Raw genomic sequence first — 84,710 nt, 5'->3', positions numbered from 1 at the left:
GTCTAACTCATTGATTACCAAGGAGTTTTCCGTTTCGACTGCGCCGGAAGAGGTGCGCATTATAGAGAGATGAAACGAGGCGTCAAGCCGTATTATTGAAAACAACCGATAAAAGAAAGATGCGCACTATATTGCTCATTGGCAAAGGGTTCGCGCATCATACGACGACTCCCTCAGCCTATATATAGAAAGGACATCGTCCGCAGCATGAATGCACAACCGCGCAGCCTGGCGACAACCCTCTTCCCCATTGCACTGCTAATGATTGCCATGGCCTCGATCCAGTCTGGCGCTTCACTGGCCAAGAGCCTGTTCCCCCTTATCGGGGCACAAGGCACGACCACACTGCGCCTGATATTCGCCAGCGTGATCATGCTGCTGTTGCTGCGCCCCTGGCGCGCCAAGCTAAACGCCAGCACACTCAAGACAGTGTTGATCTATGGCGCGGCACTGGGTGGTATGAACCTCCTCTTCTATATGTCGTTGCGCACCGTGCCGCTTGGCATCGCCGTAGCCCTGGAGTTCACCGGCCCTCTGGCGGTAGCGCTCTACGCATCACGGCGCGCGGTAGACTTTCTCTGGATTGGTCTTGCCGTGCTTGGTTTGGCGCTGCTTATCCCGGTGGGCCAGACAGGTACGGGCATCGATCTGGTCGGTGCCTGCTATGCATTGGGGGCGGGCGTCTGCTGGGCACTCTATATTCTGTATGGCCAGAAAGCCGGCGCCGATAATGGCATTCAGACTGCCGCGCTGGGGGTGGTGATCGCCGCTTTCGTCGTAGCGCCCTTCGGCATTGCGCATGCAGGCACCGACTTGCTATCCCCTGCACTCATCCCCGTAGCAATTGGCGTCGCGATCCTCTCCACCGCCCTGCCCTACAGCCTGGAGATGGTGGCACTGACCAGAATGCCTGCCAAGACCTTTGGCACACTAATGAGCATCGAGCCAGCCTTTGGCGCGCTTTCCGGCCTGCTGTTCCTCAATGAGGTGCTCAGCCTGACCCAGTGGCTGGCCATCGCGGCGATCATCACCGCGTCTGCTGGCGCCACACTGTCCTTGCGTAGAGAGCCGCAACCCTTGGTTGCAGCCGACTGACATGAGAAATACTTTCATCTAAATCGATGCAGGTCATTGTGTCGAATACCTGCCATCTTTAAGCTGTAACCTGACGCCAAGCTTGAAGTTTTTCATTTATCAGACAAGGATGCTGTAGGCGCCAGGAAGGATGCATCGGCTATGTAGACGGCTCGAAGGCTCGGGCACGCAGTAAGGACAGGAATGAAACGAATTTTGCTCATCCTAGCCATTTTGGCCATCGCAGGCTGTGCCGCGACCGCCAAGACAGAGGTCAAGCGCGGGAAAAAAGGGCTGCACATCAATTGTTCCGGCCTGTCGTCATCGTGGAGCAAGTGCTACAGCAAAGCCGAAAGCTCATGCGGCAGCAAAGGCTATAAAGTCCTCGCAAAATCTGGCGATGATGAAGGAGAGCCTGGGGATTTTGTCTTTGGAATAAACCCGGCGGGATACACCAGTCGCAGCATGATCGTGATCTGCCGCTGACCCGGACACGGTAGAAGGCTACCCTCAGGCGACTTTCTACCGTTGCTGCACGGTCAATCAATCAGATTGCCGCCGTGCGCACCTGCAACCATTGCAGCGCATCGCCTCCGAGCAAAGGCGACAATCGCTGACACACCTCGTCGTGATACGCGTTGAGCCACTGCCGCTCCTCGGCGCTCAGCAACTCAGGCAGCAAGCAACGCGTATCAATCGGGCACAACGTCAGGGTTTCAAATTCGAGGAAGTCACCAAACGTGCTCTTCCCCGACTCCCGGTTGAACACCAGGTTCTCGATACGGACGCCCCACTGCCCTGGCCTGTAGGTTCCTGGTTCAATCGAGGTAATCATGCCCGCTTGCATTGCCGTCTGCGGTGCAGGCGCAGCCTGATAGGCAATGACCTGTGGGCCCTCGTGCACATTCATGAAGTAGCCAACGCCATGCCCGGTGCCATGCCCATAGTCGACATGCTCAGCCCAAAGTGGCGCCCGTGCAATGGCGTCGAGCAGGGGTGAAAGCACTCCACGCGGAAACCGCGCACGTGAAAGCGCGATCATACCCTTGAGTACGCGGGTGCAGTCCTGCTTCTGTTCGACGCTTGGCGAGCCGATGGGCACCATCCGCGTAATGTCGGTGGTACCGCCCAGGTACTGTCCACCTGAGTCGATCAACAGCAGCCCATCCCCCTCGATTGTTGCATGGGATTCCTCGGTTGCCCGGTAATGCGGCATGGCACCATTACTGTTGAAGGCGGCAATCGTCGCAAAGCTGGGCGAGACGAAACCGGGGCGACGGGCTCGAGCCGCGCCCAGCTTTTCGTCAACGGTCACTTCCGTGATGCGCTCACGCCCCAACGCCGACTCGAACCAGGCAAAAAACTCGCACAACGCCGCGCCATCCTGCTCCATGGCCTGGCGGACGTGAGCCAGATCAGCTTCACTTTTGCGCGATTTGGCCAGGGTCGTCGGATTGATCTCCTCCACAAGCCGCACATCGTTGTTCAGGTTCGCCACAAGACCGAGAGTGACCTTGGCTGGATCAATCAACAACGAGCAGCCTGGGGCAATTTCGGCCAAAGCCGCACCTGCGGTGGTGTAGTCCCGCAAATGAACACCATCGGCTTCGAGCACCTGACGCAGGTTTTCGTCGACCTTGCTCAGGGCCACGAACAGGATTGCCTTCTCCTGGCTGACCAAGGCAAACGACACAAACACCGGGTTGTAAGAGACATCACTGCCGCGCAGGTTGAACAGCCAGGCAATGTCATCCAGCGTGGCGAGGAAATGCCAGTCGGCGCCACGCGCCTGAAGCGTCTGACGCAGGTTTTCCAACTTTTGCACCCGACTGACCGTCGCATACGGTGGCAGATGTGGGTAAACCGGGTTGGCTGGCAATGGCGGGCGCTCATCCCACACATCAAGCAACAAGTCTTTATCTGCCAACAACCGCACATTGCGCAGTTTGAGTCGCGCCTCCAGTTGCCGGGCTGATGCCAATGCCATGACCGTACCATCGACAGCAACTGCACCGCCCTCAGGCGCCTGCTCAGCGAGCCAGTCCAGCGGGCCGGGCTGACCGGGCAGCAACTTCATCAGCGCTATACCACTGCCACTCAACGCTTTTTCGGCCTGCTCCCAGTAGCGGCTATCCACCCAAAGACCAGCGAAATCCGCTGTGATGATCAGCGTCCCCACCGAGCCATGAAAACCGGAGAGCCACTGCCGTCCCTGCCAATACCCTGGCAGGTACTCGGAAAGATGCGGGTCGGCCGACGGCACCAACAGCGCATCGACACCTTCCCGGCTCATCACGTCGCGCATACGCGCCAAACGCGTCGTTACTGCCACCTGCGTTGAAGACTGACTGTTCATGCTGACTCCTGCTACCACGACATCCATTGGTCTTGGTCGCAGATAATGGAACAGCCCTCAGCCCTGGGCAACTGCCCAGAAGGGCGCTGCCTGCGATGAGGCCTTGATGGCCGCTGCAGCCTGGTCGATGTCGGCCTCACTGGTGTAGCGCCCCAGGCTCAGGCGAAGGGTTCGGCGCGCGGCTTGCTCGTCATGCCCAAGGGCGAGCAGCACATGGGACGCTGCACTGCTGGCTGAATTGCAAGCCGACGTGGAGGAGAACGCCAATCGCGCGGCCAGAGCGTGCAGGTCGACACTATTGTCGGCAAAGGTCAGGCTCAACGTATGAGCAATGCGCTGCTGAGGGCTTCCGTTCAAGCCGAGCCCCGGCACGCCAGCCAACTGCTCCAGCAAGCGAGTGCGCAAGCGCCTGATTCGCACAAGCTCCTCGTCGAACAGTTCGCCGGCCAACGCGAAGGCCGCGCCCATCGCAACGATTTGATGGGTCGCCAACGTTCCTGAGCGCAACCCACCTTCATGCCCGCCGCCATGCACTTGAGCCTGAAGCGCGGGGCGAGCACGCTCACCGACATACAATGCCCCGATACCTTTCGGACCGTAGACCTTATGCGCAGAGAAGGACACCAGGTCCACCGGCCAACGCGCCAGATCGATCTCGACCTTGCCGGCCGCCTGGGCCGCATCGACATGCAGGAATGCACCATGACCACGCACGTGTTCGCCAATGGCCTGCACATCGTTGAGCGTTCCCAGTTCGTTATTGACCAGCATCAGCGAAACCAGAAAGGTATCGTCTCGCAGCGCACCCGCAACGGCCTGCGGCGTAATGAGCCCTTGAGCATCCGGCGCCAGCCAAGTGACCTCGAACCCGGCCAGTTCAAGTTGCCTGACACTATCAAGCACAGCTTTGTGTTCGATCAGGCTGGTGATGATATGCCCGCCACTGCGCCCCTGAGCCAGGCCCTTGAGTGCCAGGTTGTTCGACTCGGTAGCACCGGACGTCCAGACGACCTGCTCGGGTTTAGCGCGCACCAGACTGGCAACCTGAGCACGCGCTCGCTCCACCGCCTGACGGGCCTGCTGCCCATAACAATGCGAACTGGACGCGGGGTTGCCAAAGTTTCCAGATACGCCCAAACACTCGACCATCACCTGAATGACCCGCTCGTCGACAGGTGTCGTGGCGGCGTAGTCGAAATACAACGGGAGATTGCTCATAGGTCAAGCCCTTGCTTGGCGCCGCGCCGCTGTAGAGCGAGCACTGCGCCAATCCTTCCTGGTAAGTTCACCCGGATAGTGCCTCAAGACCACTTAGAACAATAAATTATTAATTATTATATTTATATTCCAATAATCCCGTTACTGACACCTGACAGCAACCCTCAGAGAGGTCACATCGCCAAGCGCTGCGCCAAGGCTTTCGCCTGCAGCGCCACATCAGTGACAGCAGTACTTTCCCACCACATACCGCGCAACGGCGGCCCAATGGCGAACAAGCGCTCACTGGCATGCCCTTGAGCATCCAGCACAGCGCCGTCCGGGTTGGCAGCAATGCCCAACGCCAGTGGCCCAGGCTGAACAAGGCCACGCGCAAGCAGGTTTTGCGGCAGGGGCCGATCAACACGGCGCCAATCGTATTCGATACCCATTGAATTGATCAGTGCCGCCCCCGTCACACGCGTCGTCACCTGCTGACCGCGGAAACGCAAACGAATACCCACCGCCTCGCCCTCAACAGCGTCGACGCCTTGCCAGGAGGCAGCATGAATGCGCAAGCGCCCCTCGTCACGCAGACGTTGGAGCAATGCCGCGCCAGGCGGCGCTGAACGGTGGTGATGACTCTCCCACCAGGGCCGTACATGACGCACAAACTGGCGCCGTTCACGATCGCTGGCCTGGCTCCAGAGCCTGGCGATATGTTGCCGGACGGTATCCAGCGGCGCCTGCCAGTCGACACCCTGAGCAATCGCCAAGCGGCATTGTTCACGTACAGCTCGAAGCAGTTGGCGGGGGCTACGCAAGCCAGGGTCAGTTGCCAGGAAGTCGACCCAGGTCGGGGGCTGCCGACGGACATGGGGTAGCAGGCCATGGCGGGAAAACACCTCGATAGGTCCCCGATGCCCAGCCTGCTGCAACGACACCAACGCATCGATCATGGTCAGGCCGGAGCCGATGATCAACACTCGCCCTTGAGGATCAAGCCCACGCATGGCCGAGACATCCCAAGGGTCAAGGGTGGTCTGCTCCAACGCCTCTGCACCAAGGCGCGGGGTACGTGCGGCAGTAAACATGCCCGTAGCCAGCACAGCGCGCTCAGCCCGCAGCCGGCGCCCGTCGGCACACTGTATAAGCACGCCCTCGTTGTCGACGTGCAGGTCGTCTACCTCGCTACGCAAGTGCTCGACTCTGGAGCCTGAACGCGCACCCATGACCTCAGCGTCAGCCAGACGTTGGCGCGCATAACAGCCGAACAGGCCACGGGGCGGAAACAACTCGGCAATCGGTACCTGTTGCTCGGCAGACTCAGGCCAACCGCCCTCCCGAATACACTGCGTAAGCCACTGGGTCAGATCATCGGGGTTATCTGGGTCGACACTCATCCGCGCGGCATTGCCATTGAGGGTATGCCCTGGTTCAGTCGCACTGTAGGCCTCGCCACGACCAAGCTCGGGCCGAGGTTCAACGACGACGATACGTCGTTGACCAGGCTGGCGTAGCAGTTGCGCAGCAAGCATCGCGCCACTGAGGCCACCCCCAACAATGAGTACATCAATGACTGTATCCGGGTACGTCGCAGCGTATGGTGCGTGCATTCGCGTCTCCTTGCGCAATTATCTGGATGATAAGCGGCAAACGGCGGCAAACGCAGCCACACCGGTACTAAAGTAGGTTCATGCCGACGGCGCGCCAAAGCGCTTGCGATAGTCGCTCGGCGCCAACCCCATGACCTTGTGGAACACTTTGCGGAAAGCCCCAGGGTCTTGATACCCGACACCCCAGGCAATCTGCTCGACATTGCGATTGGTGAACTCCAGCATGCGACACGCGCGCCCGACGCGAACCTGCTGGCAGTACTCGGTCGGTTTCAGTCCGGTAGCACGACGAAAACGGCGCAGAAAGGTACGCTCCTCAAGGCCGGCATAACCGGCCATCCCTTCGAGGCTGACATCCTTGGCGCCGGTGCCTTGCAACCAGTGCTGAACCTTGAGAATCGCTTCGTCTCCATGGTCCAGGCAGGGGCTGAAGACACTGCCTGGACGCTGCCCGGTCACCACCCGCTCCACGGCCAGAAACCGGGCGGTTTCCGTCGCCAAGGTAGCCCCCAGAAAGCGCTCGACCAGGTTGAAACCCAGCTCGGTCCAGGCCATCAACCCTGCGGAAGTAATAATGTCGCCGTCATCCAGCAACGGCAAATGGGTCTCGACCTTCACCTGTGGAAAGCGCTGGGCCAGGGACGGCGCAAAGTTCCAATGCGTGGTTGCCGGGCGGCCGTCGAGCAAGCCGCTTGCCGCAATAAAGAACACCCCGACGCATACCGACACCAGCACGGCGCCCTCACGGTGCCACTGCCTGAGGTCGCCACAGAACCGCTCAAGCAACTCAGGATCCGGCGCCTGGGTGAGGCTTGGCGGAATGATAATGGCGCGCGGCTGGTGAGCGCGCTGCGGATGCGTATCAAAGCTGACCACCAGCCCTCCGCCATCGACCTCACACCAGTGAGTGACACGCAACAACGGCCGCTCCAGCGCGCCGAGCTCGACGGACATGCGATTCGCGACCGCCAGCAAGTCGGTAACACCCTGCACGGCCGCCATCTGCGCGCCCGGGTACACCAGAATGCCGATCTCCAGCGTGTCGCGTACGGTAGTCATTGTCAGTTTTTCCAGCCAATTTGTCGGTTGCGCCAATCTGCAAGCCTGTCGATCAAGCCTATAACTATCGCCACGTCACAACCACTCCCAGTACAAGGAAAGCGACATGACCCGACACGCGTTGATCGTCATTGATATTCAGAACGACTATTTTCCCGGCGGCAAATGGCCCCTCGACGGTGCCGAGGCTGCTGCCGATAACGCAGCACAGGTATTGGCAGCAGCGCGGGCCCGGAACGACCTGGTGGTTCACGTACGCCATGAGTTCGAGTCTGCGGACGCACCGTTCTTCACGCCCGGCTCAGAGGGTGCTCAGATACACCCCAAGGCAAAAAACCAGGCAAATGAACCGGTGGTTCTCAAGCATAAGGTAAATGCCTTCCTGGATACCGAGCTCAAGACACTGCTGGATGATCACCACGTCAGCGCCATTACCCTGGTCGGCAGCATGAGTCATATGTGCATTGACGCGGCAGCACGCGCGGCGGCCGACTTTGGCTACGCGACCACAGTCATTCACGATGCCTGCGCTACCCGCGCACTGGTGTTCAACGATATGACAGTACCCGCTGAGCAGGTGCATGCCGCCTATATGGCGTCGCTGGCATTCGGTTATGCGCAGGTCGTGTCGACAGCCGAATACCTCGACGCCCAACGCGACTGACCTACCGGGCAGCGCTCAGATCACGACATTGCGTACAAAGCGTACCGCCACCTCACCATCGTTGCGATAGACGTGCATCCGGTTGCTGGCGAAGGTAAAAAATTCGCCAGCGGCCAGGCTGTGTACCTGATCCTCGATCAACAAGGTCAGGCAACCTTCAAATACGTAGAGCTGCTCGCTCCACCCGTCAGCATCGGCCTCGGAGGGGTACACTTCGCCGGGCTCCAGGCGCCACTCCCACAACTCGACCTCGCGGCTGGCCGCGGAGCTGGCCAACAGAATCGCCTTGCTGCCCGGATGAACGCCCGTCCAGGCCAGTTCGTTGATTCGACTGGGATCGCGATTGTCCGGTGCCTGGATCAAATCGCTGAATGCGACATCAAGTGCTTCGGCTATTCGATCCAGTGTCGTCAGGCTGACGTTCTTTTCGCCAGCCTCGATGGCAACCAGCATGCGACGACTCACACCCGATTTTTCCGCCAGTGCAGTCTGGCTGAGACCGGCAGCATGACGCAGGCGACGGATGTTCTGACTGACGTGCTGCAACACAGACGCCCTGTGATTCGAATCTTTGTGCACTATATTGCTCGCTGGTAGAGTGTGCGCAGTATACTGCCCACTTTGGCGCATTGTGCGTCGCCCATCATTCGTGTGCAAGACCATGACCTCAAGCGCCCCGCAACACGCGACCGTGTCCTTCCGGCCAAGCAAAGCCGAGTGGGTACTGATCTTCATCACTGTCCTCTGGGGCGGCACTTTTCTGCTCGTGCACAAGGTGATGACCGTCAGTGGCCCGATGTTCTTCGTGGGCCTGCGTTTTGCGGCTGCCGCACTGTTCGTTGCCATGGTATCGGCCCGCTCGCTGTCCGGCCTGACCACCACCGAACTCAAGGCCGGCTTCTTGATTGGCGTCTCCATCATGCTTGGCTATGGCCTGCAGACAGTTGGCCTGCAAACCATCAGCAGCAGCCAATCGGCGTTTATCACAGCCTTGTATGTGCCATTCGTGCCCTTGCTTCAATGGGTGATTCTGGGCCGTCGCCCCGGGCTCATGCCAAGCATCGGCATCAGCCTGGCATTCATCGGGCTCATGCTGCTGGCAGGCCCGAACGGCCGTTCGTTGCAGTTCAGTCCCGGCGAGATCGCCACGGTGGTCAGCGCGGTCGCCATTGCAGCCGAGATCATTCTGATCAGCCGCTTTGCTGGCAAGGTCGATGTGCGCCGCGTCACTGTCGTACAACTGGCAACGGCCTCGGCCCTGTCATTCCTGATGATTGTTCCGACCCAGGAAGCATTGCCAGACTTTTCCTGGCTACTGGTGCTCAGCGCCGTCGGCCTGGGTGCGATGAGCGCAGCCATCCAGGTGGCAATGAACTGGGCACAGAAATCGGTTTCGCCTACCCGCGCCACCCTCATCTACGCGGGCGAACCCGTGTGGGGCGGCGTCTTCGGACGGCTGGCGGGAGAGCGCCTGCCGGGCGCCGCGCTGGTCGGTGCATTGCTCATCGTCATTGCGGTAGTGGTCAGCGAATTGAAGGTCAAACGTCGAGAGGAGAAGTCCGTCGAGGAAGAGGTACGCGAACAAGAGCGCGAACCGGGTTGAGGCAGCAGGCTTCACGCCATCCCTGAAAAAAACTGTTATAAAAAAATAGTTTAATGCACCGTTCTTGTAGGATTCTGCGACAGCTTGTGGGTTGGTGATCGACGGTCCGGCACGTATGATCCCTTACAAACTCCTGCAGATTAGAAACCCATGTCCTTGATAGTTCTGCTGCTTCTGCCATTCATCGGCAGCTGTCTGGCGGCTGTCCTGCCGCATAACGCGCGTAACAGTGAGTCACTACTGGCAGGTCTTGTTGCACTTGTCGGCACCGTACAGGTGGCGCTGCTATACCCTCAGATTGCCGATGGCGGCATCATTCGCGAAGAAGTGCGCTGGCTGCCCAGCCTTGGGCTGAACCTGGTCTTGCGCCTGGATGGCTTCGCCTGGTTGTTCTCCCTGCTGGTGCTTGGCATCGGCACGCTGGTCTCGCTCTACGCCCGTTACTACATGTCCCCTCAGGACCCGGTACCGCGCTTTTTCGCGTTTTTCCTGGCGTTCATGGGGGCCATGCTCGGCCTGGTGATTTCCGGCAACCTAATCCAGATCGTATTCTTCTGGGAACTGACCAGTCTGTTCTCTTTCCTGCTGATCGGTTACTGGCATCATCGCAGCGATGCACGACGCGGGGCCTATATGGCCTTGATGGTTACCGGGGCTGGCGGCCTGTGCCTGCTGGCAGGGGTGCTACTGCTCGGCCATGTGGTCGGCAGCTACGACCTGGACACGGTGCTGGCTGCCGGTGACCAGATACGTAGCCATGCCCTCTACCCGGTACTGCTGCCCCTCATCCTGCTGGGCGCCCTGAGCAAAAGCGCACAATTCCCCTTCCACTTCTGGCTTCCCCATGCCATGGCCGCGCCGACGCCCGTATCGGCCTACCTGCACTCCGCAACAATGGTCAAAGCCGGGGTGTTCCTGCTCGCAAGGCTTTGGCCGGCGCTGGCCGGCAGCGAGCAATGGTTCTGGATCGTCAGCGGCGCGGGCGCCTGCACCTTGCTGCTGGGCGCTTACACAGCGATGTTCCAGAATGACCTCAAGGGCCTGCTGGCCTATTCGACCATCAGCCACTTGGGCTTGATCACCCTGCTGCTCGGGCTTAACAGCCCATTGGCGGCCGTCGCGGCAGTGTTCCACATTCTCAATCACGCAACCTTCAAGGCCTCACTGTTCATGGCGGCCGGGATCATCGATCACGAGAGCGGCACCCGTGACATTCGCAAACTCAGCGGTTTGTTTCGCCTGATCCCCTTTACCGCGACGCTGGCCATGGTTGCCAGTGCTTCGATGGCTGGCGTGCCATTGCTCAACGGCTTTCTGTCCAAGGAAATGTTCTTCGCCGAAACCGTGTTCATTTCCTCCACTGCCTGGGTCGAAACGACCCTGCCGGTTATCGCGACACTGGCCGGTACCTTCAGCGTGGCCTACGCCCTGCGCTTCACGGTGGATGTATTTTTCGGGCCGCAGGCCACCGACCTGCCCCACACGCCGCATGAGCCACCGCGCTGGATGCGTGCACCGGTCGAGCTCCTGGTACTGACCTGCCTGGTGGTGGGTATTTTTCCAGCCCAGTCCGTAGGCCCCCTGCTCGCTGCGGCCGCCTTGCCTGTAGTCGGCGGCACCCTGCCCGAATACAGCCTGGCGATCTGGCACGGCTGGAATGCACCACTGATCATGAGCCTGATTGCCATGGCGGGCGGCATCGTGCTGTACCTGTTGCTGCGCAACCAGTTCAAGCTCGGCCGCATTGCCCATCCACCCTTCATCGAGCGTTTCAACGGCAAGCGACTGTTTGAGCGCTGCCAGGTACTGCTGATGCGCATGGCCCGCCGCGCCGAGCGCCTGCTCACGACCCGACGCTTGCAAAAGCAACTGTTCATGCTGGTACTGGCCGCGTTCCTCGCAGGCCTGCTGCCTATGCTGCACAGCGGCCTGAGTTGGGGTGATCGGCCGAAGATTCCGGGCTCAGGTGTATTCGTGGCCCTCTGGCTGATCGCAATTACCTGCGCCCTCGGTGCAGCCTGGCAAGCCAAGTATCACCGACTGGCAGCCCTGACCATGGTCAGCGTATGTGGCCTGATGACCTGTATCACCTTCGTCTGGTTCTCGGCCCCCGACCTGGCGCTGACCCAACTGGTCGTGGAAGTGGTCACCACGATCCTGATCCTGCTGGGCCTGCGCTGGCTGCCACGCCGGATCGAGGGCGTCTCGCCACTGGGCAGCCAGGAGCGTGCCCGCCTGCGACGCCTGCGCGACCTGGTGCTGGCAGTGCTGGTCGGTACCGGCATGGCCTTGCTGTCCTACGCCATGCTGACCCGGCCTACCCCCAACGACATCTCCTCGTTCTACCTGAGCCGAGCACTGCCCGAGGGCGGTGGCAGCAACGTCGTCAACGTGATGCTGGTGGACTTCCGCGGCTTCGATACCTTGGGCGAAATCACCGTGCTGGTTGCCGTGGCACTCGCGGTGTTTGCCCTGCTGCGACGTTTCCGACCGCCACGCGAAAGTATCGAGTTACCCGCACAACAGCGTCTGCTGGCGCCGGACGTGGTCACCGACCTGGTCAACCCACGGCACGCCGCCGATACGGCACTGGGCTTCATGATGGTGCCCGCCGCCCTGGTTCGCCTGCTGCTGCCGATTGCCCTGGTGGTGTCGATGTACCTGTTCATGCGCGGGCACAACCAGCCGGGCGGCGGCTTCGTTGCCGGCCTGGTGATGTCGGTGGCCTTCATCCTCCAGTACATGGTCGCCGGCACCCAGTGGGTCGAAGCGCAAATGAGCCTGCGCCCGCTGCGCTGGATGGGCACCGGCCTGCTCTGCGCCACCCTCACCGGGGTGGGTGCAATGCTACTGGGCTACCCCTTCCTGACCACCCACACCGCCCACCTTCACCTGCCGGTTATCGGTGACTTGCATGTGGCCAGCGCACTGTTCTTCGATATCGGCGTGTTCACGGTCGTAGTCGGTTCAACCCTGCTGATCCTTACCGCGCTGGCGCACCAGTCGGTACGTAGCCATCGCCCCGGTGGCCACGTGAAAAACCCTCAACCAGGAGCCGCCTGATGGAAGAAGTCATTGCAATTGCCATCGGCGTACTCGCCGCCTCAGGCGTATGGCTGATACTGCGGCCAAGGACCTTCCAGGTAGTGATGGGCCTGTGCCTGTTGTCCTATGGCGTCAACCTGTTCATCTTCAGTATGGGCAGCCTGTTCATTGGCAAGGAACCGATCATCAAGGACGGCATACCGCAGGACCTGTTCAACTACACCGACCCGCTGCCCCAAGCCCTGGTACTGACGGCAATCGTCATCAGCTTCGCCATGACCGCCTTGTTTCTGGTCGTACTGCTGGCGTCACGTGGCTTGACCGGCACTGACCACGTCGATGGCCGGGAGCCGAGTGAATGAATGCGATGAACCAACTGATCGTCGCCCCCATCCTGCTGCCTCTGATGACTGCAGCACTGATGCTGCTGCTCGGCGAAAAGCGACGGCCACTCAAGGCCCGTATCAACCTGGTTTCAACCCTGCTTGGCCTGGGCATTTCCGTGGTGCTACTGGTGTGGGTACACACACAGGGGCATGCCAGTTCGATGGGTGTTTACCTGCCCGGGAACTGGCCCGCACCATTCGGCATTGTGCTGGTAGTCGACCGCCTCGCGGCAATGATGCTGGTGCTTACCGGCATTGTCGGGGTTAGCGCGCTGCTCTACGCCATGGCCCGCTGGGACAGCGCCGGAGCCAGTTTCCATGCCCTTTTCCAGATCCAGCTGATGGGGCTGTACGGGGCCTTCCTGACGGCAGACCTGTTCAACCTGTTCGTCTTTTTCGAGGTGCTACTGGCGGCATCCTATGGCTTGATCCTGCACGGTTCGGGACGGGCACGGGTCAAGGCCGGCCTGCATTACATTGCCGTCAACCTCGTCGCGTCATCGCTGTTCCTGATTGGCGCAGCGATGCTCTATGGTGTTACCGGCACCCTGAACATGGCCGACCTGGCGATCAAGATCCCACTGGTGCCTGAGGCCGACCGAGGCTTGCTGCATGCTGGCGCCGCGATTCTGGCCATCGCCTTTCTGGCAAAGGCCGGCATCTGGCCATTGAATTTCTGGCTGGTACCGGCGTACTCGGCAGCCAGCGCCCCGGTGGCCGCACTTTTCGCAATCATGACCAAGGTCGGCGTCTACACCGTGTTGCGTCTCTGGACCTTGCTGTTTTCCGGGCAAGCCGGTGAGTCTTCATTCTTCGGTGGTGAATGGCTGGTTTACGGCGGCCTTGCAACCCTGGGTTGTGCCGCACTGTCGATACTCGCCGCCCAGCGTCTTGAACGTATGGCCAGCCTGAGCATCCTGGTTTCGGCAGGCACGCTGCTGGCCGCGATAGGCTTCGGGCAACCCGCCCTGACCGCAGCGGCGCTGTTCTATCTGGTCAGCTCGACGCTGGCGCTGTGCGCACTGTTCCTGCTTGCGGAACTGATCGAACGCTCTCGTTCGGTCAACGAGATTCCGCTGGATGACGACGGCGACACCCTGCCCGCGCCACCCGAGCCACCCCAACTGCCCAAAGGCATCAACCTGGACGATGATCAGAAGGCCGTTGTCGGCCAAGTCATCCCCTGGGCCATGGCGTTTCTCGGCCTGAGCTTCATCGCCTGCGCCCTGCTGGTGATCGGCATGCCACCGCTATCGGGTTTCATCGGCAAACTGAACCTGATCAGCGCCCTGCTCAACCCGCAAGGCCTCGGCATCACGACCGAACAGCCGTTGCCGATGACCGGCTGGACACTGCTGGCACTGCTGGTGCTCTCGGGCCTGGCCTCACTGATTGCCCTGGCGCGCGTCGGCATCAAGCGCTTCTGGACACCACAGGAACGCCCTTCGCCAGTACTAAGGCGCCTGGAATGCCTGCCGATTGTTGCCCTGCTCGGCTTGTGCGTACTCCTCAGCATCCAGGCCGAGCCACTGTTACGCTACACGCAGGACACTGCGAACGGCCTGCAGAACCCGCAGCAGTACATTTCTGCGGTGTTCGCTACACGGCCAGTGGCAGGCCCGCTGGCTGTACCTGAGGAGGTGCAGCCATGAAGCGCCTGCTCCCTGCCCCTCTGATATCGCTGGCGCTGTGGTTGCTGTGGCTGGTATTGAACCTTTCGATAAGCCCCGGCAACCTGTTGCTGGGCGCGCTGCTTGGCGTGCTCGCACCGCTACTGATGGCCCCCCTGCGACCACAGTCAGTGAGCATTCGCAAACCTGCGACCATCGTACGCCTGATCCTGCGGGTTGGTCTGGATGTGCTGAGCTCCAACCTGCAAGTGGCTCGCAGTGTCCTGACTGCCGGCCAGCGCCCACCACGGTCGGCCTTCGTGCGCATTCCACTGGACTTGCGCGATGCTCACGGGCTAGCAGCCTTGTCGATGATCACAACGGTTGTCCCTGGCACCATCTGGTCGGAGCTGGCGCTGGACCGCAGTGTCTTGTTGCTGCATGTCTTTGATCTGGACGACGAAACGCAATTCATCGAGCACTTCAAGCACACCTACGAACGCCCGCTGATGGAGATCTTCGAATGACAGGCCTGCTCGCCAACGCCATTCTCGCCAGCCTGTTCATTTTCGCCATGGCCATGGCCTTGACCTTGGTCAGGCTGTTCCGAGGCCCATCGGCGCAAGACCGGGTACTGGCGCTGGACTACCTGTACATCCTGGCCATGCTGATGATGCTGGTGCTGGGCATTCGCTACGCCAGTGATACCTACTTTGAAGGCGCGCTACTGATCGCGCTGTTCGGCTTTGTCGGCTCGTTCGCCCTGGCCAAATTCCTGCTACGCGGTGAGGTGATCGAATGAGCGAGTTCAATGCATTGCCATTCTGGCTTGAGCTGGCTACCGCGGCACTGCTGCTAACCGGCAGTGTGTTTGCATTCATAGGCGCATTCGGCCTGCTGCGCATGAAGACGTTCTTTCAGCGCATGCACCCACCAGCCCTTGCCTCGACGCTGGGGACCTGGTGTGTGGCCCTGGCCTCGATCCTGTACTTCTCCGGTCTCAAGCACATGCCGGTTCTACATGCCTGGCTGATCCCGATCCTGCTTTCGATTACCGTACCGGTCACCACACTGCTGCTGGCGCGAGCGGCACTTTTCCGCAAACGCATGGCGAATGAGCCTGTGCCGGAAGAGATCAGTAGCGGGCGCGACAGGGGTAACTGATAGATCACGTGCTAAGGCGTTGCAGCTCACGTCTAACCATCGAAGCAAACTCCGGCGGGCTTAGTTGGTAGAGTTGCGCGGCAACCCAATCAAGCCAGGCGGCCTTAAGTTGTGCACGCTGCGCAAGCCATTGTTCAGCCAATTCGCGCGCCTGCGCCTGGTGCTGCGCATGAAACTCGGCCCGACCACGCCGTTCAGTGCCGACATCCGTCATTCGCTGGCCTTGAAGGTCATCTCGCCCTTGCGCCACTTGGCCGCTTTGGCGGTGGCCGCCTTGAGAATCTTGCTCAAGCCTTCCTGCAGTTGTGCATGGGCCGCAAATATCAGCACCACACTCTGCCCTTCACGTAACACGATTCCGTTGCCGTCCGGGGTCGATACGAAGGCATAGTCGCCCAGACCATAAACCGTATGTTTGATGTCACGGAATCGAACTTCCAACTTACCGCCCTCACGACTGGGCAGTACCGCCGCGCGAAAGTGGTCGCCGACCTTTAACTCCAGACGCTGCTTGTCATCAACGACCAACGCCTCTTCAGTGTCGATTTCGGCCATGTAAAGGCCTTCGGCACTTTGTTCAGTGACATAGACAAAACGCGATTGAAACTGTTTGACCAGCTTGGCCCGAAGATCGCCCAGCACAAACAGGGCCTGCATATCCAGATTGCTGACTGCCAATGAAAAATTCCTCAACGACTGATCACGCCCCTGCCAACGCTGGCAGCAATGCCGCGCAATGGCCAAGGCACGTTGTTTTGAATGGCTAAGATAGTAGTGGTTTAGCGAATGATTATCCCGTGCAGATAAACACCCAAGCCTGAAGGAAAGTTAACTATTTCCTGCCGGCATAAGCCTTTTGGCGAATTCTCAGCAGATTTCCTCAATCAAGGAAGCTTTTTCTGACAGCAATATCGCATCAGACATGCGATAGCTGAAAGAACAGCCCCATCAGCGGGGGTGTCCTGACAATCACTCATGCACTACAGGAAGCTGAATATGCACGAAAACACTGAATTCCGTCGAGAGGCCAACGCGTATTGTGGCGTAGAAAGTCGAAACCCTGCCAAGCCTCCCCGCTTCGTCGTGGTACCTGCAGGTATCGGATTCTTTCACATAACCGAGTACACCACCGGGCGGGTCAAAGGCTTTCGCCGTCAGCACACGGAAGCCTGCGCACTGGCGCGTGACCTTGAGCGCTGAAGGCGTGCGCTCAGCTGGCGTGGCGAGCCGCACCCACCCTGGCAGCCTTGTTCAACTGAGCCAGCCACGCGGCGCGGCATTCCTGAGCCTCGCTGCGGCTGGCAAAAGCGGTGCCTCGACGCTCGCCATTGACCAGCACCACCCAACATACTCGCTTGCCAAGTGCCTGCATCGATGCAGGCACACCAGAACCGATCATCACGGCTACATCGACCTTGCTATGCATGATTCCCTCCGGAACGTCATTAGCAAACTAACGATAGGGCCATGATAAAACCCGTTCCTCTCGGGAAAAAGCTATCGCCTGCATAGCAGTTTTACATCAGCCGCAACAAAACACTCAGCCCACAGCCGCTACCTGCGGCTTGTAACCCAGGCGAAAGCCACCCCAATGACGCCCATGAACCTCAATGGGCACAGACAGATCATGCATCAGCTCACCGGTATCGCGGGTGTAGGTCTGCAGCAAAACAGCCTGTTGGTGGCTGCCACATCGAATACCCGTCGGGTCATCGAACTTGCGCTTGCTGCGATTGTGCGCAGTATCAACCGCTTCATCGCCGGTCAATGGTTGATTGAATGCTGCGTTGTGCGTTGGCACATAACCCTGTTGCGTGCAGGCAATGGCAAACACCAAGCCTTCGTGCTCTTTCAACAAAGGCTCCTGGATGGCCGGCAGAACCTGGTCAGTGTACTGGTCAAAGCGCGTGCGATAACGCACGGGCCGAGTACCGGGGATCGCCTGATAGTGCCGATCAAACAGGTCATCCAGGCTGATACGGCCTTGTGCGACATCGGCCTCAAACTGCCTGGCCATTTTCTGCGCCCCCTCGCGCGCCAGATCGTAGATGCGCTGGTGATACTCGTCCAGGCCGACCTCCGCCAAGCGTTCACTGATGCTCTCGGCCTGCCCTTCCATTTGCACCGCAGCCTTGGCCAGTTGCCGGGTCTGTTGGTCGCTGACCTGCAGATCACTACGCATTTGCTCGACAGCGCGGAACAGGCTGTCGAGTTGGGCCATGTTGGTTTCTGTCCCTTGGGCAATCTCGCTGATCTGCTGCTCTACGCCCGCGGCCAGCCCGGCAATGCTGTCGAGTTGCTCACCGGTGTGCTCCACCTGATCGACCCCCGTGTGCAGGTCATCAGACAACTCACGAATCTGCTCCACGACCTGGGCCGTGCGTTGCTGGATATCGGCAACCATCAGCCCGACCTCTTCAGTCGCCGTTGCCGTTCGCCCGGCCAAGCCGCGCACCTCATCGGCAACGACCGCAAACCCGCGCCCATGCTCACCGGCGCGGGCAGCCTCGATAGCCGCATTCAGGGCCAGCAAGTTGGTCTGACTGGCAATGGTGTGAATCACCAGGGTGACCCGCGCAATGTCTTCACTGCGTTGATGCAAGGCCTCGATCAACTCGCGACTCTCGCTGGCACGGGCACTCAACTGATGCATCCGCTGGATCGACTCCGCAAGCACCGAACGCCCGGCAGCACTGCTCTGGTGTGCTTCACGGGCGGCAGCCAAGGCCTGCTGGCTGAGGTGCGAGGTCGCTTGCTCAGTATCGATCATGACGTGTGCGCTACTGACAATCTGAGCGGCTGAAGCAAGTTGCGATTGCAGCTTGCCGGCCAGTTGCTTCACAGAAAATGCCACACCCGCTGCCGACAAGGCGTTATGACTGGTAGTTCGCGAAAGATCACGGGTCAGCTCAGTGAGCGGATCGACTGCACGATGCACTTCATCCGGTTCGCGCCGGCGAAAACGCGGCAGCACAAGGGTCAACAAAGCCAGTGGCGCGCAGACATAGAACGACAGCCCGGCAAATGCCATCGCGGCCAACAGCACCAGCAGTACCAGACTTTGCAGCGCGACCCCCGCCCACCCCTGCCTGGCAATGGGTGAATGGCGCGGTGTTAGCATGGCCTCTGGCAGAGATCCTTCTCGCATCATGGTTCAAGCTCCATAGACACTGTCGTTTTTGTGACGCCATTAAACGCCACTATAAAGCCATTATCTATGCTTCCTTGGACCTAATACGACTGTGCTTGATACAGGACAAGAAACGCAAAGGCCCCGGGGTTTGATCCCTGGGGCCTTGAGCTACACCCGTGCTGACGTCAGATCTGACGCTGGTGCTTGTCGATCTGCTCGTGGCGTTCTTGCGCTTCGATGCAGTACTTGGTGGTCGGGCTGATAAGCAGACGCTTCAGGCCGATTGGCTCACCACTGTCATCGCACCAGCCGAAGCTTTCGTCGGCAATTCGGCCCAGCGCCATCTCCAGCTGTGGCAGCAGGCGCTGATCACGTTCGATGGCGTTGACCAGCCAATGGCGCTCTTCTTCGACCGAGGCAGCGTCGGCAGGATCGGCAGGCGAGTCCAGGCTTTCAATGGCTACACGGCTCTGTTCGATACGCTCCTGGGTTTCGATCTTCATCGACTGCAACAAGTCGGTGAAGAAGGCCAGTTGCTCGGCATTCATGTAGTCATCGGCCGGCATGGCCAGCAACTTTTCCTTTGTCATTGATTTCTCTATAAAAAATACGTGCATTAAGGCGAATCGGGTGCTGCTCGCGACGAGCGCGCTCAGCGGAATTCTTCAAGCACCATCCGGCACTCAATTTACAGGGGGCGGCAGTCTAAGGCCGAGATTCGTACTCAGCAACATAAAAGACAGTGGATGCACCCGAAAAAACCAAGGGTCATACTCACCTGATGGCCCGAGAGCGCAGGCTTTATAGCAAATAAAAGGGCTAGCCGGCGTACTGCAAGAGACAAACGGCAGCACCCGCCCCCGGCTCCCGGGAACCAACCGTTCAGATACTGTAACAATTTCTTGTGCATTCACGTGAATGCACACTACCCCAACAACTGACTCAACACCGCACGCAACTTGCCCGGTTTCACCGGTTTGCTCAACAACGGAGCCCCAAGGCGCTGCATCGCCAGACGGCTCTGATCGCTACGATCAGCAGTGATCATCACCGCGGCAATCGGCCGCCCAAAGTGCGCCCGCAGGTCCATGACCACATCACAGCCTGTTATTCCGTGGTCGAGGTGGTAGTCCGCCAGGATCAGCTCCGGCTCACGCCCCTGAAGCACCTCCAGCGCGCTCTCACGGTCTGTAGCAGTCAGCACCTCACACCCCCACTGGCCAAGCAACGAGGCCATGCTTTGGAGAATGCTCAGCTCGTTGTCCAGCACCAGCAAACGGCGCCCCGGCAATGGATTGCCGATACTGGGTTGCGGCAACACGGCTGCCGCCGGTGGGCGTGGCAAATCGTGGGTCAGCGGTACATCAATGCTGAACACCGAGCCGCGCCCCGGCCAGGAACGCACACGCACCTGGCAGTCGAGTATGCGGGCAATACGCTCGACAATCGCCAACCCCAGGCCAACCCCCTTGCGATCAGCCGCACGACCAACGTCGAGCTGATTGAACTCCAGAAAAATCGACTCCAGGCGATCGGCTGCAATCCCCCTACCGCTATCCCACACCTCAAGTCGCAGGTAATGACCACATCGCCTGGCCCCCAACAACACACGTCCGTGCTCGGTGTATCGGCAGGCATTGCTGAGGAAGTTGCGCAGGATCCGCGTCAACAAGCGCAAATCGGTATGAATCACCCGCTGACCGCTACGCACCCGCAAGCTCAGCCCTGCCGCCTCCGCTACCGGCTGGAACTCCGACGCCAATGGGGCCAACACCTCATCGAGGCTATACAGGTCAAGGTCCGGCTTGATCGCGGCCTGGTCCAGCCGGGAGATATCGAGCAAATCGGTAAGCAGGTCTTCGGCGCCTTCCAGCGCCTGATGAGCGCGTTCGACCAACACCTGCTCGGTGGCCGGTAGAGGTCGCTCACGCAAGGTAGAAATCAGCAGCCGCGCCGCATTCAATGGTTGCAACAGGTCATGGCTGGCCGCAGCCAGATACTTGTCCTTGCTACGGTTGGCGGCCTGGGCCGCATCGCGAGCCTCAATCAATTCATTGGTACGCTCGGTGACGCGCTGCTCCAGTTCATCGTTGAGCTGTTGCATGCGCTCTTGAGCCTGCTTGCGCTCGGTAATATCGGCAACAAAGCCCTCCACCAGGCCCTCTTCATCCGGTCGACGCAGCAGGTTCATCAGCACGTCGATACTGCTGCCATCACGGCGACGCAACTGTGTCTCATAGCCCAGCAAGGCGCCGTCTCGCTGCAACACCTGGGTAATTTGCAACAGCTCCGTCGGCCCACCGACAAACAAATGCCCTCCCAGGTCTCTGCGAGCAAACAACACAGCCTGAGGGTCCGAGTAACCCAGCATACGTGCCAATGCCGGGTTCGCGGCACGCAGGCCATCGTCCAGGCTGGCCTGAAAAATCCCGTGTACCGCGTGCTCGAACAGCCACTTGTAACGATTGCGCTCGGCCTCCAGCTCCTCCAGCCGCACGGCCAACTCCGGGTAGTGGCTCTTGCGAACGGTGTGGTTGCTCAGCCCTAACAGCCCGGCAAGGGCATCGGCCCGAGGTTCAGAGGGCCTCGCCATACACCACCTCGACATCACGCAAGCTCGAGGCACGCGGGTTGGTCAGAATGCATGGATCATCCATGGCATGCTGCGACAGGAACGGGATATCCGACAGGCCAACACCGTGCAGGCCAAGGGTTTCATGGAAGCCCACCGCATGCTTGAGGGCAATCAGGTGCTCAACCAGCCGCTGGCGAATCTGGTTATGGTTCAAACCGCGGCAATCAATACCGAGGGTCTCGGCGATTACCTTGAAACGCTCGGGGGCGGCGCTGTAGTTGAAGGCCACGACGTGCTCAACCAACACCGCATTGCACAAGCCATGCGGCAGGTCGAGAAAACCGCCCAGGCTATGGGACATGGCATGTACCGCCCCCAGGATGGCGTTGGAAAACGCCAACCCGGCCTGCATGCTGCCCAACATGATCTTCTCGCGCAGGGCGATATCGCCGGGGTTGGCGATCATCTGCACCAGGTGGCCGTTGATCAGGCGCATCGCTTCCAGGGCATGGGGATCGGTCAGCGGCCCGTGGCCGGTAGAGACAAAAGCCTCGATGGCATGCACCAACGCATCGATACCGGTGCAGGCGGAAAGGAATGGGTCCATGCTCAGGGTGGTTTCCGGGTCGATCAACGACACATCCGGCACCACTGCCTTGCTGACGATGGAGAATTTCATCCGTTCTTGCTGGTTGGAAATGATCACGAACTGCGAGACATCCGCCGAGGTGCCGGCCGTGGTCGGGATCAGGATCAGCGGCGGGCTCGGCACGCGAATGGTATCGACCCCTTCAAACTCCAGAATATGCCGCCCATGCGCGACCACGATGCCAATGCCCTTGGCGCAATCCATCGGGCTACCGCCACCGACGGCGACAATCACATCACACTGCTCACTGCGGTAACGCTCAGCGCCGGCCATGACCTCCTCGACCCGAGGATTGGGCGACACGTCACTGTACAGGCAGTACTCAATGCCTTGCTCACGCAGGCTGGCTTCGATATCAGCCACCCACCCCGCCACGATCACCCCAGGGTCGCTGACCAGCAACACCTTGCGTGCGCCAAAGGTCTTGGCGTAGTTGGCCACATGGTGCCGACAGCCGGCGCCGAAGATGATTTCCGGGGAGACGAATTTACGCAACTGGCTCAGGTTCGGGCTCATGCAACGCCTTCTTGTTTCTTTTAAGATAGCGCCAGCCTAAAGCATCGGACCGGGATTGCAATCAGACCATCAAGGTCGTCGAAGATAAGCCGCGCCGGTCACTGCAACCAGTGACCGGCGGGAGAAGGATCAACGGTTGGCGAAGTACATCGTCACTTCAAAACCAATACGCAGATCAGTGAACGCAGGCTTTTTCCACATAGCTCGATCCTCTTCTAGCACCACAGGATTGCGGTGATTTCATTAAACACTTGCCCTGCAAACCACGCCTCCTACTTTGGGAGCAAATGGCGCAGCGCTTTGGTGCCATACCCTCAACAAGCCCTTCAGATACGCCGCGCACATGCGAGCGCCCTGCCAAGGGCAGATCCCGTCAAGCGAGCACTGAGTGGAGCACAAAAAAGCAGCCGCTGAACACTGACAGAAATGCCAGGTATCCAGCGGCTGAAAGGGACGTGAATTAGAAGAAGCCCAGAGGATTGATGTCGTAGCTCACCAGCAGGTTCTTGGTCTGCTGGTAATGGTCGAGCATCATTTTGTGGGTTTCACGGCCAACGCCAGACTTCTTGTAACCACCAAATGCGGCGTGGGCCGGGTACAGGTGGTAGCAGTTGGTCCATACGCGACCGGCCTTGATCGCGCGGCCCATGCGGTAGGCACGGTTGATGTCACGGGTCCAGACGCCAGCACCAAGGCCAAACTCGGTGTCGTTGGCAATCGCCAGGGCTTCGGCCTCGTCCTTGAAGGTGGTCACACCAACGACAGGGCCGAAGATTTCTTCCTGGAACACCCGCATGCCATTGTGCCCCTTGAGCAGGGTCGGCTGGATGTAATAGCCCTGGGACAAATCACCGGCCAGACGCTCGCGGTCACCACCGGTGAGCACCTCGGCGCCTTCTTCGCGGGCGACCTGCATGTAGGATAGGATCTTTTCGTACTGCTGTTCTGAAGCCTGGGCGCCGACCATGGTTTCGGTGTCCAGCGGATTGCCGCGTTTGATCTGGCCGATCTTCTTCATCACCGCGGCCATGAAGGGCTCGTAGATCGACTCCTGAACCAACGCCCGTGATGGGCAGGTACAGACTTCACCCTGGTTGAAGAACGCCAGCACCAGGCCTTCGGCAGCCTTTTCGATGAATGCAGGTTCGGCCTGCATGATGTCTTCAAAGAAAATGTTCGGCGATTTCCCGCCCAACTCCACTGTAGACGGAATGATGTTTTCGGCAGCACATTTGAGGATGTGCGAGCCCACAGGAGTGGAACCAGTGAAGGCGATCTTGGCGATGCGCTTGCTGGTGGCCAGGGCCTCACCCGCTTCACGGCCAAACCCCTGAACGATGTTCAACACGCCCGGTGGCAACAGGTCGCCAACCAGCTCGGCCAGCACTGTAATCGACAGCGGCGTCTGCTCAGCAGGCTTGAGCACGATGCAGTTACCGGCGGCCAGCGCCGGCGCGAGCTTCCAGGCCGCCATCAGCAGCGGAAAGTTCCACGGGATGATCTGCCCGACCACACCCAGCGGCTCGTGGAAATGGTAAGCCGTCGTGGTGTCATTGATCTCGGCGGCGCCTCCCTCCTGAGCACGGATACAGCCGGCAAAGTAACGGAAATGGTCAGCGGCCAAGGGTACGTCGGCATTCAGGGTTTCACGGATGGCCTTGCCATTGTCCCAGGTTTCGCTGATGGCCAGCACTTCCAGGTGCTGCTCGATACGGTCGGCAATCTGCAGCAGAATCCGCGAGCGGTCCTGCACCGAGGTTCGCCCCCAGGCATCGGCAGCGGCATGGGCCGCGTCCAGGGCACGGTCGATGTCGGCCGCATTGGAGCGCGGAAACTCCGCAATCAGTTGGCCATTGACCGGCGAGCTGTTGCTGAAGTACTGGCCGCTCAACGGCGCAACGAACTCACCGCCGATGTAGTTGCCATAACGGGGCTTGAAACTGACAAGGGCATCTGGGGTGCCGGGTGCTGCGTAAATCATGCGCAAACCTCTGCTGATCGAGGCCTGCCGAAGGGCAGGCAGTGGTTCGATCTTAGCCAGCAGGTCGATAGCCGCGAATGAGCCGTTGGCAGCGGGCGGCTCATTATTTGGTAGTAGGTCTGGCAGGCGTCGTAGCACCTTGGCAAGGCCTGGCTCCCACCGCCCAATGTGTGCGGGAGCAGGCCTTGCCGGCGAGCAGGTGCCTTAACGGTCCTTGAACTGTGCTTCGCGCTTGGCGATAAAGGCCGCCATGCCTTCTTTCTGGTCTTCAGTGGCGAAGGCAGCATGGAACACGCGACGCTCGAAGCGCACACCTTCGGTGAGGTTGACTTCAAAGGCGCGGTTGACGCTTTCCTTGACCATCATGGTCATCGGGATCGATTTGCTGGCGATCACGGCAGCGACCTTCAGCGCTTCGTCGAGCAACTCCGCCTGAGGTACGACACGGGCAACCAGCCCCGCACGCTCGGCCTCTTCAGCGCCCATCAGGCGACCGGTCAGGCACAGTTCCATAGCCTTGGCCTTGCCTACGGCGCGCGTCAAGCGCTGAGTACCGCCCATGCCCGGCAGCACACCCAGGTTGATTTCCGGCTGGCCGAACTTGGCGTTGTCAGCGGCAAGGATGAAGTCGCACATCATCGCCAATTCACAACCGCCACCCAAGGCGAAACCGGAGACGGCAGCAATGATCGGCTTGCGGCGATTGGCGATACGGTCAGCGTCGCTGAACAGGTCATCGACGTAGATCTGCGGGTAACGCAGGTCGGCCATTTCCTTGATATCGGCACCGGCAGCAAAGGCCTTCTGGGAGCCGGTAAGCACCACGCAGCCGATGTTCGGGTCGCGTTCGAGCTGGTCCAGCGCCTGGTTGATCTCACTCACGATTTGCGCGTTCAGGGCATTGAGCGCCTGCGGCCGATTGAGGGTGATCAGACCGACCTTGTCACGGATGTCCAACAGGATGGTTTCGTACGTCATGCAAACGGCTCCCTTCAAAGATTGCGCGCAATGACCATGCGCTGAATGTCGCTGGTGCCTTCGTAGATCTGGCAAACCCGCACATCGCGGTAGATCCGCTCCAGCGGGAAGTCGCTCAGATAGCCATAACCGCCCAGGGTCTGCAAGGCATCGGAGCAGACCTTCTCGGCCATTTCCGAAGCAAACAGCTTGGCCATCGAGGCTTCCACCAGCGCCGGACGCCCTGCATCACGCAAGGCTGCGGCATGATGCACCATCTGCCGCGCCACGGCGATGCGCGTTGCCATATCGGCCAGACGGAACGCGACAGCCTGATGCTCGATCAACGGTTTGCCGAAGCTTTGCCGCTCGCGGGCATAATCGCGGGCCACTTCAAACGCTGCGCGGGCCATACCCACCGATTGCGCGGCAATGCCGATGCGCCCGCCCTCCAGGTTCGCCAGCGCAATCTTGTAGCCTTCGCCCTCCTCGCCGAGGCGGTTGGCCACCGGCACGCGGACGTCATCGAAAACGATCTGGCAGGTGTCGGAGGCATGCTGACCCAGCTTGTCTTCGACCCTGGCGACCTGGTAGCCCGGTGAATCCGTCGGCACGATGAAAGCGCTGATGCCACGCTTGCCGGCTGCCGGGTCCGTCACGGCAAACACGATCACCACACCGGCATTTTGCCCGGAGGTGATGAACTGCTTGCAGCCATTCAGCACGTAATGATCGCCATCACGGCGGGCGCGGGTTTTCAGGCTGCTGGCATCGGAACCGGCCTGCGGCTCGGTCAGGGCGAACGCACCAAGCATGGCGCCACTGGCCAGCGGGGTAAGGAACTGGGTTTTCTGCTGGTCATTGCCAAACTTGAGGATCGGCACACAGCCCACCGAGTTGTGCACGCTCATGATGGTCGAGCAGGCGCCATCACCGGCGGCGATTTCCTCAAGGGCCATGGCGTAAGCCAGGTAACCGGTATCACAACCGCCCCACTGCTCCGGCACCAGCATGCCGAAGAAGCCCAGCTCAGCCATTTCGACCATGGCTTCTTTCGGGAAGCGGTGCTCACGGTCCCACTGTTCGGCAAAAGGCCGCAGACGCTCTTGGGCAAACTGCCGGGCGGCGTCGCTGATCTGCTGTTGTTCGTCATTCACTAACATGGTGGACCTCAATACAGGCATTCAACGGCCATGGCCGTGGCTTCACCGCCGCCGATGCAGATCGCCGCCACACCACGGCGCAGGCCTTTCTGGCGCAGGGCCGAGAGCAGTGTGACGAGAATCCGCGCACCCGACGCACCGATCGGATGGCCAAGGGCGCAAGCGCCACCGTGGACATTGACCTTGTCATGGGGCAACTCGAGCGCTTGCATGGCGGCCAGGGTAACCACGGCAAAGGCTTCGTTGATTTCAAACAGATCGACTTCACCGAGGTTCCAGCCGGTGCGCTTCATCAGCTTTTCGATGGCGCCAATCGGCGCAACCGGGAACAACGATGGCGTGTCAGCGAACGCTGCATGACCATGGATCACTGCCAGCGGCTTGAGGCCACGTTGCTCAGCCTGGGAACGGCGCATCAGCACCAGCGCGGCAGCACCGTCAGAGATCGAACTGGAGTTGGCCGCCGTTACGGTACCACCGTCACGAAAGGCCGGTTTGAGTTGCGGGATCTTGTCCAGGCGCGCCTTGGGCGGCTGTTCGTCATCACTGATCAGACGCTGTTCCTTGCCCACGGTGACTTCGACCGGAACGATCTCGGCGGCGAAGCTGCCGTCCTTGATCGCCTGCTGGGCGCGGGTCAGCGAGGCAATGGCAAAATCGTCCTGGGCTTTGCGACTGAAGCCATTCTTCTCGGCGCAATCCTCAGCGAAGGTGCCCATCAAGCGGCCCTTGTCGTAGGCATCTTCCAGGCCATCGAAGAACATGTGATCGATGATCTTGCCGTGCCCCATGCGATAACCGCTGCGGGCCTTGTCCAGCAGGTACGGCGCGTTGGACATGCTTTCCATGCCGCCGGCCACCACCACATCGGCGCTGCCGGCCAGCAGCAGGTCATGGGCCATGATCGCGGCCTGCATGCCCGAACCACACATTTTGTTCAGGGTTGTACAGGTAGTGCCCTTGTCCAGGCCAGCACCGAGGGCTGCCTGACGGGCCGGCGCCTGACCAAGACCGGCAGGCAATACACAGCCAAACAGCACCTGCTCGACGCTATCGCTGGCAATACCGGCGCGCTCTACGGCCGCACGGATGGCTGCAGCGCCGAGTTGCGGGGCCGTCAGGCTTTTCAGGTCACCCTGCAGCCCACCCATGGGGGTACGCACGGCGCTGACAATGACAATTGGATCGTTGGCGAGGGTCATGATGGTTACTCTCTGATTACTTGGCAGCCATGCGCAGCGCACCGTCGAGACGGATCACTTCGCCGTTGAGCATGCTGTTCTCGATGATGTGACGGGCCAGCGCCGCGTATTCCTGCGGACGACCCAGGCGTGGCGGATACGGCACACCTGCAGCCAGCGAATCACGCACTTCCTGAGGCATACCCGCCATCATTGGGGTCTCGAAGATGCCTGGGGCGATGGTCATCACGCGGATACCAAACCGCGCCAGTTCACGGGCCGCCGGCAACGTCAGGCTGGCGATGGCGCCCTTGGAGGCAGCATAGGCTGCCTGGCCGATCTGGCCGTCATAGGCTGCGATGGATGCGGTGTTGATGATCACTCCGCGCTCACCCTCGGCACCGGCCTCAGTTTCAGCCATGGCCGCCGCGACCAAACGCAGCAAATTGAAGCTGCCAACCAGGTTAATGTTGATCACCCGACTGAAGCTGTCCAGGCCGTGCGGGCCCTGCTTGCCGAGGATCTTCTCGGCACCGACCACCCCGGCGCAGTTGACCAGCCCATGAAGGCTACCAAAGGCTTCGACTGCGGCATCCACAGCAGCCTTGGCGGCGGCTTCCTGGCTGATATCGGCAACCGCGTAACGCGCCTTGGGGCCAAGGGCCTGCGCCTTGGCCGCTACAGCCTCGGCATTGAGGTCGACCAGCATGACCTGGGCACCGGCCTCGATGAGCATTTCGGCGGTGGCCGCGCCCAGCCCGGAGGCCGCGCCGCTGACGATGAAGTTTTTATTGGCAATGTGCATGTTCGGGTTCCTCAGGCGCTGGCGGTCTGACCCAGCGCGGCTTGTTGTTTGGCGATTTCCTGATTGCGCAGGATGAAGCGCTGCAGCTTGCCGCTCGGGGTTTTCGGCAGCTCGCTGACAAATTCGATTTCACGTGGGTAGGCATGGGCATACAGGCGTTGGCGCACGTGCTGGCGCAGGGTTTCGGCCAGTTCGGGGCTGGCGCTGTGGCCATTCCCCAGCACCACGAACGCCTTGACCAGCTCAGTGCGCTCTGGGTCGGGTTTGCCGATCACCGCGGCCTCGACCACCGAAGGGTGTTCGATCAAGGCGCTCTCGACGTCGAACGGTCCAACCCGGTAACCGGAGGTGGTGATCACGTCGTCACTGCGGCCGACGAAGCTGATGCTGCCGTCGTCGTTCAACTCGACGGTGTCGCCACTCAGGTAGTACTTGCCGACAAAGGCCTTGGTTGGCAGGCCGTGATAACCACCGAACCAGCACAGTGGTGACTGCTCACGGTCCACGGCGAGAATGCCCGGCTGCCCGGCAGGCAGTTCACGCTGCTGCTCATCCAGCACGACAATGCGATGCCCTGGAACGGCAAAACCTGCGGCGCCCATATGCACCTTGTGCGCAAGGCCATGGTGATTGCACAGGACCATGCCCAGCTCGGTCTGGCCATAGTGGTCATGGATAGGCACATTCAACTGCTCGGCGAACCAGCGGATCACTTCTGGGTTGAGCGGCTCCCCAGCGCTACTGACCACCCGCAGGCAACCCTTGATCGGCGCCGAAAAGTCCTCACCGGCAGCAATCAACATACGGTAGGCGGTCGGCGAACCGGCGAGGTTGGTAATGCCGTATTTCTTGATCACCTTGCAGGTGCTTTCAACGCTGAACGGGCCATCGAAGAAGGTCGTCGCGTGGCCCAGCGACAGCGGGCCGGTAACCGCATAGTAGAGCCCGTAAGCCCAACCCGGGTCGGCCAGGTTCCAGAAAGCGTCTTCCGGGCGCAGGTCGATGGCGTCGCGCATGTATCCCTGGAAGGCGACGATCGCGCGCAGCGGCACTTCCAGCGGCTTGGCCGGGCCGGTGGTGCCGGAGGTGAACATCAGCAGAAACGGTGCGTCGGCGCTCAGCAGCACAGGCTCGCATTCACTGGCCGCAGCATTGAGTTCGGTATGGAAGTCGAGGTCGCCGGAATCGGCCTGGGCGAGCACCGAGATAATCCGCGGGCAACCCTCGACGTCATCGAGCTTGCTGCGGTTGTTGCGGTCGGTGATCACCACCTTGGCGCCGGAGCTTTCCAGTCGGTGCTCGATCGCCTTGGGGCCAAATGCGGTGAACAGCGGCTGGTACACCGCACCCAGGCGCCAGGTACCGAGTATCGTCACCAGCAGCTCCACGGTACGTGGCAACAAACCCGCCACACGGTCGCCGGGGCCTACACCCTGAGCCTTGAGCACGTTGGCAAACCGCGCGGCGCGGGCCTGCAGATCGGCAAAACTGTAGTGCGTGCTGTTACCGTCACGGTCTTCGCAGTTCAACGCAATACGCCCGTCCTGGGCATGTCGGTCACAGCACTCAACACAGGCGTTAAGCGCCTCAAGGTTACCTGCAAGGGCCTCGTCGGCGGCCTGCTGATAGTTGAAGCTGCTCGCAGCCACGCTGTATTCACGCATCACCAGACTCCTCGTTTCTTATTTTTGGAATAAACGAATGATCTGTTGATAGTCGCGCTGGTCACTGCCTGCGGCAATGGTCAAAGCGCGCAATCTGGATGACTGGTTTGGCCACTCAGTCGGTCGGCAGAAGAATCAGGCTGCGGTAGTGCCCTGGGTTACTGCCGGTCCATTTGCGGAATGCCTTGTAGAACGAGCTGGTATCGGCAAACCCCAGGCGCGCGGCAATGTCAGCAAAACTGACGTCGGCTTCGGCCAACCAGGTGATCGCCAGTTCCCGGCGCACACTGTCTTTCAAGCCCTGATAGGTCTGCCCTTCATCGGCCAAGCGCCGCCGTAACGTCGAAGCGGAAATGCACAGGCGCTGGGCCAGGGCTTCGGTCTCTGGCCAGGCAGCAGCGGGCAGCGCGCGCAAGTCGTGGCGAATACGCCGCGCCAGGCTGGCCGGGTCGCGGTACTTGACCAAAATGTTGGCGGGCGCTTCGGCCAGAAAGCGTTGCAACTCATCGACGCTGCGTCTGACGGGAAGATCAAGGCACTCGGCCGCAAAGATCATCCGCGTGCGCGGGCGACCAAACTGCAGGTTCTCGGAAAACATCACCCGGTAGTCGTCGCAGAAGTCCGGCTCGGTACAGCGCAGTTCGATGGCCAGGATCGGAATACGCCGCCCTGCCAGCCAGCAGGCGACACCATGAACGATCATCCAGAAGGTGAAGTAGGTAAACGCCCGACGAGGTGCATCTTCAGGTTCGCCGACCACGATTTCGGCCAGGCTCTGCTGGCGCACCAACACCGGTTGCAGGTGCTCCAGCATCAATGACAGGAAGCTCAGCGCCGACTCCAGCGCGGCGCCCAGCGTGGGCTGCGCCATGGAAGAACGGCACAAAAATGCCAGGCTGCCGCTGCGCAAGCCGCGCGGGTCCATGCAGAAAAACTCATCGTGACAACGTCGCGCCAACAGCCGCCATAGCTGCGCATAGGCACTGGCCGGCACACGGGCATCGAGCTGGCCCAACTGCTGCGGCTCGATGCCGACCCGTTTGAGTACCTCGCTCGTGGCGCTGCCTGCTGCACAACTCTGCAACAGGGCCTCACGCACCAGTTGCATGGAGATCGTGTCTTTCTCCGTCATCGCTTGTACTTCACCTTCCCTTGAGGTTGCCGGTCGACATCTTAGAGCTCCGCCAGCGAAAACGCTCGTTTCAGCCCTGCTGTGCCAGGTCCAGAAATGCCCGTATCAGCCGAAGCTCACGGCGCCGTTCCAGACAACCCAGCATATGCTGGTTGATCAGCCCCGGGCCGGCAATCGGCCGGGCCACGACACGCGGGTCGTGGCTGACTTCAACCGAGGCGACAATGCCGATACCCAGCTCTGCCGCCACGGCTTCGGTCACTGCTTCGCGGCTATCCAGTTCCAGCAGGACCCTGGGCTGCACCTGCGCTTCGCTGCACGCCTGATCAAAGGTGCGCCGGGTAATGGAACTGGGCTCGCGCAGCACCATGATCTGTTTGTCCAACTGATCAATGGGCAACTGCGCAGTACTGGCAGCCCATTCATGCCCGGCCGGAATCAGTGCACAGATATGCGACGGCCCAAGGCTCTGCAAATACAGCCCCTTGCGCGGTTCCACCTCGGTCAGTACCGCCACATCGGCATGTTCGGACAACAACGCCGCAAGGGTTTCCTGAGCATTGCCCAGGCGCAGGTTGACCGTAATGCCCGGGTAGCGGGCGCGCAATTGCGCGAGCATCGGCATGACCCGGTGCGGGCCGTCTGCGGCCACTTCCAGGCGCCCGGTCAGCAACTGCCGGTTGGCTTCAAGCATCGCCTGGGCCTCTTCAGCCAGGCTGAACATGGCACGGGTGATCGCCGCCAGGCGGGTGCCCTCCTCGGTCAGTTCCACCCGGCGCGCCGTACGGCGCAACAAGGTGATCTGGTAATGCTCTTCAAGTGCCTTGATATGCCCGGTGACCGCTGGCTGGCTGATGAACAAGCGATTGGCGGCCCGGGTAAAACTGCCTTCACGGGCCACGGCATCAAAGGCGCGGAGCTGGAACAGGTTCATCAGTATCGGCCCCACTTATAGTTGGCATAACAACAAACAATTTGATTGATGGCGCGCGGAATTGCAACTTAAGCCCCGTACCTTCAGCCCACAGTTTGTGAGGACCACCACCATGAGTACTGCCGCTCCGATCCTGCTGACCCCTGGCCCCCTGACCACTTCGGCCCGTACACGGCAAGCAATGCTGGTGGACTGGGGCTCGTGGGACCGTGACTTCAACCAACTGACCGCCAGCCTGTGCCAACAACTGCTGGCCATCATCAACGGCGCCGGGACACACCATTGCGTTCCCCTGCAAGGCAGCGGCACCTTCGCCGTGGAAGCAGCCATCGGTACCTTGGTACCGCGCGACGGTAAAGTGCTGGTACTGATCAACGGCGCCTACGGCCAGCGCCTGGCAAAAATCTGCAAAGTACTGGGGCGCGCCTACAGCACGTTCGAAACCGCAGAAGACGAGCCGACCACGGCTGCCGATGTCGACCGCCTGCTGCAGGCCGACGCCAGCATCACCCACGTGGCGCTGATTCATTGTGAAACCAGTACCGGCATTCTCAACCCGCTGCCCGACATCGCCCGGGTCGTCGCCAACCACGGCAGGCGCCTGATCATCGATGCCATGAGTTCGTTTGGAGCCTTGCCGATCGACGCCAGCGAAGTGCCCTTCGATGCCTTGATCGCCGCTTCCGGCAAGTGCCTGGAAGGTGTGCCGGGCATGGGCTTCGTATTCGCCAACCAGGCATCGCTGGCCGCTGCCGAAGGCAACTCGCACTCCCTTGCAATGGACCTGCACGATCAACACAGCTACATGGCCAAGACCGGCCAATGGCGCTTCACCCCGCCTACCCACGTGGTCGCGGCCCTGCATGAAGCCCTGCTGCAGTACAACGAGGAAGGTGGCCTGCCCGCTCGTCATCAGCGCTACGCCAGCAACTGCAAAACCCTGCTCGACGGCATGGCCGCCATTGGCCTGCGCAGCTTCCTGCCGGCAGACATCCAGGCACCGATCATCGTCACCTTTCACGCCCCTCGTGATGCACGCTACGCCTTCAAAGACTTCTACGAGCGGGTCAAGGCCAAGGGGTTCATCCTCTACCCTGGCAAGCTCACCCAAGTGGAAACCTTCCGCGTCGGTTGCATCGGCTGTGTTGGCCCGGACGGCATGAGCGCCGCCGTCAACGCCATTGCCGACGTGCTGCGCGAAATGGAAGTGCTGGATATCTGAAGCCGTTTTCAATCCGCCCGATGGCATGACCGATCAAGGAATTCACCGATGAACTACAAAAACCCAACACACCTGCAAGCCGCGATCCTCGACTGGGCCGGCACCGTGGTCGACTTTGGCTCCTTTGCACCTACGCAGATCTTCGTCGAAGCCTTTGCCGAATTCGACGTCGAGGTTTCTATCGAGGAAGCCCGCGGCCCGATGGGCATGGGGAAATGGGACCATATCCGCACCCTCTGCGACCAACCGCAAATTGCCGAGCGCTACCGCAAGGTGTTCGGACGCACACCGACCGATGATGACGTGACCGCCATTTACCAGCGTTTCATGCCGCTGCAGATCGAGAAGATCGCCGTGCATTCGGCACTGATCCCCGGCGCGCTGGAGACCCTCACTGGCCTGCGTCAGAACGGCCTGAAGATCGGCTCGTGCTCGGGCTATCCGAAAGTGGTGATGGACAAGGTGGTCGAACTGGCGGCAAAGAACGGCTATGTTGCCGACCACGTAGTGGCCACCGACGAAACCCCTAATGGACGCCCTTGGCCGGCGCAAGCGCTGGCCAACGTGATTGCCTTGGGCATCGACGACGTCGCTGCATGCGTCAAGGTCGATGACACCGTGCCAGGCATCCTCGAAGGCCGCCGCGCCGGCATGTGGACCGTCGCCCTGGTCTGTTCCGGCAACGCCCTGGGCCTGACCTACGAAGGCTATCGCGCCCTCGACCCGAACACGCTGGAAGCCGAGCGCAAACGCATTCATGCGATGTTCGAAGGTTCGCGCCCGCACTACCTGATCGACACTATCAATGAGTTACCCGGCGTGATCGCTGACATCAACCAGCGTCTGGCCCGAGGTGAGATGCCGCAGGCGGTTTGACTGCGCAGGGCCGGCTCTCGAAAAGAGCCGGCCTCACCTTAACGCTGATGCAACGCGACCCAGCGCGCATAGCTGTCAATGAACCCCTGCAGAAACGGCCGGGTTTTCTCCGAAAGCTTGCCATGTTCATCGAACAGGCTCCCCGCCCCGCCTAAATATGCCTCAGGCTGCTGCATGCAGGGCACGTCGAGGAACACCAGCGACTGGCGCAAATGATGGTTGGCACCAAAGCCCCCCACCGCACCCGGCGACACACTGATTACCGCACCCGGCTTGCCGCTCCAGGCACTTTGGCCGTAGGGCCGTGAACCCACATCAATGGCGTTTTTCAGCACACCTGGAACCGAACGGTTGTACTCAGGTGTCACAAACAACAGTGCATCGCTGTTGCGAATCTGCTCACGAAAAGCCGTATAGGCAGCGGGTGGCGTGCCATCAATGTCTTCGTTGTACAGCGCCAGCCCGCCAATTTCGACAATACTCAATTTGAGACTGGGGGGCGCCAACTCGGCAAGCGCGCGAGCGACCTTGCGATTCAAGGACTCCTTACGCAGGCTGCCCACCAGCACCGCAACTGAATAGACCGGACTCATAGCGCTCTCCAACCTGAAAAACATAGGGAATTTTAGGTATAGACGATCAGTGCAGCTCCTCAGTTTTTTTCTACACTGGCAAAACTCCCCGCAGTTACAGCGGTCTATGGCTGACAGCGCATTTTTATTTCAGAGGTTGCACGTTAAATGACAGCAGTACTGGTCGGACAATTTCATGCACGGGATGCTGAAGGACGTATCTACCCTGTACATGAGTTCCAGGAATCTACCCTGCAGGCCGATGGAACTGCCGCCTCGCTCCCCGTTACCACCTACCGCCTGGCGATCGGTGACCGGGTCAACCACCTGGGTGAAGACCGTTTTGAACTGGTGCAGAGCGGTGTGGAGATCATCCGCATCCCCTGAGCCCATTCAGGGCGTAATGCAATCGACGGTATAGACCCGCCCCTGGGCGGTGTCTTCATGCTGCAGCCCATGCACGTCCGCGACAAAGCCGGGAAAACCGGTGTCGAAAGCCCGCGCGAAGGCCAGGTAGTCGATGATTGAGCGTGTCGCCTCGGTGAAGCGCTCACCCGGCATGATCAAGGGTATGCCCGGCGGGTACGGCACCAACATCACGGCGGCAATACGCCCGATCAATTGGTCGATGGGCACCGCCTCGACCTCCCCCCTGATCAGTTTGTCGTAGGCGTCGGCCGGTTTCATGACCACCTCCGGCAACCGGGTATACAAACGTTTGAGTTGCTTGGCCGTGGCATTGCTGCGGTAACAGTCGTGCAACTGGTCACACAGGTCACGCAGGCCCAACCGCTGGTAACGCGACGGGGCCAGGTTTGCCACGCACGGCAGGCTTTCGAGCAAGTCGGTATTGGCGTCGTAGTTGCGCTTGAACTCCAGCAGCTCGGTCAGCAAGGTGCTCCACTTGCCCTTGGTAATACCCATGGAAAACAGCACCAGGAAGGAATAGAGCCCGGTCTTTTCCACCACCAGCCCTCGCTCCCAGAGAAACTTGCTGACCACGGCCGCCGGAATCCCGTGCTCGCCCAGCGCACCGTCCGCAGTCAGGCCCGGCATGACCAGCGTGACCTTGATCGGATCGAGCAGCACATAGTCATCGGCCACCTCGCCAAACCCGTGCCATGCGGCCTGCGGCTGCAGCAGCCAGTCAGCAGTAGCCACCGCCCGCGCACCTTCGACCCGTGGTGGTTGCCAGACACTGAACCACCAGTCATCGGCGGCGATATGCGTGCGCAGGTTGGCCAGGGCCCGCCTGAAGCTCAACGCTTCATCGAACATTTCCTGTAGCAAAGAACGCCCGGCCGGGCCTTCCATCATCGCCGACGCCACGTCGAGCGACGCCAGGATGCTGTATTGCGGCGACGTGGAAATATGCATCATGAACGCTTCGTTGAAACGGTCTCGGTCCAACTGCCGAGCCCCGCCATCCTGCACATGGATCATCGAAGCCTGGCTGAAGGCTGCCAGCAATTTGTGGGTCGAATGGGTGCTGAACACCAGCGGGCTGTCCGCACTGCGTGACGTTCCCATGGCGAAACGCCCGGCGAAAAACTCATGAAACGCCGCATAGGCATACCAGGCTTCGTCGAAGTGCAGCACCTCGACACTGTTGCCGAGCATCTGCTTGATCAGCTCGGCGTTGTAGCACAGGCCGTCATAGGTCGAGTTGGTCACCACGGCCATTCTCACCTTCGGCGCGCGGCCCTTCGCCAGCGGGTTGGCCTCGATCTTGGCCTGAATCGACTCGCGGCTGAACTCACTCAGCGGGATCGGCCCGATGATGCCCAGTTCATTGCGCTCAGGGCACAGATACAAAGGGATTGCACCGGTCATGATAATCGCGTGCAACACTGACTTGTGACAGTTGCGGTCAACCAGCACCAGATCATCGCGAGCGACCATCGCATGCCAGACAATCTTGTTGGCCGTAGAGGTGCCGTTGATCACAAAGAAGGTGTGGTCCGCACCGAAGTTGCGCGCGGCCCGCGCTTCGGCGTCAGCCAGTGGCCCGGTGTGATCGAGCAGCGAGCCAAGTTCCGGCACCGACACCGATAGATCCGAGCGCAAGGTGTTTTCACCGAAAAACTGGTGGAACGCCTGGCCCACCGGGCTTTTGCGATACGCCACGCCGCCGCCGTGACCCGGCGTATGCCAGGAGTAGTTGGACTGCGCAGTGTGTTGCACCAATGCCTTGAAGAACGGCGGCAACAGCCCGTCCAGGTAATTGTGCGCAGCCCGTGCCACCTGCCGGGCCAAAAACGGCACCGTGTCTTCAAAAAGGTAGAGGATACCGCGCAGCTGGTTCAGCTCGCTCATGGCATCCGCCGGCGCATTTTCCAGTGTCACTTGCTCGCCCAAGGCAAAGATCGGCAGGTGTGGCGCACGCAGCCGCGCCAGGCGAATGAGCTCGACCATGTTCTGCAGAAGGTGAGTATTCTCCCCGGCGCCCTCGGCAGCGATCAGCATGCACGCCAGGCCATGGTGAGTGGACGCCACCAAACGTCCTTCGGCGTAATCCACTGCCGAAAGGATCGCAAAGCCGTCTTGCGTCAGCTCCTGGGCAATGGCGCGTACGCGCTCGCCAGCAACCGTATCAGCCTTGATATCGCGGTGAACGATCAGAACGGGAAACTTAAGATCCTTGTACATGCGCCAACCCACCCCGGAAACGACAGGCCCGAAGAGCCTTTCACTTCACAGGTTAGAAGGTTGCCGCCAGTGTGCAGGAACGACTTCAGTTCGCCTCGTTCATCTGTTGCCACAACGACGGGCCACCCGCGGACTTGGCGATCGCTTCCAGGCGGGCAAGATGGGCTTCAAGCTCGCTGGCGTTAGCCCGAATGATTCGTCCAGGCTGACGATCAGCCGGCAACCGACGAATTTCGCTGCCCTGAATGCTGTTGCCGTTACTGTCTTCAGCACCGTCGGCAGCCAACGAAAGGCTGGTCTGCCCGCCGGTCATGGCCAGGTAGACGTCTGCCAGCAACTCGGAGTCGAGCAACGCGCCGTGCAAGTCGCGGCCGGAGTTGTCGATACCGTAGCGTTTGCACAAGGCATCAAGGCTGTTGCGCTGCCCCGGATGACGTTCCCGCGCCATCATCAGGGTGTCGAGCACGTCGCAGTATTGGGTGATGTCAGTGCGGTCGGCGTAACCGGCCAAGGCGAATTCGTTGTTGATGAAACCAACGTCGAACGCCGCGTTATGGATGATCAGCCGCGCACCCTTGATGTATTCATAGAATTCATCGGCGACTTCGGCAAAGCGCGGTTTGCCAATCAGGAACGCATCGGTGATGCCGTGAACGCCGATAGCGCCCTCGTCACTCTCCCGATCCGGTTGCAGGTAAACGTGGAAGTTGCGGCCCGTCAGACGCCGACCAATCACCTCGACACAACCGATCTCGATGATCCGGTGACCGTCGGTAACCGGCATACCGGTGGTTTCGGTATCCAGCACTACCGACCTGTTGTTATGCATCTCCACGCCGGTGATCTCCTGCCGCGCACATCTAGAAAACCGCACCCCGTCGCTGATCCGGCCAAGCCGACAGTGACAGGGTGCTCAATTGGGAAAGCCGGGAATTCTACCTCAGCTCCCAGGCATTTGCCGGACCGATTTACGCTCAGCGCAGACCGCGCACTTCGTCGACACCGCGGTTGGCCAACTGGTCGGCACGCTCGTTGCCGTCATGGCCAGTGTGGCCGCGCACCCACTTCCAGGTCACCTGGTGCCGACCGACCTGTTCGTCAAGCTGCTGCCACAGGTCGGCATTCTTCACCGGTTGCTTGGCAGCGGTTTTCCACCCGCGTTTCTTCCAATTGACCATCCACTCGTTAATGCCCTTCATGACATATTCCGAGTCGGTGACCAACAACACTTCGCAACTGCGCTTGAGGGCTTCCAGCGCACGGATGGCGGCCATCAACTCCATACGGTTGTTGGTCGTCTCGCGCTCGCCCCCCCACAACTCCTTTTCCACACCCTTGCAAATCAGCAGGGCGCCCCAGCCACCGGGGCCAGGGTTACCCTTGCAGGCACCATCGGTGTAGATCTCGACGCTTTCGCTCATGTACAGCCTTTTTCATCAGTAATTGCCCCGAGCCTGCACGCTCAGGGTTCGGAATTGCGTCGGTTGACCTTGGCCATCGGGAGGGGCAGCAACTTGCCCATGGGTTCGCGACGCTCCTGGCGCAGCGGCCGCAGGCCAACCACCATTTTGCGCGCTACCAACAGGTAGACACCACCGCCGACACCCTGCCATCGGCCGGCCAAGCGCTCCCAGCCTTCCAGGCGCTGTTGCCAGGCGGCGGAAGCGAGCGGCGGACGATAGCACCCGAAGCGGCGTTTCTCCAGCGCGAAGCCCAGCAGGTTCAACCAGTCGCCGACGCGAGAGGGCGAGATGCAGCGCGCCTTGCGCAAGGCATCATGGGCAAAGAAATGACGCACTCCCCAGGTACTCCAGGGGTTGATACCGACGATCAATAAATGCCCACCAGGGCGCACGCTGCTGGCGGCCTCGCGCAGCAGGCCGTGCGGCGAAAGGCTGAAGTCCAACCCATGCTGCAGCACGACCACATCAGCGGCGTGCTCACTCAACGGCCAGGCCTGCTCTTCACAGACAATCTCCACCCCTGGCAACGGCGCGCCCAGGCGCACATTGCGCTGCACTTGCGGCGCATTGGGCGGAGCCTCGGCACAAGGGCCGTAATGCACCAGGTAGCCACCGAAGTAACGCCCCAGTTCCTCCTCCAGCAGCCGCTGCTCTTCTTTGAGCAACAACTGCCCCAATGGCCCGCCGAACCAGTCTCTCGCCAAACTGATCAGCTCAAGCCAGTCCGGATCAGCCTGAGCGAACGCTTTGTCGGTCATAGCCCTCTCCCGCTTGCCGGGTTCTCGTGGAACCCCATAGCCTCTAAGATGCACCAATGTCCCACGCTTGGCGAATCGCACCATGATACAGATCGATGCCCTGCCCGCTTTCTCCGATAATTACATCTGGCTGTTGCAGGACCCTGCCAGCCGCCGTTGTGCGGTCGTCGATCCGGGGGACGCCGGCCCCGTGCTCACCTGGCTCGACCATCACCCTGGCTGGCAGTTGAGCGACATTCTGATCACCCACCACCACCACGATCATGTCGGCGGCATCGAAACGCTAAAGGCGACCACCGGCGCCCGGGTGTGCGGCCCGGCTACAGAGCCAATCCCGGCCCGCGACCTGGCCCTGAACGACAACGACCGCCTGCACGTGCTGGGCCTGACGTTCCAGGTGCTGGCAGTGCCCGGTCATACACTGGGGCATATTGCTTATTACAGTAGCCAGACACCAACACCGCTACTGTTCAGCGGCGACACGCTATTCGCCGCAGGCTGCGGTCGCCTGTTCGAAGGCACTGCCGAGCAAATGCACCAGTCACTGCAACGCCTGGCAGCCCTGCCAGCCGAGACGCTGGTCTATTGCACACATGAATACACCCTGAGCAACCTGCGCTTTGCCTGTGCGGTGGAACCACAAAATCCGCATATTGCCCAACGCTTCGCCGACGTTACCCAGTTTCGCGCACACGATCGCATCACATTACCCTCCACGCTGGCACTGGAGAAGCTGACGAACCCCTTTTTGCGCACCGGCGAAACATCCGTTAAAGAAAAAGTGGACGAACGGAATGGCACCCCAAGCGCCTCTCCAAGTACTGTTTTTGCTGGCTTAAGGGCTTGGAAAGATACGTTCTAAGCAGACGCGGCTGGGCACCAAAAGTTCTGAGAGGTTGACCACCCCCCGGCTGCTTTCTAGAATCGCCCGACATTTTTGCCAGGAACTTACTTCCAGCCAATGTCGTCCCTTAGCCGCAGAACCCTCAATTCCGTCACCCTGACGCGCGTCGCACAAGCTGTCGCGCTGGCTCTGACCGCCACGCTCGTGGGCTGCCAGAGCACCAGTCATATGGGTGACTCCGAGAGCGTTCGCGCGCACAACTACCAGGCCCGACTGAAGCAAAAACCGGTCTTCATCCACGACAAGCCTGCACAACAGGCACCGGATGATGTCTGGGAGCGCATGCGTCAGGGCTTCAAGTTGCAGGACGATATCGGAGTCAACCCGCGCATCGAGCAACAGCGCCTGTGGTTTGCCAGTAACCCTTCGCACCTGGAAACGGTCGGTGACCGCGGCAGCCTGTACATGCATTACATCGTCGAGCGTCTTGAAGAGCGCGACATGCCGCTGGAACTGGCACTGCTACCCGCGATCGAGAGCGCCTACAACCCCCTGGCGTATTCACGCGCCCATGCGGTCGGCCTATGGCAGTTCATCCCCTCGACCGGGCGGCACTTCAACCTGCGCCAAACGCGTTTCTATGATGGTCGGCGCGACATTACCGCGTCGACCAACGCAGCGCTGGACTACCTGTCACGCCTGCACGACATGTTCAACGGCGACTGGCTGCTGGCACTGGCGGCCTACAACGCCGGCGAAGGCACCGTGAGCCGCGCCATTGAGCGTAACGAACGTCTCGGCCTGCCGACCGACTACTGGAACCTGCCGCTCCCCAAGGAAACCCGCGACTACGTGCCCAAGCTGCTGGCACTCTCGCAAGTTGTGCTGACACCACAGGCTTACGGCGTAAACCTCAACCCGATTGCCAATGAACCCTACTTCGAGGCCATCGAGATCAAGGACCGCCTGGACCTTTCGCGCGTGGCGGCCCTGGCCGAAATCGACGAAGACGAGATGTATCAGCTCAACCCGGCCTTCAAGAAACGCATGACGGTCGATGGCCCACAGCAACTGCTGGTCCCCACGGCCAAAGCGCAACTGCTCACGACCAGCCTGTCGAACATGAAGCCCGAAGAGCTGCTCAGCTTGCAGCCCAAGCCGGCCGTGTTCAAAGCCGCATTGGCCGAAGAGGAACCCAGCACAGCGGGTACCGCACGTAGCTACCGGGTCAAACGGGGGGACAACCTCGCCAGCATTGCCAAAGCCAACCGCGTCAGCGTCAACGATCTGCAACGCTGGAACAAGCTTTCCGGGCGCAACGTCAAGGTCGGCCAGACCCTTGCCTTGCGCGACACCAAAGGTGCCGTGAAGCAACGCTCCACCCAGTACAAGGTGCGCAAAGGTGACTCGCTGTACATGGTCGCCAAACGCTTCAACGTCGAAATGCAGCACCTCAAACGCTGGAATCCGAGCACCGCGCACGCACTCAAACCAGGCCAGACACTGACCGTCTATCTGCCTCATTGAGGCCGCACGGCACATCAACTCGGTGCCGCGCCGCCCCTGTGCGACCCGGTACTCTTTTTCCTGTCGATACAAGCTGTTACTGTAGCCAGACCAAAGCCCAAGCCGCCTGGAATGGATCCCCGACTTGATACGCCCCCTCCTGCTGTCAATCAGCCTGGCCTTGAGCTTTCCTGCGGGCGCAACAATCATCGAAAGCCATGGTTACGCCCAGTTTGGCACGCTCAAGTATCCAGCCAAGTTCACCCATTTTGACTGGGTCAATCCGCAAGCGCCCAAGGGCGGTACGTTGCGGGCCATGGCCTTTGGCACATTCGATACGCTCAACCCCTATACCTTCAAGGGCAGCAGCCCGGTAACCACGCCGAACTTCCTGCAGTATGGCGTGAGCGAGCTGAACGAAACCCTCATGGTCGGCACCGGCCAGTACGATCCTTCCGGCGATGAGCCGACGTCCAGCTACGGCTTGATCGCCCGCTCGGTCGAGTACAGCGAGGACCGTAGCTGGGTGGTGTTCAACTTGCGTCCTGAAGCGCGCTTCCACGACGGCGTCCCGATTACCGCGACAGACGTCGCGTTTTCCTATCGCACGCTTCTCAAGGAAGGCCATCCGCTTTACCGCACCAACCTGCAGGAAGTACAACGGGTCGACATCCTCAGCCCTCAGCGGATTCGCTTCGTGTTCAAACGCGCTGGCAATCCACTGTTGATCCTGCGCCTGGGCGAGATGCCGGTACTGCCGCAGCACTACTGGAAAACACGCGATTTCAAGGCCACGACCTTCGAACCGCCCTTGGGCAGCGGACCGTACCGCATTGTTCAGGTACAGCCCGGCAGAAGCCTGGTGTTCGAGCGCGTCAGTAACTATTGGGGCAAGGACCTGGCGGTCAATCGTGGCAAGTACAACTTCGACCGGGTTGAGTTCGAGTTCTACCGCGACAGCGATGTTGCGTTTGAAGCCTTCAAGGCGGGCGAATTCGACATCTATATCGAACACCAGGCGAAGAACTGGGCCAATGGCTATACCTTCCCTGCCGTACGTCGCGGCGAGGTGATCAAGGCGCAGATCCCGCACCAGATTCCAACCCAGACCCAAGGCCTGTTCATGAACAGCCGCCGGGCGACCTTTGCCGACACCCGGGTTCGCCAGGCGCTGGGCCTGATGCTGGATTTCGAATGGACCAACCGCACCCTGTTCAGTAGCGCCTACCAGCGCGCGACCAGTTTCTACCCAAACAGCGAGTTCAGCGCCACTGGCTTGCCTGTCGGGCAAGAATGGCTAATGCTTTCGCCCTACCGCAACCAACTGCCGCCAGAGCTGTTCACCCAGCCGTTCAAGGTCAGCAGCACCGAAGGCCGGGGCATTGGCCGGGATACCTTGCGCCAGGCCCTGACACTGCTCAACCAGGCGGGCTGGAAACTGAGCGGACAACGCCTGCTCAACGCCAAGGGGCAACCCTTGAAACTGGAGATCCTGCTGGTCAATCCAAACCTGGAGCGGATTCTGCAACCTTATGTCGAAAATCTGGCGAGCATCGGGATCGATGCACGCTTGCGCACCGTTGACCGCGCCCAGTACAAACAGCGGCTGGACCAGTTCGATTTCGACATGATTCTGATGACGCTCAACCAGACCCTCAGCCCGGGTCTTGAACAGTGGCAGTATTTCCATTCAAGCCAGGCCGCGGTCAAAGGCAGCAAAAACTATGCAGGGGTCAAGGACCCGGTGGTCGACCACTTGCTGGAGGTACTGCTCGCCGCAAAAAGCCGGGACGAGCAGGTTGCGGCCACTCGCGCACTGGACCGGGTACTGCTCTGGCAGCACTACATGATTCCCAACTGGTACCTGAACAATCACCGCCTGGCCTACCGCAATCGGTTCGCCTTCGTCGCCACACCGCCCTATACCCTGGGCCTTAACAGTTGGTGGCTCAAGCCTTCGGAGAATGCCCAATGACGCCATTGCCCGGCTTTCGCATACTGGCTGGCCTGTTGCTTGCTGGCCTCAGCCTGCAGACCCTGGCCGCGCCGCAACATGCGCTGACCCTGTACAACGAAGCGCCGAAGTACCCAGCCAACTTCAAGCACTTTGATTACGTCAACCCGGACGCGCCCAAGGGCGGCACCTTCCGCCAGAATGGCTTCGGCAGCTTCGACAGCCTAAACCCATTCATCAACAAGGGCGTCTCGGCGGACAACCTCGACCTGATCTACGACACCCTGGCCCGCGCCAGCCTGGACGAACCGTTCAGCGAATACGGCTTGCTGGCACAACAGATCGAAAAGGCCCCGGACAACAGCTGGGTGCGCTTCTACCTGCGCCCGGAAGCCCGCTTCCACGACGGCCACCCAGTACGCGCCGAGGACGTGGTGTTCACCTTCAACATGCTGATCAAGCACGGCGCCCCACTTTACCGCGGCTACTATGCCGACGTTGCGGAAGTGGTCGCCGAAGATCCGCTGCGGGTGCTGTTCAAGTTCAAGCACAACAACAACCGCGAGCTGCCGCTGATTCTCGGGCAGATCGCCGTATTGCCCAAACACTGGTGGGAAGGTCGTGACTTCACCAAGGGCAACCTGGAAATCCCGCTGGGCAGCGGGCCTTACACCATCGCCGAGGTCAAGCCCGGGCGCTCAATTCGCTACGTGCGCGACAAGAACTACTGGGGCAAGGACCTGCCGGTCAACCGCGGCTTCTACAACTTCGACCAGATGACGGTCGATTACTACCGAGACAACACCGTCGCCCTGCAGGCACTCAAGGCAGGGCAGTTCGATTATTGGCTGGAAAGCAGCGCCAAAAACTGGGCAACGGCCTACGACACCCCAGCGGTACGCGAAGGTCGCCTGATCCGTGAAGAAATCCCCAACGGCCTGCCCACCGGCATGCAAGGCTTCGTCTTCAACCTGCGTCGTCCTGTGTTCCAGGATGTGCGGGTACGGGAAGCCCTGAGCCTGCTGCTGGACTTCGAGTGGACCAACAAGCAGTTGTTCAACGGCGCTTATACCCGCACCGGCAGCTACTTTGAAAACTCCGAGATGGCTGCCCGTGGCCTGCCTGATGCCGCCGAACTGAAGATCCTTGAACCCCTGCGCGGCAAGGTTCCCGAGCAGGTCTTCACCCAGGCCTTCGCCAACCCGGTCACCGATGGCAGCGGCATGATTCGTGAACAGCAGCGCAAGGCCTACAAGCTGCTGCAGGAGGCCGGCTGGAGCATCAAGGATGACAAGATGGTCGATGCCCAGGGCAAACCGCTGAAAATCGAATTTCTGCTGGCCCAGACCGAGTTCGAACGTGTCCTGTTGCCCTACAAACGCAACCTGGCCGACCTTGGTATCGATCTGACCCTTCGCCGGGTGGACGTTGCCGAATACGTCAACCGCCTGCGCTCACGTGACTTCGACATGATCGTCAGCGGCTTCCCGCAATCCAACTCCCCGGGCAACGAGCAGCGTGAGTATTGGCAAAGCGCCAGTGCCGACAACCCGGGCAGCCGCAATTTCATGGGCCTGAAAGACCCCGCCGTGGATTCGCTGGTGGAATCGCTGATCAACGCCGAATCGCGGCAAGACCTGATCGCCCATACCCGCGCACTCGACCGCGTATTGCTATGGGGTTACTACGTGGTACCCAACTGGCACATCAAAACCTGGCGCGTGGCCTACTGGAACCATATCGGCCATCCGCAAACCCCGCCCAAGTTCGACATTGGCATCAACACCTGGTGGATCAAACCCAGTACTACCCCTGTGATGCCCGTAGCAGCACCGACCGAGACTGCATCGACGAGCGGAGCACACTAGTATGCTGGCCTATACCCTACGCCGCCTGCTGCTGATTATCCCGACCCTGCTGGGCATCCTGGTCATCAACTTCATCATCATCCAGGCCGCCCCCGGCGGCCCGGTAGAGCAGATGATCGCCAAACTCGAAGGTTTCGAGGGCGCCACCAGCCGGATTGCCGGCGGCGGCGCCGAAGTGTCGGTAGCCGGTTCCAACTACCGCGGCGCGCAAGGCCTGGACCCGGCCCTGATCAAGGAAATCGAGCGCATGTACGGCTTCGACAAGTCGGCGCCGGAACGCCTGTGGATCATGATCAAGAACTATGCCCGGCTCGATTTCGGCGAAAGCTTCTTCCGCGATGCCAAGGTCATCGACCTTATCGCAGAAAAGCTCCCGGTCTCGATTTCCCTGGGGCTGTGGAGCACCCTGATCATGTACCTGGTCTCGATCCCCCTGGGTATCGCCAAGGCTACCCGCCACGGCAGCCATTTCGACGTCTGGACCAGTTCGGCGATCATCATCGGCTACGCAATCCCGGCGTTCCTGTTTGCCATTCTGCTGATCGTACTGTTCGCAGGGGGCAGCTACTTCGACTGGTTCCCGCTGCGCGGCCTGACGTCGAACAACTTCGATGAACTGAGCACCACCGGCAAGATCCTCGACTACTTCTGGCACCTGGTACTACCGGTGACCGCACTGGTAATCGGCAACTTCGCGACCATGACCCTGCTGACCAAGAACAGCTTCCTTGACGAGATCAACAAGCAGTATGTGATCACCGCCAAGGCCAAGGGCCTGAGCAATAACCGTGTGCTTTACGGGCATGTGTTCCGCAATGCCATGCTGCTGGTGATTGCCGGCTTCCCTTCGGCTTTCATCGGCATTTTCTTCACTGGCTCGCTGTTGGTGGAGGTGATTTTCTCGCTCGACGGCCTGGGCCTGATGAGCTTCGAGGCAGCCATCAACCGTGACTACCCGGTGGTGTTCGGCACGCTGTTCATCTTCACCTTGCTGGGGCTGGTCGTGAAACTGATCGGCGACCTGACCTACACCCTGGTCGACCCACGTATCGACTTTGAAAGCCGGGAGCAATGAGATGAAACTGTCACCGCTCAATCGCCGGCGTTTTGAACGCTTCAAAGCCAACCGCCGTGGCTGGTGGTCGCTCTGGCTGTTCCTGATCCTGTTCGGCCTGAGCCTGGGCGCGGAACTGATCGCCAACGATAAACCCCTCGCCGTGCGCTACGACGGCCAATGGTACTTCCCGGCGGTCAAACGCTACCCGGAAACCACCTTTGGCGGCGAGTTTCCGCTGGAGCCCAACTACAAGAGCCCGTACATCCGCGAACTGCTGGCCGCCAAGGACAGCTGGGTACTCTGGGCGCCCATTCCTTTCAGCTACCAGAGCATCAACTATGACCTGAAAGTCCCCGCCCCCGCGCCACCCTCGGCACAAAACTGGCTGGGCACCGACGACCAGGGGCGCGATGTGCTGGCGCGGGTAATCTATGGCTTTCGGATCTCGGTGCTGTTCGCACTGACCCTGACAATCCTGAGCTCGATCATCGGCGTGATCAGCGGCGCCCTGCAGGGTTTCTATGGTGGCTGGGTAGACCTGGCCGGGCAGCGCTTCCTGGAGATCTGGTCAGGCTTGCCAGTGCTTTACCTGCTGATCATCCTGGCCAGTTTCGTGCAGCCGAACTTCTGGTGGCTACTGGGCATCATGCTGTTGTTTTCCTGGATGAGCCTGGTCGACGTGGTGCGTGCCGAATTCCTGCGCGGGCGCAATCTGGAATACGTGCGTGCGGCGCGAGCCCTCGGCATGCAAAATGGCGCGATCATGTTCCGGCATATCCTGCCCAACGCCATGGTCTCGACCATGACCTTCATGCCCTTCATTCTCACCGGCGCAATCGGCACCCTGACCGCACTGGACTTCCTCGGCTTCGGCCTGCCGCCTGGCGCTCCATCGCTGGGTGAACTGGTCGCACAGGGCAAGTCCAACCTGCAAGCACCATGGCTGGGTATCAGTGCGTTTGCGGTACTGGCGCTGATGCTTAGCCTGCTGGTGTTCATCGGTGAATCCGCCCGCGATGCCTTCGACCCGAGGAAATAAGATGAATCAGGACAATTTGATCGAAGTCCGCGACCTTTCCGTCGAATTCGTCGTCGGCGACCAGATACAACGGGCCGTCGAACATATAAGTTTCGATATTCGCCGCGGCGAGACGCTGGCCCTGGTGGGCGAAAGCGGCTCAGGCAAATCGGTGACGGCTCACTCGATCCTGCGCCTGCTGCCCTACCCGATCGCCCGCCACCCCTCCGGCAGCATCCACTATGAGCAACGCGACCTGCTGAAACTGGACGAAAAGCAAATGCGCCACATCCGTGGCAACCGCATTGCGATGATCTTCCAGGAACCGATGACCTCGCTGAACCCGCTGCACACCATCGAAAAGCAGATCAACGAAGTACTGCTGCTGCACAAAGGCCTGACGGGTAAAGCCGCCACCGAGCGCACCCTGGAGTTGCTGGACCTGGTGGGAATTCCCGAACCGGTCAAACGCCTCAAGGCACTCCCGCACGAACTCTCTGGTGGCCAACGTCAACGGGTAATGATCGCCATGGCCCTGGCCAACGAGCCGGAGTTGCTAATCGCCGACGAACCGACCACAGCGCTGGACGTGACCGTCCAACTGAAAATTCTCAACCTGCTCAGGGAGCTGCAGTCGCGGCTGGGCATGGCCATGCTGCTGATCAGCCATGATTTGAACCTGGTAAAAAGAATTGCACATCGCGTATGTGTCATGCAGCGCGGTTGCATCGTCGAACAAGCGTCGTGCAACGAATTGTTCAGTGCTCCACAGCATCCGTATACCCAGATGCTGCTGGGCGCAGAGCCCAGTGGGCAGCCTGCGAACAACCCGATCGGCAAGCCGCTACTGGAGGTCGAAGACCTGCGTGTGTGGTTCCCGATCAAAAAAGGCCTGATGCGACGAACAGTCGATTACGTCAAGGCGGTGGACGGCATCAATTTCAGCCTGCCTCAGGGCCAAACCCTGGGGATTGTTGGCGAGAGTGGCTCCGGAAAGTCCACGCTGGGTTTGGCGATTCTGCGGTTGCTGCACAGCCAAGGTGCCATACGTTTTCAAGGAAAGGCGCTAGACTGCCTTTCTCAGCAACAGGTTCGGCCGTTCCGACGGCAGATGCAAGTGGTCTTCCAGGACCCTTTCGGCAGCCTCAGCCCACGTATGTGCGTGAGCGATATCGTCGGTGAGGGCCTGCGCATCCATCGGATTGGCACGGCAGCAGAACAGGAACAGGCGATCATAGAGGCACTCAAGGAGGTAGGGCTGGATCCGGAAACCCGGCACCGCTACCCTCACGAGTTCTCTGGAGGCCAGCGACAACGAATTGCCATTGCCCGGGCATTGGTATTGAAACCGGCACTGATACTGCTGGACGAGCCCACTTCGGCGCTCGACCGGACCGTTCAGCGCCAAGTGGTGGAGCTGCTGCGTTCGCTGCAGACCAAGTACAACCTGACCTACTTGTTTATCAGCCATGACCTGGCGGTGATCAAGGCGCTAAGCCACCAACTGATCGTGGTCAAGCAGGGCCAGGTGGTTGAACAAGGTCCGGCGGCAAGCATTTTCGCTGCACCGCAACATACTTATACACAGCAGCTGCTGGAAGCGGCCTTTTTGGCCCCAACAGCTGTCGATTAACCTGAAGAGGAACAACACATGGGTTTTCTCGCCGGTAAGCGCGTACTGATCGTCGGTGTCGCAAGCAAACTGTCCATCGCATCCGGTATTGCTGCCGCCATGCATCGCGAGGGCGCAGAACTTGCCTTCACCTACCAGAACGAAAAGCTCAAGGGCCGCGTCGAAGAGTTCGCCGCTGGCTGGGGCTCCAGCCCTGAGCTGTGCTTCCCCTGTGACGTTGCCAGCGACGAAGAGATCGCCAAGGTCTTCGAGGAACTGAGCAAGAAGTGGGACGGCCTGGATTGCATCGTGCACTCGGTTGGCTTCGCCCCGGGCGACCAACTGGATGGCGACTTCACCGAGGTCACCACCCGCGAAGGTTTCCGCATCGCCCACGACATCAGCGCCTACAGCTTCGTCGCCCTGGCCAAGGCCGGTCGCGAAATGATGAAAGGCCGTAATGGCAGCCTGCTGACCCTGTCCTACCTGGGCGCAGAGCGCACCATGCCGAACTACAACGTCATGGGCATGGCCAAGGCCAGCCTGGAAGCCGGCGTACGCTACCTGGCCGGCAGCCTGGGCCCAGAGGGCACCCGCGTGAACGCCGTTTCCGCTGGCCCGATCCGTACACTGGCTGCCTCCGGCATCAAGAGCTTCCGCAAGATGCTGGCTGCCAACGAAGCACAGACCCCACTGCGTCGTAACGTCACCATCGAGGAAGTCGGCAACGCTGGCGCCTTCCTCTGCTCCGACCTGGCGTCGGGCATCAGCGGCGAAATCATGTACGTAGACGGCGGCTTCAACACCACCGCCATGGGCGATCTCTCCGAGTAAGCCACAGCCGTAGTTGCAAACAAACCCCCGCTTTTTAGCGGGGGTTTGTATTTGTGGGCCAACGATACAGACGCCAAGCCTGCATCCCACAGGAAGCTGTAGGCCGTGGCACTTGCCCCAAACAAAAGCCCCTGGCCTTTCGGTCAGGGGCTTTGTCGGTTGCCGTTGCTGCTCTAGAGGAACGTCACTCAGTAGCGAGTGATATCCGCCTTGGCTTCCAACTGCTTGCGGTAGGCTGCAAAGTCTTGCTGGCCAGCACGCGACGCCAGGAAGCGACGGTAGGCCGACTTCTCTTCGTCAGTGGCCGCAGAACCTTCGTTGACGCCATCCAGACGCAGTACAACGAAGCTGCCATCGGCCAGGCTGACACTACCGAAGAGCGGCTTGTCCTTGGCTTCAGGCTTGCCCATGCGGAACAGGGCTTGCAGCTCTACAGGATCAATACCGTCCTGATTACGCGTCACTGCTTCCTGTACCTTCCAGCTCTGGCCCTCATACGCCGCTGTCGGCGCGATCTTGCCGTCACGCAGGCCGGCAATCAGGGCTTCGCCTTTAGCCTTCACAGCAGCACTGGCGTGCTCCTTGGCCAGGTGCTTGCGAATGCTGTCGGCGACCGCTTCCAGCGGCAGCTGGGCCGGCTTGCGATGCTCTTTGACGCGAATGACCACGACCGTTTCAGGGTCCAGCTCGATGGACGAACTGTTAGCGCCCTCTTCCATGACTTCAGGGCTGAACGCCGCCTGAATAACAGCACGGTTAGCCGTCACGCCTTCGCCACCTTCACGACCGAAAGGCTCGGACGTCTTGACCTTCAAGCCCAGCTCCTGAGCTGGCTGGCTAAGGTCGGAGGCCTCGAATGCGGAGTCAACCAGTTGCTTGGTCGCCTCGACAAAGCGCTGCTCGACCTGCTGCGTCTTCAACTCTCGCGTCAGCTTGTCTTTCAGGCTGGCGAAACTTGGCACCTCAGGTGCTTGCACACCCAACAGCTTGATCAGGTGAAAGCCGTAGTCGGTACGAACCGGGGCCGACACTTGATCCTTGTCCAGCGCGTACAGCGCCTCTTCGAAAGCCGGGTCGTAAACGCCCTGACCCGCAAAGCCGAGGTCACCGCCATTGCTGGCCGAGCCCGGGTCCTGCGAAAACTCCTTGGCCAGCGCGGCAAAGTCTTCACCTTTGGCCAGGCGCTGTTGAATCTCTTCGATACGAGCCTTGGCCTGCGCTTCATTCACCTTGTCGTTGACTTCGATGAGGATGTGCGCGGCATGACGCTGCTCGGCGAGGCCGGAAATTTCTTTCTCATACAGCGCCTGAAGCTCATCTTCATTGACACTGACCTGATCGAAGAACGCGGACTTCTTCAGCTCCAGGTAGTCGATGACCACTTGATCCGGGCTCATGAACTCCTTGGCGTGCGCGTCGTAGTGAGCCTTGATCTCGTCGTCGCTCACCTTGCTCGCAGCAACATCTGCCTTGAAGGTGATGGAGGCGAAGTCACGGGTCTGTTTTTCCAGACGGGCGAATGCTTCAACCTGCGAGTCGGTCACAAAACCGCTTCCGGCAAGGCCGGTACGCAGTTGGCCAATGAGCATTTCCTGCGCCAGCATTTCGCGGAACTGCAGACGGCCGTAACCCATCTGCCGAATGACCTGGTCGAAGCGCTCGGCACTGAACTTGCCGTCAACCTGGAACTCCGGCGTCTGCAGGATCAGTTGATCCAGCGCCGCTTCGGAGAACGCGAACTTGGCATCGTGGGCCCCTTGAAGCAGCAATTTGCGATCGATCAGCCCCTTGAGTGCCGCTTCGCGCAACATGTTTTCATCCAACAGGGAGGCGTCAAAATCCTTGCCCAACTGTTGCATCAGCTGACGACGTTGCATGTCGACCGCTTGGCTCAGCTCGTTCTGGCTAATGGCATCGCCATTGACCTTGGCAGCGTCCTGGCTGTGGCTGGTGGCCTGGAAGATGGCATCGACGCCGGTCAGCGCCATCAAGGCTACGATGACACCGATGATGGTCTTGGCAATCCAACCTTGTGAATTGTCCCTGATATTCTGCAGCATGCGTCCCCCAGAAACGGTTGTACTGATAAAGCAACCGTGGAGCGTGGGTAGAGTCCTGATAGAAGAAAGGCGCATCCGAGGATGCGCCTTCTCGTAGCTGGCGAAGCGGTCGAAAGCCGGATATCTAAGCTTTCGGAGGAGACGCCTCTCGAGAGGCTTGCCCCCTTTGCGCTTCGCTGTCGAACCAGGCCATGGCCTTATTCGACGAGGCGTAAGCCCGAAAGAAGCGACTTAGTTGACGGCTTCTTTCAGTGCTTTACCAGCTTTGAAGCCTGGCTTCTTGGCAGCAGGGATTTCCAGAGTCTTACCGGTTTGCGGGTTACGGCCGGTACGCGCAGGACGGTCGGTCACGGAGAACGTGCCGAAGCCTACCAGTACAACCGAGTCACCTGCCTTCAGGGCGCCGGTGACGGAGTCGATTACTGCATCCAGCGCACGGCCAGCTACAGCTTTCGGGATGTCAGCAGATGCAGCGATAGCGTCAATCAGTTCCGACTTGTTCACTCTAAGTCCCCTTATATCTCTATTGAGTTTGTTTCTAAGTATGTAATCAAAGCAAAACGATGCTGGGTGGCCAGTTGGCATTTAAGTGCCGCCCTATAACAAAGGCTCTAACTGCCGCCAACCAAGCCCCCCAACCAAATACGTATTAATGCGTGCTGATTCTTTCCTTGGAATCACCGTCGCGCTTTTCATCCTTTGCGACAATCTCGGGAGCCACATCTGGCAAGGGCTCCGGGGCGTATTGCAGCGCAATTTGGAGGACTTCGTCAATCCATTTCACGGGTTTAATCTGCAGATCCCGCTTAATATTCTCAGGAATTTCTTTCAGATCCCGCACATTCTCTTCCGGAATGATCACCGTCTTGATTCCGCCACGGTGTGCGGCCAGTAGTTTTTCCTTCAAACCACCAATCGCCAATACCTGACCACGCAGGGTAATTTCACCGGTCATTGCCACATCGGCACGCACCGGAATCTGGGTCAGTGCCGACACGAGCGCGGTGCACATACCAATACCCGCACTTGGACCGTCCTTCGGCGTAGCCCCTTCCGGCATGTGGATATGGGTGTCACGCTTCTCGTGGAAGTCTGCAGGAATACCCAGGCTGCGGGCCCGGCTACGGACGACGGTCTGCGCCGCGGTGATCGACTCGACCATGACATCGCCCAGCGAACCGGTCTTGATCAACTGGCCCTTGCCTGGCACCACAGCCGCTTCGATGGTCAGCAATTCGCCACCCACCTGAGTCCAGGCCAGCCCCGTAACCTGGCCAACCTGATCCTGCTGCTCAGCCAGACCATAACGGAACTTGCGAACGCCGAGGAAATGCTCGAGCTGATCGCCACTCACCTTGACGGCCACCTGCTTGTGCCCGGTGTGTTCCTTGACCACCTTGCGGCAAACCTTGGCAATCTGACGCTCAAGGCCACGCACACCGGCTTCACGGGTGTAGTAGCGAATGATGTCGCGAATCGCCGTGGTGTCGATATCCAGTTCGCCTTTCTTCAAGCCGTTGGCCTTGATCTGCTTCGGCACCAGGTACTTGACAGCGATGTTGATCTTTTCGTCCTCGGTGTACCCCGGCAAACGGATGACTTCCATACGGTCCAGCAGGGCTGGTGGAATGTTCATCGAGTTCGAGGTGCAGAGGAACATCACGTCCGACAGGTCGTAATCGACCTCAAGGTAGTGATCGTTGAAGTTGTGGTTCTGCTCTGGATCCAGCACTTCCAGCAGCGCCGACGCCGGGTCGCCACGCATGTCGCTGCCCATCTTGTCGATTTCATCGAGCAGGAACAGTGGGTTGCGTACACCAACCTTGGTCATTTTCTGGATCAGGCGACCCGGCATCGAGCCGATGTAGGTACGCCGGTGGCCACGAATCTCGGCCTCGTCACGCACGCCGCCCAGCGCCATGCGCACGAACTTGCGATTGGTCGCAGCCGCGATCGACTCCGCCAGGGACGTTTTACCGACACCGGGCGGGCCCACCAGGCACAACACCGGACCACGGATCTTTTTGACCCGTTTCTGTACGGCGAGGTACTCAAGGATGCGCTCCTTGACCTCTTCCAGGCCATAGTGGTCGGCATCGAGGATTTCTTCGGCCTTGGCCAGGTCCAGGCGGACCTTGCTCTGAGCTTTCCACGGTACCTGAACCAGCCAGTCCAGGTAGGAGCGCACCACGGTCGCCTCAGCAGACATCGGAGACATCTGCTTGAGCTTGTTCAGCTCGGCTTGCGCCTTGGCGTAGGCATCCTTGGGCAGGCCCGCCTCGTCGATGCGTTTTTTCAGCTCTTCGACTTCGTTGTGACCTTCTTCGCTATCGCCCAGCTCTTTCTGAATGGCCTTCATCTGCTCATTCAGGTAGTACTCGCGCTGGCTGCGCTCCATTTGCTTCTTGACCCGGCCACGGATGCGCTTCTCGACCTGCAACAGGTCGATTTCGGCATCCAGCAAGGCCAGGACATGTTCAACCCGGGCACCCAGGTCGATGATTTCGAGGATTTCCTGTTTCTGCTCGATTTTCAGCGCCATGTGTGCAGCCATGGTGTCGACCAGACGACCCGGCTCATCGATGCTGTTCAGCGACGACAGGACTTCAGCCGGGACTTTCTTGCCCAGCTGGACATATTGCTCGAACTGCGACAGCAGCGTGCGCACGAACACTTCGGATTCGCGGTCAGCGGCTTCCGATTCATCGATCAGTGCGACTTCGGCACGGATGTGCCCGTCAACTTCGTTGAAACGCTCGACAGCACCACGCTGCTCACCCTCGACCAGCACCTTGACGGTGCCATCAGGCAGTTTCAGCAGCTGCAGAACGGTAGCGATGGTGCCCACACGATACAGGGCGTCTTCGCCTGGATCATCGTCGGCTGGATTCTTCTGGGCCAGCAGGAGGATCTGCTTCTCGCCCGTCATCGCGGCCTCGAGGGCCTCGATGGACTTCTCGCGCCCCACAAACAGCGGGATAACCATGTGCGGATAGACGACAACATCACGCAATGGCAAAAGAGGCAAGTCGAGGGTTGTCTTCATGATTTCGCCTCTACAGCGGCCTTGTGGCCGTAAAACCGATGGAATTTGAGCTTGAACCTAATGTGGGGGCAGCCCCGGAAAAAAACAAGCTCTACGACAGGAAAAGCAAAGGGGCCCGAAGGCCCCTTGCTGATTCGAGCCGGTGAAGGGCTCAGGCATCAGGTGCAGCTTTGGCTTGCGGCTCGCTGTTCTCATAGATCAACAGCGGCTGCGAGGAACCATCGATGACACTCTCGTCGATCACCACCTTGCTGACATCCTTCTGCGAAGGAATCTCGTACATGGTGTCGAGCAGGATGCCTTCGAGAATGGAACGCAGGCCACGTGCGCCGGTCTTGCGCTCCAGTGCCTTGCGAGCAACGGAACGCAGTGCGTCGTTGCGGAACTCCAGGTCCACGCCTTCCATCTCGAACAACTTGGCGTACTGCTTGGTCAGGGCGTTCTTCGGCTCGGTCAGGATCTGCATCAAAGCAGCCTCATCCAGCTCGTCGAGGGTTGCCAACACGGGCAAACGACCGACGAACTCAGGGATCAGGCCAAACTTGACCAGATCGTCCGGCTCGACTTCACGCAGCGACTCGCCAACCTTCTTGCCTTCCTGCTTGCTGCGCACTTCGGCAGTGAAGCCGATGCCGCCGCGGGTGGAACGGCTCTGGATCACTTTTTCCAGGCCAGAGAACGCACCGCCACAGATAAACAGGATGTTGCGCGTATCGACCTGCAGGAACTCCTGCTGCGGGTGCTTGCGGCCACCTTGCGGCGGAACGGAAGCGACCGTGCCTTCGATCAGCTTGAGCAGCGCTTGCTGCACGCCCTCACCCGACACATCGCGGGTAATCGACGGGTTGTCCGACTTACGCGAAATCTTGTCGATTTCGTCGATGTAGACAATACCCATCTGGGCTTTTTCGACGTCGTAGTCGCACTTTTGCAACAGCTTCTGAATGATGTTCTCGACATCCTCACCGACATAGCCCGCTTCAGTCAGCGTGGTGGCATCGGCGATGGTGAACGGCACATTCAGCAGGCGCGCCAAGGTTTCAGCGAGCAGCGTCTTGCCCGAACCAGTCGGGCCGATCAGCAGGATGTTGCTCTTGCCAAGTTCGACGTCGTCGTTTTTCTTGTCGCGTTGGTTCAGGCGCTTGTAGTGGTTGTACACCGCTACGGCCAAGACCTTTTTCGCGCGCTCCTGACCAATGACGTACTGGTCCAGGATGGCGCTGATTTCTTTCGGCGAAGGCAATTTATGCGCACTGCTCTCGGCCTGGGCTTCCTGCACCTCCTCACGGATGATGTCGTTGCACAGGTCGACGCACTCGTCGCAGATAAATACCGAGGGGCCGGCAATCAACTTGCGCACTTCATGCTGGCTTTTGCCGCAGAAGGAGCAATAGAGCAATTTGCCGTTGTCCTCGCCGTTACGGGTGTCAGTCATTCGATCGATCCAATCCGGTAGGCTTGCAACACAAGATGAAGGCAATTGCGGGCTTTTTCAAGTCCGCAGGTGGCTGGGCGGGCCCAGCACCTGCTTTTGAGTCGATCAAGCAGTCATTTGACGCTTGTCGAACACCGAGTCGATCAGGCCGTACTCGGCAGCGCGTTGAGCGCTCATGAAGTTGTCACGGTTGGTGTCACGCTCGATGGTTTCGATCGACTGACCGGTGTGGAACGCCAGCAGTTCGTTCAGACGCGAACGGATCGAAAGAATTTCCTTGGCATGGATGTCGATGTCCGACGCCTGACCCTGGAAACCACCCAGCGGCTGGTGAATCATCATCCGCGAGTTCGGCAGGCAATGACGCTTGCCCTTGGCACCACCGGCCAACAGGAACGCACCCATGCTGCAGGCCTGGCCGATGCAGATGGTGGAGACGTCTGGCTTGATGAACTGCATGGTGTCGTAGATCGACATGCCCGCAGTCACCGAACCACCCGGCGAGTTGATATAGAGATGGATATCCTTGTCCGGGTTTTCCGCTTCAAGGAACAGCATCTGCGCCGCTACCAGGTTAGCCATGTAGTCCTCTACCGGGCCAACCAGGAAGATGATCCGCTCCTTCAAGAGGCGCGAATAAATATCGTAGGCACGTTCGCCACGAGCGGATTGCTCGATAACCATCGGGACCAGGCCGCCTGCGGCCTGGATGTCAGAGCTCTGCTGATAATAAGAATTGCGGGACATGTCCTGCACTCACTCCCAAATAGTCATGTCTTGAATACGCATAAGCCAGCACGAAGGCTGGCTTATGGTGTTTTCCTACGAGAGAAGGAAATCAGTCGGCAGTTGGTGCTTGCGCCGGCTTGACAGCTTCTTCGTAAGAGACCGATTTATCGGTCACAGTCGCTTTCTGCAGAACAGTATCCACAACTTGTTCTTCCAGCACAACCGAACGGACTTCGTTCAGTTGCTGGTCGTTCTTGTAGTACCACGCCACGACTTGCTCAGGCTCCTGGTAGGCCGAAGCCATTTCCTGGATCAGCTCACGTACGCGGTCTTCGTCCGGCTTCAGCTCGTTCTGCTTGACCACTTCGGCGACGATCAGGCCCAGCACGACGCGACGCTTGGCTTGCTCTTCGAACAGCTCAGCAGGCAGTTGCTCTGGCTTGATGTTGCCACCGAACTGTTGAACGGCTTGAACGCGCAGGCGGTTCACTTCGTTTTCCAGCAGGGCCTTTGGTACTTCGATCGGGTTGGCAGCCAGCAGGCCGTCCATTACCTGATTCTTGACCTTGGTCTTGATCGCCTGACGCAGTTCACGCTCCATGTTCTTGCGAACTTCGGCGCGGAAACCATCGACACCGGCTTCCTTGATACCGAACTGGGCGAAGAACTCTTCGGTCAGCTCAGGCAGCTTGGGCTCGGAAACGCTGTTGACGGTAACGGTGAACTCGGCAGCCTTGTTGGCCAGGTCCAGGTTCTGGTAGTTCTCAGGGAAGGTCAGGTTCAGAACGCGCTCTTCACCGGCCTTGGCACCGACCAGACCTTCTTCGAAGCCTGGGATCATGCGACCGGAACCCAGCACCAGCTGAGTGCCCTTGGCCGAACCGCCGGCGAAGGCTTCGCCATCGATCTTGCCAACGAAATCAATGTTCAGTTGGTCTTCGTTCTGAGCAGCACGCTCTGCCACTTCGTAACGGACGTTCTGCTTGCGCAGTACTTCCAGCATGTTGTCCAGGTCGGCGTCAGCCACTTCGGCGCTCAGGCGCTCAACGGCGATCGACTCGAAACCGGCAACGGCGAACTCAGGGAATACTTCGAAGGTGGCAACGTATTCCAGGTCCTTGCCCTTTTCGAACACTTTTGGCTCGACGGCAGGGGCGCCGGCAGGGTTCAGCTTCTGCTCAACCACAGCTTCATAGAACGTGGCCTGGATCAGGTCGCCCAGGGCTTCCTGACGGGCTGCGTCTTCGTAACGCTGACGAATCACGCTCATAGGCACTTTGCCAGGACGGAAGCCTGGGACCTTGGCGCGACGGGCAGTCTGTTGCAGACGCTTGTTGACTTCGGTCTCGATGCGCTCGGCCGGAACGCCGATGGTCATGCGGCGCTCGAGAGCGGAAGTATTTTCAACAGAAACTTGCATGGATATTCCTCGTTGCACAGACGTTAGCCGGCGATACCCGACTCCAGAATCAAGGGCAAGCATTCTAGTAGCTCAAACACCAGAAGTCACCCCGTTCAAGACGACGGGAAACCACACCGGTCCTTTTATATGAAGGGGTATCGGCCAAAATGGCCAGACACCCGCAAACCAAGGCGCGCCGGGCACTACGAGACAGTGCTCGATTTTGCCCACACCCTTGGCAAATCTTTTCAAAACACTACACGACGCTCATCACGGCGCGGCTTCATCGAGCTCATTGAGCCCGCAGTACTCTTCCCAGCTCATGCCCAATGCCTCGGCCACTTCACGATGCACTTCCAGGCGCATGGCCTGCAGTTCCTCGGGAGATGCTGCAATCAGCTGCAGCGCCAGTTCCCAGGGCTGGAGCCCCTGCGTCTCGGCTTCATCTTCGAACGCCCACTGGATCTGTTGCGCCTGATCATGCTCGCTAAGCTGGGCAATTTCAGCCAGCAACTGCGGATTGGCCTCGGCGAAACGCTCCAGGGCAACCGCCTGGCGGAACTCTTTTGCGATCATATAGCTCTTCCTTCCTGCAGCCGACAGCTCGACCACTACCTCAACCGCCTGAAATCTATCAGCTTTCAGGCCATTGTCACCATCCGTGCGCACGCTGAATACCTTGACGCCACGGGTCTTTGCAACGCCGACGATCAGATAGTGCTCATCTGATCCAGATCAAACCCGGCCAGGCCTTTTGCGATTCAATTGAAACCTGAGCATCAAGACAGCCCCTCGCACACCAACTCCAGTGCCTGGCTCGCGCCCATATTCCGGGCAAATCACCGCGCAAACAAAGACAACAACTGTCGAAAATCACTGTAAAGGAGATATGAAAATGGCTAACTCCGTAAAAAAAATGCCGGTCCAGCAAGAAGAAAAACCCGGCCAGCACTTGGCCACCTCAGATATGTGGCGCCCCTTCGAAAAACTCCGTCAGCAGGTTGATCACCTGTTCGAGGATTTCAACCGAGGCTCGCTTTCCACCCCATTCGGCCGAGGCCTGTTTGACGCCGAACCCTTCTGGCGCAGGGAACTGATCAGCCGCAATGTACCCGCCGTGGACATTTCCGATAAAGAAAAAAGCTACGAAATCACGGCCGAACTTCCCGGCATGGATGAAAAAAACATCGAGGTCAAACTGTCCAATGGCAGCCTGATCATCAAAGGCGAAAAGAAAGAAGACAAGGAAGAGAAAAGAAAGGGCTACTACCTCTCCGAGCGCCACTATGGCTCGTTTGAACGGGTATTCAACCTGCCCAAAGAGGTCGACGCCGACAAAATCGAAGCCAGCTTCAGCAAAGGCATATTGACCATATCGCTACCGAAAAAGCCTGAAGCCATCAAGCCAGAAAAGGTCGTGCCCATTAAAAGCAGCTGATGCTGCGCCCCCCCGCCCCTTGTCGCACCCACGACAAGGGGCATCTGGGAAAATGCCACAGACCCTAACAGGGCAACCACCTCGATTCTTGATGCGTCACCGACCGCTGCACCTCAGTACGCATCGGAGAGCAGCAATGGACAAATACCAGCACAGCCAGAAAGACAAGCTGTTCAAAACAGACAAAACAGATCCATACCTGGAAGCGCACCGACCTAGTGGCTCAGCGCAATGCCCAGAATGTGGTGCCAAATACCATGCAGGTCAGTGGTCATGGCATGCTGACGCATCCCACGTTTCAGTCGAAAATTTTGTCTGCCCGGCCTGCAGGCGTATCGCCGATCGCGCAGTAGCGGGCCAAGTGCGGCTGGCAGGAGCATTTCTGCAAAAGCACCGCGAGGAACTTGTTCATCTTGTCCGCAATACAGAAGCGAGGGAAAAGGCCGAGCACGCCTTGGAACGACTGATTGATGTAACAGAGGATGGCGATGAGGTTCTGGTTACCACGACCGGCCTGCACCTGGCCAATCGCATCGGCCACGACCTGGAAGCTGCTTATGACGGAGACACCAGTTATCGTTACAGCGACAGCGAGTTCTACCTCAGCGTGGACTGGCATCGAGACTGATTCGGCACAGATCAAACCCAGAAGTAAAAATCAGCAGTCAGAAACGACAAAGGGCAGCCACATGGGCTGCCCTTTTCGCCTGTTCATTCCCAAAGTGTTCCCAAAACGCTCCCATTTGAAGGGAAATCTTGAAAAACGCCTTTAAAAACAAACGCTTAGATGGTGCGGACGAAGAGACTCGAACTCTTACAGCTTGCGCCGCTGGAACCTAAATCATAATAGCCACTGGCAAAGCCAGTAAAATCAACACGTTGAGCCGCCCGCAGCCGTTCACGTTGTCTCAAGAGATGAACAGAAGTACACGCTGATAACCAGCGTGATTCACGATCTGTTCACGCTACCTCTCCGGCGTCCTGCCGAACCAACACATCGCCAGCCGAGATTTATCAGGCCTGCTCAGCCTCAGGGATGTGAGCCGCCAAACGAAAGCAAGCCTTCGTTTTTATGCAGCAGCCATCCCGCAGGGGATAAAGCGAAATTATTCTTTCGAATTTGTGAGTTCCCACTATGGATTGGGCATCCTACTGACCGAACACTGTCACCTCAGTGCAACGTACTCCCTAATCCACCCAGTGCTCGCTGCTGATACTGAATCACGGCCTGCATTAGCGATTCGACTTCAAGGCGAAGCCGCTCAACCTCTTCCGGGGAGAGAACGCCTTTGGCTTCGGTGTGTCGGCGCATTGCATCCACTACCCGCAGCCATAACGGCTCACCGGCTTTCATCTTCTCTTCCAGGTCGTCCATGACTGTGCCCCTCTCATTTAATCGACTTGAGTGTAGTCGGAGACTTGGCTGGCAACCGTACGTCCTTTAAAGCCAAGCTCCCAGTCCCGCTGCTGGTACGCCTGCACCGTTTGCATCAGCGATACAGCCTCAAGGCCAAGGCGCTCGACCTCTTCTGGCGGTGCCGAACCTAGTGCCTTCCGGTACCGGCGAAGCGCTACCAGAGCCTGTTGCAGTAGCGGCTCAACGGCTTTGATTTTCTCGTCCAAATCGTCCATAGCTGCATCCGATCATTCAATCAGGGCAGTATAGGCCTTCTCACACGTCACTCCCCTGCTCCGGCTTTGATCAGCATACTCCGCCAGGTCTCCCGCTCTTTCGTCAGCACGTTTGAACACGTCGGCAAGCACCATGACGGCGCGGGTTGCTGCTTGGCTTGCGGCGGTAGTGCAGGAATGGCTGCTGGCTTTACTTGCGGTACTGCTGGCGAGTCGATCTGCTTCGTCCCGCAGGCTGGCAGCAGTAGCGCGAGCAGCGGCAGCATCAGCGCTCGCTTGGTCGATAAGCGTCTGTCCATCTTGGATCACCTTGTTGATTGCTTGTTGGCGGGCCTGCTCTTTTTCACGCTCGGCGGCTTCGGCCAAGGCCCAGGCCTGCTTGTCGCCAGCATCCCGATCTGACCAGCGCACCTGCCACTCGGCATCCATGGTCGAGCGGCCATGCTGGTAGGTCGACCAGAAGGCCAGGACAACCAGCGCCAGCACTGCCAGCGCGCTAAGTGCTCTCGACCAGGTCATGCCAGCCTCCCGCCAGCGGCAATGTAGTGGGCGATCAGGTCGTCCAGCTTGCGCTCATGCTGCCCGTAGCCTGCGCCGGGCAAGCTGGCCCAGATATTCCGACACTTTGAAATCGCGGCCTCGATGCGGCCGGCATGTACGTCCGCCAGCGCCCCACGCTCCTTGATCAGTTGCAAGGCCAGCTTGTCTTGGCTGATGGGACCGAAGTCCGGGAGCTTGAGTAAATCTCGGTAGTGCGGCCAGTAGCGCTGGAGCTGCTGATAACGCCCTGCAGCGGTCGACTTAAGCCCTTTCGTGTTCACGGTCACCAGAACGCCAGGATGGTCGGCATAGCTGGTGAACGTGTTCGGGCTGTTGAGGCCGCCGACAATCACGTCATAGCCATCGTTGCGGGTGTACTTGCTGGTCGAGGTGCCCTCCGACCAAGCCAGCATGTCGAGGAAGGCGAGCGCGTTCTTGCTGCCCGCCAGGGAGTCAGAAATCTTGGCCATGGTTTTCTCCAGGCGAAAAAAAGCCCGCGACTGGGCGGGCATTGGGGAGGGGAGCTACAGAAAATGTAGAGGCTATGATGCCTGTGCAAACTCCACTAAAAAATTTTACGCGGTGACAACAGCAACACTAAAAAGCCGCAAAAAGTTTAATCATCCTGCTGACGGGCAAATTTCCGAACGCCTTTCAGAAACCATCCTCACGGCCTTTTTAGCCAGCATCACAACCGGCTTCTCAATAACTAAATACGAAACAATCGAGACAACAATCAAAAACAGAAAAAAACAATAAAACTTCGTATCAGCCCCAGAAAACTGGACCCCAGCAAGCGCCCTATCAAAGTATATGTAAGCAGGCTTTTGAAGAATATACAGCGAATAACTCGCCTCACCAAGCAAAACCAAAAACGGCAATGCAAGAACCTTTGAAAGCAACTTATCAGACAATACGCAGAAGTAGATTACAGGAAGAAAAATAGCAGCATAGAAGCTACCACCAAACGCGAATTTTACGCCAAATGCATCATTCAAAAACCTTGCATTCTCTGCAATGTAAGACGCCATCGCCAGGGATATGAAAAATAGTATAAGCGCCTTCCATCCAGACAATCCAATTAGAAAATTATTTCTATACGCTATGCCGCCTGCAAAACCAAGAATAAAGCTACAAAGATGAGACACCGGGAAGTAATGAATGAGATCATGAGACACCGATGGATATCCCGCATAGAATGGAGATTTATTCAGTTGTGCCAACACAAACTGCGTACCAATCCAGAAAACAATCCCTGCGAAAAGCCATTTAGCATACGATTTTTTTTCGCCAACGTTAGCCACAATCAACAACAGCGGACTTATCGCATAGAAAAATATCTCTACTGATATTGACCATCCCGGCGCATTGGCCGAAAGCGGGAATGGTGGAAACCAAGCCTGCAAAAATCCCGCAGAGAGTATTACACCAGTAGTAAAGTACGGACCATTATAAGCAAGAACAAATACCGCAAGAGCAACGATATATATTGGAGCAATACGAGCCAGTCTATTAAAATAAAACTCACCCAAAGACATATCGCGACCAACATGTGAAATTGAAATCACAAACCCTGACAAGACGAAAAAGAACGTTACCATAATGGGGCCAGACGAAAATATAGCAGGCAAAGCCTTGTGAACTTCCGTACCTCTCCCAAAGTGAAAAATTACAACAATTGCTGCAGCGATAAACCTTAAAAATGTTAGTGATTCAAGCTTTGATCGCTGCACAACCTACACCCCTTACTTTACTTTCAATCGCGGCATTGTTGTTAAACCACATTGAAATGTCAACATTCATCAGAAATTGAAGAAGATTTTTTCACCAGCCATTACAAAACCCCTTCGCTTACCCAGGTACCCGGGGTTCCTCCTGCTGTACAGACCCACGCTTTCGGAGAGCCGACAAGCGGGGTCTCTCTTACAACCCGATCACCTGCTGTCCAAGTTCCGGTGGTGGGAACAGTATCTGCGTATGCTGTGCGTCTTGCTTGAATGCGTGGATCTGGCCCAAATGAAACTTTGCCGCTTTGGATAAAATAAGATGAAGCTGCCAGCAGGCCAAACTGGTTAACCTGCGTGGAAAAGCGTGTACCTGCACCAAAATTCTCAACTGCGTATTTGGCTTTATTAGCAGGTGCTGTTTGCGCGCCCTGCTTGTACTCTACACATCCAGCAAATGTAACCCTAGCAGAGCTGCCGCCTATGTAGTAACCCGAGTACATTGCATCAGCAAACTGGCTTGCATTGTGAATGAGCGTGTTAGAAACGCACGCATCGATAGATTCAACTTCGACCCCATGACCCGAGCTACCGTACGACACAAACCCATCAATAGCATAAAACCCACCAGTACCCTTCAGAGATACTGCCGAACTCGGTATAGCCCTATTACCATCCATCTGATAGCTACCGTCCGCCATTATAAATCCGCGACGATCAAACCCTTGAGCATGCCCCGTTGAATCCGGCGCGATATAACCACGCTGAGCGCCTTTCATAGCAACGCTCTTAATATTAGTATTTGATGCATAGCCGCGCATTAGTTCAACACTGAAATCAGCCAATCCACCGCAAATGGTTACACCTCGCACGTTAGCCCCCGACTCACAATAGATGATCGCCGCGTCTACATGGCTCTCGCGGCCTATGCCATGGTACCGGTTATCATAAAACTCAAAATCGCGGGCCTCCACACTACCAAGATGGGTGTACGAAAAACACCGGCGACTACCTGAAAAAGTTGAGTCATTAATCCGAATATTGCGTGCCGTGGCATTTTTCACAGTCACCAGATCGCGGAAAAACGCCAGCCCAGAATTGGAAATCACCGCATCGCAATTAAGGGCGGGCATCTCAAAGTTCAGGCAGTCGTGTGCTACATCACTCCCGAAGCCAGTGGTCGGGTCTGACGCGCCGACGAGCAGCACTCCGTGCATGTGGAATCCGGCTTTCTTGACTGTCAGAGCATCAGCACCGTCATTGAATTTCAACCAAGCCGAATCATAAGCACCGCCACTGTTGCTACCACGCAAAGAAACCCCGATCGAGTCTACGATCAGGCCTCCGTCGCACAAAAAAAGACCCCGAGCGGGCATTTGAAGCTCTGCGCCATTCGGCAGCCCTGCCAAGATGGCAGAAAGTACACCGAAGTTGTAGGCGGCGTCAGAGGGAGAGTTAGTGCTCCGGATTTTACCCTGAAGATTGACAATCATCGGGCCAGTCTGCAGAGCACCAGCATTTTGGCTATAGGCAGCAACTGGGTATTCATTGCTTATATTTTCTATAGCATGCTGCACCGTAGTAGCTGATCCAGTTGGCCCTATAGCGCCAACACGATCAGCGCCGCCTGGCTCAGCTAAGTCTTGCCGCAGAATGTCATCCGAATTCACCAAGGAGAACCTGGTCTGCTCAAGCGCCCAGTTCCCGGTCGAGGTGTATGGAATCGTGGTCGACTCGGCAAGACGGTAGGCATAACCGTCGCGCACCGTGTACTGGCTGCGGCTGGTGAAGGTCAGGCCAGTGCCGTAGTCACCAATCCAGATGAAGGCCGACGCTTCAAGAAACTGGTCGAATGCCGCCTCACGTCCCTCTTGGGCGCTGGAGAAATCAGCCTCCATGCCACTCCAGCTTTTGCGCTGCTGACCAAGCCGATCAGGGTAAAGCGGGGCATCACCGTTGACGAACTTGTCCAGATTACCGGCGTTGTCATACAGGTCACGCGGATCGGTAGAGCCAACTGGGTTGTTGGTGTTGTAGGCCATGTGTTTCTCCAGGGCATAAAAAACCCGCTCAGCGGCGGGTTATGCGATGTGGTTCCGGTTAGTCCGGGAATTGGTCGTCGTAGGTGTAAACGCGAGCGTCGTAGGGCATGCCCTTCATGGACACGTTGCCGTTTGACGGGTCAGAGCTAGTGATCAGGACCGGGTAGGCCCATCGAGCGACTGGTCCAAACAGGATGTGCGGCGGCTCAAGCGGACCATTCACCTCGGGCGTAAAGTCGAGCGCTGCAACCTGCACGGTGTAATCGTCTACCCGGGTAGCGTCATACGGCCCGGACAGTGTGCCGTCGAGGCGGCGCAGGCCGATCTTGTGTGCCCCGCCAGCAGACCAGTCGAGCATCTCCGATGACCGGAGCAGCGTTCCGCTACCGGTCACTTGGAAGTCGAGCAGGATTGCGCTCTGGCAGCGCTTTGGCGTGTCGTCGGCTACAGCGGCGAAACTCAGGTACCCGCTGTTGCGCCCATCCAGTTCGGTTTCCCAGCTGTATACGTCTGTGCGGTATTTCTGGTGGCCACGGCGCCGCATACCGATGCGCCAGGCGCGATGTTCCTCGCTGACACCGGGTAGCTTGATCTTCTCCACTTTGGTGCCGAGATCGCCAGGCCAGCGGCATTCAACCGTTTCCCAAGCCCATGTCTTGCTCGAGTAGTACTCGACATCGACACCGTCGAAGTCGTTGATTGATGGCAGCGAACCGTTGATCTTCAGCGCCTTGGTCATGTTCTGCGGCGAGTAGGTCTGCGTCTTTGGTCCGTAGGTGACGTCAAACGCGGCTCTCGCTTCATCCCGTGCCGGACGAATGAGACCGTTGAATACCACCAGCTCAGCGAAACCACAGGCCAGCGCGTTGTTCAGCATGTCCTTGACGGTCGTGGCTGAATCCAGCGTTTCGTCGTAGAAGTCGCCGCGAGCCTCGCATGTCGCCTGGAATACCGACCATTCCTCCAGGTCAAAGTCATCATCCGTATAGCCGAGGCTCTTGAGCAGGTACAGGCACCAGGCCGTGATATCGCGCGTCGGCGCTTTGGGCAGCCATGATCCAGCCTTGAAGATCGGCAACACGCGAGTTGCCTCAAGGTTCACCTCACTCTCCGACTGTGCGGAAAGGCGGTCGCCGCCACGAATACGGCAGGTCATTACCGTCAGGCCCGGATAGCGCGTTGGCGAGTTCTGCATGCGTCCGCGCAGGTTGTACCAGGTGGTATCGTCCCGAGCCTCTTCGTTCGCCAGGCCTCCAAGGTCAACCTTACGCTTCTTGATCCGCGCCTCGGCGCGCATGGGATAAGGAAGCGTCACCTTGTTCGTAAAGCCCTGGGCATCCAGTGAGCCACCAGAGTGAGACTTTTCAATCACCGTCCAGGCGCCTGCAACATCCATGTCGCGGTACTCAAACGTATGGTAGGCCGGCACCCTGTAGATCTGCCCTTCCCTGCCCACGCCACACAGGCCGTTGGCAAAGAACACCGTCCATTCCAGCTCGGTGACCAGTTCACCCTCAGGGCAGCACGCAAAAGGCCCACGGTAGCCACCCTGCAGGTTTGACTGATCAAGCGAGATCACTGCGGTTACCGACTGAATCGTGTTGAACCCAGGCCACCCAGCATCAGTTGAACCATCAGAGGCAAGACGCTCAAGGATCATGACCGAAGTGCTGAAAGTGGTAATCCGGTACCGCAGGCCGCGCGGACCGATGCTGGCCAGGCCAATTCCTGGGGAAAGGCCGACAACCGGAGTGCCACCCTCGTAGTCGAGGGTCATCTGTGCCGCTGATCCGCCCGATGCCGGGGTGTAGCTGTTCACCACATAGAACCCGGCATTACTGCCCGCCACCTCGATCGTCATACCCGGGTATGGGTTCAGCATCTCAAGGGGTCCGGTGATGATGTCGCGATCAACGCCACCATCAATGACGGTGTAGGAATACGGGGCGACAACCCGAATAATCAGGCCGCTAGACCAATCGGAGGGGAAAGCCCCTGATCCAGTCGGGACACTGATCGAATTGCCCGAGAACTGATAGACCGCTGCATTGGCTGAGCGCGTAAGGTTCGTCGAGGTGGTCAGCTCAAGGCCGGCAGCGCCGCTGGAGCTTGCCCCGACTTCAGGCACGTTGAACCAGTTGATGTAGGCCGGGTCGCCAGAAAGGTCTGCGCCTGGCGGATAGATTGCGTACTCAGCATCAGAGCCGAGTGAAATTATCGGCGTTTCGCCTACGCGAATCTTGCTCGCCGGAATTGAGTATTCACCCTCGCCGACGTACAGCAGCATTTCAACACGCTGATCGCGAGGCCCGGCAAACCAGGTGCGCGGCTGAGCCAGGTACGAAGGATATGTGCGCTGCATGCCGGCGATCTGCCGGACAGCATCGCCCAGTTTCATTTTATTGCCCTTGGCGCTGGCCTCTTTCAGCGGATTGCCCTGCCCTACAGATGAGGTGCTTGGAAGGCCTGGCATCTTCGGCATCAGGGCCTTCAGCACTGCCTTTGCGCCTTTGAACAGGGCGTACGTGATTGAGAACGGGTCGGTGCCCTTTGGCTCGCGATAGATCTGCAGCAGGTCGGATGGCTTGAACTTCGCCTTGTGCCACAGGTTATGCTCAATCAGTTCGTCATTCAGGACGACGCTGATCGGCGGGCTTTCCCTGCGCTCATACTCCGGCGCCTGCGACATCAGCCACTGCTCGATGGTCATCCGGCGATCCGTCTTGTAGACGGCAAGCGGCGCAGTATCAGACAGCTTGTTCGGGTAGAACTCGATGGTCACGGTAATACACCACCCTTGGGTAAGCGGACTCAAAGTCGCTGATTGTTCTGAGGCAGGCGCCACCGGGGTTTGTGTCCAGCACCTTCAGTCGGCCTTCGCTCAGGAGGACCGTGCCAACATGCAGAAGCGCAGTTCCACGCAGCACTGCGGCAATGGCTCCAGGCTCCGGGGCGCATTCCTCCATCGCCAGGCGGACGCTGCGATAGGCCTTGGTGTTTTCGCGGATCTTGTCCTTGCCAACCGCTCCTAAGGACGGAAGCCATGGCAGGCCAAACAGGTCGTGGCGGATAGCCCGGCACAGCCCCCAGCAATCGAAGGCAATAGGCCCCCGTCCGCCATCCTTGTAAGGGGCGGTCAGATATTTTTCGATCATGGTTAGATGTACTTCAGGCCGGGGGCCAAGAGAGTGGTGAGGACGTTGCGCAGGCCATTGGTATTGAGCAGGTCGAAGAAGCCGCACGTCAGCTTGGCGACACCGCCTTCATACTCACGGCTCAGCACCGTCATGCGGTACTTCTCCGATGGGTACGAGAGATCGCTCGCGAGATAGATCCGCAGCGTTACGGTGATGCGTTTATCGGCCTGCTTGGCTGTCTCGACGACCTCCTGCACGTCGCCGGTAATGTTGTCCATCGCAATGATCAGGCTCTGGAATGCGCTGTTGTCGTTCTTCGGCAGCGCCTCCTCGATCCCCATGGCGGTAAACGTAAGCGTCCGGCCATCTTCAGTGGTGCAGGTCCGGTCCTGAAACCCAGCGCAGGCCAGATACGGGCCGGGCGCTCCCTCATACGTCGCCTCAAGCGTGGTCACCAGCTCATCACCGCCCGATGCGTAGCACTGTGCAATCAGGTTCATGGCTGTGGCCACTCTTGGTTAACGCCATAGTCGAAGGCGTCCATGTTGATCTGGTAACGGCTGAGCGGCCATTCCCGGTTGACTGCAAGGTCAAACGTGCTCATATGCAAAACCCAATCAGGCATTATTTCTGCCCAACCTGGAGCAAGCAGAGGGCGCTCACGAAGCTCGCAGCTTGCAGTGAACCTCCAACTGTTCACCCCAATTAACTCAGGCCCTTTGGGGGTTTCCGTAAATCTGACCTCTACCTTCTGAAAACCTGAAGTTGTTTTCAGGTCCATCAGGAACCAGTCGCTCTTCGCAACCTGGGCGGCCCAGGACTCAAACAGTAGCGCCTGCCGCTGTGAAAAAATCCAGCTCAGCGGCACAGTTGCGGGAACACTGCTGAACGAGATGCGCTGGCGAGCCCTACCGCTGACCATGCGCGTTCGAATGATGTTGTTTACCGGCTCAAAGCCGTAGCTCTCACGCAGTGCACAAGGAAGACCTGCAGGGTACTGAATCATTGACTTGCCTCGATTAGGTACCTTGAGCCGTCAGGCCAAAGCGTTGTTGAAGCGCCTGCGCACGTGGCCCGTCACCGTAGATATCAGACACGAACGCATCCACCTCTTCTTCTCCGTTTGCATTTTTCCGGCGCTGCACAGAACCAGCTCGACTTGCATCCTCAATCAGGTTGACGACAACCCCTCCGCTAGAGGTGCCAGACTGGCCCGATTGAATCCTGCTCAGCGTTTGGTCGAGCTTCGCACTGGTTTCAGCGGTAGTAACTCGCTCACCCTTCTGAAGCAGCCAGGTGCCCGTTTCCGGAACCGAATCAATACCGTCGTGAGCCATACCAGCAAGAGCAGCGCTAGCGACGCCAGCAACCATAGGTGCAGTAATACCCGCCGCAGTTGCAGCGGCGCCTGGCGCGAGAATCGGGCCGATAATAGGGATTGCAGCCGTACTGGCGAATGCCGCCAACTGCGCCTGAAACGAGGTTGCCTGTGCGTTTGCAATCATTGAGGTGGCAGCGCTGGCCTGTGTCGCCTTGCCTGCAATAAGCTGAACCGCCTGATACACCAGCCACTGCGCGGCCATCTGGGCAAGGGCGTTGATGATGCTCTTGGCCATGGTCGACGCCACATTAACAAAGGCATCACCAAGGCTCTCAGACTCCAAGATCATCGACGCTATGCCGTCACCTACCGCACCGGTCAGCGTATCCAGCGTGCTGGCTGTGAAGTCTGCCGCCTGCTGCTGGTAGTCCATTGCCGTGTCGCGGTAGTTCTCCCAGGCTGAGGAAACGCCGGCCAGCCAGTTGTTCTGCGCTTCATCTTGCTGGGCGTAATAGTCCTGCTGAATCTCCATGCGCTCAGCAAGCGCCTCGCGGAGCAACTCGGTTTCCTGCTTATAAAGCTCTTCGCTGATGTCTCCACCGTTGAACTGCTTCTGCAGGTCGGCCAACTGCTTGTTGTAGTCTTGCTGAATGGAAAGATCAGCCTTCAGGCGTTCCTTCAGTTTGTCGCCGCTGCCAGCACCAGCCAGCTCGATCTCAAAGCCCATTCGGGCAGTCTGATTACCATCGTCCAATGTCGCGCCGAAGGCACGAGCCTTGGCCGCATCCTCGTTCGCCTGCTTCAGCTTTTGAAGCCGATCAAGCTCCAAAGCCAGGCCGTTCAGGCGCTCCTGCTGCTGGGCATTGATTCCAACCAGCTTGCCTGACTCAATCTCGAACTGGAGCTTTGCAACCTCCGTGGCGTTCTTCCGGGCGTCAGTGCTGGTGTTTATCAATGCGATCTGGCGATTGAGGTTTTCCTCAGCGGTCTCGAAGGACTGATTCAGCTTCTTTGCAGAGGCCTCGGCCGCCTTTTGCGCAGCCTTGTCGGAATCAGTCTGCCCGACAAATCCTGCGCCCTGCCCGCCAGGTGGAAGTATCTTTGGGAGCTCGGCGGCAGCCTTGCGGGCATTTGCTACATAATCCCGGAAGGCGTCGCCGGCTAGAGGTCTCTCAAACTCCCCCTTGAGATCTGCCATCGCCAGACGGGCAACACCGAGGTTGATCTGTGCGTCGTTGGCGAAGCTTTCTGCCGTCGCCCTGAACTCGGCAGCAGTATCACCCCATGAGATGAAGTTGAGGATCTGGTTGGCTCCTGCTCCAACCTTTTGCAAATACCCCATCGCTGTAGCAAAGGTGCCGACCAGCGCAGCCGCCGTTATCTTGAATGCTCGAGCGATGCCGTCACCAGTAGAAGCTGACACAGCGATAATCTGGACCAGGTCGTCTGCGAGCTCGCGAACCCGGCTCTGCAGCCCGCCGGCATCCCGCGTCGTGTCGACCAGATCCTTCCCGAGCTGCGCCAAAACCGGCATAAACTCCGCAGCCAGCGCAGTTGTCGCCGAACTCGCATACTGTCCCAGTACAGTTAACTCGGTATTGAACTGCTTAGCCGAAGCGATTGTTTGATCGTCCATGATCATGCCAGCCGCTTGGGCTGCGTCGCCAAGATCTCTGAAGCCTTTGCCGCCATTCATCAGAAGCGGAACTAAGGCTGTGGCCTCATCAGCAATCGCCTCCATGAAGAATGTCATCTGTGCCTGGCTGACATTGGCTTTCTGAAGACTGGTCACGTAAAGCTGTAGCGCATCCGCGCTGTTCAAATTCCGGAATTGCTCTGCGGTGACGCCAACCTTGGGAGCAACGGTCTCGAAGAAGTTCTTGAGTTCGCCGCCCCCCGTAGCCAGGAAGTCGCCGATCTTGTCGTTGGTGTCCTTGAAAATGTCGGACAGCTTGTCCTGCTCTACCCCGACTGAAGCAGCGCCGGCAGCGTAGCGCTGGAACTCGGTGGTGGTGAGGCCTGCCAGGTTCGAAAGATTGGTGATTTCCTTCGCCGCCATGGCCGAACTGGTGACCAGACCAGCGACGATGGCCGGCACTGCGGCAAAGGCGGTACCGATCCCTTTGCCGAGGTTCTCAGCCGACTTCTTGATCTCAGCCATGCGCTTCTGCGATTCACGGCTGGCCTGGTCAAGCGGCCCTGTGAAGCCGCCAATCTTGGCGATCAAGTCTAGGGTAAGCGTACCCAGCGATTTACTTGCCATGCCTTTCTCCTGCTGATCGCTGGCTCAGAGCTCAACTACGCCCAGGTCTTCATGGCCTCCTCAAGCGTCAGCGCAGGCGCGGACTCGTGAGGCATGAAGTCGTAAACGGTGTAGCCGCCGTCCTTTGTGTGGGTGTTCGCGTAAAGCGTGGCCAACAGCGCCGTGCCACGCTCGAAGCGCATTCCCAGGTGCAGGGAGCCGCGGCGGCTGCGGTACTTCATCCAGGAGCGAAACTCCTGGATGCTGATCCGCTCTTTCGCCTCGGCAATAGTCCTGCCGCCCACGCCGCAGAGGACTAGCTCGTGCCAGAACTCGTCGAGGTCGGTGAGTTCGGCGTCTTTCCCATGTTGTTCACCTCATTGATCGCCACCATCAAGGCGACGGTGAGGTTGCCGTCCAGGGCGCCAAGGCGCTTAGTACTTTCCGGGTCATTGGCCAGTTCGACCGGATCCAGAGGGCCGTGGGTGATGTCCATCGGGGAGAAGACGGTGTTCCCATCCTCGTCGCAAATGGCTGCAGCGATACGGCCAGCGATGTTGTCCTGTTGCTTGCCGCCGGCCGCCAGCACGTCGCTTACCGCAGCCTGGTAGCCCAGCGGGCGGACATACACCGTCGCCGTGAAAGTTTTTTCGCCCTGCCTCCAGGTGATTTCTTTCTCAACTGGACGGCCCGTGAACGAGCCGGTTTTCTTCAGAGAGTCGAGCGTAAGCTTCATCATCTGCCTCAGGCGTTGGTGATCTTGCGAATCCAGGCGGAGCCGCCCGAGCGCTGGATGGTGGCGGCCGTGGTAACCGCTGCGTTTGCTGCAAAGTCAAACGGGAAGTCGGAGACATAGCCGTCGAACAGGAACCAGGTGCGGGTCGGTGGAAGAACGAAGTCGTCCGCATCGCCCAAGACTGCCGAAGCGGCAGCACCAGTACCGGCCCCACCGGTAAAGGTGATCGTCGGATTGCCGGTGTAGCCGGAGCCGGCATTGGTGATGTTGAAGCCTACGACCTTGCCGTCAGCAACAATCGCGGTTGCTGCAGCGCCAGTACCGCCACCCCCAGAGAAAGCAACGGTCGGCGCCGTGGTGTAGCCGCTACCGCCATTGGTCAGCTCGATGGCCGCCAGCGTGCCTGCAACGCCAACGGTCGGCGCGATATCGATACCGTCAGACCAGCCCACCACCCAGCGAATGCTCTCGATGGAATCATCTTCCGAGATCTGGTGGAGACGGACGTGGGAGGCGTTGCGCGGGTCGACGTTGAGGGTCAGCGACGCTTGTCCAGGCGTGCGCAAGCCACGGAGGTATTTCCGGACGCGATCACTGAGACAGGTCACCTCGACCTGGTCGGCCGGGTTGCCACCGGGGTTGAAGGCGGTAGCACACTCCACCTCCATGACCTCGAACAAGGATGGGTTTGCAGTAGACGGCACCAGGGCATAGATCTGGGTGCCTTGAGCGAGAATCGCCATGGGTTTCTCCAATTGCGGGCAAAAGAAAACCCGCACTGGGCGGGCTATTGGTGGATTGGTCAGCTACCGGAGGACAATCCAGTCCACATCGAAGCTGGCTCGGTAATTCTTCGTAGTCGGGTCGCGGCCTTCGCCGCCCCACCGGGTGACGTGGGCGCGCAACTCGATGGCGTCTCGTATGGCATCGCGCACCTGGCGCACCGAGGCGCCGGTTGTGCCGTACACGTCGACCTGCAGCGTTACGCCGTCAGCGTCAGGCCGGCCTGCCAGATAGTTCTCAGGCTCGCCATTGATCAGTTGCCATACCGCGTATGGCTTGGCCACGCCCTCAGGAGCCTCGCCAAACGAGTAGAGGCGAAGATCTGCCCCGGCACCGAGCAAAGCTGTGACGGCCACTGCCTGGGAGCACAGCTGAAAAATTGGTGGCGTCATGAGGATGCAGCCCTCTTCGCGGCGCGCCGGATAGCCCGGTCTATCGCCTTCTCATACTCAGTAACGAAGGTATTGGTCACTTCGCTGATGCTGCTGGCCAGGGCCGGGCGCATGAACGGCGCAGCCGCCATCTTCTCGGTGCCGAACTCGATCAGGCGCCAGTGCGGCGTTGGTGAGTTCGGGCTGAGGTCGCCACCATCCTTGAGCACGGCGCCGTGCAGCACGCCCACTCGGAATCCAAGATCGCCGGTCTGTTTGAACAGCTTTCCGTTCCAGCGCAGGGCAATGTTCTCAGCGATCGAGCGACCAGTTACCTTGTCGTCGATCCGCTCGGCGCCGTCCTTGGCCTTCTGCATCACCACTTGGGCGGCCTTACGCAGCGCTGCCCTCCCGCCCTTGCGGCGAACGTCATAGCTGAGCGATTCCAGCTTCCCCAGCAGGCTATCCAAGCCGGTGATGCTGAAATCGACATCAGCCATCCTTCACCCCCTTCGATACCAGAATGGTCAGGTACTCCTGACCGGACTTGTCGTCTTCCAGCGGTGGGCCTTCAATGCTGTAAACCTGCCCACGATGAACAATCCGCATCGTGGGAAGAACATCTGGGCGGTACCGGATAACAATCCGTGCCGTTGCCTCCGACTGCGCCGCCTGGGCGGCGATCAGATCCTTGGCAGAAAGCGGCTCAACCGAAGCCCATGTGTTCGCAAAGACTTGCCAGGACGGCTCACCAAACTCACCCGTAGCCGAATCCCGAACAGCGACCTTGTGCTGAATCTCAATCGGATGACGAAGAACACCCGCTCTCATACGTTCACCCAGCGATGCGGAGCCCATAGAGCATTGGTTGCCATGGGAAGCTCGGCGGTAATCGTCCCGATCACTACAGACTCACGGCTTGCGTACCAATGCCCGATCAGCAGAAGAGCGCCCTGGCGAATGGACTTAGTGATGACCAGAGCCTTGCCGACTGGATCTGGCAGCGCACCGCCCTCCTCGATCAACTCGCGATTGGTCCAGAGCTCGAAGGTGCTCAGAGCCGCGTCCGTATAGCCCTGAATCAGATCATCCTCGGCATCGTGAGTTACGCGCAGGTGCGCTTTCACGGTAGCCAGATCAATCATTGTTCGGCACCAGAGCCTGCAAGGCCGGCTTGTTCGCGGAAGCGTCGAAAGCAATGCCTTTAGCGGTGAGCCACTCCTTCAGCTTGGGCACCGTCATCTTGAGCGGATCGGTTTCGCTTTCAGCGTCCTTCTGCGCCTTGACCGCCGCGTCGATCTCTTCCTGAGAGCTGCGCGACGCATACCCTTGCGGCGGATAGCTCGTCGCCAGATAGCCCGCCTCGACCCATTCAGCAATGGTCGGTCCATCCTCGAGCAGAATTGGCGATGGCTGACGGTCGAGGTATTCGGCCAAGCCAAGATGTTCGACCGCGACCAGCGCACAGCGATCCGACACGTCGTGCTCGCCGACAGAGATCTCGACTACCTGATTACCATCCACAGCGAACGGGAACGGCTTCTTCACGGAAATGATTGGCATAAATCCTCCAGTGAGAGGGCGCCCGTAGGCGCCCACCCAATCAGGAAGCGCTCAGGGTCAGAACCTTGATCGCTTGAGAGTCGACGAGCATGCCGCCAACGCGCTTGGTGGTGTAGAAGCCCACGAAAGGCTTATTGGTGTAGGGATCGCGCAGTACGCGAGTACCGATACGGTCGACGATGGTGTAGCCGCGCTTGAAGTCGCCGAACGAGATTGCGTTGGCGTCAGCAGCAACATCAGGCATATCTTCGTTCTCGGTGATGCCGTAGCTCAGGAGCGTCGATGGCTGGCCCAACTCCAGGCCTGGGCGCCACAGGTAGTTACCTTCGCTGTCCTTCAGCTTGCGTACGTAGGCAAGGGTCAGGTTGGTCATCATGAAACGGCCATTGGCGCGATAGCCGGCCTTCAAGGCGTGGACCAGGTCTATCAGGTTGTCACCGGTGAATCCGCCGGCAGTTCCGGAAATCAGCTTCTGCAGCTTGCCGAAGGCGCGGGTTTTGTCGCTTTCGGTTACCAGCTCGTAGGCCAGATAGCCTTTCGGCTTGTTCGTGCCATTGCCGCTGGTAAACGCACTGCCCTCCTTCTCGGAGAACTCGCGGGCAACCTCGCTATTCAGCCAGCCCTCCGCACCAAAGAAGATGTCGTCCAGGCTGGTCTGAGTGGCTTGCGGGTTGGCGTAGATCTCGCCCATAAACGCCGAGATCTGGCCGAGAGTCGGAGTTCCGGTCGCTGGGCGTGCATCGGTTTCACCAACCCAGCCAGACCCGGCACCGCCCAAGCTGACCAGACGCTTGTAGTCAGGGGAGCCAACAGTGATCTGGTTGCACACCTGGCGCATTGGCGAGGTGTCCTTCAGCAGCTCGATAATGCTGCGATCCAGTTCTTCGGGGACCGCGTAACCGCCATCAGCTTCGGTGCCGATCTGCAGCGCTTTTGCCTGGAGCTCGCCGAGGCCGGTATCGACACCCTTGCGCACGAACTGCATGAATGCAGTCTTGTGCTCGCTGGCTGCCTTGGTTCCGGTACCGTCCGGGCGCTTCAGGCCGGCAAGCTCTTTCTCCAGCGCAGTTTTCAGCTCGTCGAGCTCACCCAGCTTTTCGTTCAGGGTATCGACCTGGCCGGAGAGTTTGCCCTTCTCTTCTTCCAGGCCTTCGATGCGCTTGTCGTTGGTCTTCTTAAACTCGTCGAACTTTTTGCCCAGGGCTTCGGCGACGTCATCGATGTCTTTCTTTTCCACAGCCATGAGAGGCTCCTTACATTTTGTCCAAAAGGGATTTCAGTGATTGAAGTGCGTCGTCGGCACCCGCCTCTCGCGGTGAAACTGCGCCGTAGCCCTTGGCCATGAAGGCCTTAGCCTGGGAGCCAGAGAACCCAACCTCTCGCAGGGCTCGCTCCACTTTGCTGGGAGGCGGTGTTTCACCTCGTGCCAGCAGAGATTTCACGTCAGTGATCCGGGCCTCATCATTGGCTGGAAAGGTGACCAGGGAGACTTCCCACAGATCAATCGCCTTCAGCAGCCAGATACCCTTCTCTTTGTCGTATTCGTAGTCGTCGAGCATGTAGCCGATGGACATGCCGCTGAGGCTTCCGGCCTTCATATGGCCGTGCGCGCGCTTTGCCAATGGGTCGTCCTCGACAAGCAAGCGACCTTTCACGAACAGGCCGGTATCGTCCTCGCGCATCTCGGTGTAGATGCCGATCGGCTCGCTCATGTTGTGTTGCCAGAGCAGCGCAGGCAGGCGACCCTTTTCGTTCCACTTGGCCAAGCTGGCCTCGAAGGCGCCGCGCACAACCACGTCGCCGTAGCTGTCCTCAACACCGAACACCGAGCCGTAGCCCTCGAACTCGCCGCTGTCACTGACCGACTTGATGGTCAGCGGCAGATCAAGGCGCTGTTTTGTCTGCATTGTCGGCAGCCTCTGGGTTGGTGGTCATATTCATCGGGGTGAGGTAGATGTCGCCGCCTTCACGCGGATTCTCGTCCTCCAGCTCGCGGCAATCGTTGGGGCTCAAAATCCCCCACTGGATACCCTTGCCGTAGGACTCATAGCGCCCCTTGAGGTCGCCTCGCATCAGGGCCCCAGCGTTGAATTTCGCGTAGTGGGTGAGCCGGTCCTTCTCGTTGAGCAGGCCAACCTGAATGCGGTGCTCGATGCGGGTCATGATCGGAACCAGGGAATAGTTCACAAAGCTCATGCCCATGTGCTCGATGTTGTTGAGCGTCATCTTCTCCATGCTGGCCACCAGGTGCGGCGGAACACGGAACAGGCCGCAAATTTGCGACTCGGTCAGCTTCTTCGATTCGATGAACTGGGTGTCCTGGGCATTCAGGCTGATCGGTTTCCAGTCCAGCCCCATCTCCAAGACCATCGGCTTGTAGGCATTCGCCACCCCCATATGTTGACCTTGAAAATCTGTCTTCAGCCGGTCGAACGCCTCAGGAGTAAGCTGCTGCTCGGTGCGTAGCACGCCGCTGGTTACTGCGCCGTTAGTGAATAGCTTTGCCGCATGAGCATCCATTGCCTGGCCGAGCCCCAGTGCCTGGCGCGCATAAGCGATTGGGTTAAGGCCATTCAAGCCATCTAGCGTGAACAGCCGTACATGCCAGACTTCATCCTGGGTCAGTACCTTCACACCTGTCTTAAAGCTGACCGTGTATTCGACGGTCCAGTCATCCTTGAGCTTGGCGGTTACCAGGTCAGGGTTGATCGGCAGCAGCTCAACTACATTGCCAAGGGCTACCACCTTGTAGGCGAAGAAATTACCGCGAAGACACAGACAGGCAACCAGCATCTCCCAGAACTCTTGGGCTGTCATATAGCCGTTGGGAGCCATCGACAGCAGCGGAAACAACCGATGAGCGGTTGCAGGCAGCCGGACTTTTCCGGTTTGCTTAAGCAGCCGACACGGCAGCATGCCGATCGACTCGGCCAGCACTCGAACACAGTTGAAGACCACCAGTTGCTGCATCGCACTGGTGGTTGTCACGCGCTGCCCGGAGTCACTTTCGTACCCTGCGCCCAGCGCCTGGGCCAGCTTCTCGGATGTATCAACGGTCTGCGGGTCGCTCTTGGCACCAAACAAGCGGCCAATGCTTTTGAATAGCTTCATCAGAGCGTCCTGATTCCATACTTGGAAATGTGGTCAGAGAGCGTGGATTTCGCTTGAGGGTTTGTCGCCATCAGCGATACCGCACAGAACAGCGCCATCAGCGGGTCAATCTTTGCTGAGCCGCTTGCCTGCTTTGTGATCAGGATCGAGTTTCCTCGAGGCTCGACACGGGCGTTACCGCAGCACCAATTCATCATCGGCTGGTCTGCGTGAATCAGGCCGCCCTCAGCCAGCTTGCGCTCAGTTGTTTTGATGGCGCCGCCAAGACGCCATCCTTGACTGACGCCGACTACTTTCTCTTGGTCGACACCGCGCGCGTTGATCGCCTCGAGGATTGCGCCGATACCAGCAGGATCGAGCCCCACCTGATGCAATAGGCCGGACGATTCGACCTGATCCACGATGTCGGCCACTTCTTCCACGTCGTCGCCGATGTGCTCAACCAGAACCAGATCGCCGCTACGGGCGTAATCATGCAAGTTCGCCGCAATATCTTTGCGACGCTCAAGCACTGATGGATGTGCCCACGCCCGGCACCAGGCCAACCACTCGCGCGTTGCTCTGTCGCGACCCAATACGGCCAAGCCCAGCAAGTCATCAAGGCCGCCGCCATCGATTCCGATGGTCACGATCTCGCAACGCTGAAGGATGTAATCGAGTGCAATTTGCTTGCGCGCCTGGGCCTCCCAGAACTCAGCTCCCGCCCACCGGTTCGACAGTAGCGCCAAGCCGATCTCGACGTTGAGGAACTTGGACAGGAAGCCACGCAGTGACTCTTCACCAGACTCCTCAGCCTTGGCCAGCTCACGCTCCAGATACTCCCGATCCACCGAGTACCCAAGGTTTGGGTTAACGATGTGGAAGTTTTCGGCCTTTCGATGCTCTCCAGCGTCAATCATCGAGCGCGGAAACTCGTAGATCACAGCCAGGAAGCGGGGATCGATGATTCTTCCGTCTCGCACACCTCGGGCGTACTGCAGCTTTTGCAAGAACACACCGGCCGGGGGCTTATCCGACTGCGTGGTCAGGTAAATGATGCAGCCCTCTGGTCGTGATGCCAGGCCACCTGTAGCCTCGCGCAGCATGTTCTCAGCGTTATGGTTACTGCCGAACAAGTGAATCTCATCCACCAGGATGAAGCTGGCCTTCTTTCCGCCAACGGTGTTCGAGTCAGCGGCAACCACTTTTAGCGTTGCGCCGGTCTCGCGATGGGTAATTGTCCTGATGTGCTCTTGAACATGGAGCAGGTCTGCAAGGTCCTCATCGTGCTTGACCATGTCCCTGGCCGGAGCGAAGGCGTTTTGCGCGACCTCGATTGTCGGCGCCAGAATGATCAGCTCGGCCGACTGCCGCCAGTTGCGGATCAGCAGTGTCAGCATGATCGCGGCAGCGATGGTGGATTTTGAGTTCTTCTTGGGGATGACCAGCGCGAACTCTTTGATTTCGCGGCGGCCGGTGTCTGGATTGTACGAGCCGAATACTGAGCCGGCGAAGTCGGAAACCCAGGGGGCGCATGCCTCGCCGATGGTTGGGCTACCTGGGGCGTCCACGATGCGCAGTTGCTGCATGACCTCAAGGCCAGCCGCGGCCTCCCCCGGAAACAACGGGGCCATCGGCACTAGTGACTGGCCGGCAACGATCCTCGCTTCCCAGTCAAGGCAAGCAGTTGACCATTCCATTCAAATCACCGTGTGTTATCGACCGCCAGCCTAGGCGGGGCGCCCTGACCAAATCGACCGGTTGCAGCTTTCTTCGCTGCATCGGCCTTCTGACCTTTCTTGCCCTGCTCTGCAACCTTGCCGTGCACATAGGGCATGAGAGTCTTCGCCGCCTCAACCCTCAGACGCGGCTCAGCGGCTTGCTCGTTCATGACCGCCACAAGGAAGTCCCTGGGATCGTCAAATTCGGCAAGCAGGAACTCTGTGTCTTCGTCGGCTGCCAGCGGCGAGGAGTTAACTTTTAACTCGGGTTTAACTTCTGCCTTCGCAGCATCCCTGCGCCTGATCTGTCGCCCCATGACGGCTATCACATCGGGATCCTTTGCGAGCTTAGAGCCGGCCTGTGATGCGGTTTTCGCGGAATACCCGGCGGCGATTGCCGCCTCTCGGTTTGACGCCCCCGACAGCAAAGCGTCAGCAAACCGTCGCTTCTTGTCGGTTAACGCCATGTTTAACTTTTCCGTGAAAGGGGAAAAAATCTGCGAATGGGAGGGGGCGCGGTTTCCGCCGGCAGAGGGCCTGAACTTTTACCCCTCCCCCTACCCTTGAAGCACGTCAAAGCCCCTAGATTCGCACCACTTCAGTGCATTCAGATCGATCACGACCCTGGCACCTCCCTGGCAGTCTTGGAGGCGTGACAGCCGACCTTGATGCGATAGCCGTCGATCAGCTCAAAGCGGACACAGAGCACCTGGCAGTTAGCTTCCACGTCCTCACCACCCATGAACAGCGGCACCTTATGGTCCAACTCGAAACCGCCAGGGTAGTCAACCACCCTGCCACAGGCCGCGCATGTTGGGTCTTGCTGCCACACCGCCAGCCGGCGAGCCTGGAGCCGCCGGCCAGTGATGCGCCTGTCAGCAACAACCTGCACCTTGGCAATCTGGCTCGCTGCCATCTTCAGAGGAGGCCTGAGCATCTTGAGCTTGGTCATCAGGCACCACCGAGAACAGGCGCGCCACTGAGGTAGGTCTGCGGCAGCTCGCCCATATCCACGTCCTGCTCATCACCCAGCGCCTGGATCAGTGCCACCTGATTGGTTGCGATCTGCTCGAGCAGCTGAGTCTGCTTCAACTGCTCGGCCAGCATCTTTTCCAGCAAGGAGACTGCGTGCTCGCTCATAGGCCACCTTTGTCCATTTGTTGATCCACTCGCGCCGGGCGGCGCATCCACCGCAGGCCATCAGCCTTCTGCCTTCTTACTCATGAACCGGTCGGAGTATTCACGGAGCTTCTCCACGCCGATGAAGCCAACCAGGCAGCCTGCGAAGACAGAGAGGTTTGGGGGTAGCGCGAAGTACTCAAGCACCGGTAACAGGCTGACGGCAATCAAGCTACAGATGGTTCCCTCAAGAACGATCTTGCGACCGCGACCGCCGCCGTAGATGACACGACACATGGCCACGGCAGCAGCAATGCCGCCGGTGTACAGCTGCGGCTGGTGGGCGATCAACCACGCGAGCACAGCGGCCCACAGGCCAGGATCCTTCTCGGGCATGTTCGGCATCTCGATTCCTCCCTTTTGGGGAGCGAAATAGATTCAGCCCCAACAGCACTCCCAGCTCGGGGCGATGGGTGTGGAGGAGCCGAAAACGAAAAAGCCCCGGCAAATGCCGAGGCTTTAAGGAGGTTGCTGGTGATGGCGAGTTTGCTCTCGCGCACCTACCGCAAAGTAACATGAAAGATACTGGTGAGGACCGGGGATGTCAAGCGGCCTCACGCCGAGCATCGAGGGCGCCATCGATCCATGCCACGCCGGCCTTCCATAGCTGGCGGGTCTTCTCCTCTCCAAAGCCGAGCTTTTTCCCGACGACCATGAGCGAAGTGTCGCGGGAGGTGTAGTACTTGATGATGACCTGGCCGCATTCTGGGTAGCGCTTATTCAGCCGTCCGACCAACCGATCAATGAACAGCGCGTCATCGTCCGTAATCATGGGGTCAAGGATCGTGTTCTCTCTCGACGCACAGCACGACACGCCCGAGCCCAGTACCACCCAGCGACCCCAATGCTCCAGCAGGTACTCGGCCGTCTTCTCTACGTTACTCATGTCCTTCCCCTCAATCCCCGGTGTAATTCGTTCCGCCGGCACCGCGACGGTTGTTCTGTTGGTACTGCGCAGCCGGCCCCATGAGCACTGGCTTGTTCAACTGTTCGATCTGTCGCTGCGCGGCCTGCAACCGCAGGCTCAACTGGGTGACCAGCTCGTCGACCGGCAGCGCCTCACCAGTCGCTGCCACCACCCAGCCAGAGGCGTTGCACTGCACACAGGCCATCTCGTGAAACACCCCTTCGATGACCGCCATCCCCCGGCATGCTGGGCACTGGGCCAGCTCGATCACCTGCTTGCGGAAGGCGGGGCCATGGCTCTTTTTCATGCCTTTGAATCCTCGCCTATGGTTGTTTCGTGAATGGTGCCGCAGCCCTTGTTCTGCGCGGCTTCCAGCGCATTGCGCGAATCTTCGTTTCTACCCTCCTTCAACCCGTGAATGAGGATCAAACCCTTGCCGTCTAAATGGGCGTGCCACTGCTCTAGGGCAATGCGCTTACGCTCCTCGACCGTGGTATGGATATAGGCCTGCACGTTGTGGCCCATCGCGTGATTGATCAGCATCTCGCCGATCAGGAAGTCGATACCCAGGTCAGCCCAGCCGGTGCGAGCCAACTTGCGCAGGTCATGGCTGGTCCACTCGCCCTTCCCCAGTCGGGTGAACACGGCGCTGGCCTGGCCTTCGCTCATGCCCTTGCCATTACGGGCCGGGAACAGGTACTGGCCGGTGTAGCCACTGGCGAGCTGGGTGTCTCTGTATCGGGTCAGCAGGACGCACACCTGGTCGGTCAGCGGCAGCGAATGCTCAACACGCGTCTTGGTGTGCTCAGCCGGAATATGCCACTTGCGCTCGGCCAGGCTGAAGTGTGGCCATTGAGCCATTCGGGTCTCACCGACGCGGGTACCGTGGCACAGCATCAACAAGGCCAGCATCGC

The 84,710-nt window shown here is 59.2% G+C and carries 87 protein-coding genes and 1 tRNA gene; 24 read left to right on the top strand and 64 right to left on the bottom strand.

What is annotated here, in order from left to right:
• The first annotated feature begins 207 nt into the window (after positions 1 to 207).
• Both rhtA and UIA24_RS20875 read left to right on the top strand, forming a co-directional pair.
• The gene (rhtA, locus tag UIA24_RS20880) at positions 208 to 1,095 is read left to right on the top strand and encodes a threonine/homoserine exporter RhtA (protein WP_099775307.1); all 888 of its coding nucleotides are present in this window, start codon (positions 208 to 210) and stop codon (positions 1,093 to 1,095) included.
• A gap of 183 nt (positions 1,096 to 1,278) precedes the next feature.
• Positions 1,279 to 1,560, top strand: a complete 282-nt coding sequence (locus UIA24_RS20875) for a hypothetical protein (RefSeq protein ID WP_065759932.1) — start codon at positions 1,279 to 1,281, stop codon at positions 1,558 to 1,560.
• Positions 1,561 to 1,621: 61 nt separating this feature from the next.
• On the opposite strand, the gene UIA24_RS20870 is transcribed toward UIA24_RS20875, so the two are convergent.
• The 4 genes from UIA24_RS20870 to UIA24_RS20855 form a co-directional block, all read right to left on the bottom strand.
• A complete protein-coding gene (locus UIA24_RS20870) occupies positions 1,622 to 3,430 on the bottom strand; it encodes an aminopeptidase P family protein (protein WP_330523800.1) in 1,809 nt (602 codons plus the stop codon).
• 57 nt (positions 3,431 to 3,487) lie between these two features.
• Positions 3,488 to 4,648, bottom strand: a complete 1,161-nt coding sequence (locus UIA24_RS20865; protein ID WP_330523799.1) for an aminotransferase class V-fold PLP-dependent enzyme — start codon at positions 4,646 to 4,648, stop codon at positions 3,488 to 3,490.
• A gap of 173 nt (positions 4,649 to 4,821) precedes the next feature.
• Complete coding sequence (locus tag UIA24_RS20860; RefSeq protein ID WP_330523798.1) at positions 4,822 to 6,243, bottom strand: FAD/NAD(P)-binding protein; 1,422 nt, start codon at positions 6,241 to 6,243, stop codon at positions 4,822 to 4,824.
• A gap of 78 nt (positions 6,244 to 6,321) precedes the next feature.
• A complete protein-coding gene (locus UIA24_RS20855; RefSeq protein WP_330523797.1) occupies positions 6,322 to 7,302 on the bottom strand; it encodes a GlxA family transcriptional regulator in 981 nt (326 codons plus the stop codon).
• A gap of 106 nt (positions 7,303 to 7,408) precedes the next feature.
• On the opposite strand from UIA24_RS20855, the gene UIA24_RS20850 reads away from it, so the two are divergent.
• The gene (locus UIA24_RS20850) at positions 7,409 to 7,966 is read left to right on the top strand and encodes a cysteine hydrolase family protein (RefSeq protein ID WP_330523796.1); all 558 of its coding nucleotides are present in this window, start codon (positions 7,409 to 7,411) and stop codon (positions 7,964 to 7,966) included.
• Between the two features lie 15 nt (positions 7,967 to 7,981).
• Here UIA24_RS20850 and UIA24_RS20845 read toward each other — a convergent pair whose 3' ends face one another.
• Positions 7,982 to 8,545 (bottom strand): helix-turn-helix domain-containing protein, encoded by a 564-nt coding sequence (locus tag UIA24_RS20845; protein ID WP_065759926.1) that lies wholly within the window; start codon positions 8,543 to 8,545, stop codon positions 7,982 to 7,984.
• A gap of 82 nt (positions 8,546 to 8,627) precedes the next feature.
• On the opposite strand from UIA24_RS20845, the gene UIA24_RS20840 reads away from it, so the two are divergent.
• The 7 genes from UIA24_RS20840 (at position 8,628) to UIA24_RS20810 (ending at position 15,774) form a co-directional block, all read left to right on the top strand.
• Positions 8,628 to 9,569, top strand: coding sequence for a DMT family transporter (locus UIA24_RS20840; protein ID WP_065759925.1), 942 nt, complete (start codon positions 8,628 to 8,630; stop codon positions 9,567 to 9,569).
• Between the two features lie 150 nt (positions 9,570 to 9,719).
• Positions 9,720 to 12,632 (top strand): monovalent cation/H+ antiporter subunit A, encoded by a 2,913-nt coding sequence (locus tag UIA24_RS20835; protein ID WP_330523795.1) that lies wholly within the window; start codon positions 9,720 to 9,722, stop codon positions 12,630 to 12,632.
• A complete protein-coding gene (locus tag UIA24_RS20830) occupies positions 12,632 to 12,976 on the top strand; it encodes a Na+/H+ antiporter subunit C (protein ID WP_330523794.1) in 345 nt (114 codons plus the stop codon). Before UIA24_RS20835 ends, UIA24_RS20830 begins: the two co-directional genes overlap by 1 nt.
• The gene (locus tag UIA24_RS20825; protein WP_330523793.1) at positions 12,973 to 14,652 is read left to right on the top strand and encodes a monovalent cation/H+ antiporter subunit D; all 1,680 of its coding nucleotides are present in this window, start codon (positions 12,973 to 12,975) and stop codon (positions 14,650 to 14,652) included. The genes UIA24_RS20830 and UIA24_RS20825 overlap by 4 nt, the downstream gene beginning before the upstream one ends.
• Positions 14,649 to 15,137: a Na+/H+ antiporter subunit E gene (locus UIA24_RS20820; protein WP_065759921.1), complete on the top strand. Its 489-nt coding sequence runs from the start codon at positions 14,649 to 14,651 to the stop codon at positions 15,135 to 15,137. The genes UIA24_RS20825 and UIA24_RS20820 overlap by 4 nt, the downstream gene beginning before the upstream one ends.
• Positions 15,134 to 15,412: a K+/H+ antiporter subunit F gene (locus UIA24_RS20815; protein ID WP_065759920.1), complete on the top strand. Its 279-nt coding sequence runs from the start codon at positions 15,134 to 15,136 to the stop codon at positions 15,410 to 15,412. The genes UIA24_RS20820 and UIA24_RS20815 overlap by 4 nt, the downstream gene beginning before the upstream one ends.
• Positions 15,409 to 15,774 (top strand): Na+/H+ antiporter subunit G, encoded by a 366-nt coding sequence (locus tag UIA24_RS20810; RefSeq protein WP_330523792.1) that lies wholly within the window; start codon positions 15,409 to 15,411, stop codon positions 15,772 to 15,774. The genes UIA24_RS20815 and UIA24_RS20810 overlap by 4 nt, the downstream gene beginning before the upstream one ends.
• A gap of 4 nt (positions 15,775 to 15,778) precedes the next feature.
• Here UIA24_RS20810 and UIA24_RS20805 read toward each other — a convergent pair whose 3' ends face one another.
• Both UIA24_RS20805 and UIA24_RS20800 read right to left on the bottom strand, forming a co-directional pair.
• On the bottom strand, positions 15,779 to 15,988 hold the full coding sequence (locus UIA24_RS20805) for a hypothetical protein (RefSeq protein WP_065759918.1): 210 nt from the start codon (positions 15,986 to 15,988) through the stop codon (positions 15,779 to 15,781).
• Positions 15,985 to 16,452: a hypothetical protein gene (locus UIA24_RS20800; protein WP_065759917.1), complete on the bottom strand. Its 468-nt coding sequence runs from the start codon at positions 16,450 to 16,452 to the stop codon at positions 15,985 to 15,987. The genes UIA24_RS20805 and UIA24_RS20800 overlap by 4 nt, the downstream gene beginning before the upstream one ends.
• Before the next feature lie 318 nt (positions 16,453 to 16,770).
• On the opposite strand from UIA24_RS20800, the gene UIA24_RS20795 reads away from it, so the two are divergent.
• Positions 16,771 to 16,974: a hypothetical protein gene (locus UIA24_RS20795; RefSeq protein WP_099775316.1), complete on the top strand. Its 204-nt coding sequence runs from the start codon at positions 16,771 to 16,773 to the stop codon at positions 16,972 to 16,974.
• A gap of 10 nt (positions 16,975 to 16,984) precedes the next feature.
• On the opposite strand, the gene UIA24_RS20790 is transcribed toward UIA24_RS20795, so the two are convergent.
• The 14 genes from UIA24_RS20790 to UIA24_RS20725 all read right to left on the bottom strand — a co-directional run bounded on the left by UIA24_RS20790 (position 16,985) and on the right by UIA24_RS20725 (position 32,464).
• Positions 16,985 to 17,200 (bottom strand): hypothetical protein, encoded by a 216-nt coding sequence (locus UIA24_RS20790; RefSeq protein ID WP_330523791.1) that lies wholly within the window; start codon positions 17,198 to 17,200, stop codon positions 16,985 to 16,987.
• A gap of 114 nt (positions 17,201 to 17,314) precedes the next feature.
• Positions 17,315 to 18,544 carry a methyl-accepting chemotaxis protein gene (locus tag UIA24_RS20785; protein WP_442963056.1) on the bottom strand — a complete coding sequence of 410 codons (1,230 nt, stop codon included), beginning with the start codon at positions 18,542 to 18,544 and terminating at the stop codon, positions 17,315 to 17,317.
• 548 nt (positions 18,545 to 19,092) lie between these two features.
• The gene (locus UIA24_RS20780) at positions 19,093 to 19,497 is read right to left on the bottom strand and encodes a TraR/DksA family transcriptional regulator (RefSeq protein WP_065759913.1); all 405 of its coding nucleotides are present in this window, start codon (positions 19,495 to 19,497) and stop codon (positions 19,093 to 19,095) included.
• 335 nt (positions 19,498 to 19,832) lie between these two features.
• Positions 19,833 to 21,500 carry a PAS domain-containing hybrid sensor histidine kinase/response regulator gene (locus UIA24_RS20775; RefSeq protein WP_065759912.1) on the bottom strand — a complete coding sequence of 556 codons (1,668 nt, stop codon included), beginning with the start codon at positions 21,498 to 21,500 and terminating at the stop codon, positions 19,833 to 19,835.
• Complete coding sequence (ercA, locus tag UIA24_RS20770; protein ID WP_065759911.1) at positions 21,484 to 22,647, bottom strand: alcohol dehydrogenase-like regulatory protein ErcA; 1,164 nt, start codon at positions 22,645 to 22,647, stop codon at positions 21,484 to 21,486. Before ercA ends, UIA24_RS20775 begins: the two co-directional genes overlap by 17 nt.
• A 129-nt stretch (positions 22,648 to 22,776) precedes the next feature.
• Complete coding sequence (pqqA, locus tag UIA24_RS20765) at positions 22,777 to 22,848, bottom strand: pyrroloquinoline quinone precursor peptide PqqA (RefSeq protein ID WP_009394664.1); 72 nt, start codon at positions 22,846 to 22,848, stop codon at positions 22,777 to 22,779.
• Positions 22,849 to 23,107: 259 nt separating this feature from the next.
• Positions 23,108 to 24,628: an acetaldehyde dehydrogenase ExaC gene (gene exaC / locus UIA24_RS20760; protein ID WP_065759935.1), complete on the bottom strand. Its 1,521-nt coding sequence runs from the start codon at positions 24,626 to 24,628 to the stop codon at positions 23,108 to 23,110.
• Positions 24,629 to 24,832: 204 nt separating this feature from the next.
• Entirely contained in the window at positions 24,833 to 25,606 is a 774-nt protein-coding gene (locus UIA24_RS20755) for an enoyl-CoA hydratase (protein ID WP_065759910.1), read from the bottom strand.
• A gap of 14 nt (positions 25,607 to 25,620) precedes the next feature.
• A complete protein-coding gene (locus UIA24_RS20750; protein WP_330523789.1) occupies positions 25,621 to 26,748 on the bottom strand; it encodes an acyl-CoA dehydrogenase in 1,128 nt (375 codons plus the stop codon).
• An 8-nt stretch (positions 26,749 to 26,756) separates the two neighbouring features.
• Positions 26,757 to 27,950, bottom strand: a complete 1,194-nt coding sequence (locus UIA24_RS20745) for an acetyl-CoA C-acyltransferase (RefSeq protein WP_330523788.1) — start codon at positions 27,948 to 27,950, stop codon at positions 26,757 to 26,759.
• A gap of 16 nt (positions 27,951 to 27,966) precedes the next feature.
• The gene (locus tag UIA24_RS20740) at positions 27,967 to 28,734 is read right to left on the bottom strand and encodes an SDR family NAD(P)-dependent oxidoreductase (RefSeq protein WP_065759907.1); all 768 of its coding nucleotides are present in this window, start codon (positions 28,732 to 28,734) and stop codon (positions 27,967 to 27,969) included.
• 11 nt (positions 28,735 to 28,745) lie between these two features.
• On the bottom strand, positions 28,746 to 30,398 hold the full coding sequence (locus tag UIA24_RS20735) for an acyl-CoA synthetase (RefSeq protein ID WP_330523787.1): 1,653 nt from the start codon (positions 30,396 to 30,398) through the stop codon (positions 28,746 to 28,748).
• Between the two features lie 115 nt (positions 30,399 to 30,513).
• Positions 30,514 to 31,530, bottom strand: coding sequence for an AraC family transcriptional regulator (locus tag UIA24_RS20730; RefSeq protein ID WP_330523786.1), 1,017 nt, complete (start codon positions 31,528 to 31,530; stop codon positions 30,514 to 30,516).
• Positions 31,531 to 31,600: 70 nt separating this feature from the next.
• Complete coding sequence (locus UIA24_RS20725) at positions 31,601 to 32,464, bottom strand: LysR substrate-binding domain-containing protein (protein WP_065759904.1); 864 nt, start codon at positions 32,462 to 32,464, stop codon at positions 31,601 to 31,603.
• Positions 32,465 to 32,576: 112 nt separating this feature from the next.
• Between UIA24_RS20725 and UIA24_RS20720 the strand changes: the two genes are divergently transcribed.
• On the top strand, positions 32,577 to 33,686 hold the full coding sequence (locus UIA24_RS20720; protein ID WP_330523785.1) for a 2-aminoethylphosphonate--pyruvate transaminase: 1,110 nt from the start codon (positions 32,577 to 32,579) through the stop codon (positions 33,684 to 33,686).
• Positions 33,687 to 33,734: 48 nt separating this feature from the next.
• Complete coding sequence (gene phnX, locus UIA24_RS20715; RefSeq protein ID WP_330523784.1) at positions 33,735 to 34,562, top strand: phosphonoacetaldehyde hydrolase; 828 nt, start codon at positions 33,735 to 33,737, stop codon at positions 34,560 to 34,562.
• Between the two features lie 38 nt (positions 34,563 to 34,600).
• Here phnX and UIA24_RS20710 read toward each other — a convergent pair whose 3' ends face one another.
• Entirely contained in the window at positions 34,601 to 35,155 is a 555-nt protein-coding gene (locus tag UIA24_RS20710; RefSeq protein WP_330523783.1) for an NADPH-dependent FMN reductase, read from the bottom strand.
• 147 nt (positions 35,156 to 35,302) lie between these two features.
• Here UIA24_RS20710 and UIA24_RS20705 point away from each other — a divergent pair, with 147 nt between their 5' ends.
• The gene (locus UIA24_RS20705) at positions 35,303 to 35,521 is read left to right on the top strand and encodes a hypothetical protein (protein WP_065759900.1); all 219 of its coding nucleotides are present in this window, start codon (positions 35,303 to 35,305) and stop codon (positions 35,519 to 35,521) included.
• 6 nt (positions 35,522 to 35,527) lie between these two features.
• Here the strand turns inward: UIA24_RS20705 and UIA24_RS20700 are convergent, their stop codons facing one another.
• From UIA24_RS20700 to UIA24_RS20685, 4 genes are all read right to left on the bottom strand, one after another.
• Positions 35,528 to 37,783: an arginine/lysine/ornithine decarboxylase gene (locus UIA24_RS20700; protein WP_330523782.1), complete on the bottom strand. Its 2,256-nt coding sequence runs from the start codon at positions 37,781 to 37,783 to the stop codon at positions 35,528 to 35,530.
• Between the two features lie 85 nt (positions 37,784 to 37,868).
• Positions 37,869 to 38,612 (bottom strand): DNA polymerase III subunit epsilon, encoded by a 744-nt coding sequence (gene dnaQ / locus UIA24_RS20695; protein ID WP_065759934.1) that lies wholly within the window; start codon positions 38,610 to 38,612, stop codon positions 37,869 to 37,871.
• Between the two features lie 145 nt (positions 38,613 to 38,757).
• Positions 38,758 to 39,204 carry a ribonuclease HI gene (gene rnhA / locus UIA24_RS20690; protein ID WP_065759898.1) on the bottom strand — a complete coding sequence of 149 codons (447 nt, stop codon included), beginning with the start codon at positions 39,202 to 39,204 and terminating at the stop codon, positions 38,758 to 38,760.
• Positions 39,205 to 39,245: 41 nt separating this feature from the next.
• The gene (locus UIA24_RS20685; protein WP_065759897.1) at positions 39,246 to 40,004 is read right to left on the bottom strand and encodes a methyltransferase domain-containing protein; all 759 of its coding nucleotides are present in this window, start codon (positions 40,002 to 40,004) and stop codon (positions 39,246 to 39,248) included.
• 82 nt (positions 40,005 to 40,086) lie between these two features.
• Here UIA24_RS20685 and gloB point away from each other — a divergent pair, with 82 nt between their 5' ends.
• The 8 genes from gloB to fabI all read left to right on the top strand — a co-directional run bounded on the left by gloB (position 40,087) and on the right by fabI (position 50,697).
• Positions 40,087 to 40,866, top strand: a complete 780-nt coding sequence (gene gloB, locus UIA24_RS20680; RefSeq protein WP_099775321.1) for a hydroxyacylglutathione hydrolase — start codon at positions 40,087 to 40,089, stop codon at positions 40,864 to 40,866.
• Positions 40,867 to 40,965: 99 nt separating this feature from the next.
• On the top strand, positions 40,966 to 42,375 hold the full coding sequence (locus tag UIA24_RS20675; protein ID WP_102051749.1) for a transglycosylase SLT domain-containing protein: 1,410 nt from the start codon (positions 40,966 to 40,968) through the stop codon (positions 42,373 to 42,375).
• A 124-nt stretch (positions 42,376 to 42,499) separates the two neighbouring features.
• Positions 42,500 to 44,329 (top strand): extracellular solute-binding protein, encoded by a 1,830-nt coding sequence (locus tag UIA24_RS20670; protein WP_330523781.1) that lies wholly within the window; start codon positions 42,500 to 42,502, stop codon positions 44,327 to 44,329.
• Positions 44,326 to 46,176 (top strand): extracellular solute-binding protein, encoded by a 1,851-nt coding sequence (locus UIA24_RS20665; protein ID WP_065761186.1) that lies wholly within the window; start codon positions 44,326 to 44,328, stop codon positions 46,174 to 46,176. The genes UIA24_RS20670 and UIA24_RS20665 overlap by 4 nt, the downstream gene beginning before the upstream one ends.
• A 1-nt stretch (position 46,177) precedes the next feature.
• Positions 46,178 to 47,251 (top strand): microcin C ABC transporter permease YejB, encoded by a 1,074-nt coding sequence (locus tag UIA24_RS20660; protein WP_099775322.1) that lies wholly within the window; start codon positions 46,178 to 46,180, stop codon positions 47,249 to 47,251.
• A gap of 1 nt (position 47,252) precedes the next feature.
• Complete coding sequence (locus UIA24_RS20655) at positions 47,253 to 48,272, top strand: ABC transporter permease (protein ID WP_102051751.1); 1,020 nt, start codon at positions 47,253 to 47,255, stop codon at positions 48,270 to 48,272.
• A gap of 1 nt (position 48,273) precedes the next feature.
• The gene (locus UIA24_RS20650) at positions 48,274 to 49,884 is read left to right on the top strand and encodes an ABC transporter ATP-binding protein (protein ID WP_065761183.1); all 1,611 of its coding nucleotides are present in this window, start codon (positions 48,274 to 48,276) and stop codon (positions 49,882 to 49,884) included.
• 18 nt (positions 49,885 to 49,902) lie between these two features.
• Positions 49,903 to 50,697, top strand: a complete 795-nt coding sequence (fabI, locus tag UIA24_RS20645) for an enoyl-ACP reductase FabI (RefSeq protein ID WP_099775323.1) — start codon at positions 49,903 to 49,905, stop codon at positions 50,695 to 50,697.
• Between the two features lie 188 nt (positions 50,698 to 50,885).
• Here the strand turns inward: fabI and UIA24_RS20640 are convergent, their stop codons facing one another.
• From UIA24_RS20640 to UIA24_RS20610, 7 genes are all read right to left on the bottom strand, one after another.
• Positions 50,886 to 52,757, bottom strand: coding sequence for a SurA N-terminal domain-containing protein (locus tag UIA24_RS20640; protein WP_099775324.1), 1,872 nt, complete (start codon positions 52,755 to 52,757; stop codon positions 50,886 to 50,888).
• A gap of 231 nt (positions 52,758 to 52,988) precedes the next feature.
• Entirely contained in the window at positions 52,989 to 53,261 is a 273-nt protein-coding gene (locus tag UIA24_RS20635; RefSeq protein WP_065761180.1) for an HU family DNA-binding protein, read from the bottom strand.
• A gap of 145 nt (positions 53,262 to 53,406) precedes the next feature.
• Positions 53,407 to 55,803 carry an endopeptidase La gene (lon, locus tag UIA24_RS20630; protein ID WP_065761179.1) on the bottom strand — a complete coding sequence of 799 codons (2,397 nt, stop codon included), beginning with the start codon at positions 55,801 to 55,803 and terminating at the stop codon, positions 53,407 to 53,409.
• A gap of 151 nt (positions 55,804 to 55,954) precedes the next feature.
• Positions 55,955 to 57,238 (bottom strand): ATP-dependent Clp protease ATP-binding subunit ClpX, encoded by a 1,284-nt coding sequence (gene clpX / locus UIA24_RS20625; RefSeq protein ID WP_065761178.1) that lies wholly within the window; start codon positions 57,236 to 57,238, stop codon positions 55,955 to 55,957.
• A 105-nt stretch (positions 57,239 to 57,343) separates the two neighbouring features.
• Positions 57,344 to 57,985, bottom strand: a complete 642-nt coding sequence (gene clpP / locus UIA24_RS20620; protein WP_065761177.1) for an ATP-dependent Clp endopeptidase proteolytic subunit ClpP — start codon at positions 57,983 to 57,985, stop codon at positions 57,344 to 57,346.
• Between the two features lie 91 nt (positions 57,986 to 58,076).
• Positions 58,077 to 59,387, bottom strand: coding sequence for a trigger factor (tig, locus tag UIA24_RS20615; protein ID WP_065761176.1), 1,311 nt, complete (start codon positions 59,385 to 59,387; stop codon positions 58,077 to 58,079).
• Positions 59,388 to 59,639: 252 nt separating this feature from the next.
• Positions 59,640 to 59,945: a DUF6388 family protein gene (locus UIA24_RS20610; RefSeq protein ID WP_065761175.1), complete on the bottom strand. Its 306-nt coding sequence runs from the start codon at positions 59,943 to 59,945 to the stop codon at positions 59,640 to 59,642.
• Positions 59,946 to 60,264: 319 nt separating this feature from the next.
• Between UIA24_RS20610 and UIA24_RS20605 the strand changes: the two genes are divergently transcribed.
• Together UIA24_RS20605 and UIA24_RS20600 are read left to right on the top strand one after the other, a co-directional pair.
• Complete coding sequence (locus UIA24_RS20605; RefSeq protein WP_065760262.1) at positions 60,265 to 60,807, top strand: Hsp20/alpha crystallin family protein; 543 nt, start codon at positions 60,265 to 60,267, stop codon at positions 60,805 to 60,807.
• 136 nt (positions 60,808 to 60,943) lie between these two features.
• Entirely contained in the window at positions 60,944 to 61,435 is a 492-nt protein-coding gene (locus tag UIA24_RS20600) for a BCAM0308 family protein (RefSeq protein ID WP_330523780.1), read from the top strand.
• A 160-nt stretch (positions 61,436 to 61,595) separates the two neighbouring features.
• Here the strand turns inward: UIA24_RS20600 and UIA24_RS20595 are convergent.
• From UIA24_RS20595 to UIA24_RS20440, 31 genes are all read right to left on the bottom strand, one after another.
• Positions 61,596 to 61,699: transfer RNA gene (locus UIA24_RS20595), tRNA-Leu, on the bottom strand.
• A gap of 279 nt (positions 61,700 to 61,978) precedes the next feature.
• Complete coding sequence (locus tag UIA24_RS20590) at positions 61,979 to 62,182, bottom strand: hypothetical protein (protein WP_330523779.1); 204 nt, start codon at positions 62,180 to 62,182, stop codon at positions 61,979 to 61,981.
• A 17-nt stretch (positions 62,183 to 62,199) separates the two neighbouring features.
• On the bottom strand, positions 62,200 to 62,439 hold the full coding sequence (locus UIA24_RS20585) for a hypothetical protein (protein ID WP_330523778.1): 240 nt from the start codon (positions 62,437 to 62,439) through the stop codon (positions 62,200 to 62,202).
• 12 nt (positions 62,440 to 62,451) lie between these two features.
• On the bottom strand, positions 62,452 to 62,958 hold the full coding sequence (locus UIA24_RS20580; protein WP_330523777.1) for a DUF2514 family protein: 507 nt from the start codon (positions 62,956 to 62,958) through the stop codon (positions 62,452 to 62,454).
• The gene (locus UIA24_RS20575; protein WP_330523776.1) at positions 62,955 to 63,449 is read right to left on the bottom strand and encodes a glycoside hydrolase family 24 protein; all 495 of its coding nucleotides are present in this window, start codon (positions 63,447 to 63,449) and stop codon (positions 62,955 to 62,957) included. The genes UIA24_RS20580 and UIA24_RS20575 overlap by 4 nt, the downstream gene beginning before the upstream one ends.
• A gap of 150 nt (positions 63,450 to 63,599) precedes the next feature.
• Entirely contained in the window at positions 63,600 to 64,712 is a 1,113-nt protein-coding gene (locus UIA24_RS20570) for an acyltransferase family protein (protein WP_330523775.1), read from the bottom strand.
• Positions 64,713 to 64,813: 101 nt separating this feature from the next.
• The gene (locus tag UIA24_RS20565; RefSeq protein ID WP_330523774.1) at positions 64,814 to 66,745 is read right to left on the bottom strand and encodes a hypothetical protein; all 1,932 of its coding nucleotides are present in this window, start codon (positions 66,743 to 66,745) and stop codon (positions 64,814 to 64,816) included.
• A 58-nt stretch (positions 66,746 to 66,803) separates the two neighbouring features.
• Positions 66,804 to 69,527 carry a host specificity factor TipJ family phage tail protein gene (locus tag UIA24_RS20560; RefSeq protein ID WP_330523773.1) on the bottom strand — a complete coding sequence of 908 codons (2,724 nt, stop codon included), beginning with the start codon at positions 69,525 to 69,527 and terminating at the stop codon, positions 66,804 to 66,806.
• A complete protein-coding gene (locus UIA24_RS20555; protein WP_330523772.1) occupies positions 69,493 to 69,900 on the bottom strand; it encodes a hypothetical protein in 408 nt (135 codons plus the stop codon). Before UIA24_RS20555 ends, UIA24_RS20560 begins: the two co-directional genes overlap by 35 nt.
• A gap of 2 nt (positions 69,901 to 69,902) precedes the next feature.
• Positions 69,903 to 70,382 carry a DUF1833 family protein gene (locus UIA24_RS20550; protein ID WP_330523771.1) on the bottom strand — a complete coding sequence of 160 codons (480 nt, stop codon included), beginning with the start codon at positions 70,380 to 70,382 and terminating at the stop codon, positions 69,903 to 69,905.
• Positions 70,379 to 70,888, bottom strand: coding sequence for a hypothetical protein (locus UIA24_RS20545; RefSeq protein ID WP_330523770.1), 510 nt, complete (start codon positions 70,886 to 70,888; stop codon positions 70,379 to 70,381). The genes UIA24_RS20550 and UIA24_RS20545 overlap by 4 nt, the downstream gene beginning before the upstream one ends.
• 13 nt (positions 70,889 to 70,901) lie before the next feature.
• A complete protein-coding gene (locus tag UIA24_RS20540; RefSeq protein WP_330523769.1) occupies positions 70,902 to 73,466 on the bottom strand; it encodes a phage tail tape measure protein in 2,565 nt (854 codons plus the stop codon).
• Positions 73,467 to 73,501: 35 nt separating this feature from the next.
• Positions 73,502 to 73,750, bottom strand: coding sequence for a phage tail assembly protein T (locus UIA24_RS20535; protein WP_330523768.1), 249 nt, complete (start codon positions 73,748 to 73,750; stop codon positions 73,502 to 73,504).
• Between the two features lie 11 nt (positions 73,751 to 73,761).
• The gene (locus UIA24_RS20530; protein WP_330523767.1) at positions 73,762 to 74,181 is read right to left on the bottom strand and encodes a phage tail assembly chaperone family protein, TAC; all 420 of its coding nucleotides are present in this window, start codon (positions 74,179 to 74,181) and stop codon (positions 73,762 to 73,764) included.
• A gap of 8 nt (positions 74,182 to 74,189) precedes the next feature.
• Entirely contained in the window at positions 74,190 to 74,924 is a 735-nt protein-coding gene (locus tag UIA24_RS23390) for a phage tail tube protein (protein ID WP_442963055.1), read from the bottom strand.
• Between the two features lie 63 nt (positions 74,925 to 74,987).
• Positions 74,988 to 75,356, bottom strand: coding sequence for a DUF3168 domain-containing protein (locus UIA24_RS20515; RefSeq protein WP_330523766.1), 369 nt, complete (start codon positions 75,354 to 75,356; stop codon positions 74,988 to 74,990).
• Positions 75,353 to 75,835: an HK97-gp10 family putative phage morphogenesis protein gene (locus UIA24_RS20510; protein WP_330523765.1), complete on the bottom strand. Its 483-nt coding sequence runs from the start codon at positions 75,833 to 75,835 to the stop codon at positions 75,353 to 75,355. Before UIA24_RS20510 ends, UIA24_RS20515 begins: the two co-directional genes overlap by 4 nt.
• The gene (locus UIA24_RS20505; RefSeq protein WP_330523764.1) at positions 75,828 to 76,166 is read right to left on the bottom strand and encodes a phage head closure protein; all 339 of its coding nucleotides are present in this window, start codon (positions 76,164 to 76,166) and stop codon (positions 75,828 to 75,830) included. Before UIA24_RS20505 ends, UIA24_RS20510 begins: the two co-directional genes overlap by 8 nt.
• On the bottom strand, positions 76,163 to 76,480 hold the full coding sequence (locus UIA24_RS20500; RefSeq protein WP_330523763.1) for a head-tail connector protein: 318 nt from the start codon (positions 76,478 to 76,480) through the stop codon (positions 76,163 to 76,165). The genes UIA24_RS20505 and UIA24_RS20500 overlap by 4 nt, the downstream gene beginning before the upstream one ends.
• Positions 76,473 to 76,898: a HeH/LEM domain-containing protein gene (locus UIA24_RS20495; RefSeq protein WP_330523762.1), complete on the bottom strand. Its 426-nt coding sequence runs from the start codon at positions 76,896 to 76,898 to the stop codon at positions 76,473 to 76,475. Before UIA24_RS20495 ends, UIA24_RS20500 begins: the two co-directional genes overlap by 8 nt.
• 40 nt (positions 76,899 to 76,938) lie before the next feature.
• Positions 76,939 to 78,141 carry a phage major capsid protein gene (locus UIA24_RS20490; protein WP_330523761.1) on the bottom strand — a complete coding sequence of 401 codons (1,203 nt, stop codon included), beginning with the start codon at positions 78,139 to 78,141 and terminating at the stop codon, positions 76,939 to 76,941.
• Positions 78,142 to 78,151: 10 nt separating this feature from the next.
• Positions 78,152 to 78,805, bottom strand: a complete 654-nt coding sequence (locus UIA24_RS20485) for an HK97 family phage prohead protease (protein WP_330523760.1) — start codon at positions 78,803 to 78,805, stop codon at positions 78,152 to 78,154.
• The gene (locus UIA24_RS20480) at positions 78,783 to 79,982 is read right to left on the bottom strand and encodes a phage portal protein (protein WP_330523759.1); all 1,200 of its coding nucleotides are present in this window, start codon (positions 79,980 to 79,982) and stop codon (positions 78,783 to 78,785) included. Before UIA24_RS20480 ends, UIA24_RS20485 begins: the two co-directional genes overlap by 23 nt.
• 26 nt (positions 79,983 to 80,008) lie before the next feature.
• Positions 80,009 to 81,688, bottom strand: coding sequence for a terminase large subunit (locus UIA24_RS20475; protein ID WP_330523758.1), 1,680 nt, complete (start codon positions 81,686 to 81,688; stop codon positions 80,009 to 80,011).
• 5 nt (positions 81,689 to 81,693) lie between these two features.
• Positions 81,694 to 82,176 (bottom strand): terminase small subunit, encoded by a 483-nt coding sequence (locus UIA24_RS20470; protein WP_330523757.1) that lies wholly within the window; start codon positions 82,174 to 82,176, stop codon positions 81,694 to 81,696.
• Between the two features lie 149 nt (positions 82,177 to 82,325).
• Positions 82,326 to 82,661 (bottom strand): HNH endonuclease signature motif containing protein, encoded by a 336-nt coding sequence (locus UIA24_RS20465; RefSeq protein WP_330523756.1) that lies wholly within the window; start codon positions 82,659 to 82,661, stop codon positions 82,326 to 82,328.
• Entirely contained in the window at positions 82,661 to 82,849 is a 189-nt protein-coding gene (locus UIA24_RS20460) for a hypothetical protein (RefSeq protein WP_330523755.1), read from the bottom strand. The genes UIA24_RS20465 and UIA24_RS20460 overlap by 1 nt, the downstream gene beginning before the upstream one ends.
• Positions 82,850 to 82,909: 60 nt before the next feature.
• Positions 82,910 to 83,224 (bottom strand): phage holin, lambda family, encoded by a 315-nt coding sequence (locus UIA24_RS20455; RefSeq protein WP_442963054.1) that lies wholly within the window; start codon positions 83,222 to 83,224, stop codon positions 82,910 to 82,912.
• A 208-nt stretch (positions 83,225 to 83,432) separates the two neighbouring features.
• A complete protein-coding gene (locus tag UIA24_RS20450; RefSeq protein ID WP_330523753.1) occupies positions 83,433 to 83,774 on the bottom strand; it encodes an antiterminator Q family protein in 342 nt (113 codons plus the stop codon).
• A 10-nt stretch (positions 83,775 to 83,784) separates the two neighbouring features.
• Positions 83,785 to 84,102, bottom strand: a complete 318-nt coding sequence (locus UIA24_RS20445; protein ID WP_330523752.1) for a hypothetical protein — start codon at positions 84,100 to 84,102, stop codon at positions 83,785 to 83,787.
• The coding region (locus UIA24_RS20440) for a site-specific integrase (protein ID WP_330523751.1) at positions 84,099 to 84,710 on the bottom strand (612 nt) is incomplete at its 5' end. The genes UIA24_RS20445 and UIA24_RS20440, both read right to left, overlap by 4 nt.

Source organism: Pseudomonas sp. AL 58 (genome assembly GCF_036348395.1).
GTDB lineage: Bacteria > Pseudomonadota > Gammaproteobacteria > Pseudomonadales > Pseudomonadaceae > Aquipseudomonas > Aquipseudomonas defluvii.
This window is presented reverse-complemented; position numbering and strand designations above follow the sequence as displayed.

Excerpts from the sequence above, each read along its gene's own strand:
- rhtA (WP_099775307.1), top strand. The coding sequence starts at position 208 with ATGAATGCACAACCGCGCAGCCTGGCGACAACCCTCTTCCCCATTGCA.
- UIA24_RS20875 (WP_065759932.1), top strand. The coding sequence starts at position 1,279 with ATGAAACGAATTTTGCTCATCCTAGCCATTTTGGCCATCGCAGGCTGT.
- UIA24_RS20870 (WP_330523800.1), bottom strand. The coding sequence starts at position 3,430 with ATGAACAGTCAGTCTTCAACGCAGGTGGCAGTAACGACGCGTTTGGCG.
- UIA24_RS20865 (WP_330523799.1), bottom strand. The coding sequence starts at position 4,648 with ATGAGCAATCTCCCGTTGTATTTCGACTACGCCGCCACGACACCTGTC.
- UIA24_RS20860 (WP_330523798.1), bottom strand. The coding sequence starts at position 6,243 with ATGCACGCACCATACGCTGCGACGTACCCGGATACAGTCATTGATGTA.
- UIA24_RS20855 (WP_330523797.1), bottom strand. The coding sequence starts at position 7,302 with ATGACTACCGTACGCGACACGCTGGAGATCGGCATTCTGGTGTACCCG.
- UIA24_RS20850 (WP_330523796.1), top strand. The coding sequence starts at position 7,409 with ATGACCCGACACGCGTTGATCGTCATTGATATTCAGAACGACTATTTT.
- UIA24_RS20840 (WP_065759925.1), top strand. The coding sequence starts at position 8,628 with ATGACCTCAAGCGCCCCGCAACACGCGACCGTGTCCTTCCGGCCAAGC.
- UIA24_RS20835 (WP_330523795.1), top strand. The coding sequence starts at position 9,720 with ATGTCCTTGATAGTTCTGCTGCTTCTGCCATTCATCGGCAGCTGTCTG.
- UIA24_RS20830 (WP_330523794.1), top strand. The coding sequence starts at position 12,632 with ATGGAAGAAGTCATTGCAATTGCCATCGGCGTACTCGCCGCCTCAGGC.
- UIA24_RS20825 (WP_330523793.1), top strand. The coding sequence starts at position 12,973 with ATGAATGCGATGAACCAACTGATCGTCGCCCCCATCCTGCTGCCTCTG.
- UIA24_RS20820 (WP_065759921.1), top strand. The coding sequence starts at position 14,649 with ATGAAGCGCCTGCTCCCTGCCCCTCTGATATCGCTGGCGCTGTGGTTG.
- UIA24_RS20815 (WP_065759920.1), top strand. The coding sequence starts at position 15,134 with ATGACAGGCCTGCTCGCCAACGCCATTCTCGCCAGCCTGTTCATTTTC.
- UIA24_RS20810 (WP_330523792.1), top strand. The coding sequence starts at position 15,409 with ATGAGCGAGTTCAATGCATTGCCATTCTGGCTTGAGCTGGCTACCGCG.
- UIA24_RS20805 (WP_065759918.1), bottom strand. The coding sequence starts at position 15,988 with ATGACGGATGTCGGCACTGAACGGCGTGGTCGGGCCGAGTTTCATGCG.
- UIA24_RS20795 (WP_099775316.1), top strand. The coding sequence starts at position 16,771 with ATGCACGAAAACACTGAATTCCGTCGAGAGGCCAACGCGTATTGTGGC.
- UIA24_RS20790 (WP_330523791.1), bottom strand. The coding sequence starts at position 17,200 with ATGCATAGCAAGGTCGATGTAGCCGTGATGATCGGTTCTGGTGTGCCT.
- UIA24_RS20785 (WP_442963056.1), bottom strand. The coding sequence starts at position 18,544 with ATGATCGATACTGAGCAAGCGACCTCGCACCTCAGCCAGCAGGCCTTG.
- UIA24_RS20780 (WP_065759913.1), bottom strand. The coding sequence starts at position 19,497 with ATGACAAAGGAAAAGTTGCTGGCCATGCCGGCCGATGACTACATGAAT.
- UIA24_RS20775 (WP_065759912.1), bottom strand. The coding sequence starts at position 21,500 with ATGGCGAGGCCCTCTGAACCTCGGGCCGATGCCCTTGCCGGGCTGTTA.
- ercA (WP_065759911.1), bottom strand. The coding sequence starts at position 22,647 with ATGAGCCCGAACCTGAGCCAGTTGCGTAAATTCGTCTCCCCGGAAATC.
- exaC (WP_065759935.1), bottom strand. The coding sequence starts at position 24,628 with ATGATTTACGCAGCACCCGGCACCCCAGATGCCCTTGTCAGTTTCAAG.
- UIA24_RS20755 (WP_065759910.1), bottom strand. The coding sequence starts at position 25,606 with ATGACGTACGAAACCATCCTGTTGGACATCCGTGACAAGGTCGGTCTG.
- UIA24_RS20750 (WP_330523789.1), bottom strand. The coding sequence starts at position 26,748 with ATGTTAGTGAATGACGAACAACAGCAGATCAGCGACGCCGCCCGGCAG.
- UIA24_RS20745 (WP_330523788.1), bottom strand. The coding sequence starts at position 27,950 with ATGACCCTCGCCAACGATCCAATTGTCATTGTCAGCGCCGTGCGTACC.
- UIA24_RS20740 (WP_065759907.1), bottom strand. The coding sequence starts at position 28,734 with ATGCACATTGCCAATAAAAACTTCATCGTCAGCGGCGCGGCCTCCGGG.
- UIA24_RS20735 (WP_330523787.1), bottom strand. The coding sequence starts at position 30,398 with ATGCGTGAATACAGCGTGGCTGCGAGCAGCTTCAACTATCAGCAGGCC.
- UIA24_RS20730 (WP_330523786.1), bottom strand. The coding sequence starts at position 31,530 with ATGACGGAGAAAGACACGATCTCCATGCAACTGGTGCGTGAGGCCCTG.
- UIA24_RS20725 (WP_065759904.1), bottom strand. The coding sequence starts at position 32,464 with ATGAACCTGTTCCAGCTCCGCGCCTTTGATGCCGTGGCCCGTGAAGGC.
- UIA24_RS20720 (WP_330523785.1), top strand. The coding sequence starts at position 32,577 with ATGAGTACTGCCGCTCCGATCCTGCTGACCCCTGGCCCCCTGACCACT.
- phnX (WP_330523784.1), top strand. The coding sequence starts at position 33,735 with ATGAACTACAAAAACCCAACACACCTGCAAGCCGCGATCCTCGACTGG.
- UIA24_RS20710 (WP_330523783.1), bottom strand. The coding sequence starts at position 35,155 with ATGAGTCCGGTCTATTCAGTTGCGGTGCTGGTGGGCAGCCTGCGTAAG.
- UIA24_RS20705 (WP_065759900.1), top strand. The coding sequence starts at position 35,303 with ATGACAGCAGTACTGGTCGGACAATTTCATGCACGGGATGCTGAAGGA.
- UIA24_RS20700 (WP_330523782.1), bottom strand. The coding sequence starts at position 37,783 with ATGTACAAGGATCTTAAGTTTCCCGTTCTGATCGTTCACCGCGATATC.
- dnaQ (WP_065759934.1), bottom strand. The coding sequence starts at position 38,612 with ATGCATAACAACAGGTCGGTAGTGCTGGATACCGAAACCACCGGTATG.
- rnhA (WP_065759898.1), bottom strand. The coding sequence starts at position 39,204 with ATGAGCGAAAGCGTCGAGATCTACACCGATGGTGCCTGCAAGGGTAAC.
- UIA24_RS20685 (WP_065759897.1), bottom strand. The coding sequence starts at position 40,004 with ATGACCGACAAAGCGTTCGCTCAGGCTGATCCGGACTGGCTTGAGCTG.
- gloB (WP_099775321.1), top strand. The coding sequence starts at position 40,087 with ATGATACAGATCGATGCCCTGCCCGCTTTCTCCGATAATTACATCTGG.
- UIA24_RS20675 (WP_102051749.1), top strand. The coding sequence starts at position 40,966 with ATGTCGTCCCTTAGCCGCAGAACCCTCAATTCCGTCACCCTGACGCGC.
- UIA24_RS20665 (WP_065761186.1), top strand. The coding sequence starts at position 44,326 with ATGACGCCATTGCCCGGCTTTCGCATACTGGCTGGCCTGTTGCTTGCT.
- UIA24_RS20660 (WP_099775322.1), top strand. The coding sequence starts at position 46,178 with ATGCTGGCCTATACCCTACGCCGCCTGCTGCTGATTATCCCGACCCTG.
- UIA24_RS20655 (WP_102051751.1), top strand. The coding sequence starts at position 47,253 with ATGAAACTGTCACCGCTCAATCGCCGGCGTTTTGAACGCTTCAAAGCC.
- UIA24_RS20650 (WP_065761183.1), top strand. The coding sequence starts at position 48,274 with ATGAATCAGGACAATTTGATCGAAGTCCGCGACCTTTCCGTCGAATTC.
- fabI (WP_099775323.1), top strand. The coding sequence starts at position 49,903 with ATGGGTTTTCTCGCCGGTAAGCGCGTACTGATCGTCGGTGTCGCAAGC.
- UIA24_RS20640 (WP_099775324.1), bottom strand. The coding sequence starts at position 52,757 with ATGCTGCAGAATATCAGGGACAATTCACAAGGTTGGATTGCCAAGACC.
- lon (WP_065761179.1), bottom strand. The coding sequence starts at position 55,803 with ATGAAGACAACCCTCGACTTGCCTCTTTTGCCATTGCGTGATGTTGTC.
- clpX (WP_065761178.1), bottom strand. The coding sequence starts at position 57,238 with ATGACTGACACCCGTAACGGCGAGGACAACGGCAAATTGCTCTATTGC.
- clpP (WP_065761177.1), bottom strand. The coding sequence starts at position 57,985 with ATGTCCCGCAATTCTTATTATCAGCAGAGCTCTGACATCCAGGCCGCA.
- tig (WP_065761176.1), bottom strand. The coding sequence starts at position 59,387 with ATGCAAGTTTCTGTTGAAAATACTTCCGCTCTCGAGCGCCGCATGACC.
- UIA24_RS20610 (WP_065761175.1), bottom strand. The coding sequence starts at position 59,945 with ATGATCGCAAAAGAGTTCCGCCAGGCGGTTGCCCTGGAGCGTTTCGCC.
- UIA24_RS20605 (WP_065760262.1), top strand. The coding sequence starts at position 60,265 with ATGGCTAACTCCGTAAAAAAAATGCCGGTCCAGCAAGAAGAAAAACCC.
- UIA24_RS20600 (WP_330523780.1), top strand. The coding sequence starts at position 60,944 with ATGGACAAATACCAGCACAGCCAGAAAGACAAGCTGTTCAAAACAGAC.
- UIA24_RS20590 (WP_330523779.1), bottom strand. The coding sequence starts at position 62,182 with ATGGACGACCTGGAAGAGAAGATGAAAGCCGGTGAGCCGTTATGGCTG.
- UIA24_RS20585 (WP_330523778.1), bottom strand. The coding sequence starts at position 62,439 with ATGGACGATTTGGACGAGAAAATCAAAGCCGTTGAGCCGCTACTGCAA.
- UIA24_RS20580 (WP_330523777.1), bottom strand. The coding sequence starts at position 62,958 with ATGACCTGGTCGAGAGCACTTAGCGCGCTGGCAGTGCTGGCGCTGGTT.
- UIA24_RS20575 (WP_330523776.1), bottom strand. The coding sequence starts at position 63,449 with ATGGCCAAGATTTCTGACTCCCTGGCGGGCAGCAAGAACGCGCTCGCC.
- UIA24_RS20565 (WP_330523774.1), bottom strand. The coding sequence starts at position 66,745 with ATGGCCTACAACACCAACAACCCAGTTGGCTCTACCGATCCGCGTGAC.
- UIA24_RS20555 (WP_330523772.1), bottom strand. The coding sequence starts at position 69,900 with ATGATCGAAAAATATCTGACCGCCCCTTACAAGGATGGCGGACGGGGG.
- UIA24_RS20550 (WP_330523771.1), bottom strand. The coding sequence starts at position 70,382 with ATGAACCTGATTGCACAGTGCTACGCATCGGGCGGTGATGAGCTGGTG.
- UIA24_RS20545 (WP_330523770.1), bottom strand. The coding sequence starts at position 70,888 with ATGATTCAGTACCCTGCAGGTCTTCCTTGTGCACTGCGTGAGAGCTAC.
- UIA24_RS20540 (WP_330523769.1), bottom strand. The coding sequence starts at position 73,466 with ATGGCAAGTAAATCGCTGGGTACGCTTACCCTAGACTTGATCGCCAAG.
- UIA24_RS20530 (WP_330523767.1), bottom strand. The coding sequence starts at position 74,181 with ATGAAGCTTACGCTCGACTCTCTGAAGAAAACCGGCTCGTTCACGGGC.
- UIA24_RS23390 (WP_442963055.1), bottom strand. The coding sequence starts at position 74,924 with ATGGCGATTCTCGCTCAAGGCACCCAGATCTATGCCCTGGTGCCGTCT.
- UIA24_RS20515 (WP_330523766.1), bottom strand. The coding sequence starts at position 75,356 with ATGACGCCACCAATTTTTCAGCTGTGCTCCCAGGCAGTGGCCGTCACA.
- UIA24_RS20510 (WP_330523765.1), bottom strand. The coding sequence starts at position 75,835 with ATGGCTGATGTCGATTTCAGCATCACCGGCTTGGATAGCCTGCTGGGG.
- UIA24_RS20505 (WP_330523764.1), bottom strand. The coding sequence starts at position 76,166 with ATGAGAGCGGGTGTTCTTCGTCATCCGATTGAGATTCAGCACAAGGTC.
- UIA24_RS20500 (WP_330523763.1), bottom strand. The coding sequence starts at position 76,480 with ATGATTGATCTGGCTACCGTGAAAGCGCACCTGCGCGTAACTCACGAT.
- UIA24_RS20495 (WP_330523762.1), bottom strand. The coding sequence starts at position 76,898 with ATGCCAATCATTTCCGTGAAGAAGCCGTTCCCGTTCGCTGTGGATGGT.
- UIA24_RS20490 (WP_330523761.1), bottom strand. The coding sequence starts at position 78,141 with ATGGCTGTGGAAAAGAAAGACATCGATGACGTCGCCGAAGCCCTGGGC.
- UIA24_RS20485 (WP_330523760.1), bottom strand. The coding sequence starts at position 78,805 with ATGCAGACAAAACAGCGCCTTGATCTGCCGCTGACCATCAAGTCGGTC.
- UIA24_RS20475 (WP_330523758.1), bottom strand. The coding sequence starts at position 81,688 with ATGGAATGGTCAACTGCTTGCCTTGACTGGGAAGCGAGGATCGTTGCC.
- UIA24_RS20470 (WP_330523757.1), bottom strand. The coding sequence starts at position 82,176 with ATGGCGTTAACCGACAAGAAGCGACGGTTTGCTGACGCTTTGCTGTCG.
- UIA24_RS20465 (WP_330523756.1), bottom strand. The coding sequence starts at position 82,661 with ATGACCAAGCTCAAGATGCTCAGGCCTCCTCTGAAGATGGCAGCGAGC.
- UIA24_RS20460 (WP_330523755.1), bottom strand. The coding sequence starts at position 82,849 with ATGAGCGAGCACGCAGTCTCCTTGCTGGAAAAGATGCTGGCCGAGCAG.
- UIA24_RS20455 (WP_442963054.1), bottom strand. The coding sequence starts at position 83,224 with ATGCCCGAGAAGGATCCTGGCCTGTGGGCCGCTGTGCTCGCGTGGTTG.
- UIA24_RS20450 (WP_330523753.1), bottom strand. The coding sequence starts at position 83,774 with ATGAGTAACGTAGAGAAGACGGCCGAGTACCTGCTGGAGCATTGGGGT.
- UIA24_RS20445 (WP_330523752.1), bottom strand. The coding sequence starts at position 84,102 with ATGAAAAAGAGCCATGGCCCCGCCTTCCGCAAGCAGGTGATCGAGCTG.